A 115,343-nucleotide genomic window follows, 5' to 3' on the forward strand; every position below is an offset into this window, starting at 1 on the left:
CGGCGAGGATCACGTAGGCGAGCAGCAGGAACGTGGTGATCTTGATGCCGCCGGCCGTGCTCGCGCTGCCGCCGCCGATGAACATCATCACCGTGGCGATCATCTCCGACTCCGGCTTCACCGCTCCCCAGTCGAAGCTGTTCAGGCCGCCGGACCGCGGCATGATGCCGCCCTCGACGCCGGTGACCAGCTTGTGGTGCCACGAGTGGCCCCCGAGCGTGCCCGGGTTGCTCCACTCGTAGGCGAGGAACGCGACGGCGCCGACCGTCAGCAGGAGGAACGAGCCCCAGACCGTGAGACGGGTGTGGATCGTCCAGCGGTCCGGGTGGCGCCACTCCTTGAACAGCTCGGCCAGCACCGGGAAGCCCATCGCGCCGATGAACACCGCGGTGGAGATCGGGAGGATGACGAGCCCGTCGCCGGCGTACCGGACGATGCTGTCGGGGTTGAGGGAGAACCCGGCGTTGTTGAACGCCATCACCGCGTCGAACACGCCGTGCCAGGCCGACGTGCCCCAGTCGCCGAAGTACGTGCCGCGGTACCGGATCGTCAGCACGACGGCGACGACGCTCTGGAAGGCGAGCATCGTCACCGCGACGCGACGGAACAGCGGCCGCACCTCGCCGAGGCTGACGACGTGCATGTCGACCTGGGCGACGAGCCGGGTCCGTAGGCCGAGCCGGCCACCGATGAACAGGCCCAGCACGGTGGCGAGGGCGACAATGCCGAGACCACCGATCTCCACCAGGGCGAGGATCGTGACCTGGCCCGCGGGCGTCCAGTACGTGGAGACGTCGACCGTCGACAGACCGGTGACGGTGACCGCGGACGCCGACGTGAAGACGGCTGCCGGCAGGCTCGCGGACCCGTCCCCGGTGCGCGCGAACGGCATCAGCAGCAGGACCGTGCCGAGCACGATCAGCGCGAAGAACGTGAGCGGCAGCAGGCGTACCGGGTGCAGGATCGACTGCGGGAGCCGAGGTCGGGCCACCCGCTGACCGTACCCGTTCAGATGGCCCCTGCCGCGGCGTCGCTGCGTGCTACGTTCTCGACGTGTCGCGGTTCCGAGCCCTGCTGTCGCGTCTGGGCTCCTCCGACGGCCTCCTCGCCCTCGTGTCGACGATCGGCCTGCTCGGGGCCGCCGCCGTCACGGCCCTGGCCCGGCTGGAGATCGCGACGACCGTCCTGCTGCTGCTCTCGGTGCTCGGCGAGATCGTCCTCGCGCGCCGCGGGCGCTCCTTGCGGGAGATCCTCGACCAGGCCGCACTGGGCATCCCGATGCGGTTCGTGCTGCGGGTCGTCGTGGGCGTCCTGGCCGCCACCGACCTGAACGACGCCGACGCCCTGCGGGCGTTCGTCGCCGTCGCGCTCGTCTACGCCCTGGCCCTGTGCGGTCGCGAGCTGCACCGCGAGTACCGCCGGGTCGGCCCGCTCCGACCGATGCGGTCGCGCAACATCACCGGCTCGCCGAGCATCTCCGTGGCCCCGCCGCCCCGCGTCGTCGAGGTCGTCGTCACGCAGCTCGCGGTGCTCGCGCCCGCCCTCCTCGAGGCCCCGGCCTGGCTCGTCGGCGCGCTCGGGGCCGCCGCGATCGTCTACCTCGCCGCCGTCACCCTGCCCGACGCCCGCCGCTCGTGGCGGATGCGTCAGGCGAAGCGCGCCACCGGGTTCACCCCGCCGCTGCGGGCCGTCCAAGACTTCATCGACTCGTACCGGCCCGAGGTGGTCGTCCACCTGAGCGGGCCGATGGGCTCGGCGTACCAGATCAACACGTGGCTCGACGCGCTCGAGTCGCTGCGCCAGCCGGTGATGATCCTGCTGCGCGACGAGGCGCTCTTCGACACGATGCGCCGCACGTCGCTGCCGACCCTGGAGCTCCGCGACGCCGGCGAGTTCCTGCAGCTCGACTTCCACAGCGTCAAGGTGGCGCTCTACCCGTCGAACACGGGCAACAACATCCACCTGCTGCGGCTCCCCCAGATCGTCAGCGCGTTCATCGGGCACGGCGACAGCGACAAGAGCGCGTCGGCCAACCCGTTCTCCCGCGTGTACGACGAGCTCTGGGTCGCCGGCGAGGCCGGCGCCGACCGGTACCGACGCTCCGGCCTCGGCGTCCACGAGGACCAGTACCGCATGGTCGGGCGCCCGCAGGTGCACTCGATCGAGGTCACGCCGCGCCTCGGCGACGAGGAGGTCTCCACGGTCCTCTACGCCCCGACCTGGGAGGGCGTGAACCCCGGGCAGGAGTACTCCTCGATCGCCGCGATCGGCGCCACGCTCGTCTCCGCCCTGCTGGCCGCCGACCCGCCGGTGCGCGTCATCTACAAGCCGCACCCGTTCACCGGGCAGCGCGACGCGAAGTACCGCGACCACGACGCCCGCATCGCCGCGCTGATCGACTCCGCGGCCCAGCGCAGCGGCGTCGACCACCGGGTGGTGCGCTCCGGCCCGATCGAGCACTGGTTCAACCAGGCCGCCGTCCTGGCCACCGACATCTCCAGTGTCGTGTCCGACTTCCTCGCCAGCGAGAAGCCGTACGCGGTCTTCAACCACACCGACCTCGACGACGAGGCGTTCGGCGACGCCTACCGGTCGGCGAGCGGCGGCATCATCCTCGGTCGTGACGGCCGCGGGATCGACGAGCTCGTCGCGCTCGTCACTCGCCGCACCGCGGACCGACGCGTCGAGATCCGTGCCCGCCTGGCCACCTACCTGCTCGGGCCACCCGAGATGCGCACCCTCGAGTCCTTCCAGGACGCCGTGGACGCGCTCGTCGCCAGGTCCGACGCCGAACGCGCGATCTATCGGGAGGAATCATGATCGGTCGAGTGCTCCTGCTCCTCGGTCCGCTGACCGTGGTGGCGGGCATCTGGAAGGGCAGCACCGGCCTCGTCGCCGTCGGCGGGCTCTGGTTCCTGCTGGCCTTCGCCATCCTTCGCAACAGCTACCGCCTCAAGGCGGCGGTCGACGAGCGCAAGAAGCTCAAGGAGAGCACGGGCACGGAGCCGCCCGGCCCCATCGTCAGCATGTCGTCGTTCCTGCTGAGCACGGCCACGCTGCTGGTGGCGGGCGTCCCGGCGATCGTCGTCGGTGCGGGCCGGATCGGCATCGCCGACGCGGACGCCGACTGGCGCTGGCTGCCGCTCGTCGGCGGCATCGTCATCACCGGCATCGCGCTGCTCTCGGCGCTGCTGTTCCTGACCGCCTCCGGCATCACCGCGGCCGTCGGCCCTCCGCCCACCATCCCGGCCGAGATCGTCATCGTCTCGATGAAGCAGACCGGCACGTACATCAACGAGATGCCGCGCATCGAGCTCGTCCTCGACGTGACGCCCGAGACCGGCGCTCCGTACCAGGTCACCAAGAAGGCCACGGTGCCGTTCACCGCGATCGGCTCCCTCGCGCCTGGCAAGGGCTTCAAGGCCAAGGTCGCCGGCGCCGAGGACCCGACGAGCATGGACATCGACTGGGACTCCCCACTCCAGGACCCGTCGGCCGACACGATCGACGACCGCCTGCGCCGTCTCGACGACCTCAAGGCCCAGGGCCTCGTCACCGACGCCGAGTACGACACGCAGCGCCAGCGCCTCCTCGACAGCCTGTAACGCCCGGGGCGGACGTCGGTAGGGTGTCGGGGTGTCCGAGGTCCCTGAGCGCGTCGCGATCGCGATCGTCACGTTCAACCGCTCGACGTACCTCCAGGAGCTCCTGACCAGCGCCGCAGCGATGACCACGCCGGCCTGGAAGATCGTCGTCGTCGACAACGCGAGCACCGACGACACGCAGGAGGTGCTCGCCGCCGCGCAGGCCGACTTCCCCGAGGGCGTGCTCGTCAACCACCGCCTCGACACGAACACCGGCGGCTCGGGCGGGTTCAGCGAGGGCACCAAGGTCGCCCTGGAGCTCGGCGCCGACTGGGTCTGGCTGATGGACGACGACGTCGAGATCATCCCCGACGCGCTCGACCGGTTCGCTCCGTGGATGAAGCGGTTCCAGGTCATCCACGGCCGCCGCTACGACTTCGACGGCTCCCCGTTCTACTGGCAGGCCAAGTTCAACCAGTTCCTGGGCGTCCCGCTGCCGTACAGCGTCAAGACGTTCGACCAGGACGGCTACGCAGTCACCAACTCCGGCACGTTCGAGGGCATGCTCATCCACGCCGACATCGTGCGGATGATCGGCCTGCCCGACCCGCGGTTCTTCATCTCCTGGGACGACGCCGCGTACGCCTGGCTCGCCGCCCAGCACACGCAGGTCGTCTACGTCGACACGTTCGTCCTCAAGCGCAAGCGCGAGCAGCAACAGGTCAACCTCGGCATCCGGCACCTCAACGACGGCAGTCCGCTGTTCCGGTTCCACGTCATCCGCAACCGCGCGTACGTCGGCAAGTACTTCGCCGAGTACGGCAAGCTCAACCGGTTCGGCTTCGGCCTCGGCACCGCGCTGACGCTCGCCAAGGAGGTGTTCCGGCTGATCGTCGTGCAGCACACGCTCAAGGGGCTCGGCGACCTCCGGCGCGGCTTCAAGGCCAACCGCGAGATCTGGCGCGACGACTCCTGGAAGCCGATGGACCCGGCCGACGTCCCGAAGGCCATCGGCGGGGGTGCCGGGCCGCGGGCGGCGGACGGGACAGTCTCATGACCGACCTCCTCGTCGTCGGCTCCGGCTTCTTCGGGCTCACCGTCGCCGACCGCTGCGCCCGCGAGCTCGGCCTGCAGGTGCAGGTCATCGACCGTCGCCCGCACATCGGCGGCAACGCGTACAGCGCGGCCGAGCCCACCACGGGCATCGAGGTGCACCAGTACGGCGCGCACCTGTTCCACACGTCCAACCAGCGAGTCTGGGAGTACGCGCGACGGTTCACGTCGTTCACGTCGTACCAGCACCGGGTCTTCACCACGTACCGCGGCGAGGTCTTCTCGATGCCGATCAACCTCGGCACGATCAACCAGTACAACCGCTCGGCCTTCACCCCCGACGAGGCGCGCGCGTGGGTGGCCGAGCAGGCCGCGAAGCTCACCGGCGAGCCGTCGAACCTCGAGGAGAAGGCGATCTCGCTGATCGGCGAGCCGCTCTACGAGGCGTTCATCAAGGGCTACACGGCCAAGCAGTGGCAGACGGACCCGCGCGAGCTCTCCGCGGACATCATCAGCCGCCTGCCGGTCCGGTACACGTACGACAACCGCTACTTCTCCGACACCTTCGAGGGTCTGCCCACCGACGGCTACACCGCGTGGCTGGAGCGCATGGCCGACCACCCGAACATCACCGTCACCCTCGACACCGACTTCTTCGACACCTCACAGCCGTTCAACAAGGCGAACGTCGTCGGCCAGGTGCCGGTGCTCTACACCGGCCCCGTCGACCGGTACTTCGACTTCGCCCACGGCGACCTCTCCTGGCGCACGCTCGACTTCGAGACCGAGGTGCTCCCCACCGGTGACTTCCAGGGCGCCCCGGTCATGAACTACGCCGACGAGGACGTGCCGTACACCCGCATCCACGAGTTCCGGCACTTCCACCCCGAGCGCGACTACCCCGACGACGCCACGGTCATCATGCGGGAGTTCAGCCGATTCGCCGACCACGCCGATGAGCCGTACTACCCGGTCAACACCGCGCAGGACCGCGAGCGGCTGCTCGCCTACCGCGAGCTGGCCAAGGGCGAGCGCGACGTCGTGTTCGGCGGCCGGCTCGGCACCTACCAGTACCTCGACATGCACATGGCGATCGGCTCCGCCCTCAGCACGTACGACAACAAGCTCGCGCCGTTCTTCTCGTCCGGTCAGGCCCTCGACGACCATGGGATCTGAGACGGGGGTGCCGGGCCGTGGGCGGCGAACCGCCCGCGCACGGGTCGGACTCGCCCAGCGCACGAGGCTGTGGGTGATCCGCCGGCTGCGCCGCTCGCGCTTCCTCCCCACCGGCATGCCGGACAAGCAGGCGGACGTCGATCGCCTCGCCGAGCGCCTCGACGCCGACGTCATCGTCTTCTTCCCCACCGGCCAGGACACGCTGTACCAGCTCCGTCCGTGGTTGCCGGCGTTCCGCGCCCTCCACACGTTCCACCCCACGACGCTGGTGTTCCGTGACTCCCGCACCGCCCGCGCCGTGGCGGCGGAGTCGGGCCTCGACTGCCTGACCCTCGCCTCCTACGGCCAGCTCGACGCGATCCTGGCCCGCAGCGACGTGCGGATCGCCCTGTACGTGAACCACGACCCGATCAACTTCGAGTGCCTGCGGTTCACCTCGCTCGCGCACGTCTACCTCGGCCACGGCGACAGCGACAAGGGCGTCTCGGTCTCCAACCAGGTCAAGGCGTACGACTACTGCTTCCTCGCCGGTCAGGCCGCTCTGGACCGCACCGCCACCCACGTCATGTGGTACGACGCGGCGGCCCGCAGCGTCCTCATCGGCCAGCCGCAGCTCGACGCCGCTCCCGACGTCACGCCCTCGCCCGACCCCGCCGGCCGCAAGACAGTGCTCTACGCCCCCACCTGGGAGGCGTCGCAACCGTCGGTCTCGTACGGATCCGTCGCCGCACTCGGTACGGACCTCGTGCGGGCGCTGAAGGGCACCTACCGCGTTGTCTACCGCCCGCACCCGCTCAACGGCGTGATCGACGCCGCGTACGGCGCGGCCGACGCCGCCGTCCGCGCGCTGGCCGACCGCGTCGACACCGACGTGCCGATCGAGCAGTCCTTCGCGGACGCCGACGTGCTCGTCACCGACGTGTCGGCCGTGCCGCTGAGCTGGCTGCCCAGCGGCAAGCCACTGCTCGTGACCGTCCCGCCGGCGACCGACCCGTCGAGCCGACTCCTCGAGGTCGTCCCACGACTGTCCGCGGGCGCCGACCACCTCGCGGTGGTCCGCGACCAGCTGGAGCACGACACCGGCCGTGAGGCGCGGGCCCAGCTGGTCGAGCACTACCTCACCGACACCACTCCCGGCGCCGCGACCGATCGCTTCGTCACGGCGTGCGCCGACCTCATGGAACGTCGCGACGCGGCCTGGGCCGAGCGACGCGCGGCCGGCGCCACCGGACCGTAGCCGTGGCTGCTACCCCTCCGCGGACCCGCGTGCCCGCCTGGTGGTGGGGCGTGCTCGTCGCGGTCCTGCTCATGGTCGCCGCGCGGCTGCCGTTCCTCGGCGACGCTCCGGGCCGTGACGAGGCCGGCTACCTGCTCGTCGGGCACGGCTGGGGCGACGGTCCGGCCGTGTACGGCCGTTACTGGGTCGACCGCCCTCCCCTCCTGGTCTGGATCCTGCAGCTCGCCGGCGACGTCGACACCCTGCGGCTGATCGGTCTCGTCGCCTCGGCCCTGACCGTCGTCGGCGTCGCGTGCGCCGCGCGCATCGCGGCCGGCCGCAGCACCGCGGTGTGGGCAGCGGCCGCCACGGCGACGTTCTTCGCCGCCCACTGGCTGGGCGTCGCGCGCGTGAACGGGGAGATGCTCGCCGCGCCGTTCGTCGCCTGGTCGATGGCAGCGGCGGCGTACGCGCTCCTGGGCGACCGGCGTCGTCGCCTTCCTGCTGCCGTGCTCGCCGGAGCCCTCGGCGCCGGCGCGATGCTGGTGAAGCAGACGATCGTCGACGGCCTCGTCTTCGCCCTGGCCCTCGCCGCGGTGCTGGCCTGGCAGGACCGTCGTTCGCGGCGCGACGTCGGACGCGTCGTGGCGGCCGGTGCCGCCGGCGCCGTCCTGACCGTCGCCGTCGCGCTGCTCGCGGCGGCCGCCCGCGGCACGACGCCGGTCGAGCTGTTCGACGCCCTCGTGCGGTTTCGCTTCGACGCCGGCGAGGTCATCCGCCGCTCGGCCAGCGGGGCCACGACGCAGCGCCTCTTCGCCCTGCTCGCCACCTGGGCGGGCAGCGGCCTGGCCGTCATCACCGTGCTGGCGGTGCGGCACGCCCACCGGTCCCGTGAGCCGGTCCTGCTGGCCGCGCTCGCGACCGTCATCGTCACGTCCGTCACGGCGCTGCTGGGAGGCAGCTACTGGGCGCACTACCTCCAGCAGCTCGTGCCGGCGATCGGTCTCGCCGCGGGCCTGCTGACGCTGCACCTCCGGCCGCGCGTGGCCACCCTGGCGGCGGCCGCCGTCCTCGCGGTGACCGTCGGCAACGTGGTCTGGGCGGTGGCGGCCCGCCCGAACCCCGACCAGAAGGCCGAGGTCGTGGGCGCCTGGCTACGCGATGCGTCGCAGCCGGGCGACACCGTGGTCGTGACGTTCGGCCAGGCCAACATCGTCCGCGAGTCCGGCCTCGACAGCCCGTACCCGTACCTCTGGAGCCTGCCCGTCCGCACCCTCGACCCGCGTCTGACCGAGCTCGCCCGGGTGCTCGACGGCCCGGACCGTCCCACCTTCCTGGTGGACTGGTCCCGGCTCGACTCCACCTGGGGAGTCGACCCCGCGACCGTGCAGCCGATCCTGGACGAGCACTATGAGCGAGTGGCTCGGGTGTGTGGACGCTTCATCTGGATGGATCGCGACGTGAAGAGGTCGCTCCCAGCGGAGGCGAGGTGCCCGTGACCACCGACGTCGAGGACCGCCTCCAGACGACGCCGTGGTCGTGGCGCGGCCCCGCGATCGCGCTGTACGGTCTCGCGTTCGCCACGCTCGTGGTCCTGGTCGGCGTGCCGACGGACCCGTACTCCCTGTTCGCGATCCTCTGGGTCGCCACCATCGCCTGGAACATCCGCGACCCCTGGCGTTCCCACCTGCTCTTCGTGCGCGACTGGGGCCCGGTGCTCGTGGGGCTCGTCATCTACCTCTACAGCCGCGGACTCTCCGACGAGATCATCTCGGCGCCCGTCCACGTCATGGCCCCCATCGACGTCGACCGGTTCTTCTTCGGCGAGCTGCCCACCGTCACGCTCCAGCACGCCTGGTGCGGCGATCCGTGCCTCTCGTCCTCCTCGCCGCACTGGTACGACGCGGTGTTCACCACCGTCTACTACACGCACTTCGTCACCGGGCTGACGGTCGCCGTCGTGCTGTGGCTCCGCGACCGCGCCGCCTGGGTGCCGTGGATGCGCCGGTACCTCGTCATCAACTACGCGGCGCTGGTCGTCTACATCGTCTACCCGATGGCGCCACCGTGGCTGGCCTCCAAGGACGGCTACATCGGCGAGCACGTCGCCCGCCTCACCGGTCGGGGCTGGGACGACCTGGGCCTCGGCGGGTTCCACACCGCGCTGGCACGCGTGGGCAATCCCGTGGCGGCGATGCCGTCGCTGCACGCCGGACTGGCCTTCCTCGTCGCGATCTACGGCGTCACGAGGCTCCGCTCCCGCTGGCGCTGGATCCTGCTGCTCTACCCGGTGCTGATGGGGCTTGCGCTCGTCTACAACGGCGAGCACTACGTGCTGGACATCGCCGCCGGCTGGGTGCTGGCCGGCCTGGTCATGCTCGGCTGCCGGTGGTGGGAGGAGTGGCGCGGCTCAGGAGCCGCCACCGACGGCGGCGGGACCGTCCTCGCGGCGGATGTCGATGATGTGCCCGGTCTGCGCGGACAGCAGCACGTCGAGTGAGCGACGCGCCACCTCGCGCGAGTCGAGCAGCGTGCCGGGCGGCTCGTCGCCGAACGCCTTGGTGCGCATCGGCGTGCCCGTGCGCTCGGGGTTGACGCAGTTGACGCGCACCTCCCCCGCCCACTCGTCCGCCAGTGCCTGGGTGAGGTTCACGACGGCCGCCTTCGCCGAGGAGTAGAGCGAGTAGCCCTTGCGCCCCCGGGTGTACGACGACGACGTGAACAGCAGCAGCGAGCCGCCGGACGCGGCCAGGTGCGGGTAGAACTCCTGGGCGATGAAGATCGGCCCGAGGTAGTTGATCTCCGTGGCGGAGAAGATCGTCTCCTCCGACGTCTCGCTCAGCTCGCCGATCGGCAGGACGCCGGCCGTGTTCACGACGAAGTCGATCCGATCGGACTTCTCGAGCACCGCGGCCGCAGCGGCAGCGACGTCCGCGCGCCGGTCGACGTGGGTGTTCGTGGACGAGCGGGAGAACGTGTGGACGGTGGCGCCCAGGTCCGCCGCCAGCTCGGCGATGTCGCCGCCGATGCCGTACGAGCCGCCGAAGACGACCATCGTCTTGCCGCTGAGGGCCTCGCGGTACTGGTCGTCGTCGAGGGCGTCCGGAGCGTCCGCGGAGGCCAGCTGGAAGAGCTTGTCGGCGATGTACACATCGATGGGCTCGGTGACCTTCATGTTCCGCTCGTGCCCGGCGACGACCGCGATCGGGACCTCCGGCAGGTACCGCAGCACGACGGTGCAGTCGTCCGTGGCGGTGAAGTCCGGGTCCTTCCACGCCAGCTCGTAGGCCTTGCGGATGACCGAGGCGCGGAAGGCTTGCGGCGTCTGGCCGCGGCGCAGCAGATGCCGCGGCAGCACGTCGGCAATCGTGTCAGTACCCATCTGCCGCCCAGGGCCCGGCACCCCTGCCGAGCCCTCCGCCACCTGAATGACGGTGTCGGCCGACGGGATGGCGGTGTCGACGGCCTCGTGCTCGGCGAGCGCCGCGATGCAGTCGTCGATGATCGTCTGCGAGACGAGCGGGCGGACAGCGTCGTGGAACAGCACGTTGCACTCGTCGGGGCCGAGCGCGTCGAGCGCCCGGCTGGTGGTCTCGTTGCGGGTCTCCCCGCCCTCGAGCAGCTGGGTGACCTTGTCGTAGCCGCCGTTCGCGACGATCGCGCGGACAGGATCGAGGTGTCCCGGCGCCATCAGCACGATGATCTCGTCGATGCTCGGCGACGCCTGGAACGCCGCGATGGTGTGCTCGATGATCGTCTTGCCGGCGATCTTGATGAGCTGCTTGGGGATCGACAGACCCACGCGGGTGCCGGTACCGCCCGCGAGCACGACGGCGACGTTGCGCAGTTCAGTCACCCGATGAGGCTATCGTCCCGCCGGCCGCAGGATCGCGTCGGTCTGCGTGGCCTTCCACTCGCGGAACGACTCCTCGGTGTTGCCCACACGCCAGTAGCCGGAGACCGAGACGTCCTCGCGCGCCGCGCGTTCCAGCACGTAGGGGCGCACGGTCTTGAGCAGTCCGGCCTCGCCGTGCACGAACGCCTGCACGCGTCCCTCGGGCCAGGGCCAGGCGCGCACGGCGTCGTCGAGCAGCGTGGTGGTGCCGGCCTCGGCGCGACCGCGGTGCAGCCAGTGGACGTCGACCTGTCCGTCCCACTGGAGCGGCACCTCGTCATCCGGGCCGCCGATCTCGATGAAGACGGTGGCGGACTGGTCGAGGGTGAGCGACTCCAGCGTCAGGCCGATCGCCGGGATGGCCGCCTCGTCGCCGACGAGCAGGTGGTGGTCGGCTGCGGGGTCCGGCCGGTACGCGCCGCTCGGGCCGCGCACGTGGATCACGTCGCCCGGTGCCGCCTCGCGCGCCCACGTGGCGGCGATGCCGTGACCGTGGGTGACGACGTCGATCCAGAGCTCGCGCCCCTCCGGGTCGAACCTCCGCACGGTGTACGTGCGCATGACCGGGTGCTCCTCGCGGCCGTAGCCGAACACGAGCTTGACGTACGTGTCGGTGAAGCCCAGGTGCCGCGTCGCGAGGTCGTCGAAGCTCCCGGCGTGGGGGCCGTCGCCAAGCACCAGGCGGACCATCGATCGGCTGATCCGACGGGTCTCGAGCACGGTCATCGGGACAGGGGTCGGCTTCGGCACGATGTGTAGCCTAACCGCGTGAACCCAGCCATCGACACCGCGCAGCTCGACCCCGAGATCCGCGTCCAGGACGACCTCTTCCGCCACGTGAACGGCCCGTGGCTGCGCACCGCGGAGATCCCCGCGGACCGCGCCACCGCCGGGGCGTTCGTCTCGCTGTTCGACGAGGCCGAGAAGAAGGTCCGCGAGATCGTCGAGGGCTGCCGCGACAACCCGGGCGACGACGAGGCTCGGAAGATCGGCGACCTCTACGCCAGCTTCATGGACGAGGACCGCGTCGAGGAGCTCGGCGCGACGCCGCTGGAGCCCGAGCTGGCCCAGGTCGACGCCATCGCCGACGTCGCCGGCTTCGTCCGGACGCTCGGCAGCCTGGAGCGCTCCGGCGTGGGGAGCGTCTTCGCGCTCTACATCGCGCCCGACCGCGGTCAGCCCGACCGCTACGTCACCCACCTCATGCAGGGCGGGATCGGCCTCCCCGACGAGTCGTACTACACCGGCGACGACTTCGAGCCCATCCGCTCGGCCTACGTCGACCACCTCGCCACCATGTTCGGCCTGGCCGGCCTCGACGAGCCCGAGGTCCGGGCGCAGCGCGTCATGGACCTGGAGACCAGGATCGCCTCGCACCACTGGGACCGGGTCGCCTGCCGCGACGCCGTGAAGACCTACAACCTCGTGGACCGCGAGGGTCTGGAGCAGCTCCTCCCGCCGTTCGACGTCTCCGCGTGGGCCGAGTCCGCCGGCGTGCCTGCTGCGGCGGTCGCCGAGGTCGTCGTGGCCCAGCCGTCCTTCCTCGAGGGCCTGGCCACGCTGCTCGTCGACGACGAGCTCCCCGCCTGGCTCGACTGGCTGCGCTGGCAGATCATCCACGCGGCTGCGCCGTACCTGTCGTCGGCGTTCGTCCAGGCCAACTTCGACTTCTACGGCAAGACGCTCAGCGGCACCGACGAGCTCCGCCCGCGCTGGAAGCGCGGCGTCGGGTTCGTCGAGGGCGCCATGGGCGAGGCGGTCGGCAAGATCTACGTCCGCTCGGAGTTCCCGCCGACCGCCAAGGAGCGCATGGGCGAGCTGATCGAGAACCTCGTCGCCGCGTACCGGCAGAGCATCTCCGAGCTGTCGTGGATGAGCGACACCACCAAGTCCGAGGCGCTGGCCAAGCTCGAGGCGTTCACCCCGAAGGTCGGGCACCCCGAGAAGTGGAAGGACTACTCGGCCCTCGAGACCGACCCGGGCGACCTGCTGGGCAACGCCCGCCGCTCGCTCGCCGTGGAGATGGACCGTGAGCTCGCCAAGATCGGCTCCCCCATCGACCGCGACGAGTGGTACATGACGCCACAGACGGTCAACGCCTACTACAACCCGACGATGAACGAGATCGTCTTCCCGGCCGCCATCCTGCAGCCGCCGTTCTTCCACGCCGACGCCGACGACGCCGTCAACTACGGCGCGATCGGTGCCGTGATCGGCCACGAGATCGGCCACGGCTTCGACGACCAGGGCTCGCAGTTCGACGGCTCCGGCGAGATGCGCAACTGGTGGACCGACGACGACCGCGCCGCCTTCGACGCCCTCACCGCGGCTCTGGTCTCGCAGTACGACGACCTCTCCCCCGAGGGCGCCGACGGCCAGACCGTCAACGGCTCCCTGACGATCGGCGAGAACATCGGCGACCTCGGCGGCCTCGGCATCGCCTACAAGGCGCTGCAGCTGGCACTCGCGGAGTCCGGCGAGCCGGAGCCCATCGACGGTCTGACCGCCGACCAGCGGTTCTTCTACTCCTGGGCCCAGGCCTGGCAGGGCAAGGTGCGCCCGGCCGAGACGGTCCGCCGCCTGACCATCGACCCGCATTCGCCGCCGGAGTTCCGCTGCAATCAGGTGGTGCGCAACCTCGACGCCTTCTACGCTGCGTTCGACGTCACGCCCGACGACGCCCTGTGGCTGGATCCGGAGGAACGCGTCGTCATCTGGTGAGCCCATCACGATGGTCGAGTGCGCCCGCGAGCGCCAGCGAGCTGGGCGTGTATCGAGACCACCAGCAGTGATCTCGATACGCCGCCTCGTTCCTCGGCGGCACTCGATCACCGGGAATGCACGCTACTCTCCGGTGTGACCTCCGACCTCCAGCGCCGCATCGTGCGCGTGCTGGTGATCGTCCAGGTGGTCGGCGGCATCGGCAACGGCGCCGGCCTGGCCGTCGGTGCGCTGCTGATCAAGGACGTCTCGGGGTCGTCCGGCTGGGCCGGGATGGCCACCGTGATGCTCACACTGGGCGCGGCCGCCGCCACCATCCCGCTGGCCGCCGTCGCGGTGCGCTCGGGCCGCCGCCCGGCTCTCACGCTCGGCTGGCTCCTCGGCTCCGCCGGTGCCCTCGTCACGGTCCTGGGCGCCGAGCTCGAGCAGCTGGCCGTGATCCTCGTCGGCCTGATCTTCTTCGGCGCCAGCACGGCCGCCAACCTGCAGTCGCGGTTCGCCGCGGTCGACCGCGCAGACCCCGCTCAGGTCGGACGGGCGCTGTCGCTCGTCGTGTGGTCCACCACCGTGGGCGCGGTGATCGGCCCCAACCTCACCGGTCCCGGCGCCTCCGTGGCCAACAGCGTGGGCGTGCCCGAGCTGGCCGGCCCGGTGCTCTTCTCCGCCGTCGGGTTCGCCCTGGCCGGCCTGCTGACGTTCCTGTGGCTGCGGCCCGACCCGCTCGTGCGATCCGAGGACGCGGCGACCGAGTCACGCGGCCTCCGCTCCGCGCTGCCGCACGTGCGTGGCACGACGCTCACGGCGGTGTGCGCGATCGCCTCCTCGCACGCCGTCATGGTCGCGGTGATGTCACTGACGCCGGTCCACATGGAGGACCACGGCGCCGCCCTCCGCATCATCGGGCTCACCATCAGCCTGCACATCGCCGGGATGTTCGCGCTGTCCCCGCTCATGGGCTGGCTCAGCGACGGCTGGGGCAGCGAGCGGACGATCCTGCTGGGTCAGTCGATCCTCGTCCTGGCTGTCGCGGTCGCCGGGACGTCCGGCTCGTCGGAGGTGCAGATCACCATCGGCCTGTTCCTGCTCGGCGTCGGCTGGTCCGCCTCCGTCATCGCCGGCGCGGCCATGCTCACTCGCTCGCTCGCCGTCGACGTCCGCCCGGCCGTCCAGGGCTTCAGCGACCTCGCGATGAACCTCGCCGGGGCTGCGGGCGGTCTGCTCGCCGGCCTCGTCGTCGCCTGGCAGGGCTTCGGCACGCTCAACGCGGCCGCGGGCGCCCTGACGGTGCCCGTGGTGCTGCTCGTGCTCGCCGGGCGCCGGGTGAGCGTCAGCGTCGCCGAATCGCGTCGACCACCCGGTCGATGACCGGCAGCACCGCGCTGAACCACCAGTCCTCGACGCGGTCCAGCAGGTCGTACCACCGCTCGAAGATCCAGTCGATCACCGGTGCGGCGCGATCGCCGATGCGCAGGCCCAGGCTCTCCCAGTCCTCGTCGCGGCCGAACAGCGCCGTGACCGCGATGACGGCCAGTGACGTCCACGGCGTGGCCAGCACGACGGCGAACAGCACGTTGAGCGCGATCGCCACGATCACCACGATCCGTCGCGTGACCGGGTGCAGCAGCAGCGGGACGAAGAACAGCTGGGTGAACAGCACGGCGTAGGTCACGACCGCGAGCGGCGCGCGTCCGTCGCTCAGCAGGTCCGACAGCCACGGGAACGGACGGAACTCCGGCAGCTGCAGCGTCGTGTAGAGCGCCGTGCCGTCCTGCCACGCCCCGGACGCCACCTTGTCGAGCCCGGCCGCGAGGTACACCAGCGCGACCTGCAGGGTGAGCCCGAGGAACGCGACGTTGTGCAGGCCCGTGCGCAGCCAGGGCGGCAGGACCCGCACTTCGTCCCGCCGTCGCGCCTCGTGCCGCACGTGAGCGCGCTGGTCGAGCGACCAGCGGTCACCCGAGGCCATCAGGACGAGCCACAGCAGTCCGAGCCGGATCAGGGAGTCGCCCGCGGACGAGACGACCGGGTTCTGTCCGACGACGCCGATGAAGCCGAGCAGCGTGAGGATCGACACCGTCCGGGTGTGCCACCCGACGACCAGCGCGGCCGACGACAGCGCCAGAGCGATGTACAGGAGCGTCAGGAGGTCGCCGCTCATCCCGTCGAGGGCATCGACCTCCGGGAAGCTGTTGGCGGCCCGGGAGGCCTCGGCCCACACCGATCCGTCGCCGACCCACATCTGGCGCGTGGAGTAGTTCGTGGCGAGCAGCCCCAGGACGGCCAGTCCGAGGAGGATCCGGCACACGGCCACGGCATGCATGGCGAACGGGTGGTCGGTCAGCCGTGCACCGAGGACGTCGACCCGTTCACGGAGCCGCCCGGCCGACTTCTCCAGGAAGGTCGCCATCTCAGTTCACCTCCCCGCTCGGCGCAGCGGTCACGTAGTCGTCGAAGGTCTGCTGCGCGGATGCGGGTGGCCGCACGAGTCGGCGCCAGCCGAACGCGGAGTCGACGAACGGGACGTCGTCGATCGATCCGTCGCCCCGCTCCGGCGCGACCCGTCGGCCGGCGGAGTACTGCACCTGCTGCACGCCGGACCCCCAGCGCGCGACGGCGTACAGGGACGCGAACCGCACCACCATGCGGTCGTTGTTGACGTAGCTGCCCGCCTCGGCCGCCGAGACGCCTGCGATGCGCAGTGCGGCACGGAGGCGGCTGCCGGAGTCGAGGGTGTGGACGAAGTTCTTCTGCGCCGCGGCCCGCCCCTCGCGGTCGAGGTCGAGGTACGTCGCGTTCACGTTCGTGGCCAGGCGGCGGGCGATGAGCCGCACGCGCGGCGGCGTGAGGTCGAGGTGCACGGCGTCCACGTCCGTGGCGGTGACGTCGACCCACGGAGTCTCGATCAGCTGCTCGCCTCCGGCGCTGTCGCGGACGCGAGCGCGGATGCGCAGCCGCTCGTCGACCCGCTGGCTGCTCGGGTCCAGCGACGTCCACGACTGCTTGAAATAGGGGTCCACGTACCGGGAGACGAAGCCCGGCCCCGTCCCGGACCTCAGCGGTCCGGACGGCGCGAGCCACAGCGCGATGAGCAACGAGTGCACCAGGACGATGACCGCGAGGGCCACCACCACCGAGTGCTGGAGCAGCGTGCCGGACGACTCGCCCTCCCTCTGCGACATGCTCGCCATCCTAGGGGTCGGAGACACAAGAGAAGGTGCCGGCGACCCTGGGGGTCACCGGCACCTTCTGCAGTGTGTTGGCTAGACCGTCAGCCGGCGGCGGCGCTCGTTGAGGAGCACGCCCGCACCGGACACGACCAGTCCGAGACCCAGCAGCCAGAACGGCATCAGGTTCGGGCCGGCACCGGTGCTCGGCAGGGTGTCGGTCACGTCGGCGTCAGCCTGAGCATCCGCGTCGGCCTGGGCGTCAGCGTCAGCCTGGGCGTCAGCGTCAGCCTGCGTGTCCGCGTCGGCCACGGTGTCGGCGTCGGCCACGGTGTCGGCGTCAGCGACGGTGTCAGCATCGGCGACCGTGTCGGCGTCAGCCTGCGTGTCGGTGTCGTCGGCAGCAGCCAGCGAGTTCGGACCGCAGTTCACGTGACCGATCTTGAGGTCGTTGCCGAGCACGGTGAGGTGCAGGGCGGTGACGTCGATCGCGCCGTCGGCCTCGGTCTGCTCGTTCACGGTGCCGCTGACGATGTCCTTGAGCGCGTCCGCGACCGAGGACAGCAGCGACGGCTCGAGCTGGTCGAGCAGCGGGTCGACGATGGTGTCCCGCAGCTGCACCAGCGTGCTGCCCACGGCCTCGAGGGCGCCGCCGAGGCTCTCGGTCAGCGTGTCGTTCAGGCCATCGACGATGTCGTCGACGATGTCCTGGGGCGCCGTGATCAGCAGGTTCGAGTTCGGCGCGGTGTTGATCGCGAGCGGCACCGTGAGCGTCTGGTTGCCCAGCTGGATCAGCAGGTTCACACCGGCGACCTCAGCGCTACCCGTCGCACCGTTCGGATCCGCAGAGCACTCAGCGGTGACAGCGCCGACCTGCAGCGACAGCGGCAGCGCGCCGTCGATGCCGCCGAGGATGCTGCCGATCGCGTCGTCGACCTTCTCCACCGTCGTGCCGAGCTTCAGCAGCGACAGCAGCGTGGTCAGCGTGTCGGAGACACCACCCAGGACATCGAGGATGCCGCCGGTGTTGCTCTCCGAGAGACCGTCCAGGATGCCGGTGATGTCCAGGGTGCTCTGGAGCGCGATGACGTCCGTGCCGGCGATGCCGGCCGTGGCCTCGGAGGTTCCCGCGCCACCGTCGGCCGAAGCCGTCTGGTTGTACGCCGTCACAGCGCTGTCGTTGAGGTCAAGGTTGGAGCCACAGTCGGCCTCAGGAGCACCCGCGGGTGCGCCGGGCGCGGTTGCTGCGCACTCCGTGCCGTCCAGGATGTCGAACAGGCCCGTGCCGATGACGGCGTTCGCCGTCGACTTGGCGTTGGGCTCGTCGGCACCGTTGGCCGAGAACGACAGACCGGCGGTGACGAGCAACGTCACCAGGCCCACCGCGATCGCGTTCTTGCCAAACTTCTTCATCAGATATGTCTCCCACGGAAGTGACGCCACCCGAGGACATCCCCCTGAGGCAGCACATGGTCTGGAACAGCCCGGTTCGGCCGCGCTGGACATACTGTCATAGACAATCCTGCCCCGCTACGCGCCCCCCGGGGCGTGTCGTCCTGTGAAACCGTTCAACGAGTCGTCCGGATCTGTGTTACGGCCCCCGCGACGACGTTCTCGTTGCCGTTCCAACCAGTGTAAACCTCGTTTCCACGACGCGTCGCTGATCAACATCATGTCCACCGCGATCATCACCAACGAGAAATACATGATTCCCATGAAAATCCCGATCCCGAGGTGCATCCCGGTGATCACGACGAGCGCGAGCGCCCTCGTCGGGCGGTAGAGCAGGAGCACGGGGAAGAACAGCTGGATGGCGATCGCGGTCCACGTGGCTCCGGCGACGATGGGTGCCGCGCTGGAGAACGGGTGGATGAGGTCGCCCCACGGCGAGTACGCCTCGGTCTGCAGGGGGTAGTACACGGCGGTGCCGCCCATCCACTTGTCGCTCTGGACCTTCCAGAAGGCCGAGGCGACGTAGACCATGACGACCTGGTGGATGATCAGCACGACCGCCACGTTGTGCACCGTGGTCGTGAGCCAGGCCGGGACCCAGGGCCGGAGCTCACCGCGGCGTTCGCGGAGCCGCTCGTCGAACGACCAGTGTCGGCCGGCGTCGGTGAAGCAGAGGTAGAGCAGCACCATGCGCAGGACCGCGTCGCCGCCCGACCCCACGAACGGGTTCGACACGTACAGCGACACCCACAGGAACAGCGTCAGGACGGATGCCGCCCGGGTGTAGACGCCGAGCATCAGCAGGATGCCCGCCACGATGGTCGCGACGTAGGCGAGGTCGAAGCCCCAGCCGTGCACCTGCGAGAAGAGCCCGAGGAACGACGGCCACTCCTTGGCGGAGCGCACGGGCTCGGTCCAGGCGGCGCCGTCTCCCCAGGTGTAGTGACGGTCGCCCCAGTTCACGACCAGCTGGGTCCAGACGATGACGCCGAGCACGATGCGCGTGACCGCGAGTCCGTACTCGGCCCGCCGGCGTCCGGTGATCCACTCCATCGCGGTGTCCACGAAGCTCACCGGTGCCCCCGATCGAAGCTCGCGACGCTCTTCCGCTCCGCCTCGTCACCCGCGACCGGCCGACGCCACCCGTCGATGCGCTCGACCGGTGCGGGGCGGGCTCGCTCGCGCTCGGCCTCCGAGCCGTGCCGTGCCGCGTACGGCGTGACACCCTGGCGGCGCTGGGCGATGCGCACGGCGACCCAGTCGCGGTCCGGCCAGCGTCCCGTGAGGACGTCCGTGGCCAGGCGAACGGCCGCCCGGTCGTACCTGAGGTACAGGGTCGCGGATCCGGGCGTGGCCCCGGCGTCCTCGAGCTGCTGCCGCAGGTCCGCCCACGAGGGAACGTCGTCCGGGTCCGCCGGACGGTTCGCGACGCTGACCGCCGTGCCGAGCGCGGCGTAGTGCGTGCTCATCGGCGTGTAGAGCTTGGAGGTGATGTACCCGGCCCGGCCGCCGACGAGGCGGTGGTGGACGAGGTCGAGCTCGACGTCGGTCCAGTCGACCCAGTCGGTCGTCTTCACCGAGCCGTCCGCCGTGCGGTACGCGCCCTGGAAGCGGAGGTGCCGGTCGTCGGAGATCGGGTTCGGGGCGAACAGGCGCCAGTTCTGCGTGAAGTACGGACGCAGGTAGGACGTGAGGCCGGTGGTGTGCTCGGAGTACCGGTTCGGCGGCAGGGCGGCGAACGTGACGGCTACGACGTGGGTCAGGGCCAGGACGACGACCACGAGGACGGCGGCGAGACGCCACCGGGAGGTCGTCGCGTCAGGCACCAGACCACCGTACTGCCCTAGGAACGGACGCTGATGACGGTCTTCCCGGTGACGCGCTCGGTGGGGTTGAGCGCGGCGACGGCGTCGTCGAGACCCGCGACCCGGGCGACGTTCGTGCGGAGCCGGCCGTCCTGGACCCGCTGCGCGATCTCCCCCAGCTGAGCCCGGTTCGGCTCGACCACGAAGTCGATCGCCCGTCCGTCCGCCGGGACAGACTCCGCCGGACCGACGATGGTGACGAGGGTGCCGCCAGGTCTGATCAGCGCCACCGAGCGCCTCTGGACGTCGCCGCCGATGACGTCGAGGACCACGTCGACGCCGCCGACGTCCTCCAGCGCCTCCTGGTCGAGGTCGACGAACTCGTGCGCGCCGAGGTCGAGCGCCTTCTGCCGGTCGGCGGCCCGTCCGGTGCCGACGACGTGGGCGCCGAGCTCGCGGGCCAGCTGGATCGCCATCGTCCCGACCGCCCCGGCAGCGCCGTGCACGAGCACGCTCTGTCCCGCCTCGACCCGGCCGTGGTCGATCAGGCCCTGCCACGCCGTCAGGCCGGAGATCGGCAGGCTCGCGCCGGCCGTGAAGTCGACGTCGTCCGGAAGGGTCGCGAGGTTGCGCGACTCGACGGCCACGAGCTCGGCCAGCGCGCCGTCGCGGTGCCAGTCGGTGAGCCCGAACACCCGCTCGCCCAGGGACAGCCCCGTGGTGCCGTAGCCGAGCGCGGTGACGACACCGGCGACCTCGTGCCCGGGGATGGACGGCGCGCGGCCCAGGCCGCGTCGGTCCACCCAGGTGGAGGGCCAGCCCAGCTCGGTGGGCACGTAGCCCGCGGCGTGGACCTCGACGACGACCTCGTTGATGGCCGGCTCCGGGTCCGGCCGCTCCTGGAGCGTGAGCCCGGCCGGCCCGGCCTCTGGGTCGGTGACCACGATCGCCCTCATGCCGTGCCCCCGCATCTTCCGGCGGACGAGGATGCCTAGTTCTGGTGGAGCTAAGGGGATTCGAACCCCTGACCTTCTCCATGCCATGGAGACGCGCTACCAACTGCGCCATAGCCCCGCGGTGGCCCGCAGACCGATCACCGATCTTAGCCGCTCGACGCCCGCCGACCCAACTCGGGTCAGTCGTCGTCGGAGAGGACCGGCTCGGGCAGCGTCCCGGCGTTCCACTCGACGATGCGCCAGCGCAGACGGGAGCCGACCCGTACCTCCTCCAGGGCGATCCAGGCGCAGTTGCCGAGGGCCCCGAACGCGCCCCAGGAGTCCTCCGGCAGACCGACGAACGCGCACGTGCCGACACGGCTGACGGCGCCGTGGGCGACGACCACCAGGAGCTCGTCCGCGCCCAGGGCGTCGGCGTGCTCATGAAGCGCGGCTGCGAACCGCTCCCCCGCCTGGGCGTGCGTCTCGCTGCCCTCGACCTTGCTCTCGTCGCCGTCGAGCCAGGCCGCCATGGCCTCCGGCATCTGCGCCCACGCCTCGTCCCAGGTGAGGCCCTCGCGCGCGCCGAACTGCATCTCGCGGAGCCGCGGGTCGGTCTCCACCGGCACGCCGCAGACCTCGGCGAGTGCGGTGGCGGTGTCGGAGGCGCGCGACAGGTCGGACGACACGATCCGCGTCGGCTGGAGGGACGCGAGCCGGGCGCCGGCCTCGAACGCCTGCTGGCGGCCGAGCGAGTCGAGGGGGACGTCCGTCTGCCCCTGCACCCGCCGGGCGGCGTTCCACGCGGTCTGACCGTGGCGCCAGACGATGATGCGGCGGGTCATGCGCCGGCTAGGTCGACCAGTGGGCAGTCGCTCCACAGCCGCTCGAGGGCGTAGTAGGCGCGCTCCTCGGCGTGCTGGATGTGCACGACGATGTCGGAGAAGTCGAGCAGCACCCAGCGGCCCTCGCGTGCACCCTCGCGGCGCACCGGCTTGGCGCCGAGCTCGAGGAGCTTCTCCTCCACCGCGTCCTGGACGGCCCGCACCTGGGGCTGGTTGGTGGCCGAGCACAGCAGGAACACGTCGGTGATGACGAGCTGCTCGGAGACGTCGAACGCCAGCAGGTCCTGCGCGAGCTTGTCGGACGCGGCCGCGGCGGCGGCGCGGGTCAGCTCGAGCGCTCGGGGTCCGGCGGTCACGTGGACGCTCCTCGGTAGAGACGGTGCTTGCCGATGTACTGGACGACGCCGTCGGGCACCAGGTACCAGACCGGCTCGTCCTTCTCGACGCGTCGACGGCAGTCGGTGGACGAGATCGCCAGCGCCGGGATCTCGACCAGGGTGATGCGCTCGGTGGGCAGTCCCTCGAGCATGCTCTGGTCCATCTCGTGACCGGGACGGGTGCAGCCGACGAAGTGGGCGAGGTCGAACAGCTCCTCGTGGTCGCGCCACGTCAGGATCGCGGCCATGGCGTCGGCGCCCGTGATGAAGTAGAGGTCGGCGTCCGGCATGGCCGCGGAGAGATCACGCAGCGTGTCGATCGTGTAGGTGGGGCCGTCGCGGTCGATGTCGACGCGGCTCACCTCGAACCGCGGGTTGGCCGCGGTGGCGATGACCGTCATGAGATAGCGGTCCTCGGCCGGAGAGACGACCCGGTCGCTCTTCTGCCAGGGCTCGCCGGTGGGGACGAAGACCACCTCGTCGAGGTCGAACCACGACTGGACCTCGCTCGCGGCCACCAGGTGGCCGTGGTGGACGGGGTCGAACGTGCCGCCCATGACGCCGACGCGGCGGCGTCCGCCCCCGGTGTCACTCATGGGGATGCTCAGGAGTGCTCGCGACCCTTGCCGAACGACAGCAGCGCGAGCATGGCGAGGAGCAGGATGGCCAGGGCGATGCCCCCGACCGCGTACGGGTCGATCGGCAGGTCGCGCGTCTTCTCGGCGCCTTCTTCGGCCGCCGCCAGGATCGAGAGCATGGCTGCAATCTACCAAGGGCTTCGCAGCGGACGCCTGCGGCGTGGCACGCTCCCGCTTCGCCAGCCCGCCTCGACGCTCGGCCGCTGAGCGGCCTCGGTCTCAGCGCGTGTGCCCCTCGCCGGTCACGACGTAGGTGGTGGTGGTCATCTCGGGCAGGCCCATCGGTCCGCGGGCGTGCAGCTTCTGGGTGGAGATGCCGATCTCGGCCCCGAAGCCGAGCTCGCCGCCGTCGGTGAACCGCGTGGAGGCGTTGACCATGACCGCGGCGGCGTCGACGCTGGCGGCGAACCGCTGGGCCGACGCGAGCGACGACGTGACGATGGCCTCGGTGTGGTGCGAGGAGAACGTGCGGATGTGCTCGACGGCCGCGTCGAGCGAGTCGACGACGGCCGCGGAGATCTCGAGAGCGAGGAACTCGGCGGCGTGGTCCTCGTCGGTGACGGGCAAGACGGCGGGGTCGGCGGCCACGAAGGACGGGTCGCCGTGGATCGTGACCCCGGCGTCGCGCAGCGCCGCGACCACGCGCGGCACGAAGGCGTCGGCGACGTCGCGGTGCACGAGCAGGGACTCCGCCGCGTTGCAGACGCTGGTGCGCTGCGTCTTGGCGTTCATGACGATGTCGAGCGCCATGTCCAGGTCGGCATCCGCGTCGACGTAGACGTGGCAGTTGCCCACCCCCGTCTCGATGACCGGCACCGTGGACTGCTCGACGACGGCCTGGATGAGGCCCGCGCCGCCGCGCGGGATGACGAGATCGACGAGACCTCGCGCCTGCATGAGCTCGGTGGCGGACAACCGGTCGTCGGCCGGGATCGCCTGGACGGCGTCGGCGGGCAGACCGGCCTTCTCGATGGCCGCGCGCATGACGTCGACGATGGCGGCGTTGGAATGCTTGGCGGACGAGGAGCCGCGCAGGAGCACCGCGTTGCCGGCCTTGAGGCAGATGCCGGCGGCGTCGGCCGTGACGTTGGGGCGGCCCTCGTAGATCATCCCGATGACGCCGATCGGCACGCGCACCTGCTGCATGCGCAGACCGTTGGCGAGTGTCGACCCACGGACCACCTCACCGACGGGGTCGGGCAGGGCAGCGACGTCGCGCAGGCCCTGGGCGAACGCCTCCACACGGTCGGCGTCGAGGGCCAGGCGGTCGATCACATGCTCAGGCGTGCCATCGGCGCGCGCCGCGTCCACGTCCTTGGCGTTGGCCGCGAGCAGCTGGGGCGTGGCCTCGACCAAGGCGTCGGCGGCGGCGAGCAGGGCCGCGTCCTTGATGCCGCGCGGCGTGACCGCGAGGGACGTCGCGGCGACGCGCGCACGGCGCGCTGCCTCGTGGACCAGCTCTCTCATGTGATCACCGCCAGGTCGTCTCGGTGGATGACTTCGCGCTCGTAGTCGGAGCCGAGCTCCGCCGCGATGTCGTGGGTGGAGCGGCCGAGCAGCTGGGGCAGCTCGGCGCTGTCGTAGTTGACGATGCCACGCGCGACGACCGTTCCGTCGGGATCGACGACATCGACCGGGTCGCCCGCGGTGAACGTGCCGCTCACCGCGGTGATGCCGGCGGGCAGCAGCGACGCGTTGCGTGCCGTGAGCGCGCGGACCGCGCCGGCGTCGACGTGCAGGGCGCCGTGCGAGTCGCTGGCGTGCTGCAGCCAGAGCAGGCGGGTGGGACGGCGGCGGCCGGTGGGCGTGAACCGCGTACCCACAGGTGCGCCCGCGAGCGCGTCAGCGGCACGGCTCGCGGCCGTCAGGACGACCGGGATGCCGGCGCCGGTGGCGATCCGGGCGGCCTCCACCTTGGTGACCATGCCGCCGGTGCCGATCGCCGAGGCGCTCGGCCGGGCGATGTCGATGCCGTCGAGGTCCGCCTCGCCGGTGACCTCGGCGACCAGGCGCGCGCCCTCGCGACCGGGATGGCCGTCGTAGAGACCGTCGACGTCGGAGAGGAGCACGAGCAGGTCGGCGTGCACGAGGTGCGCCACGAGCGCGGCCAGCCGGTCGTTGTCGCCGAACCGGATCTCCGTGGTGGCGACGGTGTCGTTCTCGTTGACCACGGGCACGACGCCGAGCTCCCGCAGCTTGGCGAAGGTCTGGTACGCGTTGCGGTAGTGGCTGCGCCGGGTGACGTCGTCGACCGTGAGCAGCACCTGACCCACCACCAGGCCGTGCGCGGCGAAGCGCTCGGAGTAGCGCGCCATCAGCGCACCCTGTCCGACGCTGGCGGCCGCCTGCTGGGTGGGCAGGTCGCGGGGCCGGCGCTTGAGCCCGAGGGGCGCGAGACCGGCGGCGATGGCACCCGAGCTCACGAGCACGACCTCGTCACCTCGCGCGCGCGCAGCGGCGATGGCGTCGACGAGCGCGTCGACCCGGTCCAGGTCGAGTCCGCCGGACGTGGTGGTCAGCGACGACGAGCCGACCTTCACGACGATCCGGCTCACGACTCGTCCTCGCCGTCGAGGTCAGCAGGCTCGGCCTCGCGACCCTCGCGGGCCGCGGCCTCGAACGCGCGCTTGCGGGCCAGCTCCTCGCGTCGCTCGACGTTGGTGCGGCGACCGGTGTCGTACAGCCGCTGGTCCTCGCCGCGGCGGCCGAGCATCTCGGCGCCCGCGGAGACCTGCGGGTCGAAGTCGAAGACGACGGCGTCCTCATCGTCGGGGCCGGAGCCGCCGATGACGACGTCGTCGCCGCGCCGAGCGCCCAGCTCGAGAAGCTTGTCCTCGATGCCGAGCCGGTTGAGCCGGTCGGCGAGGAAGCCGACGGCCTCGTCGTTGCTGAAGTCGGTCTGCCGCACCCAGCGGGCCGGCTTCTCGCCGCGCACGACGTACTGGCCGTCGCGCTGGACGATCGTGAACTCCTCACCCACGCCGGCCTCGGCGGGCGGACGCAGGACGATGCGGGTGGCTTCCGCCTTCGGCGCCGCCGCGCGCTTGGCCTGCACGACCTCGGCCATGGCGAACGACAGCTCGCGGAGTCCGTCGTGGCTGGCGGCCGAGACCTCGAAGACGTCGAGTCCCCGCGCCTCCAGGTCGGCCCGGACGAAGCCGGCGATCTCGCGGGCGTCGGGCACGTCGACCTTGTTCAGCGCGACGAGCCGGGGACGGTCCTCCAGTCCCCCGTACGCGGCCAGCTCGCCCTCGATGACGTCCAGGTCGGAGAGCGGGTCGCGACCCGGCTCGGCGGTGGCGCAGTCGATCACGTGCACGAGGGCGGCGCACCGCTCGACGTGCCGCAGGAAGTCGTGGCCGAGGCCGCGCCCCTCGCTGGCGCCCTCGATCAGTCCGGGCACGTCAGCGACGGTGAACGTCGTGGACCCGGCCGTGACCACACCGAGGTTGGGGACGAGCGTGGTGAACGGGTAGTCGGCGATCTTCGGCCGCGCGCGCGACAGCGCTGCGATCAGGCTGGACTTGCCGGCGCTGGGGAAGCCGACGAGGCCGATGTCGGCCACCACCTTGAGCTCCAGCGTGATGAGCCGGTGCTCCCCCGGCTCACCCTTGAGCGCGAAGCCGGGGGCCTTGCGCTTGCTCGACGCGAGCGCCGCGTTGCCCAGTCCGCCCCGACCGCCGGCGGCGATGACCACCTCGGTGCCGACGCCGACGAGGTCCGCGAGGACCTCACCGTCCTGGTCGCGCACGACCGTGCCGTCGGGCACGGGCAGCACGAGGTCCTGACCGTTCGCGCCGTTGCGGTTGCTGCCGGCACCGGGCGCGCCGTTGCCGGCCTTGCGGTGCGGCTCGTGGTGGTAGTCGATCAGCGTCGTGACGTCGGCGGCCACGCGCAGCACGACGTCGCCGCCGTTGCCGCCGTTGCCGCCGTCGGGGCCGCCGAGGGGCTTGAACTTCTCGCGGTGCACCGAGGCGACCCCGTGCCCGCCGTTGCCGGCCGTGACGTCGAGCGTCACCTGGTCGACGAAGCTGGGGATGGCCACGACTGCTCCTGACTCGATGAAGACGGCACGAGGGGCGGCCCGCTCAGTGCGGACCGCCCCTCGTTAAAGGTTCTAGTACGTCCGCGTCACTCCGACGGGACGATGTTGATGACCTTGCGGCCACGACGCGTGCCGAACTCCACGGCACCGGCCGTGAGCGCGAACAGCGTGTCGTCGCCACCGCGGCCGACGTTCGTGCCGGGGTGGAAGTGGGTGCCGCGCTGGCGGATGATGATCTCGCCGGCGTTGACCTGCTGGCCCCCGAACCGCTTCACGCCGAGGCGTTGTGCGTTGGAGTCGCGACCGTTCTTGGTGGACGCTGCGCCCTTCTTGTGTGCCATCTGTCAGCCCTCTTACTTCGTGATCTTCGTGATCTTGACCTGGGTGTACTTCTGACGGTGACCCTGGCGCTTCTTGTATCCGGTCTTGTTCTTGTACTTCTGGATGACGATCTTGGGTCCCTTGGTCTGACCGAGGACCTCGGCCGTGACGGAGACCTTCGCGAGGGCCTGGGCGTCGGCGGTGACGGTGTCGCCGTCGACGAGCAGCACCGCGGGGAGCGAGACGGTCTCGCCCTCGGCCTGCGTGACCTTGTCGATCTCGACGACGTCGCCGACGGCCACCTTCTGCTGCGTGCCGCCACTGCGCACGATTGCGTACACCACGGGATTCCTCACTCGTCGTTCGTGGAAAGACTAGAAAATCAGGGGTCGGCGTGCGAAAGCACACCGACGGACCATTCTACGAAGTCGCAGCCTCGTCGGTCAAAACGGGGTCGGCCTGCGCCTTCTCACCGCTCGTGTCCTCGGCCTTGTCGCCGGCCTTCTCCTCGGCCTTGGGCTTGGGCTCGGACTTCTTCGAGCCGCCGCCCTTGGCGTTCGACTTGTTGCCGCCGCCCTTGCCTCCGCCGCCGCCTCCGCCGCGGCGTCCGCGACGAGGCTCCTCCTTCTTCGGCTCGACCGGCTCGGACGTGATGACCACGCCGCGACCCTTGCAGTGCTCGCAGTCGGTGCTGAAGGACTCCAGCAGGCCGGTGCCGATGCGCTTGCGCGTCATCTGCACGAGGCCGAGCGACGTGACCTCGGCGACCTGGTGCCGCGTGCGGTCGCGGCCGAGGCACTCGACGAGACGCCGCAGCACGAGGTCGCGGTTGCTCTCGAGCACCATGTCGATGAAGTCGATGACGATGATGCCGCCGATGTCGCGCAGCCGGAGCTGCCGGACGATCTCCTCGGCCGCCTCCAGGTTGTTCTTGGTGACGGTCTCCTCGAGGTTGCCGCCCGACCCGGTGAACTTGCCGGTGTTGACGTCGACGACGGTCATGGCCTCGGTGCGGTCGATGACGAGGGAGCCGCCGGACGGCAGGAACACCTTGCGCTCCAGCGCCTTGTGGATCTGCTCCTCGATGCGGTGCGCGACGAAGACGTCGGGCTCCTTCACCTCGCCGGCGTCGTCCTTCTCCGGCTCCCACCGCTTCGCACGGTCGGCCAGGTCCGGAGCGACGTGCTGCACGTAGCCGGAGATGTTGTCCCAGGCGTCGTCACCCTGGACGACGAGGGAGGCGAAGTCCTCGTTGAACAGGTCGCGGACGACCTTGATGACGAGGTCGGGCTCGGCGTACAGCAGCTCAGGAGCCTTGCCGGCCTCGACCTTCTTCTCGATGTCCTGCCAGCGGGCGGTGAGCGCGGTGACGTCGCGCGTCAGCTGCTCCTCCGTGGCGCCCTCGGCGGCCGTGCGCACGATGACGCCGGCGTCCTCGGGAAGGACCTCCTTGAGGAGGGACTTGAGCCGGGCGCGCTCGTTCTCGGGCAGCTTGCGGGAGATGCCGCTCGTCTGGCCGTTGGGCACGTAGACGAGGAAGCGGCCGGGCAGGCTGACCTGGCTGGTGAGCCGGGCGCCCTTCTGGCCGATGGGGTCCTTGGTGACCTGCACGAGGATGGCCTGACCGGGTGACAGCGCGTCCTCGATCTTGCGCTGCTTGCCGTTGCCCACGAGGCTCCAGTCGACCTCGCCGGCGTACAGCACGGCGTTGCGGCCGGCGCCGATGTCGACGAACGCGGCCTCCATGCTCGGCAGGACGTTCTGCACCTTGCCGAGGTAGACGTTGCCGATCAGCGACGTCTGCGACTCGCGCGCCACGTAGTGCTCGACCAGGACGCCGTCCTCGAGGACGGCGATCTGCGTGTACTGATCGCGCTGCCGGACCACCATCTCGCGCTTGACCGACTCCCGGCGGGCCAGGAACTCGGCCTCGGACACGATCGGGGCGCGCCGGCGACCGGCCTCGCGGCCTTCGCGACGGCGCTGCTTCTTGGCCTCCAGGCGGGTGGAGCCGCTGACGCCGGTGATCTCGTCCTCGGCGCTGCGGCCCTCGCGCACCTTGACGACGGTGTTCTCCGGGTCGTCGGGCGAGCTGGACGCGTTCTCCCCCGCCCGCGCGCGACGGCGGCGACGGCGGGTGCCGCCCTCGCCGGACGCGTCGTCGTCGGAGTCGTCGGCCGCGTCGTCCGAGGTGTCGGAGTCGGCGCCCTCGCCGGACTTGTTGCCGCGACGACGACCGCCGCGGCTGCGCTTGCGGCGCTTGGGAGCGTCGCCGCCCTCGTCGTCGCCGTCAGCGTCGTCGTCGGGACGGTCGGCCTTCGGCCGCGGGGGCAGCGTGGTGGTCTCGGGAGCCTGGAACACCAGCCCGCTCTGGGGAGCGGCGTCGGCGGTCTTCTTGGCAGCCGTCTTCTTGGCCGTGCTCTTGGTGGCTGTCTTCTTCGCGGGCGCCTTCTTGGCCGGCTTGTCCTCGGACGCCTCGTCCGAAGATGCTGCGGCCTTCTTCGCCGGTGCCTTCTTCTTCGCCGGCTCCTTCGCGGGCGGCGCGAAGATGTCGCTGCTCACCGCGGCGGGCGGACCCGCGGGCCGGCCGGCGGCACGACGGCGCGTGCCGGACGTGGAGCTGGTGGATTCAGAGGATTCGGTGGAGCTGTCGTCGAGCATCTGCTCTCCTTCGCCCACGAGCCGGACCAGTGGTCCGGCTGGGGCTGTACGTCTGCGGCCCGCTGGGCGGGCCTGAAGCCTTCGGTCGCGACGACGGCCCCAGGCCTGTCACGCGGCTGCCCTCCCGCTCCGCCGCGGTCGACACCCCTCAGGGTGCGTCGCGGTCGGGGGCGAGCGGATCGCCGACCGTGCCGGTCTCCTCGTCGAGCGGGCCCTGGGCCAGGCGGATCGCCACTGGCGTCTGCTCGACCTGCAGGCCCCCGCGGGATCGGAGTCCGGCGAGAACGTCGTCTGGTCGTACCGACGGTGTGTCGTGTCGGAGGACCACGGTCAGTATCGCACACGGTTGGTCGCCGTCGGCCGCCGCGACACCGAGCGACAGGGTGTCGCCGCGCGCGTCGAAGGTCCGGACGCCCTTCTTCGTCATCCGCTCGACCTCGACCGCGTCGGCCGCGAGGAAGGCGTCGACCGCCGCCTGGGCCGCGTCCACGTCGACGTCCGGCAGGCGGATCGTCCAGACGCTCGCCTGCAGGCGGTCGGCCAGGGCGCCCTGACCTGCGACGACCACCTCGAGGACGTCCAGGCCGGGAGGCAACGAGTCGTCGAGCGCCTGTCGGACCGCTGCCGGGTCGCACGGCTCGGTGAGCCCGATCTCGAGGTACTCGGCCTCGCTGCCCGCCCCCGTCGGCGACGCGTTGGCGTAGGAGATCTTCGGGTGCGGCGAGTAGCCGGACGAGAACCCGATCGGGAGCCGGGCGCGCCGGACCGCTCGCTCGAACGCGCGGCAGAAGTCGCGATGGCTGGTGAAGCGCAGGCGGTCCCGCTTGGCGTACCGCACCCGCAGCTTCTGCACGATCGGCAGCTGCGGGTTCGGAGCCTCCGGGTTCGGGGTGCCCTCCAGCGTGCTCACCCGTTCGAGCGTAGTGGTGTGATGGGCGGGTGCCTCAGCCTGATCGCGGACGTCTCCTCGTCGGCGCGGCGACCATCCTGCTGGCCCTGAACCTGCGGCTCGCCGTGGGCAGCGTCGGGGTCGTCCTCGACGACCTGCGCGACGACCTCGGCATGAGTGCGAGCGTCGCCGGCGTGCTCACGACGCTGCCGGTGCTGTGCTTCGCGTTCTTCGGCGGCAGCTCGCACGGCGTGGTCCGCCGGCTGGGCCTGCACCGGACGACGGTCCTGCTGCTGGCCGTCACGGCGGTGGGGCTCGTGTCTCGGGCGTTCGTCGACAGCTCAGCGCTGTTCCTGCTGCTCACCGTCGTGTCGCTGGCTGGTGCCGCCGTGGGCAACGTGATCCTCCCGGCGCTGGCCAAGGTGCACTTCCCGGACCGGATCCCGCTGATCAGCTCGCTGTACGGCGCCGCCCTGATGACCGGCGCCGCCCTGGGGTCGGTGGTCACCGTCCCGATCGCCGACGTGTTCGGCAGCTGGCGTGCCGGCATCGGCGCCTGGGCCGTCCTGGCCCTCGCGGCACTGGTCCCCTGGCTCCGCTTCCTCGGCCACGACCTGCACGTCGACCCCGCCGCGAGCACGCGACTGAAGATGTCGTCGCTGCGGCGGTCGCGGCTCGCCTGGGCCACGGCGCTGTGCTTCGGCTCGCAGTCCGCCCAGGCCTACGCCCAGTTCGGCTGGTTCCCGGCGATCCTGCACGACGGTGGACTGTCGACGACGGCCGCCGGCGCGATGCAGGGTGTGCTCAGCGCCGTCGGCATCCCGGTGACACTGGCGCTCCCGGCCCTGATCCGTCGGGTGGGCACACGGCCCTGGCTGCCGTGGCTCTTCTCCGGCGTCACGGTCGTGGGCTGGCTCGGCGTCCTCGTCGCGCCGTCGTCGCTCGCGCTGCTCTGGGCCGTGCTGCTCGGCGTCGGCGGCTGCGCGTTCACCTGGACGCTGACGATGATCGGCCGCCGCTCCCGCACGCCCGACGGCACCGCTGCCCTGTCGGCCTTCGCGCAGAGCATCGGCTACGTCGTCGCGGGCGTCGGACCGTTCGGCACCGGCCTGCTGCACGACGCGACCGGCGACTGGACGCTCCCCGTCCTCCTCCTGGCGGCCGCCGGCCTGCTCATCGGCATCTTCGGCACGATCGTGAACCGCGAGGTCTACGTCGAGGACACGTTGTAGCGCCGTCGTCGGTTTACCAGGTTCAGTAGGCAAATCGCCCACCCCTCACGGCAATTCGACCGCCTCGCCCACGTCGCACGGCAAACCGACACATCCCATGGCAGATCTGCCGAGAGATGTGCCAGCTTGCCTACTGAACCTGGTAAACCTTCAGACGACTGACAGCGGCAGCAGCTTCCGGCCGGTGGGACCGATCTGGATCTCGGTGTCCATCTGCGGGCAGACGCCGCAGTCGAAGCACGGGGTCCAGCGGCAGTCGTCGACCTCGCGCGCGCCGGAGGGGTCGATGGCGTCCTGCCAGTCCTCCCAGAGCCAGTCGCGGTCGAGGCCGGAGTCGAGGTGGTCCCACGGCAGGACCTCGGCGTACTCGCGCTCGCGCGTCGTGTACCAGTCGAGGTCCACTGGCTCGTCGGCGAGCGCCTCGGCCGTCTTGGCCTCCCAGCGCTCGTAGGAGAAGTGCTCGCTCCAGCCGTCGAACCGGCCGCCGTCGCGCCAGACGGCCTCGATGACCCGGCCGACCCGGCGGTCGCCCCGCGAGAGGAGTCCTTCGATCGTGCCGGGCTTGCCGTCGTGGTACCGGAAGCCGATGGCGCGGCCGAACCGCTTGTCGGACTGCACGGACGCCCGCAGCTTCCGCAGCCGCTCGTCCGTGGTCTCGTGGTCCAGCTGAGCCGCCCACTGGAACGGCGTGTGCGGCTTGGGCACGAACCCGCCGATCGACACCGTGCACCGGATGTCCTTGCGGCCGGACACCTCGCGCCCGACCTCGATGACCTTCTTGGCCAGCTCGCCGATCTGCAGGACGTCCTCGTCGGTCTCGGTGGGCAGGCCGCACATGAAGTAGAGCTTCACCTGGCGCCAGCCGTGCGAGTACGCGGCGGAGACCGTCCGGATCAGGTCCTCCTCGCTGACCATCTTGTTGATGACCTTGCGCAGCCGCTCGCTGCCGCCCTCCGGGGCGAACGTCAGGCCCGAGCGCCGGCCGTTGCGGCTGAACTCGTTGGCGAGGGTGATGTTGAAGGCGTCGACGCGGGTGGACGGGAGGGACAGCGACGTGTTGGAGCCCTCGTAGCGGTCGCCGAGCTGCTTGGCGATCTCGCCGATCTCGGTGTGGTCGGCGCTGGACAGGCTCAGCAGGCCCACCTCGTCGAGGCCGGACTTCGCCAGCCCGTTCTCGACCATCGCGCCGATGGTCTGCAGCGAGCGCTCCCGCACGGGCCGGGTGATCATGCCCGCCTGGCAGAACCGGCAGCCGCGGGTGCAGCCGCGGAAGATCTCGACGGAGTAGCGCTCGTGCACCGTCTCGGCCAGCGGCACGAGCGGGTTCTTGGGGTACGGCCAGGCGTCGAGGTCCATGAGCGTGTGCTTGGTGACGCGCCACGGGATGCCCGGGCGGTTCGGCACCACGCGTTGGATCCGGCCGTCGGGCAGGTACGAGACGTCGTAGAACTGCGGCACGTAGACACCGCCGGAGACCGCGAGCCGGCGCAGGACCTCCTCGCGTCCGCCAGGCCGGCCCTCGGACTTCCACTCGCGGACGACCTCGCTGATCGCGACGACGACCTCCTCGCCGTCACCGAGGACGGCGGCGTCGATGAAGTCGGCGATGGGCTCGGGGTTGAACGCCGAGTGCCCGCCCGCCAGCACGATCGGGTGGTCGTCCGTCCGATCGACCGCGTGCAGCGGGATGCCGGCGAGGTCGAGTGCCGTGAGCAGGTTGGTGTAACCGAGCTCGGTGGAGAAGGACACGCCCAGCAGGTCGAACGCGCTGACGGGGCGGTGGGCGTCGACGGTGAACTGCTCGATGCCGTGCTCGCGCATCACCGCCTCCATGTCCGCGAAGACGGCGTACGTGCGCTCGGCGAGGATCCAGTCGCGCTCGTTGAGCACCTCGTAGAGGATCTGCACCCCCTGGTTCGGCAGGCCCACCTCGTAGGCGTCGGGGTACATGAGCGCCCAGCGGACGTCCGCGGCGTCCCAGTCCTTCACCGTCGCGTTCAGCTCGCCGCCGACGTACTGGATCGGCTTGCTGACGGAGGGCAGCAACGGCTCCAGGCGCGGGAAGAGTGACTCGACAGGCATAGGCACCAGGGTAGGCGGGTGTTCCTCCTCACACGAGGCCGCGTGGCACGCGGAACGGCAAGGTTTCTCTCAGGTTCCGTTCCTAGCGTCGAACGCTGACCTCGAGGGCCACCGCCCTCGGTTGCCCCCGATGTACCAGGACGATCTCCTATGCACCTCGGTGCCCACCAGGGCCGCCACCGCGCGCCCCGAACCGCCATCCGAACCCGATTTCTCGACCGCCGGACCGTGGCCGCCACGGCCGTCGCCAGCCTCCTCGTCACCGGCGTCGCCGTCGGCGCCGAGACGATCGTCGGCTCGCAGGCCGACGCCGGCCAGGCCTCCCAGGCTGCTCCCGTGGACGACTCCGCGCTCGGCGTCGCGGCCGACCGCGTCTCCCGCAGCACGCTGCGCCCGGCGATCGCCGAGCTCCAGAAGGAGCAGAAGGAGCGCGCCGCGGCGCTGAAGGACCCCCGCACCGCCGCCCGGCAGCTGCTCGCCGAACGCGGGTGGGCGGGCGAGTTCTCCTGCCTCGACGCGCTCTGGAGCGGCGAGAGCGGCTGGGACCCGCGCGCCACGAACCAGTCGTCCGGCGCCTACGGCATCCCGCAGTCGCTGCCCGCCACGAAGATGGCGACCGCCGGCAAGGACTGGCGGACGAACCCGATCACGCAGATCCGCTGGGGCCTCGGCTACATCGAGGCGTCCTACGGGTCACCGTGCGCGGCGCAGGCGTTCAAGCAGGGCCACGGCTGGTACTGACCGTGGTCAGGGCGCGTTGACCGCCCAGTTGAACCGCGGCGCGTCGTGACCGCGCGCGATGGTGACCGCCATCCAGACGCTCATCATCATCTCGGTGGCCGACGCCGTCTCGATGCCGCCGAGGTCGACCATCTGCTCCGGCCGCCAGCCGAACGTGGCCAGCAGCTCACGGACGCGATCTTTCGCGCCGGCGTCGTCCCCGCTCAGGAACACGACGTGGTCGCCGGGCACGATCGACGGGTCGGCCATCACGGCGCAGTTCATCGTGTTGAGGCTCTTGACCACGTAGGTCTCCGGGAACGCCTCCTGCAGCCGGCGGCCGACCGAGCTCTCCGCCGTGGCCGTCGGGACCGGGAAGCCGCCGCCCTCGCGGGGCACGAGCTCGTTCGACAGGTCGACGACGGTCTTCCCTGCCAGGGCCTCGGCCCCGATCGACTCGAGCACAGCCGTCGAGTTCACGCCGTTCGTCGCGTTCACGACGAGGTCGGCGTGCGCGGCCGCGTCCGCGAAGGACCCGGTCCGGACGTCCAGGTCGGCGAACGCCTCCAGGCTGGACGACTCGGCCGACCGCGCACCCACCACGACGTCGACCCCGAGCTCGGCGAGGCGAGCGGCGAGCGTCCGCCCCACGATGCCCGTGCCGAGCAGGCCGACGCGCTCCATCACAGGTCGGGGAACCAGAGGGCGATCTCGCGCTCGGCCGACTCCGCGGAGTCGGAGGCGTGCACGAGGTTCTCGCGGTTGGAGAGGGACAGGTCGCCGCGGATGGTGCCCGGCGCGGCCTGCCGACCGTCGGTGGCGCCGTTGAGGGCACGCACGACGGCGATGGCCTCGTCGCCCTCGAGCACCAGCGCCACGAGCGGGCCGGACGTCGCGAACTCCCGCAACGGCGGGTAGAAGTCGCGCTCGACGTGCTCGGCGTAGTGCGCGTCGGCCTGATCCCCGGTGATGGTGCGCAGCTCCATCGCGACGATGCCGAGGCCCTTCGCCTCGAAGCGCGACAGGACGTGCCCGACGAGGCCGCGACGGACGGCATCGGGCTTGAGCAGGACCAGCGTTCGTTCCATGCCGGTCAACGTATCGTGCAGCGCATGGTGGGTAGAGGGTGGTGGCGCGACGCCGTCGTCTACCAGGTCTACCCCCGTTCGTGGGCCGACGCCGACGGCGACGGCATCGGTGACCTGCCCGGCATCACGGCCCGGCTCGACCACCTCGTCGCACTCGGCGTCGACGCGCTCTGGCTGTCGCCGTTCTACGTCTCCCCTCAGAACGACGGCGGCTACGACGTGGCCGACCACCGCGACGTCGACCCGCTCTTCGGCGACCTCGCGGCGTTCGATGCCCTCCTCACGCGCGCCCACGACCTCGGCCTGCGGGTGATCGTCGACGTCGTGCCCAACCACACCTCGAGCGAGCACCCGTGGTTCCGCGAGGCGCTCGCCGCCGAGCCGGGCAGCCCCGCCCGGGCCCGGTACCTGTTCCGCGACGGCCGCGGCCCCGACGGCGCCGAGCCGCCGAACAACTGGACCAGCAACTTCGGCGGACCGGCGTGGTCGCGCGTGCCGGACGGGCAGTGGTACCTGCACCTCTTCGACGTCACCCAGCCCGACCTCGACTGGTCGAACCCCGAGGTCGGCGACGAGTACGAGTCGGTGCTGCGCTTCTGGCTCGAGCGCGGCGTCGACGGGTTCCGCATCGACGTCGCCCACGGCATGGTCAAGGCCGACGGCCTGCCGGACACGACCGGACCGTGGGACTCCTCCGTCGATCCGACCGGCAGCCAGCCGATGTGGGACCAGCCCGGCGTGCACGAGATCCACCGCCGGTGGCGCCGCGTCGTCGACGAGTACGACGATCGCATCCTCTGTGCCGAGGCGTGGGTGCTCCCCGACGACGCGCTCGCCCGCTACGTCCGCGCCGACGAGCTGCACCAGTCGTTCAACTTCGCCTATCTGATGACGCCCTGGGTCGCCGCCGACCTGCGTCACACCATCACGGCGACGCTGGCCGCCGCCGAGGCCGTCGGTGCCCCGCAGACCTGGGTGCTGTCGAACCACGACGTCGTGCGCCACGCCAGCCGGTTCGGGCTCCCCCAGCGCTCCGGACGACCGTCTCGTGTCCCCGGCATCGGCCCCGAGGATCCGCAGCCCGACGCGGCCCTCGGCCTGCGGCGAGCGCGCGCCGCGACGACGCTCATGCTCGCCCTGCCGGGCTCGGCGTACCTGTACCAGGGCGAGGAGCTGGGCCTGCCCGAGGCGACCCGGCTGCCCGACGACGCGCTGCAGGACCCGACCTGGGAACGATCGGGCCACCGGTCCCGCGGCCGCGACGGCTGCCGTGTGCCGATGCCGTGGGCGGGCGCGGCTCCGTCGCTCGGCTTCGGACCGGGCGACCATCCATGGCTCCCCCAGCCGGCCGAGTACGCCGACCTCGCCGTCGACCGCCAGGACGGCGACGAGACGTCCACGCTCGAGCTCTACCGCCGCCTCCTGCGAGCACGCCGAGAGCTGCGGCCGGGCCTCGGGCGCCTCGTCTGGCGGGACGCTCCGGACGACGTCCTGGGCCTCGACGTCGACCTCCCCGACGGCGGAACCCTGACCGTCCTCGCCAACCTCGGGACCAGCGACTACGCCCTTCCGGACGGTCTCGAGGTGCTGCTCGTGAGCGACGGGTCGGACGCCGGAGAGCTCCTGCCGCCGGACACGGCGGCGTGGACCCGCCCGGTTGCGCGCTGAGGCGATCCGGTCGTACGTTCAGGATCACGAAGTGGCGGGGGTCACACTGGGGAGGTCGGATCGGATGACGGCAGACGCAGCGGGCCGAGCCAGCGTCAAGCGTGTCTGGGCAGTCGCTGCGGCGTCGATCATGATCCTCGCCGGCCTGTCCGCGTGCGGCGGTGATTCCGGCAAGCCGACGCTGAACTGGTACATCAACCCGGACGGTCAGGTCACGCTGAACCAGCTGGCCAAGGACTGCAGCACCGACGAGTACACGATCAAGATCCAGCTGCTCCCGGCGAGCGCCACCGACCAGCGAACCCAGCTGGCGCGTCGCCTCGCCGCGAAGGACAGCTCCACCGACCTGATGAGCCTGGACCCGGTCTTCGTGCCGGAGTTCGCCAACGCCAAGTGGCTCGCCCCGTTCACCGGCGACCTCAAGGGCAAGGTCCTCGACGACGACGTGCTGGACGGCGCCGCCAAGACGGTCACCTGGGAGGACAAGGTCGTGGCCGCCCCGCAGTGGGCCAACACGCAGGTGCTCTGGTACCGGAAGTCGCTGGCCGAGGCCGCCGGTCTCGACACCAGCAAGCCCGTCACCTGGGACCAGATCATCAAGGCGGCGGCCGACAACGACGGCACCGTCGGGGTCCAGGCCAACAAGTACGAGGCCTACGTCGTGTGGATCAACGCCCTCATCCAGGGCGCCGGCGGCAACATCCTCGACCCGTCCACCGTCGAGGACGGCCGCGACGCGAAGGTGACGATCAACTCCGAGGCGGGCAAGAGGGCCGCCGGCGTGATCCGGGAGCTCGCGCGCTCCAGCGCCAAGCAGCCCGACTTCACCACCTCCAACGAGGGCACCTCGCTCGGACGGATGTACCCGGCCAAGGGCGCCGGGGAGTTCATGACCAACTGGACCTTCGTCTACAAGAACTACGAGGGCCTGATCGGCAAGCCCGGCGGACCCGCCGACAAGGAGGCGTTCTCCGACCTCGGCTGGCTCCGGTACCCCGAGACGGTCGCGGGCGAGGCCTCCAAGCCGCCGATCGGTGGCATCGACATCGGTGTCGGGGCGTACTCCAAGCACCTCGACTTCGCCCAGCAGGCCGCCGCGTGCGTCACCAGCCCGAAGGCGCAGACCGCGTTGGCGGTCAACGAGGGCCTGATGCCGTCGAGGCAGTCCGTCTACGACTCCGAGGAGCTGAAGAAGGCGTACCCGCCGGACCTGCTCCAGCTGTTCAGCACGAGCATCTCCGAAGGCGGGCCGCGACCGAAGAGCGCCTTCTACAGCCAGATCTCCAGCGCGGTGCAGTCCGTCTGGCACTCGCCGTCCTCGGTCAGTGACCGCACCCCGAAGAAGTCGGCGTCCTTCCTGAAGGACGTCCTGAGCGGGAAGGCTCTGCTGTGACCGTACAGACAGCAACGGCACCCGGACGCGTCACGGAGGAGTCCGAGCGGGCGAAGGCGGAGAACACGCTCGGTCGCCAGCTGGTGCTCCCCGCGATCGTCCTGATGATGGTCGTCACCGCGTTCCCGATGCTCCGGGCGCTCTACCTGTCGCTCTTCGACTACAGCCTCACCGCGCCCGACGACCGCGACTTCGTCGGCCTGTCGAACTACTGGACGGCCCTGTCGGACTCGCTGTTCTGGCGCGACACCGCCAACACCGTGATGATCATGGTCGTCACTGTGGCCGTCGAGCTGGTCATCGGCTTCGCGTTCGCCATGGTCATGCACCGCGTGATCTTCGCCCGCGGGGTCATCCGCACGTCGATCCTCATCCCCTACGGCATCATCACGGTCGTCTCCGGCTTCGCCTGGCAGTTCGCGTTCTCCAACTCCAACGGATTCGTCAACGGCTGGCTGCCGTTCATGGGCGACGACTTCAACTGGTTCGCCCAGTACGACTCGTCGATCATCGCGATCATGGCGTCGGAGATCTGGAAGACGACGCCGTTCATGTCCCTGCTGCTGCTCGCTGGGCTCGCCAACGTCTCCGAGGACATGCTCGAGGCGGCCAAGGTCGACGGCGCGACGTGGTGGCAGCGCCTCTACAAGGTGATCCTGCCCAACATGCGCGCGGCCATCATGGTGGCGGTCCTGTTCCGGGCGCTCGACGCCTACCGCATCTTCGACAACATCTTCGTGATGACGGCGGGCGCCAACAAGACCGAGTCGATCTCGTTCCTGACGTACAGACAGACGGTGGAGCAGTTCCAGCTCGGCATCGGATCGGCGCTGTCGGTGCTGTTGTTCCTCTCCGTGCTCGTCGTGGCGTTCCTGATCGTCAAGCTCTTCCGGGTCGATCTCGCCCAGGCCAGGCAGGAGTGAAGCGATGAACATGACCAAGAACCGCGTCGGTATCGTCATCGGCTGCGCCCTCATCCTCGGCTGGTGCCTGCTGCCGGTGGCCTGGATCATCTCCCTGTCGTTCAAGTCGCAGGAGGCCATCACCAACGGCAGCCCGGGCTTCTTCCCCTCCTCGGGCACCGGGGCCGGCTGGAAGAACTACGAGGACGTCCTCAAGGACGACCAGTTCAAGCACGCGATCTTCAACTCGATCGGCATCTCGCTGATCTCCACGGTGCTCTCGGTGATCATCGCGACGCTCGCCGCCTACGCCATCGCCCGCCTGGAGTTCCGCGGCAAGCGGTTCGTGCTCACCACGGCCCTCGTGATCGCGATGTTCCCGGTCGTGTCGCTGGTCAGCCCGCTGTTCGACATGTGGCGCACGTTCGGCATCTACGACACCTGGCTCGGACTGATCCTGCCGTACATGTCGTTCACGCTGCCACTGGCGATCTGGACCCTGTCCGCCTTCTTCCGGGAGATCCCGTGGGAGATGGAGCAGGCAGCCCAGGTGGACGGCGCCACGTCGTGGCAGGCCTTCCGCAAGGTGATCGTGCCGCTGGCCGCACCGGGCGTGTTCACCGCCGCGATCCTGACGTTCTTCTTCGCGTGGAACGACTTCGTCTTCGGCATCTCGCTGACGTCGACGGAGAACGCCCGCCCGATCCCCGCAGCGCTGTCGTTCTTCGTCGGCGCCGACCCGTTCAACCGACCGGCTTCGTTGCTCGCGGCAGGAGCCGTCGTCGCCACGATCCCGATCATCGTGATCGTGCTGTTCTTCCAGCGCAAGATCGTTGCCGGCCTCACCTCCGGCGCAGTGAAGGGATGACCTGATGGCCACCATCGAGATGAAGAACATCGTCAAGAAGTACGGCGACGGCTTCCCGGCGGTCAACGACATCAGCATCGACGTCGCGGACGGCGAGTTCGTCATCCTCGTCGGCCCGTCCGGCTGCGGGAAGTCGACGCTGCTGCGCATGATCGTCGGTCTCGAGGACATCACCAGCGGCGACATGATCGTCGACGGGAAGCGGGTCAACGACCTCGCCCCGCGCGACCGCAACCTGGCGATGGTCTTCCAGAACTACGCGCTGTACCCGCACCTGACGGTCTACGAGAACATCGCGTTCCCGCTGCGCCTGGCCGGCAAGTCCGAGTCCGAGATCGACCAGAAGGTGCGCGAGGCGAGCAAGACCCTGGAGCTCGACGAGCACCTCGAGCGCAAGCCCGCCAACCTCTCCGGCGGCCAGCGCCAGCGCGTCGCGATGGGCCGCGCGATCGTCCGCGACGCAAAGGCGTTCCTGTTCGACGAGCCGCTGTCCAACCTCGACGCCAAGCTGCGCGGCCAGATGCGCACGGAGATCGCCCGCCTGCAGAAGCGGCTCGGCATCACCACGGTCTACGTCACGCACGACCAGACCGAGGCCATGACGCTGGGCGACCGCGTTGCCGTCATGAAGCGTGGCGTCCTGCAGCAGCTGGCCACGCCGCGCGAGCTCTACGAGCAGCCGGTCAACCTGTTCGTCGCCGGCTTCATCGGCTCCCCGCCGATGAACTTCCTGCCCGCCACCGTCGAGGGCGGCAAGGTCAAGCTCCCGTTCGGCGACTTCGACCTCCCGCAGGAGAAGGCCGCCAAGACCGAGGGCAAGGGCCTGCTGATGGCCGGCATCCGTCCGGAGCACTTCGAGGACGCCAGCGTGATGGACGGCGGCAGCGACTCGACGTTCACCGCGAAGATCGACGTCCGCGAGTGGCTCGGCGACCAGCAGTACGCCTACATCCCGTACGAAGCCGAGCAGCAGGTCCAGGACCAGCTCAAGGAGCTGGCCAAGGAGGTCGACAGCGAGTCGCTGCGCACTCAGCTCGTGGTCTCCCTGGACTCGGCGAGCCGGGTCGAGGAGGGCCAGGAGGCAACGCTGCACATCGACACGAGGAAGATGCACCTCTTCGACCCGTCGAGCGGCGACAACCTCACGGTTGGTCTGTAGCGCCTTCTTCGGCGGCCCAGCGGGCCTTGTCGGCCTCGATCTTGCGACCGAGGAAGAACGCGGCGAACCAGAGCGCCGCGAAGAGCGCGCCCACGGCGAACATCGTCGGCACCAGGAAGCCGAGGCCGATCGCGGCCACCTGGACAGCGTGACCGAGCCAGTAGGCCCAGGCGTGCCGCAGCAGTCCGGCCGTGACGACGCACAACGCGGCCAGTCCGAGCCCGACGCCGAGCGCGGTGCCCTTGTCGACGTCCTCGACGGAGATCATCACCGGCACGCTCAGCGCGAGGATGACGGCCTCGAGCGAAAGCATCGCGGCGCACATCGCCCTCATGCGGGGTCGCCCCCGAGCAGCACGCGGGCCTCGCCGACGGTGATGACGGACCCGGTCACCAGCACTCCCCCGCTGCCGATCGCATCCTCGTAGCCCTCCGTCGACTCCGCCATGGAGATCCCGCGCTCGAGCGCGTCGTCGAGGCGGGGCACGACGGTGACGCGGTCGGCGCCGAACAGGTCCTCGGCGATCTCGCCGAGCTCGCGGGCCGGCATGGCGCGCGGCGTGCTGTTCTGCGTGCAGACGATCTCGGAGAGCACCGGCTCGAGGAGGCGCAGGATCTCCTCGACGTCCTTGTCGGCCATCACGCCGACGACGCCGACGAGCGGGCTGAGCTCGAACGCGTCCTGCACGGCCTCGAGCGCGGCCTGGATGCCGTGCGGGTTGTGCGCCGCGTCCAGCAGGACCGCGGGGCTGCGGCGGATGACCTCGAGCCGGCCGGGCGACGACACCTCGGCGAACGCGGTTCGCACGACGTCGGCGTCGAGCTCGTTCGAGCCGGTGAACGCCTCGACGGCAGCCAGCGCGTAGGCGGCGTTGCGGGCCTGGTGGGCACCATGGAGCGGCAGGAAGACCTCGTCATACCGGCCGGCGATGCCCTGGAGGTCGACCTGCTGGCCGCCCAGCGCCCCGAGCCGCTCGGCCACCCCGAAGTCGACGCCCTCACGGAGCACGGTGGCGCCGACGTCGACGACGCGACGCATCAGGACGTCCATCACGTCAGGCTCCTGCTCGGCGATGACGGCGTGGCTGCCGGCCTTGATGATGCCCGCCTTCTCGACGGCGATGGTCTCGGCGCGGTCGCCGAGGTAGGAGGCGTGGTCGACGGCGATCGGCGTGACCACGGCGACCTGCCCGTCGGCGACGTTGGTGGCGTCCCAGGCGCCACCCATGCCGACCTCGACGACGACGGCGTCGACCGGGGCGTCCGCGAACGCGGCGAACGCCATGGCGACCGTCATCTCGAAGAACGAGAGTGGATGGGACTGTGAGTCGTCGACGATCTGCGCGTACGCGGCGACGTCGGCGAAGGCGTCGACGAACTCCTCCTCCGTGAGCGGGACGCCGTCGATGCTGATGCGCTCGGTCATCGACTGCAGGTGCGGGCTGGTGAACCGTCCGGTGCGCAGGTCCAGGCCGCGGAGAAGGGCATCGATCATCCGTGCGGTGGACGTCTTGCCGTTGGTGCCGGTGAGGTGGACCACCGGGTAGGCGCGCTGCGGGTCGCCGAGGAGACGGCACAGCGCCGCGATGCGGTCGAGCGACGGTTCCAGGCGGCTCTCGGGCCATCGCCCGAGCAGCGCGTGCTCGACCTCGGCATAGGTGGGTCTCATCGTGACCAGTATCTCAGGGACTTCCCCGATGGTTTCGGCGCGGGTTCACGAGAGAATGAGGCAGTGAACCGACAGATCGCAGGGTGGGTCGTCCACCACTGGGCCAAATGGGTCGTGCTCGTCCTCTCGCTCGTCCTCATCGGCTCGATGGGGTTCCTGGGCGGCAAGCTGACGAGCATCCAGAAGAACGACGTCGGCTCCTGGTTGCCGGGTGACGCGGAGTCCACCCAGGTGATCAACGAGTCGAAGTCGTTCACCAACCCCGACGCGATCCCGGTCGTCGTCCTCTACGTGCGCGACGCGGGCATCACCCCCGCCGACCTGGTCAAGGCCAAGAGCGACGTCGCCGCCGTGGCGAAGGTCGCCTTCGTCGACGACAACATCGTCGGCCCGATCCCGTCCCAGGACGGCAAGGCGGTGCAGATCACCGCGAACATCGACGTCGGCAGCGACGGCTGGGACAAGCTGCCCGGCGTCATGGACCACATCGACGACGTGGTCAAGAAGGGCGACAACGGCATGAACGTCCGGCTCGCCGGACCGGCGGCGTTCGGCGCCGACCAGGCCGAGGCGTTCTCCGGCGTCGACGGCATCCTCCTGCTCGTCGCGCTCGTCATCGTCTTCGTCATCCTGCTGCTCACCTACCGCAGCCTCCAGCTCGCGATCCTGTTCCTGATCTGCGGCGTCGGCGCCGTCGGCACGGCCCAGGGCGTCGTCTACCTGCTGGCCAAGTACGGCCACCTCACCGTGAACGGGCAGAGCCAGGCCATCCTCAGCGTGCTCGTGCTGGGCGCGGGGGTCGACTACGCCCTCCTGCTCGTGGCCCGGTACCGCGAGGAGCTGCACAACTTCGAGGACCGGCACGACGCGATGGCGCACGCCCTGCACCGCGCCGCGCCCGCCGTCCTCGCCAGCGGCGCCACCGTCATCCTCGGCCTGCTGTGCCTGTCGTTCGCTCAGATGAACTCCACCAGCAGCCTCGGCCCGGTCGGTGCGGCCGGCATCGCCTGCGCCCTGCTGATCATGATGGTGCTGCTGCCGGCTCTGCTGGTCATCGTCGGACGCTGGATCTTCTGGCCGTTCGTCCCGCGCTTCGGCACACCGCTCAAGACCGACCACGGCGTCTGGGCCCGCGTGGGTCAGCGCATCGCGAAGCGCCCGCGCGTCGTGTGGGCCACCACCGTGGTGATCCTCGGTGCGCTCACCGTGGGCATCGTCCAGCTCGACGCCACCGGACTGTCCAACAAGGACACGTTCACCACGGAGCAGCCGTCGGTCGTCGCGGAGGAGATGGTCTCCCAGCACTTCCCGGGCGGCGCCGGCAACCCGGTCGCGGTCATCACCAAGACGGCCGAGGCCGACGCGGTGAAGCAGGCCTTCCAGGACACCGAGGGCATCGCGCCCGACACGGTCCAGGTGCTCGGCTCGAAGAAGGGCCTCAGCTACCTCGAGGGCACGCTCGCCGCGGCCCCCGACTCCAAGGCCGCGTTCGACACCGTCGACCGCGTCCGCGACGCCGTCGACGACGTCAAGGGCGCCGACGCGAAGGTGGGCGGCAACACGGCGGTCAACCACGACGTCCAGAACGCCTCGAGCGCCGACAACCGGCTGATCATCCCGATCATCCTGCTGGTGGTCTTCCTGATCCTGGCACTCCTGCTTCGGGCCTTGGTCGCGCCGTTGATCCTGCTCGGCACGGTCGTGCTGTCGTTCGGAGCGGCGCTGGGCATCAGCGCGCTCGTCTTCAAGCACGTGTTCGGGTTCGCCGGCGCAGACTCGTCGTTCCCGCTGTTCGCGTTCGTGTTCCTCGTCGCCCTCGGCATCGACTACAACATCTTCCTGATGACCCGCGTGCGGGAGGAGGCGCTGGAGCTCGGCACTCGGCGCGGTGCGCTGATCGGCATCGCTGCCACCGGCGGCGTGATCACGTCGGCGGGCCTGGTGCTGGCCGGCACGTTCGCGGCCCTGGGATCGCTGCCGATCGTCTTCGTCGCCGAGCTCGGGTTCTGCGTCGCGGTCGGTGTCCTGCTCGACACGATCGTCGTCCGGTCCGTGCTGGTGACGGCGCTGAACCTCGACGTCGGCCGACACATGTGGTGGCCGTCGAAGCTCGGGCAGAAGCAGGACGTCGAGGTCGACGAGACTGCGACCGACGCGGAGGCCGTCCGGGTCTGAGCAGCGGGGACGGTGCTCCTAGACTTGTCGCCCGTGAGCACCGTCCCCGACAAGCCCGTCCTCGAAGGCCTCGAGGAGGTGTGGTCCGCCCGCTGGCAGGAGCAGGGCACCTACACCTTCGACCGCAGCCGGAGCCGCGACGAGATCTACTCGATCGACACGCCGCCGCCCACCGTCTCCGGGTCGCTGCACGTCGGCCACGTGTTCAGCTACACGCACACCGACCTCATCGCCCGCTACCAGCGGATGCGCGGCAAGGAGGTCTTCTACCCGATGGGCTGGGACGACAACGGCCTGCCGACCGAGCGCCGGGTACAGAACTACTACGGCGTCCGGTGCGACCCGTCGCTCCCCTATGACCCCGACTTCACACCCCCGGCCAAGCCCGATGCCAAGCGCCAGGTCGCGATCAGCCGCCGCAACTTCATCGAGCTGTGCAACGAGCTCGTCCAGGAGGACGAGAAGGTCTTCGAGAGCCTGTGGCGCACGCTCGGTCTCTCGGTCGACTGGTCGCAGACCTACACCACGATCGGCGCCGACTCGCAGACCGTCTCGCAGCGCGCGTTCCTGCGGAACGTGGCCCGCGGCGAGGCGTACCAGCAGGACGCGCCGACGCTCTGGGACGTCACGTACCAGACCGCCGTCGCGCAGGCCGAGCTCGAGGCCCGCGACTACCCGGGCGCCTACCACCGCGTCGCCTATCACCACGCTGACGGCCCGGTGTACATCGAGACCACCCGCCCGGAGCTGACGCCGGCGGCGGTCGCGCTCATCGCGCACCCGGACGACGAGCGCTACCAGCACCTGTTCGGCAGCACGGTCACGTCGCCGATCTTCGGCGTCGAGGTGCCCGTCATCGCCCACACGCTCGCGGACCCCGAGAAGGGCTCCGGCATCGTGCACTGCTGCACCTTCGGCGACCTCACCGACGTCCAGTGGTGGCGCGAGTTCGACCTGCCCAACCGCACGGTCATCGCGCGCGACGGCCGCATCCTGCGCGAGGTGCCGGACTGGATCACCACCGACGCCGGCCGCGAGCTGTTCGCCGAGCTGTCCGGCAAGACCACGTTCACCGCGCGTGAGCTGATCACCGAGGCGCTCAAGGCGAGCGGCGACCTCGACGGCGAGCCCGAGCCCACGCAGCGCATGACGAACTTCTACGAGCGCGGCGACAAGCCGCTGGAGATCGTCTCCACGCGCCAGTGGTACATCACCAACGGCGGCCGGGACGCCGACCTGCGCAGCGCCCTGGTCGCCCGGGGCGACGAGATCGAGTGGATCCCCGGCTACATGCAGTCGCGGTACTCGAACTGGATCGAGGGCCTCAACGGCGACTGGCTGATCAGCCGGCAGCGGTTCTTCGGCATCCCGTTCCCGGTCTGGTACCCGCTCGACGACGACTCACAGCCGCGCTACGACGCGCCCATCTTCGCCGAGGAGGCCGCCCTTCCGGTCGACCCGGCGTCGCAGGCCCCGCCCGGCTACGACGAGGCGCAGCGCGGTCAGCCCGGCGGCTTCATGGCCGACCCGGACGTCCTCGACACGTGGGCGACGTCGTCCCTCACGCCGCAGATCGTCTGCGGCTGGGAGCGCGACCCGGAGCTGTTCGAGAAGACGTTCCCGATGGACCTGAGGCCCCAGGCGCACGACATCATCCGCACCTGGTTGTTCTCCACGGTCACGCGTTCGCACCTGGAGCACGGCGAGGTGCCGTGGAGCCACGCCGCGCTCTCCGGGTTCGTCGTCGATCCCGACCGCAAGAAGATGAGCAAGAGCAAGGGCAACGTCGTCGTCCCCGACGAGATCCTCGCCAAGTACGGCTCGGACGCCGTCCGCTGGCGTGCGGCGGGTGCCCGGCCCGGCGCGGACTCCCCGTTCGACGAGGGTCAGATGAAGGTCGGCCGCCGCCTCAGCATGAAGGTGCTGAACGCGAGCAAGTTCGTGCTGGCCAGCCCCGAGCAGTACGGCCTCGGCGCCGACGCCTCCCTGCTCGACCCGGCGCTCGTCACCGAGCCGCTCGACCTCGCCATGCTGCGTCGCCTGCGCCAGGTCGTCGAGGACGCCACCGAGCACCTCGACGAGTACGACTACGCGTCGGCCCTCGAGGTCACCGAGAAGTTCTTCTGGGACTTCTGCGACGACTACCTCGAGCTGGTCAAGGAGCGCGCGCGCCGGGACGACGCGTCCGGGACGTCGGCCAAGGCCGCGTTCGTGCTGGCCCTGTCGGTCCAGCTGCGCCTGCTCGCACCGTTCCTGCCCTACGTCACCGAAGAGGTGTGGTCGTGGTGGCAGGAGGGCTCGATCCACCGGTCCTCGTGGCCGGACGCCGACGTCGACCTGGCCACCGTGCCGCGTGACCCGGCCGTCCTCACGCGCGCGGCCGAGGCGCTCGCGGGCATCCGCGGCGCCAAGTCGGTGGCGAAGGTCAGCCAGCGCACCGAGGTCACCGCGGTCACCGTCCGTGCCCAGCAGGAGGCGCTGGACCTGCTCCAGCACGCGCTGGACGACGTCAAGGCCGCCGGCCGCGTGGTCGGCACCGTCGAGCTCGTGCCGTCCGACGACGGCGACGAGATGCGCGTCGACGCGGTCCTGGCCGAGGCGGAGTAGGGCGTCGGGCCGGTGCGGTTTACCCGGTTAAGTGGGTAAACCTGCACATCTCACGGCACATTCGCCGTGAGATGTGCAGGGTTTCCTGGAGATGTCGCGGGGATCGCGGCGGTTGATGCCGCGCGCCTCGTCCTGACCACTCACGGTGACGTACCGAGGCAAACATGCACTCCTGCAGGCAAATTTGCCTCGAGGAGTGTCGGTTTACCCACTTAACCGGGTAAACCTTGCTCCGCAACGGAGGGCGACGTCAGCCGAGGCGGGTCGCCTCGAGCACCATGCCGGCGGCGCGGAGGCGGTCGACGAGGGCGTCGCCCATCGCCGAGACGGGCGTGAGCACGCCGTGCAGGTCGGGCAGCCGGTCGCGGTCGAGGGCCAGCGTGAGCGCCGCCTCGCCGAACATCATCGCGGTGGCCTTGTAGCCAGGGTCGCCCTGAGCGGCGACGCGCGAGCGGTAGCGCGCCCCCGTGGTGGTCTTGGTGAAGACCCGGATGTCGAAGTGACCGCGCTCGCGGGACTCCTCGCTCGGGCCCTCGCCCGGCGCGGGCAGGAACCGGTCGAGCACCCGGCGCGTGGGCTTCATCGCCATGGCGCCGAAGAACGCCCCCATGCCCGCGGCGACTCCCGTGGCGGCGACGCGAGAGAAGACCTTGTTGCGGCCGAGCGCCATGGTCTCGCCGTAGCGGAACGCCGTGCCGTAGACACCACCCAGCAGGTAGTTGGTGCGGCGGACGATGCGGGTGTTGTAGCTGGCCATCAGGAACGGGCCGAGGGTGCCGGACAGCGACGGGTCGACCGTGGACGCGGCGACGATCGCCATGTCGCTCGGCTCGGCCTTGCGGTCGCCGGCGGCCCGCTCGTTCGGGCCGGACGACAGGGCGTGCGGGTTGAGCAGCACCCGGCGCGACTCCTTCTCGCGGGCGAGGTCGGAGATGACGCGCATCGAGTCGATGGTGCCGCCGGACAGCCCGCCGCGCATCGAGGTGACGACCAGCGTGGTGTCGGTGAGCTCGCCCGCGTCGTCGGCCTGGACCGCCTGGTGCAGGAGGTAGACGCCGACGTCGGACGGGATGGAGTCGAAGCCACAACCGTGCACGATGCGTGCGCCCGTGGCGGCGGCCTGCTCCCCCACCTTGTCGATGGAGTAGCGGATGAACGGCACCTCGCCGGTGAGGTCGACGTAGTCGGTGCCGGCGTTGGCGACGGCGGCCAGAAGGGCCTCGCCGTAGCGCAGGTACGGGCCGACGGTGGTGGCGACGACCCGCGTGCGGGCCGCCATCGCGTCGAGCGAGGCGGGCGAGTCGGCGTCGGCCTCGATCAGCGGCCAGTCGTGTGCGGAGGCGGGCAGCTCGGCCCGGGTCTTCTCGAGCTTGGCGAGGTTGCGGCCGGCCAGGCCGATGCGCGTGCCCTCGGGTGCGTGCTCGGCGAGGTACTTCGCCGTCAGGGCGCCGACAAAGCCGGTGGCCCCGTAGACGACGACGTCGAGCTCACGCCCCCCTGCCGGAGGAACGGAGGTCACGTCAGGAGGCCTTCTTCTCGACCTCGTCGTGGGTGAGGACGGTCGGGCCCTCGGTGCCCTGGACGGTCTCGGCGGTCACGACCACCTTGGCGACGTCGTCGCGGCTCGGGATGTCGTACATGACCGGCTGCAGGACGTGCTCGATGATCGAGCGCAGTCCGCGGGCGCCGGTGCCGCGGGCGAGCGCGAGGTCGGCCATCGCCTCGCACGACTCGCGGGTGAACTCCAGCTCGACGCCGTCGATCTCGAACAACCGCACGAACTGCTTGGTGAGCGCGTTGCGGGGCTCGGTGAGGATGGTGACGAGCGCGTCCTTGTCGAGGTTGTCGACGGCCGCGATGACCGGCAGACGGCCGATGAACTCCGGGATGAGGCCGAACTTCAGGAGGTCCTCCGGGAGCACCTTCGAGTACAGCTGCACCGGCTGGCCCTCCGGGACCTGGGTCTCGGCGCCGCCGACGTTGAAGCCGAGGCCGACCTTGCCGCTGCGCTGCTCGATGATCTCCTCGAGACCGGCGAACGCGCCGCCCACGATGAACAGCACGTTCGTGGTGTCGATCTGGATGAACTCCTGGTGCGGGTGCTTGCGCCCGCCCTGCGGCGGGACGGATGCCGTGGTGCCCTCGAGGATCTTCAGCAGCGCCTGCTGCACGCCCTCTCCGGACACGTCGCGCGTGATGGACGGGTTCTCGCTCTTGCGCGAGATCTTGTCGACCTCGTCGATGTAGATGATGCCCGTCTCGGCCTTCTTGACGTCGTAGTCGGCGGCCTGGATGAGCTTGAGGAGGATGTTCTCGACGTCCTCGCCGACGTAGCCGGCCTCGGTGAGGGCCGTGGCGTCGGCGATGGCGAACGGGACGTTGAGCATCCGCGCCAGCGTCTGGGCCAGGTACGTCTTGCCGCAGCCGGTGGGGCCGACGAGCAGGATGTTGGACTTGGCCAGCTCGACCGCGTCGTCCTTGCCCCGACCGGCGGACGCCTGCGCCTGCACGCGCTTGTAGTGGTTGTACACCGCCACGGCGAGCGACCGCTTCGCGTCGTCCTGCCCGATGACGTACCCGCCGAGGAAGTCGTAGATCTCCTGCGGCTTGGGCAGCTCACCGAGGCTGAGCTCGGCGCCCTCGGCCAGCTCCTCCTCGATGATCTCGTTGCAGAGGTCGATGCACTCGTCGCAGATGTAGACGCCCGGGCCCGCGATGAGCTTCTTGACCTGCTTCTGGCTCTTTCCGCAGAAGGAGCACTTCAGCAGGTCGGCCGTCTCGCCGATGCGTGCCACGGGTCATCCCCTCTCAGACAGGACCGTCGGTGCCAGCGTCACCCTGATCACAGTACCGGCGAAGCCGGTCTGCGTCGCGGGTCATGCAGGAGTCGTCTTCAGCGTGTCGAAGACCTGGTCGATCAGGCCGTACTCCACCGCCTGCTCGGCCGTGAGGATCTTGTCTCGCTCGACGTCACGGCTGATCTCGTCGGTGGACTTGCCGGTGGCCTCGGCGATCATCGACTCCAGCAGCTCGCGCATGCGGATGATCTCGTTGGCCTGGATCTCCAGGTCGGAGATCTGACCGCCGGTGCCCTCGGTGTAGGGCTGGTGGATCAGGATGCGGCTGTTGGGCAGCGCGTACCGCTTGCCGGGGGCGCCGGCGGCCAGCAGCACGGCCGCGGCGGAGGCCGCCTGGCCGAGGCAGACCGTCTGCACGTCGGGCTTGAGGTAGCGCATCGTGTCGTAGATGGCCGTCATCGCCGTGAACGAGCCGCCCGGGCTGTTGATGTACAGCTGGATGTCGCGGTCGGGGTCCATCTGCTGCAGGCACAGCAGCTGGGCCATGACGGCGTTGGCGACGTCGTCGCTGATGGGCGTGCCGACGAAGATGATGCGGTCCTCGAACAGCTTGGCGTAGGGGTCGATGCGCCGGAACCCGTAGGACGTGCGCTCCTCCCACTGCGGGATGTAGTAGCTCACTTGACGTCTCCTGCGCTCGCGACCACGTGGTCGATGAAGCCGTACTCCTTGGCCTCGGTCGGCGTGAACCACCGATCGCGGTCGGAGTCGATCTCGATCTGCTCGAGGGTCTGGCCGGTGTGGTGGGCCTGCAGCTCGTTCAGCTGCTTCTTCAGCAGCAGGCTCTGCTCGGCCTGGATCTTGATGTCGGACGCGGAGCCCCCGATGCCGCCAGACGGCTGGTGCATCATGATGCGCGCGTGCGGCAGGGCGTACCGCTTGCCCTTGGTGCCCGCGGCCAGCAGGAACTGGCCCATGGAGGCGGCCAGGCCCATGCCGACGGTGACGACGTCGTTCGGGATGAACTGCATGGTGTCGTAGATCGCCATGCCGGAGTCGACGGAGCCGCCGGGCGAGTTGATGTACAGGAAGATGTCGGCCTTGTCGTCCTCGGCGTTGAGCAGGAGCATCTGCGCGCAGATCGCGTTGGCGTTCTGGTCGCGCACCTCCGAGCCCAGGAAGACGATGCGCTCGCTGAGCAGCCGCTGGTAGATGTGGCCGTCGAGGTCCTGCGGGTTGAGGTCGCCGGCCGCCATGCGGGGGGCGGGGTTCTCTGTGTTCACGTCCTCGACCCTAGACGGCGGATGACGGCGACACACGCGATGACACCGTCTGTTCGCTGACGGCAGATTCAGCGCCGAAGGGCTCAGGCGCGCTCGGCCTCGGCCTTGATCCGCTCGAGCGTGGACTTCATGCCGGCGAGCAGCTCGACGTCGTGCTCGGCGATGCCGCCCAGCGCGAGCGCCGCCGTCACCTGGGACGCGATCGTGCGCTTGCCGCCCTTCAGCTCACGGCGCTCGACGACCTTGGTGCCGCCGTCGACGGGCTCGAGGTCGTAGGACCACTGGGCGCCCGGTCCGTAGACGTAGAACGCGATGCGCTTCTCCGGGACGAACTCGACGACGCGGCTCGCGGTGGGCCAGACGAAGCCCTTGCGCTTGTTCAGGTTGAGGCTGCGCGTGCCGACGCCGACCTCACCGCCGAAGAACTTCTGCTTCCAGGTCTCCGGGCTCCACTCGTTCATGCGGCGCTGGTCGGAGACGACCGCCCACACGGCGGACGGCGGCGCGTCGACGTGGATGCTGGCCTCGAGGGGCGCGACAGGGGTCTTGCGGCTCATGCGGGTCCTCCGGGAGTGATGCGTCAGGCCTGGGTGGCCGACGCGGGCAGCTGGCGCGGGTTGCTCTGGCGGGCGTTCAGCCACTCGACCAGCCAGTCCGCGACGCGCGGGTGGCTGAGCAGGGCGAAGTGGTGGGCGCTCGGGATGTACTCGAACCGGGCACCCTCGACCACGGGGCCGGAGCGGCCGACGCCGGTGGCCGAGGAGAAGTGCACGAGGACGTCGCCGAGGACGCTGCTCAGCGGGTGCCGCTGCGACGCGCCGAGGGTGGCCGCGACGAAGTGGTACTCCGCGTGCGGCAGCGGCGCGGCGGCGATGCGGTCGAGTCCCCACTGGGCGGTGAGGTCCTGCCCCTCCCACTCGTCGCGGGTGATGTAGCCGTGGCGCAGGTCCACGATGCCGGCCGAGCGGGACTCCAGGATCGCGCTGAACGGCCGCGTCTCGGGCAGGAACCGCAGGACGCGTGAGCCGACGTGGGCGACCTTCTCGAGGCGGGCGCCGGTGTGCGGCGTGCCGAGGCAGACGACGTCGCGCACCAGGTGCTGCCAGGTCTTGCCCGACGCGGTGGCGTGGTTGGTGGCCGCGCGGGCGACGAGCCCGCCCATGGAGTGACCGACGAGGGTGATGCGGGTGACGTCGACGGGCCACGACGCGACGAGCTGCTCCAGCAGGACGTCGAGGTGCTTGCCGTTCTCGGAGACGTGCAGGCCGGTGTTGTAGCGGATCATCACCGGGGTGCCGTCGGTGTCGTCGACGATGCGCTGCGAGTAGACCGTGCCCCACGACTCGTCGCTCTCGCACAGCCCGTGCAGGAAGACGACGAGGTGGCTGCCGGCGCCGCGAAACGCCTCGGCGACCTGCCAGCCGGTGGCCGGCACGTCTGCGCCGTCCTTGCGGACGGCCATGACGATGGCCTGCGGGTCGTCGAGCATCCGCAGCTCGTCGCCGATCAAGCCGTTCACGGCGGACACGACCTGTCGGCCGAAGCGGCTGCTCTCGACCGGACGGCCGACACCGCGCGCGGCGAGCGCGCGCACCGATCCGCTGGACAGGCGCAGGAACCCGGAGACCGCGCCGTAGATCGACGTGACCACGGCGTCGTGCAGGGACTCGGGGACCTTGCCGCCGACGACCCGGGTCGCCCCGAACGCGCGCCTGGCCACCGCCTGGTGCATGTCGCGGACGGTGCCGACGATCAGCCGGTCGACGTGGTCCAGTGCCAGGGCAGCGACGTCCGTGGTCCGGGCGGGCTCAGCTGGCATGGGTCCATACTGCCGGTATCTCGCCGCGATCGGAACCTGACGCAAGCGCGTTTTTCATCACGTAAGCACTCGGTGGTCGAGTGCCCCCGCGAGCGCCAGCGAGCTGGGGGCGTATCGAGACCACACCCCGAGCGGGCTTGGACGCCTGCGAGGTCTCGATACGCCGGGCGGCTTCGCCGCAACGCACTCGACCTGGTCGGACGTCAGCTCGCAGAGCTCGCTGAGTCCGCCTCAGCCTCGGCGGCGAGCTGCTCGTCCGTGGCGATCGTGCCGTCGGCGCGCAGACGCGAGAGGTCGAGCGAGTTGCCCGAGGCGTCCTTGACCGTGGCGGTCTCGACGAGCGAGGCCAGGGCCTTGCCGCGCAGGACCTCGCTCATCATCTCCGGCACGTGGTTGTGCTCCATGATGTGCTGGATGTAGGAGTTCGGGTCCTGGCCGGACTGCTGGGCGCGCCGCATGATGTGCTGGCTCAGCTCGGTGTCGTCGATGCCGAACTCGCCGTCGGCGACCACCTGGTCGAGCACGAACTGGGCGATGATCGACTCACGGACACGGCGCTCGAGGTCGGCCTCGAACTCCTCGAGGGTCTGGCCCTCCTCGGCGAGGTAGTCGTCCATGCTCATGCCGGCGAAGGCGAGCTGCTGGGTGACCTGCTCGCGGCGCGAGCCGAGCTCCTCGGCCACCAGGCCGTCGGGCAGCGGGATCTCGATCTGGCCGATGATCTCGTCGAGCACCAGGTCGCGGGCCTCGTTGGCCTGCTCCATCCGCTTGCCGCGGGTGAGGCGGTCCTTCAGGTCGGCGCGCAGCTCGTCGAGGGTGTCGAACTCCGACGCCATCTGCACGAACTCCTCGTCGAGGTCGGGCAGCGCCTGCTCCTTGACCTCCTTGACGGTGACCGTGACGTCGACGTCCTGGCCCTTCAGCTCGCCGCCGACGAGCTGTGAGGCGAAGGTGGCAGTGCCGCCGGCCTCGAGGCCGGTGACGGCCTCGTCGAGACCGTCGAGCATCTCGGTCTTGCCGACCGTGTACGGCATGCCCTCGGCCTGCGCGCCCTCGATCGCGTTGCCGTCCTTGTCGGCGGCGTTGAGGTCGATGGTGAGGACGTCGCCCGCCTGGACGGGGCGCTCGACCTCGGTGAACGTGGCGAAGCGCTCACGGAGGGCCTCGAGCTGCTCGTCGACGTCGGCGTCGGTGACCTCGGCGTCCTTGACCTCGACGGAGATCCCGGAGATGTCGGGGAGCGTGATGGGCGGACGGACGTCGAGCTCGGCGGTGATCTCGATGGGCTCGCCGTCGCTGAACTTGGTGAGGTCGATCTCCGGCTGGCTGAGCGGCTGGATCTCCTGCTCCTGGACCGCCTGGCTGTACCACTGCGGCAGGGCGGCGTTGATGGCCTCGTCCAGGACCACGTTGCGGCCCACGCGCTGGTCGACGACGGCCGCCGGCACCTTGCCCTTCCGGAAGCCCGGCACGGTGACCTGGGCACCGATCGCCTGGTAGGCGTCCTTGAGGTTGGGCTCGAACTCCTCGAACGGGACTTCGATGGTGAGCTTGACCCGGGTGGGGCTCAAGGACTCGGTGCTGGTCTTCACGAAGGAACTCCTGGGTTGATGACGATGCGGGCGCGGGATGGTCGGGATGACAGGATTTGAACCTGCGACCTTCCGCTCCCAAAGCGGATGCGCTACCAAGCTGCGCTACATCCCGTCTGCCGACTTGCCAGTCTAGTGGAGACTGCAGTGATGGCCCGAATCCGGTACGAGGCGCTGGCGGACACGGTCCGCGGCCGGCTGCCGGCCTGCGGTCCCGTGACCGTCGTCGGCGTGGACGGGCCGAGCGGGGCGGGCAAGACCGAGCTCGCCGACGGCCTCGGCGAGACGCTCGGGGCCACGGTGCTGCGCGTCGACGACCTGGTGCCCGGGTGGCGCGGGCTGGCGGCGATTCCTCCCGTGCTCGCGCGGGACGTCCTGACGCCGTTGTCACTGGGCCAGCCGGCCACGGCTCGCCGCTGGGACTGGGAGCACGACCGCCCCGGTGAGGTCCTGCGGCTGGACCCGGACCGGTACCTCGTCCTCGACGGCTGCGGCAGCGGTGCCCGCGTCGTCCGGCCGTTCCTCAGCCTCCTGGTGTGGGTCGACGCCCCCGAGGACGTCCGCCACGCCCGGGCGATGGCCCGCGACGGCGACGTCTACGAGCCGTGGTGGGACGTCTGGGCCGAGCAGGAGCGCGCGCTCTTCGCCGCCGAGCAGACCGTCGCGGCGGCGGACTTGCGGGTGCGGTCCTCGGTCTAGGTGCTCCAGCCGTTGAAGGCCAGCCAGGCGGTCGCGACGACCACGCCGAGGCCGAGGAACTCCTGGAACCACGTCGTCGCACCGTCCTTCTTGTCGGTGAACGACTTCAGCACCGTCATCACCAGCGGCGGGACGGCCAGCAGCACGAAGACCCAGCGCACCGTCTCCAGGTCCGACGAGGCCGCCGCCTTGACCAGCCCGACCACCGCCGCGCCGACCACCAGCAGGACGAACAGTGCCGTGACGCCGCGTGGAAGCAGTCGCTGGATCCAGTCGACCCTGCGGAACTTCGTGCCGAGCGCCGTGAGGACCTGCGGCGCGCAGTAGAGCGCCGTGCCCACCCACCACTGCCAGCAGCTGCCGACGAACGAGTAGCCGATGAACGAGAACAGGAACGTCCGGAACGCGACGCCGCCGAGCCCGGCGAGCACCGTCGCGTCGGGGAACTCGGCCGACGCCTCGACGGCCTGCAGGCGCAGCGGGTAGAGCCGCGCCGCGGCGTTCTCCGACAGGATGCGGACCGCGACGCAGCCCAGGACGGTGAGTGCCACGAGCCCGGCGTGTGCCGGCAGTCCGGTCTGCTCCCCCGCGAAGCTGTCCATCGACTGCATCAGGCCGCGGGTCACCCAGGCGCACAGCAGCGAGGCGATCGCGAGGTCCGCGACCGTGTCCCAGACGTGGCGGACGGACCCGTCGCCGAGGCGGCGGAACGGCCGCATCGCCGAGCCGATGAGCGGGATCGACGTCCACAGGAAGCCGACGGCGCAGTAGACGAGGACCGAGTGGACGAGGTCCGGCGCTTGCGAGTTGGTCATCGTGCCGGACAGGACACCGGCCGCGATGTAGACCGTGAAGGCGACGGCACCGGCGAGGGCGTCGAACGTCGTCAGGATCGCGCCGGCCAGCAGGAGCCACAACGGCGGCGGCATGGCGCGACCGTCGGACGAGGCCGCCGCGAGCACGCCGACGACCAGGCCCAGGACCGGTGCCAGCGTCCACAGCGACCCGAACATCGCCCGGACCTCGGTGCCGTCGATCGCCAGCCGGGCGGCCAGGGGGCTGTGCGGGGCGAGGCGGTGCGGCACCGCGACGCTCGCTGCGTCGATCGGCCGCCAGCCGGGGAACCGCCAGGTCCTGGACCGGTCGCCCGGGCCGATGCCGCGGGTGATCGTGGCGAACCGGTCGGGCTCGTAGGTCGAGCGCGCCGAGGCCCGCTTCGTGTCCGACGTCTCGCGGCTCACGCGCTCCTTGGCACGGGCGCGCGACTTGGACGCCCGGCGTGCCCGGGCGGCGGGTCCGTACGCGCTGGTGCTGCCGATCCGCGACATCGCCAGGCTCTGCGCGGCGATGCCCGCACCACCACCGACCGTGATCATCGCGGTCGTCGCGACGCTGACGACCACCACCGGGCCGAGGGGTCCACGCAGCAGCTCCGCGAAGGAGTCCGACGTGTGGGTGGCGCCGAACGCGATGGGGTCGGAGAGGTCGACTCCGCTCTCCGGGTCTGCTTCGTCGGGTCGGGTGTCCGTCAGGCCTTCGGTGAGGTCCGCCAGCTCGTCGACAGGGTCGATGGTGTCGACCCTGCTGTCGACCGGGTCCTCGACGGGTCCGTCGACGGGCGCGATGATCGGGACGATGACCGGGACGACCGGGTCGTCGATGACGGAGCGGTCCGGGCCGCCGTCCCGGTCGCGTCCTCCGCCGTCGTCGTGCGGCGGCGGCTCGGGGTCGGTGTTGGGCGGCGGGTCGCTGCCCTCGAACACGGTCACGAGCACCATCGCGAGCGTCGCAAAGGGATTGCCGTCGCGGATCACCTGGTACTCGACCTCGCCGTCCTGGTCCGCGGACAGGAACGTGATCACGCCGGTGTGCTCGTCGATCACGGCGGCGATCCCCGGCGAGAGCGACACGATCGAGTAGTGCGTGGCGGCGCGCTCCTCCGCCGTCTCGTCGTTCAGCTTCTCGTCGTTGATCGAGACGTCGAGCGTGCCGCCCTTGCCGACCTCGACGTCGATGGCGTCGTCGACGGCGCAGGCGAGGTCGATGCCGTCGCCGCCCGTGAGAATGTCGTCGCCCTCGCCGCCACAGATGTAGTCGTTGCCGCTCTGGCCCTGGATGCGGTCGTTGCCGGCCTCGCCGAACAGCCGGTCGTCGCCGCCGATCAGGGTCTGCGGCGTGGCGCTGCCCTGGGACTCGCCCCAGATCCAGTCGTCGCCGTCGCCCCCGTACAGCTCGTCGTCCCCTCCGTAGACGGTGCCGGTCCCGCCGCTCTGGACCTCGGTCGAGCCATCGCCGATGAGGTGGTCGACACCCAGGCCTCCGTGGAGCGTGTCGTCCCCGCCGTGGAGGGTGGCGACCCCACCGACGTCGATGACGGCCCACCCGTCGCCCCACATCCAGTCGTCGCCGTCGCCGCCGGACAGGTCGTCGGCGCCGCCGGTCAGCTCGGCCGTGCCCGTCGCGTGCAGCAAGGCCCAGCCGTCGCCGTAGATCTCGTCGTGGTCGGCGCCGCCGTCGAGCGTGTCGTCCCCCCCGAGCAGCACCACCGAGCCCGACCCGCCGCCAAAGATCACGGCCTCGCCGTCTCCCTCCATCTGGTCCTCGCCGGCGCCGCCGTTCACCTGGTCCGCGCCGCCGTGCAGCTGGATGAACGCCCCGTCGACGAAGCCATGAGCGAGGCCGTCGCCGAACACGTCGTCGTTCCCGTCGTCGCCGTTCGCGACGTCGGAACCGCCGACCAGGATCTGGTCGACGAGGCTCTCGGTGTCCATGGAGCCGTCGCCGTACACCGCGTCGTCGCCCGCGCCTCCGCTGACGGTGTCGTCCTCGCCGACGAAGCCCTCGGAGAAGCCGTTGGCCTCGCCGGCGACCACGTCGTTGTCGTCGCCGCCGTCGATCGTGTCTCTCCCCGACTGCCCGTAGACCGTGTCGTTCCCGGCGTCGCCGAACAGGGTGTCGTTGCCGCCGGTGGGGACGTCCGCGAAGTTGACGCCCTCGCCCCAGATGGTGTCGTCGCCGTCGCCACCGTGGACGGTGTCGTCGCCGCCGAGCAGGGAGTTGACGATCTCCGCCCCGTTCATGTGCGGGCCGTTCGACCCGCCGTCACCCCACACGGTGTCGTTCCCCGCGTCGCCCCAGATGATGTCGTCGCCGCCCACCACCTGGGAGAGGTGGTCGTCGGCACTGTCCGCGAGACCGTCACCCTTGATGAAGTCGTCCCCGCCGCCGCCGTGGATCAGGTCAGCACCGCCAAGCAGGAGGGCGCCCAGGGACCCTTGGACATCGCCGTCGCCGGTGATGACGTCGTCTCCGTCCGACGCGGTCGGAGCCAGCGCGTCGCCCCAGATGACGTCGTCGCCACCCTGGAGGACCCCCTCCTCACCGGCCGACACCCCGCCGTCACCGACGACGGTGTCGGCACCGTCGCCGCCGGCCACCTGCGGGTCGTCGCCACCGACGAGGTCGGGCGTGTCACCGTCGGCCGCGTCGGCACTCGTGGTGCCGTCGCCGAGGACGGTGTCCGTCCCCCCGCTGCCGTCGAGCGTGTCGTTCCCGCCGCCCCCGGAGATCGTGTCGTCCGTCGTGTTCTCGTGGACGTGGACGTCGTCGCCGCCGCCGCCGCTGTAGTCGTCGGCCATCGCGACCGCCGGTGCGAGCGAGACGAAGGCGATCAACAGGAGGGCGCCAACGCATCGCGCGAAGACGAGCCCCCGCGCAGCCCGGTCGTGCACCGGCCACCCCTGCACAGTCCGACGATAGAGCGAATCCCCACCTCAGCGGGCATTTTTCTTCGGACGGCGCGCGGACCGTCCCCCGGTGCTGTGGCATCATGGACCCGCTGCTCAGGCAGCGCGCGGACGTAGCTCAATTGGTTAGAGTCTCTGCCTTCCAAGCAGAATGTTGCGAGTTCGAGTCTCGTCGTCCGCTCCATTCACGGCGAAGCCGTCCGGCGAGCGGACGACCCGACCTCGATGGGCCCCTGCCCGCGCCGAAGGCGCCCGTCAAGGGACTCGTCGTCCGCTCCATGCACGCCGAAGCCCCCGGTCAGCGAGATGTGGCCGCTTGCGCACCGTCTCGGGGCGTCAGACGGGCGTTTTGGGTGACTAACCCGCCACATCTCGGCATGATCTGCCCATGAGGACAGTGCTGATCACCGGGTGCTCGTCGGGGATCGGGGAGGCGACGGCCGAGTGGCTCGCCAAGAACGGCTGGACGGTCTACGCCACGGCGCGGCGGCCCGAGACGCTGACCGGGCTGGCCGAGGCCGGCTGCAAGACCCTGGCGCTCGACGTGACCGACGAGTCGTCGATGACCGAGGCGGTCGACACGGTGCTCGCGGAAGCCGGTCGCATCGACGGCCTGGTCAACAACGCGGGCTACTCGCAGTCCGGCGCGTCCGAGACGCTCGACCTCGCCGACGTCCGGCGCCAGTTCGAGACCAACGTGTTCGGGCTGCTGCGGATGAGCCAGCTCGTCCTGCCGACGATGCGGTCGCAGGGCAGCGGGCGGATCGTGAACATCTCGTCGATGGGCGGCAAGCTCGTCTTTCCCGGCGGAGGCGCGTACCACGCCACGAAGTACGCGGTCGAGGCGTTCTCCGACGCGATGCGCTTCGAGGTCGGCGGGTTCGGCGTCCACGTCGTGCTGGTCGAGCCCGGCCTGATCACGACGAACTTCGAGAACGCGGCCGTGGCCTCGATGGACCTCGACGACGACGGTCCTTACGGCCACTTCAACCGCAAGGTCGCGTCCGCGACGTCCGACGCGTACAGCGGTCCCATGCGGCGGCTGGGCGGCCCGCCCGCCGCGGTGGCGAAGGTGATCGAGAAGGCGTTGACGACCCGGCGCCCGCGGGCGCGCTACACCGTCACGCCGTCGGCGCGGCTGTCCATCGGCACCCGCCGCCTCATGCCCGACCGCATGTGGGACGTGGCGATGCGGGCTCAGTTCCCGCGGCCCCGCGCGTAGTCGACGACCGGCAGCTTCCGGTCGAGGATCAGGACGGCGCGGTCGTCGTCCTGCGCCAGGACGTCGCCGAGGATGCGCCGCGGTGCGTTCTCGAACCCGTCCTTGAGGACGACCTGTCCGGCCCTCCCCCGCAGCCAGTCGATCCCGCTGCGCACGTCGCGGATGCGCGACTCCACGACGCCGTCGGTGTAGAACATCAGAGCGTCGCCGGGCTCGAGGGTCCCGACGCTGCGATGGAAGTCGGGCCGCTCGAGGATGCCGAGCGCGGTGCCGCGGGCGCCGTCGACGACCCAGACGCTCTCGTGGTGCGACCACCTCAGGGCCGGCGGGTGGCCGGCGTTGATGACTGAGTAGGCACCCGTGTCGAGGTGCACGAGCACGTGCACGGCGGTGGCGAAGCCCTCGTCCCACCGCTGCCGGAGCAGGAAGTCGTTGGCCGCGGCGAACAGCCCGAGCGGTGGCAGCGACCCGATGAGGCCGCCGAGCGCTCCGGCGAACTGCAACGACTGGGTGCCGGCACCGACGCCCTTGCCGCACACGTCGACGAGCACCATCTCGAGACGCTTCTGGTCCTCGGAGAGGTTCGCGACGAGGAAGTCGCCGGCGAACTTGGCGCCGCCCGCCGACAGCACCGCAGACTGGGACCGCCAGCCCTCAGGCAGCGTCGGCACCACGCCCTGGGACTGCAGCCGGTCGTTCAGCTCGACCAGCATGGCCTCGCCCAGCGGCCCCGGCAGCCCGCTGCGGTAGCGGCTGGCGGCGAACAGGATGAGAAGACCCACGAGGATCACGGTGAGCAGGTTGCTGATCCGTGCCGAGGTGAACTCCGTGTCGAGCGTCTGCTTCGTGACCGTGAGGACGGCGCCGAGGCCGACGATCGCGAGCAGGACCAGGAGCGGTCGGTACCGCAGCACGAAGCTGCCCAGGACGAGCGGGATGACCAGCGTGGCGACCGGGACGAAGTCGTAGCTGGCGAGAGAGATGAAGATCATCCCGAGCGCGAGGGCGCTGAGGGCCGCGAGAGCGGCCAGCTGGCCCTCGTTCGTGCCCGTGCGCCAGCGCGTGGTGCGCTCGTCGAAGAAGCCCACGACACGAGCGAGGACGCGCTTCACGCGCGATTCCTCGCCACCCCAGGCCCCGCTCCCATGCCCGTGTGTCACGGCGTGAGCCTATCGGCGCTTTGACACCTGGGGCACCAGAACAGATTTCTCCCTCCGACGACCTCGGTCGTCACCGCGGTGCCGCAGACGTGGCAGGGCCGGCCGGTGCGTCGGTACACGTACACCTCCCCTCCGTGGTCGTCGTCACGCGGCGGGCGGCCCATGGCCTCCGGGTCGTGCTCGGGGCGGACGGTGTCGATGGTCCCGGTGCGCACCCCCTCGCGCATCAGGACGACGAGGTCGGCCCAGATCGCGTCCCACGTGGCGCGTCCGATGTCCCGTCCCGCACGATCCGGCGGCACCTGGTGCCGGAACAGCACCTCCGCGCGGTAGACGTTGCCGACGCCGGCGACGACCGCCTGATCCATCAGCAGCGTCGCGATGGACGCGCGCGAGCGGGAGATCCGCTGCCACGCGCGGTCCGGGTCGGCGTCCGCTCGCAGCGGGTCGGGACCGAGCCGGGCCAGCAGGGCGTCGACCTGTGGCGGGCTGAGCAGCTCGCACGCCGTCGGGCCGCGCAGGTCGGCGAGGCCACCGGGCCCGCGCAGCCGCCAGCGCACCTGACCGACCACCGGCGGCACCTCGTCCGACGCGTCGGCGAACGCCCACCCGCCGAACAGCCCGAGGTGGACGTGCACGACGTCGTCCAGGCCGTCGAACGTCACGAGGACGTGCTTGCCCCACGCCTCGGCGTCGGTCAGGACCCGGCCGTCCACCCGCGCGGCGCCCTGGGCGAACCGGCCCTGAGGGCTGGAGGACTCGACCACCCGGCCGGCGAAGCGACGACGCAGGTCCGCGGCGACGCGGTGGAGGGTGTGACCCTCAGGCAAGCTCGCCGGTCTTCTCGTAGCTGAGCAGCATGTCGATGCGACGCTGGTGGCGCGCGGCACCGCTCCACTCCGCGGAGAGGAACGCGTCGACGATCGCGACGGCCTCCTCCGCGGTGTGCATCCGGGCACCGATGGACACCACCTGGGCGTTGTTGTGCTGGCGCGCCAGCTCCGCGGTCTCGGTGCTCCACGCGAGGGCGGCGCGCGCGCCCTGGACCTTGTTGGCGGCGATCTGCTCGCCGTTGCCCGACCCGCCGATCACGACGGCGAGCGACCCGGGCTCGTCGACAGCGGCTTGGGCGGCGGCGATGCAGAACGGCGGGTAGTCGTCCTCGGCGTCGTAGGTCGAGGCGCCGTGGTCGACGGGCTCGTGTCCCTGCTCGGACAGCCAGGCGATCAGGTGGGACTTGAGCTCGAAGCCGGCGTGGTCGGAGCCGAGGTGGACGCGCATGGCAGCGATTGTGTCAGCCCTGCGCGAGGCGCCGGACGTAGGCCGCGAACGCGTCGGCCGACTCGTGCCCGGTGAAGTCGCCGAGCACGTAGCGCTTCTTCTCCGACCGGGCCTCGGCGAGCGGGTCGTTCTTGAGCAGGTCGTCGAGGACGTCGTCCAGGTTGGACAGGTCACCGAGGAGGACGTACGCGGTCTCGGCCACGGAGTACTCGGCGCGGAACTCATCGACCCCGGTCTTCATCGTGGTCATCGCGTACGGCTTCTCCGACTGCAGGAAGTCGGACACGACGCTCGAGACGTCGGAGATCAAGGCGTCGGCGTGGTTGCAGCAGTCCGCGACGCTCCAGTCCTTGTCCGCCACCTGACCGAAGACGTGCTCGACGCCGGTGGCCTCGCGGTGCTTCCGCAGGACGTCGTGGGTGGCCTTGATGGCCTTGCGCCGCTTCGCCCACCGGTAGCTCAGCGGGTGCGGCCGGAAGATCACCCGCGCGCCGCGGTCGGCGAGCGCCTGCACGATCTCCGGACCCCGCTCGAGGGAGGAGAAGTTGACGGTCTCGTCGACGCCCTGCCAGGTGGGGGCGTAGAGGACGGTCGGCTGGTCGAGCGACGCGATCGGTCCACGAGCCGGCTCGATGTCGGACGCCTGTGGACGCCCGAGGATCTCGAACTTCTCCCGCGGGATCGTGATGCCGTGCTTGGCGTACCGGTCGATGCCGGCCTGCCCGCACACGACGAGGACGTCGTACTTCGCGTGGCGCGGGTTGAAGTTCGCGGGCTTGTCGGAGTCGCCGTGGTTCAGCCAGACGTGCGTGACGTGGCGGTGCCGCATGTAGCCGGCGTTGTTCTTGGCGTTCTGCACGTAGTAGAGGCTGGTGAGCGACGGGGCCAGCACGTCGCGGAGGTCGCCGAAGCGGTGGCCGCCCAGCTGGATGATCGGCGACTTGAGGTCGCTGTTGGCACGGACGAAGTCCAGGTACTTCTCGTGCAGGTGGAAGATCACGCACGGCTCGCCGGACGCGAGCAGGTAGGGCTCCCACATGCCGAGCTGCCACGGAGCGCCGGCCCGGCCCGCGTACGCCATGCCGATGGTGGGCGCGTACTCGCGCAGCGCGGCCCGCAGGCGCCGGCGGTGCCGCCGGTTCCGGATGACGGCCGGAAGCCGCGAGGGCTCCGGCGGGCCGTCCGGCATCCCGGGCAGCCCGATGCTGTACGGAGGCGTCGACCGGTCGGTGAAACGCTCCTTGATCCTGGCGAGGACCGCCTTCACCGCGTCAGCCACGACGGTCAGTATGCCAGCGTGACCAGCGGCGTCTCAGCGCACGCCTGCGCGCTGTTCCTCCAGGAAGGCGCCGACGGAGACGACGGTCGCGGCGGCCGGCGGCAGCAGGTCCGGATGACGCCAGTAGCCGTGGATCATGCCCAGCGTGCGGCTGGCCGTGACGTCGACCCCGGCGGCCGCGAGGGACGCAGCGAACGCCTCCCCCTGGTCGCGCAGGACGTCGTGTTCAGCGGTGACCAGGAACGTGGGCGGGAAGCCGGACACGTCCGCTCGGAGCGGGCTGACCTCCGGCTCGTCGGCGAGCGCGCCGGGCGCGTAGTGCCGCCAGTAGGCGTCCATCTCCTTCGCCTCGAGCGCTGCGTTGTCCTCGTCGGCGTAGGGCGCGGAGGCGTCGACGGGCGGGTAGATCAGCACGAGGGCGTCCAGCAGGCTCGCGTCCCGCACCGTCAGCCCGGCGAGCAGGTTGGCCCCGGACGAGTCGCCGATCCCGGCCACCACCTCGTCGGACAGCCGCAGCGACCGAGCCTCGGCGCGCAGCCACCGCGCGGCGGTCGCGACGTCGTCGAGCGGCGCCGGGTAGGGGTTCTCCGGCGCGAGCCGGTAGTCGACGGCCAGGAGCGCCCAGCCGGTGCGGTGGGCGAGGTAGCGGCAGAACTCGTCGTGCGTCTCGAGGTCGTGGAAGACCCAGCCGCCGCCGTGGACGTACAGGGCGACCGGCGCCCCGACGCGCGGCCGGTAGACCCGGCACGGCACCCCGTCGGCGTCGACGTCGTGCACGTCGTCCAGGCCGATCCGGTCCTCCACCGACAGGGCCTCGGCGCGTCCGGCGTCGCGGCGCTGGTCGATCGTCCACCCCTGGTGGGCGACCTCCTCGGTCTCGAGGAGTCGGAGGTACTCGACGGCGTCCGGCGTCAGCGGCATGGCCGCCACGCTACCCCGGCGTCAGTTGAGGATCGGGTCGCGCGTGCGGGTGCGCTTCAGCTCGAAGAAGCCGTCGTAGCCGGCGAGCAGCCGAGCACCGTCGAAGATCCTGCCGGCCTGCTCGCCCTGCGGGGCGGGGCTCATGACCGGCCCGAAGAAGGCGACGTCGGCGATCGCGATGACGGGGGTGCCGACCTCCTGGCCGACCTTCGAGATGCCGGTCTCGTGGGACGCGCGAATGGCGTCGTCGTGCTCGGTCGAGTCCGCGGCATCCGCCAGGGACGCGTCCAGGCCGACCTCCTCGAGCGCCTCGACGTACAGCTCGCGGTCGCACTCCCGGCCGTCGACGTGGTGACGCGTGCCGAGCGCGGTGTACAGGTCGCGCAGCACCTCGGCGCCGTACTTCTGCTCCGCGGCCATCACCACGCGCACCGGTCCCCACCACTCGGGCAGGCGGGCGGCGTAGCCCGGGTCCAGGTCGTCACGGCCCTCGTTCAGCACGGACAGGCTCATGACGTGGAAGTCGGTGCGCACGTCGCGGACCTTCTCCACCTCCAGCATCCAGCGGGAGGTCATCCAGGCCCACGGACAGACCGGGTCGAACCAGAAGTCGACGGTCTCGGTGGTGATGGTCGGTGTGGAGTTGTCGTTCCCCGAAGAAGTCATACAACGTTCAACAACGGATGCCCCGCGCGCATTTCCTCCACGAGAGATTTCACGACGGCGTCGAGCTCACCGTCGTTCGCCTCGGCGATCGCGCGCTGTCGCTGATAGGACGCGCCGGTCTTCATGATGGCGCGCACCCCGTCCAGCTCCTCGGAGCAGCCGAGGCGCTCGGCGACCGGCTCCAGGCGGACGAGCAGCTTCTCCAGGTCGGTGGTGACCAGCTCCTCCTCCGCGTGCTCGTCGAGGATCAGGATCGCGTCCATGCCGTAGCGGGCGGAGCGCCACTTGTTCTCCTGCGCGAACCAGGGCGGGATGTCGGGCAGCGTGCGGCCGGCGTCCAGCTCCGACGAGAAGTGCTCGACCAGGCAGTGCGTCAGCGCCGAGATGCTGAGCAGCTCGCTCATCGACGGGATCCCGTCACAGATCCGCACCTCCAGCGTGCCGAACTTCGTGGACGGCCGGAGGTCCCAGCGGATCTCGTCGAGGTGGTCGATGACGCCGGTGGTGAGCATGTCGTCGACGTAGGCTTCGAACTGGTCCCACTGCTGGAAGTGGAACGGGAGGCCGGCGGTCGGGAGCTGCTGGAACATCAGGGCGCGGTTCGAGGCGTACCCGGTGTCCTTGCCGCCCCAGAACGGCGACGACGCGCTGAGCGCCTGCAGGTGGCCGTAGTACGACAGCATCGCCGCGCTGATCGGCAGCACCTTCTCGCGGTCCTCGATCCCGACGTGGACGTGCACGCCGTAGATCAGCATCTGCCGCCCCCACCACTGCGTGCGGTCGATGAGGGTGGCGTACCGCGCCTTGTCGGTGACCTTCTGGTGGGACCACCGGCCGAACGGGTGCGTGCCCGCGCACATCAGCTCGACCCGCAGCGGGTCCGTGATCGTGCGGATCTCCTCGATCGCGCGGTCGAGGTCGGCGCCGGCCTCCTTCACGGTGTGCCGGACGCCGGACACGACCTCGACGGTGTTGAGCAACAGCTCCTGCCGGATGTGCGGGTGCTCGCCGTCGTCGGGCGCCACGGCGTCGAGGATCGTCTGGGCCACCTGACGCAGGTCACCGGAGTCGACGTCGACCAGGGCGAGCTCCCACTCGATCCCCACGGTCGAGCGCTCGGAGACGGCGAACGGGATGCTCACGGCACCATCGTGCCGCATGAAAGAGTGAACGCATGCCTGGAACGAATCTCACCCGTGAAGAAGCCCAGGAGCGCGCGGCGGTGGTCTCCACCGAGTCCTACGTCGTCGAGCTCGACCTCACCGCCCCGCCAGAAGACGGCAATGCCACCCGCTTCGGCTCCACCACCACCATCCGGTTCGGAGCCACGCCCGGTGCCTCGACGTTCGCCGACCTCGTCGGCGGCGAGATCTCCGCGATCACGCTGAACGGCGAGTCCATCGACCCGTCGGTCTACGCCGACAGCCGCATCCCGCTCTCCGGCCTGCAGGAGACCAACGAGCTGCGCGTCGAGGCCACGTGCGCGTACTCGCACTCCGGCGAGGGCCTGCACCGGTTCGTCGACCCCGCCGACGACCGGCCGTACCTCTACACGCAGTTCGAGGTGCCGGACGCGCGCCGCGTCTTCACGACGTTCGAGCAGCCCGACCTGAAGGCGACGTTCGAGATGCACGTCACCGCCCCGTCGCACTGGCAGGTCGTGTCCAACGCGCCCACGCCCGAGCCGGTCCCGGTGCGCGACGGCGTCTCCCGGTGGGACTTCGCCCCCACCCAGCGGATGTCCACGTACATCACCGCGCTCGTCGCCGGCGAGTACCACGTCGTGCGCGACGCGTACCACGGCGAGCACGGGGAGATCCCGCTCGGCGTCTTCTGCCGCCAGTCCCTCGTCGAGCACCTCGACGCCGACGACATCTTCCTCATCACCAAGCAGGGCTTCGAGTTCTTCGAGGGCGCCTTCGAGATGGCGTACCCGTTCGGCAAGTACGACCAGCTCTTCGTGCCGGAGTACAACATGGGCGCGATGGAGAACGCGGGCTGCGTGACGTTCCGCGACGAGATGATCTTCCGCAGCCGCCAGACCGTCGCCGCGTACGAGTCGCGCGCGAACACGATCCTCCACGAGATGGCGCACATGTGGTTCGGCGACCTCGTGACGATGAAGTGGTGGGACGACCTGTGGCTGAACGAGTCGTTCGCCGAGTTCGCCGCCCACCACTCCTCCGTCGCGGCCACCCGCTTCACCGACGCCTGGACCGGCTTCACCAACAACCGCAAGAACTGGGCGTACCGTCAGGACCAGCTGCCGTCGACGCACCCGATCGCGGCCGACAACTACGACCTGCGGGCCGTCGAGGCCAACTTCGACGGCATCACCTACGCGAAGGGCGCCTCCGCGCTCAAGCAGCTGGTGGCGTGGGTCGGCGAGAAGGACTTCTTCGCCGGGCTCCGCTCGTACTTCACCAAGCACGCGTTCGGCAACACCCAGCTCACCGACCTGCTGGTGGAGCTGGAGGAGGCGTCCGGCCGCGACCTGCACGACTGGGCCCAGGAATGGTTGCAGACGTCCGGCGTCAACACGCTGCACGCGGAGTTCGAGACCGACGAGAACGACGCCTTCACCTCCTTCACCGTCGAGCAGACCGCGATCGAGGCCTACCCGACGCTCCGCCGTCACCGGATCGCGATCGGCCTCTACGACCTCGTCGACGGGCGACTGGCTCGCCGTGAACGCGTCGAGGTCGACGTGCGCGGCGCCTCGACCTCGATCGAGGAGCTGCTGGATCACCGCCGTCCGGACCTCATCCTGCTCAACGACGACGACCTCACCTACGCCAAGATCCGACTCGACGAGCGCTCGTTCAACGCCCTCGTCGAGAGCAACGCGACGTTCGAGGAGTCGCTCCCCCGGGCCCTGTGCTGGGGCTCGGCCTGGGACATGACGCGCGACGCCGAGCTGTCGTCCGACAAGTTCGTCTCGCTCGTGCTCGCCGGCATCGGGGGCGAGTCCGACCTCACCGCGGTCTCGGCCCTCCTGCGGCAGGGCCAGAGCGCCGTGAACCTGTTCACCGCGGAGACCGACCAGCCCGCCCTGCGTGAGCGCTGGGAGGCAGGCCTGCGCAGCCTCGTCGAGGCCGCCGAGCCGGGCAGCGACCACCAGCTGGCCTTCGTGCGCGGCTACGCGTCCGCAGCCACCGGCCCGGACTACCTGCGCGAGCTGCTCGGCGGAGGCCTCGACGGCCTGGCCGTCGACACGGACCTGCGCTGGACGCTCGTCACCGCCCTCGCGCGGGTCGGCGACGCCGGCGAGGACGAGATCACCGCGGAGCTCGAGCTCGACCACACGATCTCCGGCCAGGAGAACGCCTCCGCCGCGCGGGCGATCCGTCCGACCGCCGAGGCCAAGGCCGAGGCGTGGACGCGCATCGTCGAGGACGCCGAGACGCCCAACGAGACCCGGCGCCAGACGGCGCTGGCGTTCCAGGTGTCCGGCCAGGCCGACGTGCTCGAGCCGTACGTCGATCGCTACCTGGAGATGGCGGAGACCGTCATCGAGGAGAAGGGCGTCTGGATCGGCCAGGTCGCGCTGATCTACCTGTTCCCGCTGGCCAACCCGTCGGAGTCGACGCTGCAGCGGGTGCGGTCGTGGCTGGCGACGACGTCAGCGAGTCCCGCGGCCCAGCGGTACGTGTCGGAGGGCTGCGACGACCTCGCCCGGGCCCTCCGCGCCCGCTCCCGCTGAGCGTGACGTTTTCGCCCGGATTTCCGCGAAATCCGGGCGAAAACGTCACTGCCAGCGTTGGGCGGGTGGCCAGGTGGCCCACCAGGCAGGCGGCTCAAGCTGCCATCGAGGCCGAGGAAGTCGCTGGGCGTGGCGATAGGCGTCAACGAGGCGGGCCGCCAAGCCGTATCGGTCGGCATGATCAAGCGACGACACACGACTGACGATCGCCCCGACGCGCTCGAAACCTTCCTCCCGGCGGTTGTCCTCTGCATGACGTTCGGCCTCCCGGTGCATGCTGCCGTCGGACTCGATGATGAGGCCCGCCTCCACGTCGAGAAGATCGGCGACGCCCAGCAACCGGCCGAGCTCGTCGAAGACGGGCGCGTTGACCCGCAGGCCCTCGATGCCGGCGTCGAGCTCTGCGACGAGTCGAGTGCGGGTCTCCCACGGACTCGCCGATCGGTTGGAACCCAGCTCGAGCGCCTGCCGCGCTTGGACGATGCCGCGCGTCTTGTGGTGTGACCTGACAACGCGGCCGACGCGTTCGATGGTGGTGTGAGCGACGCCGGAAGTCGACGAGACCGCCATGTCCAGCGCGACCACGGCCTCACGAACGTTGACTGCCAGCCGCATCTCGTCGTAGGCGGCACGCGCCATGGTGGCGACGGCGTAGTTCTCCAGGTGATCGATCTCGTCGGGTAGGAGATCGGATCGTGTCGGCGTGATTCCGCGGCGGGGACGCAGCTGGCTTCCAGGGAGACAGTGAACGAGGATCTCGCGTTCGCCTGCACCACGGTCGACACCGTCGAACCAGGTGTTGCCCTGAACCCGAAGGGCCGCCCAACCACCCAAGGCATTCGTCGGTCCGAGAAGTGCCGTGGCATCGGACAGGCGCAGGTCGAGCGGATCACCCGATGTCGCCGCCGGGCGGACCACACCATGCAGTGGCCGCACGAAGCGGCGTGACGTCAGCTGCTTGTAGGTGAGACCTTGCGAGCGCGCCGCTCCGGATCGGCGCGACTGGTAGGTGGGATCGCTCGTGGACACCCGCACAGGATGCGTCGCCACCTTGTCAGGTGCTGCGTTGCATCCACACCTGCCGATGGGAGTGACGTTTCAGCCCACTTTTCGCTCAAATCAGGGCGAAAACGTCACTCTCAGCGGGAACGCGGGGTCAGTGGTGCGCTGCCTCGCTGCCCGGCGCCTTCTCCAGGTCGGCCCTCGGCGGCGGGGGCGTGTAGTTGTGCCGCGCGGTGAGCAGCGCGAACAGTGAGATGACGACGATGAGGCCGACCGTCGACCCGCCGAAGAGGACGATGTCGTCGAGCGCGCTGCGGTCCTTGCCGTCCGGCCACGCCGGGGTGGCCGGGCCGTCGGCCAGAGCCGGGGCGGCGAGGCCCACGAGGAGCACGAGAGCGGTGGAGATGACGGTCACGGCGCGAGCGGGAGCCTTCATGGCGTCATCGTATCCGCCCGTAGGCTGGTCCCCATGCCCTCCCTCGACGTGAACCTGCCCGACGTGGACTGGGGACCGCCGGTGGCGGCGCTGGTCCGCATCGCCATCATCATCGTCGTCGGCATCGTGGTGCGATGGCTGGCCAATCGGGCCATCGACCGGATCGTCGCCCGGGCCAGCGTCATCAACCACGACCGCCCCACGTCCGGCGAGCGACGCCAGCAGCGCGCCCAGACGATCGGGTCGCTGCTGAAGAGCGTCACCACCGTCGTCATCGTGGCGATCGTCTTCGTGACGGCCCTCGACCAAGTGAACTACAACATCGCCCCGATCATCGCCAGCGCCGGCATCGTGGGCGTGGCCCTCGGCTTCGGCGCACAGAACCTGGTGAAGGACTACCTCAACGGCGTCTTCATGATCCTGGAGGACCAGTACGGCGTCGGCGACGTCGTCGACCTCGGCGAGGCCTCCGGCACCGTCGAGTCGGTCGGGCTGCGCGTCACCCGGCTCCGCGACGTGAACGGCACCGTCTGGTACGTCCGCAACGGCGAGGTCCTGCGCGCCGGCAACTCCAGCCAGAACTGGGCGCGGACGGTGCTCGACATCACCGTGGCCTACGACTCCGACCTCGACCAGGTCCAGCAGATCCTCCAGGAGGAGGCCGAGTCCATGTACGCGGACCAGCGCTTCCACGACGTGATCATCGAGGAGCCCGAGGTCTGGGGCGTCGAGCGGTTCGACCGCGACGGCGTCGTCGTCCGCGTGGTGCTCAAGACCGCACCCCTGCAGCAGTGGCTCGTGGCCCGCACCATGCGCCAGCGGATCAAGGCTCGCTTCGACGCCGTCGGCATCCGCATCCCCACGTCCTTCATCCCCGGACCCGACCTCGGAGGCGAGGCATGACGCAGCCGGATACCGAGCAGACCTTCTACGAGGAGATCGGCGGTCACGAGACCATCGCCCGGATCGTGGAGGTGTTCTACGAGGGCGTCGCCACCGATCCGGTGCTGCGGCCGCTCTACCCCGAGGAGGACCTCGCCCCCGCGGCGGCGCGCTTCACGATGTTCCTCGTGCAGTACTGGGGCGGCCCCACGACGTACTCGACGCAGCGCGGGCACCCGCGGCTGCGCATGCGGCACGCGCCGTTCGCCGTCACCCTGACCGCGCGCAACCACTGGCTCAAGCACTTCCGCGACGGCCTCGACGCCGTCGACCTCACACCCGAGCAGGACGCCCGGTTCTGGGAGTACGTCCAGCACGCCGCCGACTTCATGGTCAACTCGGCGGAACCGACGGACTAGGGCAAGGCGGCCTCGAGCGCCGCGCGCTCCGCGTCGTCGAGCTTCCGCGACGACTGGGTGGCCATGTCGAACCCGACCAGGATCGCCAGGGCCGAGCCGTACCGGCCGCCCTCGATACGCGTCATCGAGCCGAACGACGACGTGCTGACGTGCGCGACGTGGGTCTGCACGCGGTAGGGCTCGTCGCTCCACGGCATCGGCTCGCCCAGGTCGAGCTGCACGCGACCCACCACGAACCGGCCGGCCTCGCGGTGCGGGAACGTGGTGCCGATGCCCATGATCCGAACCTCCTGGAACAGCTCGAACAGCCGCCCGATCGTGACGAAGCCGTCGGGACCGAGGTCGGTGCGACGCAGCTGCATCGACAGCTCCGAGCCCGCCTCGTCGACCATCGGCTCCGGCGTGCCGCGCTCGAGCACGATGCGGGCGAACACGGCGCTCCCGTCGTTGCCGCAGATCTCGTAGGTCTCGACGTCGTCGGTGACGTCGGAGCGCACGAGCACCGGCTTGCTGCTCAGCAGCAGCGGCCGCAGGAAGTCGACGGTCGCACGCCGGACCTGCTCGTGGTGGCCGAGCTTCGCCCGGACCTCCATCGCGTAGTCGACGTAGACGACGTTGTTGACGTGGTTCAGCGAGTCGAGGTCGGCCCACCGCATGGGCACATGAGTTTCCTGCACACGGAGATGATCGCAGTGCCGACCGCCGCCCGCGGCCCGGCACCCCCGCCGCTACTCGATGACGGCGATGACGTCGCCCTCCTGGACGATCTGGCCCTCGGTCACCGGAATCTCGATCACGGTGCCGGCCGACGGCGACGGCACCGGGATCTCCATCTTCATGGTCTCGAGGACGGCGAGGACGTCGCCGACGGCGACCTCGTCGCCCACGGACGCCACGAGCTTCCAGACGTTCGCGACGATCTCCGCACGGGCCTCGGCCATCAGCGGGCCGACTCGTGGCTCAGCAGGCGCAGCGCGTCGACCATCCGGCCGCGGGTCTCCTCGGGGAAGATCACGTCGTCGACGATACCGGCCTCGGCGGCCAGATAGGGGCGCGCGACGTTCTCGCGGTACTCCGCGGCGAGCTGGTCGCGCAGGACCGTGGGCTCCTCCGCCTCCTTGAGCGCGCGACGGTGCAGCAGCGCGACCGCCCCGCCGGGACCCATCACGGCGATCTCCGAGCCGGACCAGGCCCAGGTGAAGTCGGCGCCGAGCGAGCGGGCGCCCATCGCGATATACGCGCCGCCGTAGGCCTTGCGGACGACGACCGTGAGCACCGGGGACTTCGCCTCGACGTACGCGCGGAGCATCGTGGCGCCCTGGGTGATGACGCCCCGCCCCTCCTCGACGGTGCCGGGCAGGAAGCCGGGGACGTCGACGAACGTGAGGATCGGCAGGTCGTAGCGGGCGCAGAACTCGACGAACCGCGAGATCTTCACCGACGCCTTGGCGTCGAGGATGCCGCCACGAGCCTTCGGCTGGTTGGCGACGACCGCGACCGGGCGGCCGTCCAGCCGGCCGAGCAGCGTCAGGACGCTGGGCGCGTGCGTGGGCATGAGCTCGAACCGCTCTCCCGCGTCGAGGACGCCGTCGAGCACCTCGTGCATGTCGAACACGACGCTGGACTTGTCCGGCACGACGAGCGGCAGGCGCTCCACGGCGACCGGGTCGGCCGGGCGCGGCTCGACGACCTTGGCCGCGCCGCCGACGCGGTTCGGCAGGAACGACAGCAAGGTGCGGGCCGCCTCGAACGCGGCCTCCTCGGTGGGCACCTCGAGGTGGGCGACGCCGGAGACGGTGGTGTGCAGCTGCGAGCCGCCGATGTCGTCGGCCGACGCGTCCTCACCGGTGGCGGCCTTCACGATCTCCGGACCGGTCAGGAACATCTGGCCCTGGCCCTTCACCATGATCGTCCAGTCGGTGAGCGCCGGCGAGTAGGCCGCGGCGCCCGCGCAGGGGCCCAGGATGAGCGAGATCTGCGGGACCACGTGGCTGGCCTCGACATTGTTGGCGAAGATGCCGCCACAGCCGTGCAGCGCGTGGATGCCGTCGTGGATGCGCGCGCCGCCGGAGTCGTTGATGTAGACGATCGGGTAGCCCTTGTCGATGGCCAGGCGCTGCGCGCGCTGGACCGTCTCGGCGAAGACCGCACCGATCGCCCCCGAGGCCACCGCCGCGTCGTGACTGATCACGACGACGGGGTGACCGCTGGTGGAGCCCCACCCGGTGACCACGCCGCTGCCGCCCGTCGGACCCGCCTTGCGCAAAGGCACCATGGGCACGAACGTGCCCGGGTCGACGAACGCCTCGGCGCGTTCACGAGCGGTGTAGACGCGTGACCCTTTCGGTTCCACCCGGACCGCCAGCTCGTCGCGTCGCTGCGCGAGGACGCTGCGGTGGTCCGTGTGCTCCGGAGCGGTCCGCTCCGTGTCGACTGAGGTCACGTCGTCTCCCTGTTCGTAAAACATGAGGCTTTCCTCAACTATACAACAAGATGAGGAATTCCTCATGTTTCGTTCGCGGTGTCTCTGCGGCAGCGGACCTGCTAGCGTGCAGTCGTCTAAGCAAGCGCTTACCTCGAGGAGAACGTCGTGACCGACACTCGCACCGCGATCGTCACCGGAGCCGCCCGTGGGATCGGCGCCGGCACCGCCCAGCGCCTCGCCGCCGACGGCATGAAGGTGGCCGTCCTCGACCTCGACGAGGGCTCGTGCGCCGGCACCGTCGACGCGATCACCGAGGCCGGCGGCACCGCCCTGGCCGTCGGCGCGGACGTGAGCGACCCCGCCAGCGTCGACGCCGCCGTCGAGCGCGTGGTCGCCGAGCTCGGCGCGCCCACCGTGCTCGTCAACAACGCCGGCATCATCCGCGACAACCTCCTGTTCAAGATGACGGTCGACGACTGGGACTCCGTCATGGCCGTGCACCTGCGCGGGGCGTTCAACACCACCAAGGCCGTGCAGCAGCACATGACCGAGGCGAAGTGGGGCCGGATCGTGAACCTGTCGAGCATCTCCGCGCTCGGCAACCGCGGCCAGGCCAACTACTCGGCCGCCAAGGCCGGGCTGCAGGGCTTCACCAAGACCCTCGCCATCGAGCTGGGCAAGTACGGCGTCACGGCCAACGCCATCGCACCGGGCTTCATCCAGACCGACATGACCGCTGCCACGGCCGAGCGCATGAAGATCCCGTTCGACGACTTCATCAAGTGGAACGCCGAGCAGATCCCGGTCGCCCGCGTCGGGCAGCCCGAGGACATCGCGCACACCGTCTCGTTCCTGGTGAGCGAGGGCGCGGGCTTCGTGTCCGGCCAGGTCATCTACGTCGCCGGCGGACCGAAGGCCTGACCGCGTGAGCACCGAGGGGCTCGACACCGACGCGCTCAGCACCTGGCTCGACTCCGCCGCGCCCGGCCTGCTCGAGGACCCGCTCGAGGCGTCCCTCATCACGGGCGGCAAGTCCAACCTCACGTACGCCGTCACCGACGGGACGCGCGAGGTCATCGTCCGCAGGCCTCCCCTGGGGCACGTCCTGGCCACCGCGCACGACATGTCGCGCGAGTACCGCGTGATGACCGCCCTCGCGCCGACCGACGTACCGGTGCCGGAGACCTTCGCACTCTGCGAGGACGAGTCCGTGATCGGCGCGCCGTTCTACGTGATGGAGCGCGCGGCGGGCCTGGCCTACAGCCGGGCCGACCAGCTCGCCGGCCACGGCCCGGAGCGCACGCGGGCGATCACCGAGCGCCTGGTCGACACCCTCGTCGACCTGCACGCGGTGGACTACGAGTCCGTCGGTCTCGGCGACTTCGGGCGCCCGGAGGGCTACCTGGAGCGTCAGGTCGCCCGCTGGAAGAAGCAGCTGGACGCGTCCCGCAGTCGCGAGCTGCCGGGCATGGACGACCTGATCGCGATGCTCGACGCCGACATCCCCACCGGCGGCGACTCGACGATCGTCCACGGCGACTACCGGCTCGACAACGTCCTGGTCGACGACTCCGACTCGATCACCGCCGTCCTCGACTGGGAGATGTGCACGCTCGGCGACCCGCTCACCGACGTCGCGATCCTGCTGGCGTACCAACAGCTCGCGGAGGCCGCTCCCCCGGGCACGACGGCGGGGCTCGTCACCGACGCGCCGCGCGCACCGGGATACCTGCCCCGCGACGAGGTGCTCACGCGGTACGCCGAGCGGTCCGGACGTGACGTGAGCGACCTGCACTTCCACGTCGCCTTCAGCTTCTTCAAGCTGGCCGTCATCCTCGAGGGCATCCACTACCGCCACAGCCACGGGCAGACGCTGGGTGCCGGCTTCGACGGCATCGGCGACCTGATCGAGCCGTTGATCCAGGCCGGACTGCACGCCGGGAGCGCTACCGACCAGTAGGGTTGGCGGCGTGACGGCCGAGATCCTCGAACCCCGCCGCCGCCCGACGCAGGAGCGCAGCCAGAAGAAGTTCGACCACCTGCTGCAGGTGGCGCGTGAGCTGCTGCTCGAGGTCGGCTTCGAGGCGTTCACGATGGAGGAGGTCGCGCGCCGCGCCGGCCTGCCGATCGGCACGCTCTACCAGTTCTTCCAGAACAAGTACGTCATGGTCTGCGAGCTCGACCGCGTCGACGCCGTCGCCGTCCGCCAGGAGCTCGAGCAGTTCGCCAGCGAGATCCCCAGCCTGGACTGGCTGAAGTTCCTGGACCGGCTCATCGACCACGTGGCCGCCCTGTGGGCCAGCGACCCGTCCCGCCGCGCCGTGTGGCACGCCGTGCAGTCGACGCCGGCCACGCGCGCGACCGCCGCCGTCACCGAGCGCGAGCTCGCCGCCGACGTGGCCCGCGTGCTCGCGCCGCTCACCCCCGGCACGCCCCGCGATCGTCGCCGCATCATGGCCGAGGTGATCATCCACGTGGCCTACTCGATGCTGAACTTCTCCATCCGCGACGGCCAGAGCCACGAGGAGGCCGTCGTCGAGCTGAAGCGCCTGCTCGCGGCCTACCTGCTGTCGGCCGACACGTCGAGCTGATCAGGTCCCGGCGCTCACGGCCAGGACCGTCACCGCGACCGCGGACGCACCAGCCACGACGGACACCAGCGCCGGAAGTCGTCCGTCGCGAAGCAGGAGTGCGAAGCGGGGCTCGGCGACGGAGGCCGCGGTCCACGGTCCGCGACGCAGGTAGGTCAGGACGAGCCAGAGGGCGAAGACGACGCAGCCGGCGCTGAGCACGACGGCACCGGAAGCCCCGTCGTCGAGCGCGACCTTCGCCACGAACAGCTCCACCACGACGTACGAGAGGGTGGTGCGTCGCCACGCGAGCATCGTGCGCTCCTGCTGCGCGCCCGGTGGCGGCTGACCGGTCACCCGGTCGACCCGACGACGATCATCGCCGCCGCGGTCACCGCGACGGCCGCGACCAGCACCGCACCGGCCGCGTTGGACGGCAGGGGCCGCCCCTCTCGGAGGGCACGCTCGGTCCGGACCCAGCCGACCCAGGCCTGGAGCGCCGCGGCCAGCCCGGCCACGGCCAGGAGCGTGGAGGCGCTGCGGGCCAGGGCGTCCGTGACGTCGAGGTCGAAGGCGTGCACGCCAGCGGCGCCGGCCAGCAGCGCGAGGGTCGTCCGGATCCAGGCGAGGAATGTCCTCTCGTTGGCGAGCGAGAACCGCGGGTCCGGCTCCTCACCATGGTCGTACAGCCCTCGGGGCCATCGCTGTTCCGTGTCGGTCATGCCGTCATCGAGCCTCGAACGGGTCCCACGTCCCGTCGAGGACCTCGATCACGCGGACGTCGTGCGCCGGCAGCGGCAGCCAACCGTTCTGAGTGACTTGGTCGATGGACCGGCGCCAGGCCGTCAAGTCGTGATGGATCCCGGGCGGGACCCGTGTGGCCCTGGCACCGGCCCGCGGGACCACCCCGCCGAGGTTGTCGTACGTGGTGAAGAGGTCGCCGCACAGGAGGAAGGACCGGTCCGGACGCTCGACGAGCAGGGACTGGCTGCCGGGCGTGTGCCCCGGGGTCGGGACGATCACCAGGCCGTCGTCGAGTCGGACCACGCCGTCTATCGCATCGGTCCGGTCGAGGGTCGCCGACCACGACGGCGTCCGCCCCTGCTCCCAGGAGTCGTACGGCCGCCACTGCTCGACGTCGGGCGTGAACGCGAACCGGAGCTCCTCCCGCTGGACGAGGAGCCGGGCGTTGGGCACGTCGTCGAGCCCGACGCAGTGGTCCCAGTGGAGGTGGGACGCGACGACGGTCGTCACGTCGAACGGATCGACGCCCGCCTTGCGCAGGGCCTCGCCGACGCCCACGCGCCCGGAGACTGCGGGGCGCCCGGGCACCGCAGGAGCGTCCTCACCGGGAGGGCCGAGGTCGAACAGCACCGGCCCACGGGCCCCGCCCTGGACCAGGAACGCGTAGACCGGGACCGTCTGCTCGGCGCCGGCGCCCTGGCCGTAGAGCCCGACGGACGTCGGCACTCCGACGAGCTCGGCGAGCCGCAACGGAGTGACGCTCAGCTCCATCCGTCCTCCTTCGTCCTCATCCGGGGATGTCCGTGCTTCCCTCGCTCCATCCGAGCAGACGTCGCTCGACGAGCTCGAGCACCCCGGTCATCACGGACACCATCACGACCAGGACGAGCAGGATCGCGATGACGTTCGCGATGTTGAACTGACTGCTGTAGGTCTGCAGCAGGAGTCCCAGCCCGTTCTGCGCGGCGATCATCTCCCCGATCACCGCGCCGCCGGTGCAGTAGACGATCGTCAGCCGCAGGCCCGCGAAGAGGGACGGCAGGCACCACGGCAGTCGGACGTGCCAGAACAGCTGCTGCTCGCGAGCGCCGTAGAGCCGCGACATGAGCAGCATGTCGCGGTCGACGTTCTTCAACCCGCCCATCACGGCGACCAGGACGATGAAGAACCCGAGCGACGTCGCCAGAGCCACCTTGGAGGTGGCGCCGATGCCGAACCACAGGATGAACAGCGGGCCGAGGGCGATGCGCGGCATGCTGTTGATCGCCGTGAAGAACGGCGCGACCAGCGCGTTCAGCGAGCGGTTGCGGTCGAGGACGATGGCAGCGGCGACGCCGAGGACGGCCGAGAGCCCGAAGGCGACGACGACCTCGTAGAGCGTGACCCGCAGGTTCGGCCACAGCTCCTCGCCGGTGAGGAGGTCCCACGTGGCCACGGCGACCTGGCGCGGCGTGGAGACGAAGGCCTCGTCGAGCCAGCCGATCTGGGTGCTCGCCTTCCACGCCAGCAGGATCGCGACGAGCAGCAGGGCCCGTGCACCTGCGAGGTATCCCGGGCGAGACAGGAGGCGGCCACCGCTGGAGGTGCGGACCTTGGTGAGCGTCGTGACGGTCATGCGCCCATCCCCCGTCGCAGCGCGTGCCAGGCGGCGCGATAGATCTCGTGGAACTCCGGGCTCTCCTGCAGCTCCTCGGACGATCTCGGCCGGGCGATCCGCACCGGGACCTCCTCGACGATGCCGCCACCGTTGGCCGCCATCACGATCACGCGGTCGGCGAGGACGACGGCCTCGCCGATGTCGTGCGTCACGAAGACGACGGTCTTGCGGTTCTCCTCCCAGAGGTTGAGGAGATGGTTCTGGAGCACCAGCTTCGTCTGGGCGTCGAGCGCGCTGAACGGCTCGTCGAGCAGGTAGATGGAGCGTTCGACGGCGAACGCCCGGGCCAGGGCGACCCGTTGGCGCATGCCGTGCGACAGGGCGGCGGGCAGGAGACCGACCGCGTGCCCGAGCCCGACCTTCTCCAGGTACGACTGAGCACGTCCGGGTCGCTCGCGCCGCGGGACGCCGGACAGACCCAACGCGTACTCCACGTTGGACTGCACGGTGCGCCACGGCAGCAGGGCGTCGCGCGCAAGGATGTAGGCGATGTCGGGCCGGCCCGCCGAGGGCGGTGAGCCCCCGACGGCGGCCGTCCCGGCGTCAAGCGGCACGAGCCCGGCCACGACGTTCATGAGCGTCGTCTTGCCGCAGCCGCTCGCCCCGACGATCGCGACGAACTCGCCCGGCTCGATCGTCAGGTCGAGGTCGGCGAAGACGGGCCGGTCCCGGCCGAACGAGACGGTGACCTGGTTCAGCTCGATCCCGTTCGCCGAGGCCATCGACCCATCCTGTCGCGGTTCGTCGCGATCGACCAGGTTCGTCATGGACACGTGTACTCCTTCGGTGCGACGTCAGCCACGAGGTCGGCACGGTCGTACACCTGCTTGAGCTGCTTGTTGTCGACAAGGAGCTGCTGCCACGTCTGCAGCGACTGGTCCTTGATGGTGACGCCGAAGCTGGGAAGGCTGTTCTTCACCATCTCCTTGTACTCGGCATCGTCCAGCGCCGGAACCGGGACGGACTTCTTGAGGATCGTGACCAGCTCGTCGAGGTTGGCCGGGTCGCGGTACCAGCAGAACGCGTCCTCGTTGGCCTTCACGAAGCGTTCGATCATCTTCGGGTTGCTCGTGACCGCCTTCGACGAGGCCCACCAGCCGTTGTAGTCGAGGTTCGCGATCTCCTGCGGCCCCTCGCCGGCGACGAGGTCCACCGCGACCTTGGCCTCGCCAGTCGACTCGGCAATCGACGGAAGCGGCTCGGTGGCGATGTAGGTGTCCACCGTCTTGTTCTTCAGGGCGGCGCGGGCCGGGTCACCGAGCCCGACGGCCAGGAACGTGACGTCCTTGGCAGAGTGGCCGGACTTCGTGAGCAGGACCTCATCGAGGTACTGCAGCGAGACACCCAGCGCGATGACGCCCCATTTGCGGTCGACGAGGTCGTCGATGACGTCGGGGAATCCGGAGCCGAGATGGGGTGTGTCGACGTCCGAGCGGACGAGGAGCTTGAACGGGACGCGCACCGTGTTGCCCGCGACCGCCCGCACGGGCAGGTTCTTGCTGACGGCCACCGCGAGGTTGTCGTAGGAGTTGTTCACGAAGTCCACGCTGCCGCTGGACAGGCTGGCGGTCATCGCCGGGCCGTTGGGGATCTTCGTGAGCTCGACCTTGAGGCCGTTCTTCTCGAAGAAGCCCTTCTCCTGGGCGACCAGAGCCGGCATCGAGACAAGCGCTCCGGGGTAGTACGCGACCTTGGCGGAGATCGAGCCGCCGGAGGACGAGTCGTCGCTCCCGCTCCCGCAAGCGCCGAGGGTCAGCGCTAGCGCCAGGGCGCCGGCGCCGAGCCGGAGCGTGTTCTTCGGTCGGGTCATGGGGTTCACGATGTCTCCTTGATATCTGGATTGACGGACCGGATGACGATCGGGAACACGTGCACCACTCCACGCATCGTCAGACCACCCCCCTGGTGTGCAGCGTCGCGATCTCGTTCTCGTCGAGTCCGACGAGATCTCGCAACACGTCATCGGTGTGCTCGCCGAGCGCAGGGGCCGGCGTGCGGATGGTGCCCTCGAAGCCGGTGAAACGGCCGGCCGGCGCCTGCATGGCCCTCGGCCTCCCGTGGCGGTCCGGCACCCGGACGATGGAGCCACGCTCTGCGATGTGCGGGTCGGCGAAGATGTCCGCCGCGGAGTTCACCGGACCCGCGGCGACGCCGGCGGCGGTGAGGTCGACCATCAGCGACTCGAGGTCGTGCTCAGCAACGAAGTCGCTGACCCGCGCCTCGATCCTCCGGCGCAGCTGCACCCGGTCGGTCATGTCGCCGACGTCGGCGAGGTCGTCGGCTCCCATCGCCTTCACCAGGCGCTGCCACATCTGGTCGGTCGACGCGGGCAGGGCGAGCCAGTGACCGTCGCGCGTCCGGTACAGGTTGTTCGGACTGATGTGCGGGTTCTCGTTCCCCTGCCGCATCACCGGCTGGCCGGTCACGTCGTAGTCGGCGATGAAGTCCTCCATCATCCGCAGCAGCGGCTCGTACAGCGCGATGTCGACGAGTTGTGGCTCCCCGGTGAGGTCACGCTGGCGCAGTGCCAGCATCGCTGCGAACGCCCCATACATTCCGGTCACCCCGTCCGCGATCGGGTAGCCGGCGAACACCGGCGGCCCGTCCGGAGCCCCGGTGCGGTGAGTGAGACCGGCGAACGCCTCCGCGACGCGAGCGAAGCCCGGCCGGTCCGCATACGGGCCGGTGCGCCCGAACGCGCTGATGTGCACCATCACCAGGTCGGGTCGCCAATGCACCAGCTGGTCGAAGTCGATCCCGAACCGGCGCAGGGTTGCCGGACGGAAGTTCGTGATGACGACGTCGACGGTGCCGACGATCCGTCCGACGAGCTCGCCGGCCTCCGGGTGGTGCAGGTCGATCGTGACGCTGCGCTTGTTCCGCCCGAGCACCGACCAGTGGGCGGACTCGCCGTCCACCACGGGCGGGTAGGTGCGAGCGGGGTCGCCGGCCGACGGCTCCTCGACCTTGATGACGTCCGCGCCGAACTCGGCGAGGAGCGACGAGGTGAGCGGGCCCGCAAGGATCGTCGACAGGTCGAGCACCGTGATGCGGTCCAACGGCGCTCGCGTCATAACCCGTGCCTTTCATGAGAAGCCCTCGACTGGTCGTCGATGGCTCCACTTTTGCCGACCCCGCCCGAGACGGGAACACAGCAGGACCTACCGGCGGTGAAAGCTTTTGGTTATCGTCGAGCCATGCGAGTCGAGCGGGCACGCTACTTCCTGGCGGCCGTGGAGACGGGATCGTTGCGCGCCGCGGCGGCCCGTTGCGGCATCAGCCAGCCGGCCATCGGGCAGCAGATCGTCCTGCTCGAGGAAGAGCTCGACGTCGTGCTGCTGACCCGCAGTCGCACTGGCGTGCGTCCCACGCCGGCGGGCCAGGCCCTGATCGAGCCGCTCACCCGTCTGGTGACCGCGGAGGACGGCGTCCTGGACGCGGCCACGGAGTCCGGCGGGGCGTATCAGGGCCGCGTGGCCATCGGCGCCGTCTCCGCAGCGGCCGAGATCGTCATCGCGCCGATCGTCGGCCTGCTGCGCAAGGACCACGCCGGCCTGCGCTTCTTCGTGTCCGAGGCGTCGTCCACGGAGATCGAGGCGGCGGTGGCGACGGGCGATCTCGACCTGGGCGTCGTCAGCGAGCCCGCCGGCCCTCCGCCCACGTCCGTCTCGCGCATCCACCTGTTCTCGTCGTCGGTGGGCATCGTGGTCCGGGTCGACCACCTGCTGGCCGAGCGTGACTCCGTGGCGTGGAAGGACCTCGAGACCTGGCCGATCGTGACGCTCCGCGAGGGGACCGTCCTGTGGGGCCGGCTCCACGACGCGCTTCCGGCGGCGGACGTGGTCGTGCAGTCCGCCTCGGCGCGCTCGGTCAGGCTGATGGTCGCCCAGGGTGCGGGCATCGGGATCGTCGGGTCGGCCGGACACCCCGACGACGACGCCGGTCTGCGGTGGATCCCGATCCGCGACGCGGAACCTCTGCGTCTGTGCCTGGTCCAGCGGTCGGACACGCGTCCGTCGCGCTCGGCGCTGACGGTCCGGCGCCTGATCACCGAGCAGGCAGAGGGGCTGGACGTCGACGGCGTCGCCGCGAGGCCGGCGTCACGTGCTGCGGACTAGGACCGCGTAGGCGGTCGCGTAGTCGCCGTCGTGGCTGAGGGAGATCTCGATCGAGACGTCCTCCAGGTGCTTGGCGACCTCGCCGTGCAGGCGGATGCGCGGACGGCCCCAGGCGTCGGTCACGACCTCGATCAGGCCGAGGGCCTCGTCGCCCATGACCGGCGCCGAGCCGTGCAGCGACGCCGACCAGGCCTTCACCACCGCCTCCTTCGCGGCCCAGCGAGCCGCGAGGTGGCGGGACGCATCGGTGGTGCGACCGTTCGCGTCCCGCCGCTCCCCCGGCGTGAAGACGCCCTCGAACCGCGACCCGGGCTGCTCGAGCTGCTCCGCGAATCCTGGCACGTGCACCAGGTCGACCCCGACGCCCAGGATCGTCACGCGTAGACGCCTTCCTCGCCGAGCCGTGCCGCCGGGTCGAGCAGCATCGCTGCCTCCCGGTCCTTGACCTCGTCACCCTTGCCGAGACGGCGCCCGGACGTCTTCTGGTACGCCGGCTCACCACCGCACATCACCCGGGCCAGCCGGAGCCGGCCCTCGACGACGCGCTCGCGCGACCGGGCGAGGTAGTCCTCGTGCTGGGTCGGGTCGAGCGACGCGACGAACGCCTGCGGGTGCACCAGCGCGATGATGCCGGCGACGTGGCCGAAGCCGAGGCTGGTGACCAGGCCCGCCTTCAGCGATCCGGCGGCCAGGGGCTCGCGCAGCCACACCAGGTGCTCGTGCTCGTCGAGGACCTCGTCGACGCAGTCGAGGCTGCGGTTCGGCGGGACGACCCCGGACGCCAGCACCTGGCTCAGGCCGATGAGCTGGAACGCCGCGGCGCCGCCCTTCGAGTGGCCGGTCAGCGACTTCTGCGAGACCACGAACAGCGGGTTGCCCTCGCTGCGGCCGATCGCCGCAGCGAGCCGCTCGTGCAGCTCGGACTCGTTCGGGTCGTTCGCGTCCGTCGACGTGTCGTGCTTGCTGACCACGCCGATGTCGTCGGCCGTCAGGCCGACCGACGCCAGCGAGCGGGCCAGCGCCGACTCGCGGCCACCGAGTCCGGCGGCCAGCGCACCGATGCCAGGCGCCGGGATCGACGTGTGCACGCCGTCGGCGAAGGACGCGGCGTAGGCCACGACGCCCAGGACCGGCAGGCCCATCCGGGCCGCGACGTCGCCACGGGCCAGCAGCAGCGTGCCGCCACCCTGCGACTCCACGAACCCGCCGCGACGGCGGTCGTTGGCGCGGCTGACGCGACGGGCGTCGATGCCCTTGGCCAGCATCGCGTCCGTGTCGGCCGTGGCCGACATGTCCGCGAACCCGACGATGCCCTCGGTGCTGAGGTCGTCGAAGCCGCCGGCCACGACGAACTCGGCCTTGCCGAGCCGGATCTTGTCGACGCCTTCCTCGACCGAGACGGCCGTGGTGGCGCAGGCCGCGACCGGGTGGATCATCGCGCCGTAGCTGCCGACGTACGACTGCACGACGTGCGCCGCGATGACGTTCGGCAGCGCCTCCTGCAGGATGTCGTTCGGGTTGCTCTCCCCCAGCAGCGTGTTGATGTACAGCGCGTGCATGGAGCTCATGCCGCCCATGCCGGTGCCCTGGGTGTTGGCGACCAGCGCCGGGTGCACCCACCGCATCAGCTCGGCCGGCGTGAAGCCGCTGGACAGGAACGCGTCGACGGTGCAGACGAGGTTCCAGACGGCCACGCGGTCGGCGGACTCCAGCATCTCGGCCGGGATGCCCCACACCGACGGGTCGAAGCCGGTCGGGATCTGCCCGCCGACGGTGCGGCTGAGCGACATCCGGCGCGGCACGCGGATCTCGGTGCCGGCCTTGCGGGTGACGGTCCACTCACCATCGGGCGTCGACGCGATCGTCGTGCGCTCCGGGTCGGCGGCGTGCATCGCACGGGCCTCGGCCTCGCTGCTCACCGTGAAGGCGAGGTCCTGGTCGAGGAAGACCGACGTCAGCAGCGGGGCACTGTGATCGACCATCGAGCCGTCGTCCACGTAGGTGCGGATGCCCACGCGCTCGACGACGACGTCGTGGTACCGCTCGTGGATCTCCGCCTCCGGCACGGCGTCGCCGCTCTCGCGGTCGTACCAGCCGCCGGCCGCGTCGTCCCAGGCCACCAGCCCGGTGGTCCAGGCCAGCTCGAGCACGCCGGCCGCCGAGAGCTCCTCGTCGACCTCCATCTCGAACCGCGTCCGCGCCGAGCCGTAGGGCCCGAGCTCGCCGGCGCCCACGACGACCACGAGGTCCTCCGGGCGAGCCGAGACGTCACCCCACTCCGGGGTCGAGGGCTCGGGCAGCTGCGCGGGTGAAGGAGCAAGCGCCGGAATGGTGGCTTCGACGCGCTCAACCACCGTCTCGGTCCTTGAGCTTGTCGAAAGGACGTCCGACCCGAGCGCTCGCAGGTCCAGGTCCGCCTCGCCCAGACCGCCGGTCAGGTCGACGGTCAGCGGCGCGCGGGTGGCGGACTCGCGGGCCCCGGCGGTGCAGAGGCTGAGCAGCTCGGCCGCCATCTCGTCCGGCGAGTACGTCCGGACGCCGGCGGCCTCGACGGCCTCGACGAGCGGGTCGTTGCCGCCCATGAGGCCGGTGCCACGGACCCAGCCGATGATGGCGTGGGCCAGCGTGACTTGGTCGCCCCACGTGCGCTCGGCGCGCCACTTGGTGGCGATCGCGTCGAGCGCGGCCTTCGCCTCGCCGTAGGCGCCGTCGCCGCCGAACATGCCGCGGTTGGGAGAGCCCGGCAGGACCACGTGCAACCGGCCCGCGAGAGCACCGATCAGGCGCTCGACCGACCACAGCAGGATGCGGGTGTCGACCTCGGCGCGGCTGCCCGCGTCGGTCAGGTCGCCGGCCACGCGACCCGCCGCGAACGGGAACAGCAGGGTCGGCTTCAGCGCCGGCTTCACGACCGTGGTCGTGCTGCCGACGGTGCGGGTCTGCTCGGAGGTGATCCAGGAGGCCAGCGCGTCGACGTCGGCGAACGACGCCATGTTGGCCGGCACCACCCAGAGGGCGGCACCGCCGCGCGCGTGGCGGCGGTAGAGGTCGCGGAAGAACCGCAGCTTGCCGGTGTCGAGGTTCGACGTGGTGGCCACGACGGTCGCGCCGCCGGCCAGCAGACGGCCGACGACCGCGCCCGCGATCGAGCCCTTGCCGGCTCCGGTCACCACGGCGATGTCGCCGGCGTAGATGCCCGGCTCGTCGGTGCGTGCCTCGGCAGCGATGCTCACCAGACGCGCCCGGAGGTCGGCGTCCTCGGTGGTGCGAGCCCACCACTCGGCCTGCCGGGCCACGGCCTCGCCAGTGCCGACGAAGGTGGCCTCGACGTCGGAACCGGACACCAGGCGGGCGAGGTCCTCGCGGGCGCTGGCCCAGCGGTCGTCGAGCAGCAGGGCGCGACGCTCGTCGAACGCCGGCGCGGTGAGGTTCACCCAGTCGGAGCCGAGCTCGGCCTCGACGCGTGCGAGCACGCGTGCGTCGTCCTCGTTGTTCGCGGCCTCGACCGGCTGGTCGGCCAGGCCGAGTCGGTTCAGCAGGTGTCGCGCGGTGCTGGCGAGCACGCCGTCAGGACCGGTGATCTCGCCGGTGATCTCCGCGAGGGCGGCCGCGTCGACGGTGGCCTCGCCGCCGCCGGCGCTGGGCAGGTCGACGGACACGCCGTGGCGCGCGGCCACGGCCTGGACGCTGGCGTCGACGGCTGCGTCGACGTCGGCGGCCGAGGACAGACCGGAGAGGGTGCCCAGGTCACCGCCGCGGACACTGGTGCCCTCGCGGGTCGCCAGGGCGAGCTCGGCGAGCACGTGCTTCGCCCAGCCGGGGCCGAGCTGCCAGACGTCGATCACGCGGTCGGTGACGGCGGCCTGCTTGCGACCCGTGGGGCCGAGCACCTTCTTGAGGTGGTCGCCGAGCGCCTCGGTAAGCACCGGGCCGAACGGCTTGTAGCCGCGAGCGAGGCCGGTGACCTGCGTCGACAGCGTCGGGAGGTCGGCCTCCGCTGCACCGTCGATGGCGCCGAGCCCGAGCTCGCCGCCCAGGTCGACCAGCAGCTGGTTGCGGCGCGAGGACACGCCGTCGCACAACGACTCGATCGAGTCGGCCGCGCCCATCTGGTCGAGCCGCAGCTTCGTCCACCAGGCGATCAGCAGCCCGGTGCCGTGGGCGGCCGTGAACGGAAGGTCGTCCGGACGCGGCCCGGTGGTTGAGCTTGTCGAAACCACGGTGGTTGAGCTTGTCGAAGCCACCTCCGTCCTTTCGCTCCCCCGCTCGCTGCGCTCGCGGGAGGTGCCCCCTGGCTCACGGACCGTGTCCTCGGGCTCGTCGTCGACGACCGGCTCCTCGTCGGTGGCGAAGAGGACGGCGGCGTCGCGCTCGGCGTTGAGCACCTCGACCGGTCCGGCCGTCAGGCGCTGGACCGCCGGCAGCTTGAGGGTCGACGACGCGAGGTTGGCGACCGTCGGGGCGGAGCCGACGCCGATCTCGACGAACCGCTCGATGCCCAGTCCCCCGTCCTCGATCGAGGCGAACATCAGGTCCTGAGTCTCGATCCAGCGGACCGGGCTGGCGAACTGCCAGGCGAGCAGCTCGATGAGCAGCAGGCGGCACAGCTCGCCGGGGCGGGCGGCCCAGGCGTCGAAGTCGGCCAGCACACCGTTCAGCGGGCCCTCCGGCGCCAGCTCGGCGACAGCAGCGACGAAGTCGCGCTCGAGCGAGAACGGCCGCGGCACCAGGTTCGGGACGTAGCGTCCGGTCAGGATGGCCGGGTCGATCGACGCCGGCAGCAGCTCCTCGAGACGGCTCCGGAAGTCACGGACGCCGCCGCGCAGGACGCGCGAGTGGAACGGGACGTCGATGCCCGGCACCAGGATGAACGCGGCCTTGCCGCCGAATGCCTCACGACGCTCGTCGATCTCGGCCTCGAGCGCCTTCAGGCCGGCGACGGTGCCGGCGATGGCGTACTGCGAGCCCTTCAGGTTGTAGTTGGCGATCTCCAGGAACTCGCCAGTGCGCTCAGCGACGGACTCGACGAAGCCCTTGACCTCGTCGTCGGCGAGTCCGAGCTGCGACGGGCGGATGGCGGCGAGCCGGTAGTTGCTGCGGCCCTCGGCGTCCCGGGGCACGAGCGTGTGCATCACCGAGCCGCGCTGGAAGACCACCTCGACGACGGCCTCGAGCGGGATGACACCGGAGACGGCGGCGAGGGCGTTGTACTCACCGACCGAGTGACCGGCGAGCACGGAGCCCTCGACGAACGCGCCGGCCTCGCGCAGCTCCGCCATCTGGGCGGCGCCGAGCACGGCCATGGCAACCTGCGTGAACTGGGTCAGGAACAGCACGCCGTCGGGGTGCCGGTGCGTCGTGCCCGCGGCGACGATCTCGGTCGGGTTGTCGCGGACGACCTCGAGGATCGAGAAGCCGAGGATCGAGCGGGTGTGCGCGTCGGCGCGGTCCCAGATGGCTCGCGCCGCCTTGCTCCGCTGGTAGCCGTCCATGCCCATGCCCGGGCGCTGGATGCCCTGGCCCGGGAAGGCATAGGCGGTGCGCGGGGCGGCGAGCCGCGCGGAGGCGGCCATGACGACCTCTCCCCCGACGCGGCAGGTGATGTCGACGACCTCGTCGCCGTCCTGCAGGCCGACACGGTCGGCGCGGACGTCGACGGACGCGCCCGGGCGCACCGGGCTCATGAACCGGCTGGTCCAGCCGATGATGCGGCGGCGGGTCTCGCCGGCCAGCACGCGCTGGGCGGCCGCCGAGATCCACATGCCGTGGACGATCGGCTCGCCCAGACCGGCCAGACGTGCGGCCGGGGTGCTGGTGTGGATCGGGTTGTGGTCGCCCGTGACTGCGGCGAACGCGTGCAGGTCGTCGGGGGCGACGACCGTGGCCGACGCCCGCGAGCGACGGGGCGTGTCGACGTGCTGCTCGATGGTGCCGCCGGCGCGCTGGGGGTCACCGAGCGGCGTCGCGCCCGGGCGGCCCCGCACCGCGAGGCGCTCGGTCAGCGTGGCGACGGGCGAGCCCTCGGCCTCGACCTGGACCTCGACGGTGACGACGCGGCCCATGTCGGTGTCGACCACACCGGTCTCGGTGGCGGTCACCGTCAGGGTGGCCGGCGACGACGGGACGCCGTCGGCCAGCGCGATGGCGTGGTCCAGGTGGACGAGGTCGAGCATGCCCTCGACGACCGGGTGGCCTTCGTCAGTTGTGGCGGCGCCGACGACCGCGAAGACGGCGGGCCAGGCGAGTCCGACGAGCACGTCGGGCGCCACGGCCGGGCCGGGCAGTCCGACGACGCCGGCGTGGTCGGCGACCAGGTCGGGGTTCCAGGCGACGTCCAGGGTCGCGACGTGGTCGACGACCTGCGGCACCGAGTTGCCGGCGGCTGTGGTCAGGAGCGCGTGCATCGCGGCTGCGGCGGCGTCGGTGGACACCACGGGTGCCGCACCGGCGGCGACGGCGGGCGAGACGTCGAACGGCAACGTCAGCGTGCGCCCGGCGCGGGACAGGGGCACGGTCAGCTCCACTGTGCGGGCGTCGGAGGCGACGAGCACGGCGCCGGTCTCCGGGTGCTCGGCGCGCGCGTCGTCGGCGGCGACCCACCCGCTGCCCATCTGCCGCCCACGGCCCGGCACCCCCGCCGGGGCACCGAGGCGCTTCACCGGGTTCCGGACGGTGCGACCGGCCCAGACGACGTCAGGGGCGGCGAGGACGAGCGACACGGGTCCGGCGACGGACTCCTCGCGTCGACGACCGACGACCGCCAGCGGGGCGCGGCCGGCGGCCACGACGTCGTCGACCACGGCGGACTCGAAGCGACGCAGCAGGTCGGCGACCGGCTCGTCGACGCGCGTGATGCCCGCGACCGAGACCGGCCCGGGGATCACGCAGACGGCGTCGGCGTCGTAGCGGTCGTCGTGCGCCTGCCAGAGCGAGTCGGAGCGCCACCAGCGCCGCACGTCGGCGTCGAGGACGGGCACGAAGTTGACCGGCTTGCCGGGGCGCTTGCACTCGGCGACGAAGAACGGCACGTCCGCCGGGTGCAGCACGATCTTGGCCGCCTCGGGGTAGACCTGCAGCAGTCGCGCCAGCGCGGCGGCGCCGTCATCGACGGCGTCCTCGGACGCGAACAGCGTCGGGACCTCGCCGTGGTCGGCGTCGTGCAGGCGGGCCTCGGTCCGCTGCAGCATCGCGTGGAACCGGTCCCGAAGCGTCACGTCCAACCACTCCGGATCGCCACTGAGCTCCAGGTATCGGGCCAGCCACTGCGCGTAGGTCATGGTGGCGACGTCGCCGAAGTACGGCTTGGACGTGCGGTTCAGCGCCTCGACGATCTCGTCGCGACGCGCGGCGACGGCGTCGGCGTCCCCGGCGACCTCGTCGAGAAGACGCCCGACGCGGGACGCGGTGTTGTCGATCTCGTGGATGTCGGCGCCGAGCTGGCTGCGGCCCGACGCCATGCCGCCGACGGCCGAGCCCGCCCCGATCCAGTCGGGCGTGCCGGGCGTGTCGACGAGGAGCTGCTTGACCGAGGGAGCCGTGGTGGCCTCCAGCGTCGCCATGGCAGCCGTGCCGACGAGCACGCCGTCGAGCGGCATCGCCGGGAAGCCGTGCTTCCGCGACCAGGTGCCGGTGATGTACGCCGACGCAGCCTCGGGCGTGCCGATGCCGCCGCCCACGCACACGACGACGTTGTCGCGGGCCCGCAGGTCGGCGTAGGTGCTCAGCAGCAGCTCGTCGAGGTCTTCCCAGGAGTGGTGGCCGCCGGCCTTGCCACCCTCGATCTGCACGATCAGGGGCGTCGGCGCGACGGCGTCGGCGATCGCCAGGACCTGCTTGACCTGCTTGACGGTGCCGGGCTTGAACACGACGTGCTCGAAGCCGCCCGCGCGCAGCTCCTCCACGAGCGCGACGGCGTCGTCGAGCTCGGGCACGCCGGCGGTGACGACGACGGCGTCGACGGCAGAGCCGGCCGCGCGAGCGCGCTGCACGAGGCGGTTACCACCCAGGTGCAGCTTCCACAGGTAGGGGTCGAGGAACAGCGAGTTGAACGCGTAGGTGTGGCCGTCGTCGAGGAGCGCGTCCAGGCGGGCGACATTCTCGGCGAAGATCGGCTCGCTGACCTGGCCGCCGCCGGCGAACTCGGCCCAGAAGCCGGCGTTCGCCGCGGCCGCGACGATCGCGGGGTCGACGGTGGTGGGCGTCATGCCCGCCAGCAGGATCGGCGAGCGGCCGGTGAGGCGCGAGAAGCGGGTCTCGGCGTGCAGCGAGCCGTCGGGCAGCGTGACGACGGACGGCGCGTACGCCGACCACGGGGTGGCGAGACGGGGCGCCGCACCAGGCGCGGTGAGCTCACGGTGGCCGCGACGCGTGGTGGTGGCGACGACACCGATGCCCCGCGAGCGCAGCTCGCGGGCGGACAGGCCGGTGGCGACGTCGGCCGGGCCGAGGTCCAGGACCCAGCGAGCGCCGGCGTCCATGACGCGCTCGAGCTCGGTCACCCAGTCGACCGGGTCGACGACGGTGCTGGTCATGAGGTCGCGGCCGCGCTCGTGGTCCAGGCCGCACGCCTCCGCCCACGTGGCGACGAGCTCGGCGCCCTCGTCGAGGTCAGGGTGGTGGTAGGCGCCGCCGACGGCGAGCGTCTCGATCACCGGGGCGAACGCGGCGCCGCCGGTGACCTTGCGCTCACGGTCGGAGCGCTCCTGCTCGGCGCGCTCCTCGAGCAGGCTGACGGCGCGGCGCAGGCCCGCCTCGGGGCCGGAGAGCACGACGGCGCGGCGGCCGTTCCGCATGCGGATCGCCACGCGGCTGGACTCGGGGAGGTCGGTCAGTGCGTCGCGCACGGCGTCGGGGCTCGCGCCGGAGACGCTGACCATGGCCTCGCCCAGCAGGCCGCGACGACGCGCGACGACCTGCGTGGCGGCACCCATCAGGCGGGCGTAGGCGAGGAGCTCGGCCTCGTCCGCCCCGGACAGCAGCTGGGTGGCGAGGACGCCCTGCGAGTGGCCGGCGGTGGCCACGGGAGCGACGGTGCGTGGGTCGAGACCCTGACGGCGCAGCGCGCGGAGGCCGGCGACCTGGGTCAGGAAGATGCCCGGGATCGAGGCCGCGGGAGCTCGCAGGACCGTCGGGTCCGGCAGCTGAGGCGCGTCGTCGTCCTCGGCCGACTCCCCCACTGCCAGCACGTCGAGCCACGCGGTCGGCGTGAACGAGACGCCGCTGCGCAGCAGCTCAGCGGTCACCGGCGCGAGCATCGCGTCCACCCGCTCGACGAGCGCCGCGAGGTCGCCCTCCAGCGCGAAGTCACGGGCCAGCTCGGCCAACGGCTCGAGCCAGGCCGTGCCCTGGCCGCCGAACACGACGGCGTACGGCGTGCCGTCGGCCAAGCGGTCGACGAGGGCGGCTCGGTGCTCGCTGCGGGGATCGGTGATGGGCTGGGTGGGCGTCGCGTCAAGAGTCGTCACTCACCCATGGTGACAAAACATGAGGCTTTCCTCAAGTTTTATATGAGGAAAGCCTCATCTTTTTGATCACGCCGGTGGTCGAGTGCCTCCGCGAGCGCCAGCGAGCTGGAGGTGTATCGAGACCACGCCGGAGGCGAGCCTGACTGCTCGCCAGGTCTCGTCACCCTGACGCCTTCGGCGTGACGCGCTCGACCTCCTCCGGCGCTCGCTCGCTGGCGCTCGCGCCGCCTGCGGACTACACCCCGCCAGTGAGCGACAGTCCCCCGTCGATGACGATCGTCTGGCCGGTGACCCACGCGGCGTCGTCGGAGAGCAGGAACGCGACGACGGACGCGATGTCCTCGGGGACGCCGAGCCGCTTCGCGGGGTAGGTCGCAGCGACCTCGTCCTCGCGGCCCTCGTAGAGCGCGCCGGCGAACCGCGTCTTCACGACCGCCGGGGCCACCGCGTTGACGCGGATGTCCGGTGCCAGCTCGAGGGCCAGCTCCTTCGTGACGTGGATGAGCGCGGCCTTCGACGTGCCGTACATGCCCAGGTTGGGCGCCGGCTTGGTGCCGCCGATCGAGGAGATGTTGACGATCGCTCCCCCGGAGTCCTTCAGCGCCGCGTGGTAGGCCTTCTGCGCCCACGCCACCGCCGAGATCACATTGACCCGCATGATCTTCTCGGCCGCGCCGAGGTCCACGTCGATCATCCGCCCGTAGACCGGGTTGATGCCGGTGTTGTTGACCAGCAGGTCGAGCCGGCCGAACTTCTCCAGCGCCGTCGCGATCGTCTCGGCCTGGTGCGACTCGTCGTCGGCGTGCCCGGCCACCCAGGCGGCGTTCTCGCCGAGCCCCTCCGCGGCCTCGGCGAGCGCCTCGGGCTTGCGCGCCGTGACGACGACCTTCGCGCCCTCGGCCACCAGCCGCTCGGCGATGCCCAGACCGATGCCCCGGCTCGCGCCGGTGACGACGGCTACTTTTCCGTCGAACCTCACGACAGGCGCTCGAGGACCATGGCCATGCCCTGGCCACCGCCGACGCACATCGTCTCCACGCCGAACTGCTTGTCGTGGTGCTGCAGCGAGTTGATCAGGGTGCTGGTGATGCGGGCGCCGGTCATGCCGAACGGGTGGCCGACTGCGATGGCGCCACCGTTGACGTTCAGCTTGTCGATCGGGATGCCGAGCGCCTGCGCCGAACCGAGCGCCTGGACGGCGAACGCCTCGTTGATCTCGAACAGGTCGATGTCGTCGATGCTCATGCCGGCGTGCTTCAGCGCCTGCTTGGTGGCCTCGATCGGACCGAGGCCCATGATCTCCGGGGAGATGCCGGTGACGCCGGTGGACACGACGCGGGCCAGCGGCGTGAGACCAAGCTCCTCGGCCTTCTTGTCGCTCATGATCACCACGGCGGCCGCGCCGTCGTTCAGCGGGCAGCAGTTGCCGGCAGTGACGGTGCCGTCGGGGCGGAACACGGGCTTGAGCTGCGAGACCGCCTCGATCGTGACGCCGGCGCGCGGGCCGTCGTCGGAGTCCACGACGCTGCCGTCGGGGAGCGTGACCGGGGTGATGTCCTTGGCCCAGAAGCCGTCGGCGATCGCCTTCTCGGCCAGGTTCTGGCTGCGGACGCCGAACTCGTCCTGCTCCTCACGGCTCATGCCGATGAGCTGCTGGACGTTCTCCGCGGTCTGACCCATCGCGATGTAGGCGTCGGGGATGCGCCCGTCCTCGCGCGGGTCGTGCCACGCCTCGGCACCGCCGGCGGCGCGCTCCTCGGTGCGGGCGAGCGCGTCGTCGAAGATCGGGTTCTTGGTGTTCGGGCTGCCGTCGGCCATGCCCTGCGCGAACCGGCTGACCGTCTCGACGCCGGCGGAGATGAAGACGTCGCCCTCGCCCGCCTTGATCGCGTGGAACGCCATCCGGGTGGTCTGCAGGCTCGAGGAGCAGTACCGGTTCACGGTGGTGCCGGGAACGTGGTCCATGCCGAGCAGCACGGAGACGTTGCGGCCGATGTTGTAGCCGGACTCACCGGCGGGCTGGCCGCAGCCGACCATGAGGTCGACGATGTCGGCCTCGTCGAGGGCGGGCACCTTGTCCAGCGCGGCGCGCACCATCTGGGCGGTGAGGTCGTCGGGACGCATGTCCTTCAGCGAACCCTTGACGGCTCGCCCGATCGGCGAACGGGCGGTTGAGACGATCACTGCTTCGGGCATGAGGTGCCTTTCGGGGTATTGGCTGGAGGACGTGCGGGGATCAGAAGCCGAGGTCGCGGCCGATGAGCTCCTTCATGATCTCGTTGGAACCGGCCCAGATCTTCGAGACGCGGGCGTCGCGCCAGGCGCGGCCCACGCGGTACTCGTTCATGAAGCCGTAGCCGCCGTGGATCTGCACGCAGTGGTCGATGACCTCGTTCTGCGCCTGCGACGACCACCACTTGGCCTTGGCGGCGTCGATGGCGGTGAGCTCGCCGCGGCTGTGCGCGAGGACGGCCGCGTCGACGAACGCCTCGGCGGCCTCGATCTGGGTGACGAGCTCGGCGAGGAGGAACTTGTTGTGCTGGAAGGAGCCGATGGGCTGCTTGAACGCCTCGCGCTCCTTCGCGTACTGGATGGTCTCCTCGAGGATCTGCTTGGCGTGCGCGACGTTGGACACCGCGCAGGTCAGCCGCTCCTGCGGCAGGCGCTCCATCATGTAGATGAAGCCGCGGTCGACCTCGCCGATCACGCGGTCGTCGCCGAGGCGGACGTCCTCGAAGAACAGCTCGGCGGTGTCGGACTCGGTCTGGCCCACCTTGTCGAGCTTGCGGCCACGGCTGAAGCCCGCGTCGTCGGCCTCGATGCCGAACAGCGTGATGCCCTTGGCGCCCTTCTCCGGCGACGTGCGGACGGCGGTGACGTACAGGTCGGCGGAGTAGCCGTTCGTGATGAAGGTCTTCGAGCCGTTGATGACCCACTCGTCGCCGTCGCGCACGGCGGTGGTCTTCAGCGCGGCCAGGTCGGAGCCGCCGCCCGGCTCGGTCATGCCGATCGCGAGCAAGGTCTCACCCGATGCGACGCCGGGCAGCCAGCGCTCCTTCTGCTCCTGCGTGCAGAGGTCGACCAGGTACGGCGCGACGATGTCGGAGTGGATGCCCACGCACGACGCGAGGGCGGCGTTCACCTTGCTCAGCTCCTCGGCCCACACGGCGTTGAAGCGGAAGTCCTCGGCGCCGGCACCACCGAACTCCTCGGGGACCTCGAGGCCGAGCAGACCCTGCGCGCCGGCCTCGAGCCAGAACTCGCGCGGGAAGGCCTTGTCCTCGATGTGCTTCTCGGCGTTGGGGCGGACGTGCTTGTCCAGGAACGCGGTACAGGTGCCGCGGAACGCCTCGTGGTCCTCGTCGAAGATGGTGCGTCGCATGGGGGTCCTGTCGGTGGAGAGCTCGGAACACGCGTGACTAAGCGCTTGCTTAGCATCCGACGGTTGGGTCATGCTGTCAACCGAGGAAAGGACGAGTATGACGGACGCCACGGCTTCCCGATCGGCGAGGGAGCGCCTGCTGGAGGCCGCGGTCGACGCGTTCGCCGAGAAGGGGTTCACCGCCACCACCACGCGCGACATCGCCTCGCGCGCCGGCATGAGCCCGGCCGCCGTCTACGTCCACCACGACACCAAGGAGAGCCTGCTCTTCACGGTCAGCGTGCAGGGTCACCGCGCCGCCCTCGACGTCATCACCCGCGCGGCCAAGGACGAGTCCGAGCCGGCTGCGCAGCTGCACCGGATGGTGCACGAGTTCAGCACCTGGCACGCCGAGAACAGTCGCGTCGGCCGGATCGTCCAGTACGAGTTCGACGCCTTGACCCCCGAGCACCGCGCCGAGATCGCCGGGTACCGGCGTCAGATCGAGCGGTGCATGCAGGACGTCCTGGCCCACGGCGTCGAGGCCGGGGTGTTCGACGTCGAGGACCTCGCCGGCACGGCGCGCGCCCTGCTCTCGCTCAGCGTCGACCTCGTGCGCTGGTTCGACCCGCACGGACCGCGACCCGCGAGCGAGGTGGCCGGCCTGCACGCCGACCTCGCCGTCCGCATGACGGCCCCGCGCGCCTGACCCCGGACATGACGACGCCGGCACCCTGAACGGGTGCCGGCGTGCCTTTTCGGAGGTCAGGCCTGAAGCACGGCCTGAGCCGTGATGACGATGGTGACCTTGTCACCGATCATCACGCGGTCGCCCTGGACCGGGATGTTGAAGTCGATCCCGAAGTCCTTGCGGCTGATCTCGGCGGTGGCCTCCGCACCGAAGCGCGTGCCGCCCCACGGGTCGGCGCCCTCGTCGAACAGCTCGGTGTCGAGCTCGATGCGACGCGTGACGCCCTTGATGGTCAGGTCGCCGACGAGCACGACGCGATCCTCGCCCTTCTCCAGGACGTCGGTCGACTCGAAGGTCATGGTGGGGTTCGTCTCGACCTCGAAGAAGTCGCCCGAACGCAGGTGGTTGTCACGATCGGTGTTGCCGGTGTCGATCGAGCTCAGGTCGACCGAGACGCGGACGGCCGTGTCGGTGAGGTTCTCGCCGGTGGTGACGGAGCCCTCGAACTGCTTGAAGTTGCCGCGCACCTTGCTCATCAGGTGACGGACGCTGAAACCGATCTCGGTGTGGGCCGGGTCGATCGTCCAGGTGCCGGTGCTCAGTGCGGTGGTGGTGGTGCTCATCTCTGAATCCTCCGAATGTCTGTTTGGTTGACGTTTCAACCACTTACTCCTGCACAACCATAGTTGACGGTTCAACATTCCCCAAACGCCTAAGATTCTTCTCGTGACGAAGATCAGCACGGACACCCCGTGGCTGGACGCCGAGCAGCAGCGCATCTGGCGCGCGTTCCTCGGCGGCGTCACCGTGCTCATGGACCAGCTCGATCGCGACCTGCGCACCAAGCACGGACTGTCGATGGGCGAGTACGAGATCCTCGTCCGCCTGTCCGAGGCGCCCGGCCGGTCGATCCGGATGGCCGAGCTCGCAGCGGCCGTGTCGCACTCACGCAGCAGGGTCACGCACACCATCAGCCGGCTCGAGCGCGCGGGCATCGTCGAGCGCGCGCAGTGCTCCGAGGACGGCCGCGGCGTGAGCGCCCTCCTCACCGACCACGGGTTCTCCGTGCTGGAGGAGGCCGCGCACACCCACGTCCGCGGCGTGCACGACTACCTGATCGAGAACGCGCCCACCGACGACTTCGCGGCTCTCGGCCGCATCATGGAGCGGGTCATCGCCACGCTCAACGGCCAGCGCTTCTGAGACGCACCGAGCGCGCTCTGCGCGCGAGCGTGCGGCCAGGTCGAGTGTGCGCGCCGAAGGCGCCCGTCGTATCGAGACCTGAGTCAGTCGCGCGTGAGGCGGCGGTGCGTGACGGCGTGCGGCCGGGCGGCCTCCTCGCCGAGACGGGCGACCTTGTTCTTCTCGTAGTCCTCGAAGTTGCCCTCGAACCAGAACCAGCGGGCCGGGTCCTCGTCGGTGCCCTCCCACGCCAGGATGTGGGTGGCGACGCGGTCGAGGAACCACCGGTCGTGCGAGACCACGACGGCGCAGCCGGGGAACTCCAGCAGCGCGTCCTCCAGGGACTGCAGGGTCTCGACGTCCAGGTCGTTGGTGGGCTCGTCGAGCAGCAGCAGGTTGCCGCCCATCTTCAGGGTCAGCGCCAGGTTCAGCCGGTTGCGCTCACCGCCGGAGAGGACGCCCGCGGGCTTCTGCTGGTCGGGACCCTTGAAGCCGAACGACGCGACGTAGGCGCGGCTCGGCACCTCGAAGTTGGCCACCTTGATGAAGTCGAGACCGTCGGACACGACCTCCCAGACGTTCTTCTTCGGGTCGATGCCGCCGCGGCTCTGGTCGACGTAGGAGATGCTGACCGTCTTGCCGACGTCGAGCGAGCCGGAGTCCGGCTTCTCCTCCCCCACGATCATGCGGAACAACGTGGACTTGCCGACGCCGTTGGGGCCCACGACGCCGACGATGCCGGCGCGCGGCAGGTCGAACGACAGGCCGTCGAACAGCTCCCGGTCGCCGAAGCTCTTGTGCAGGTCGACGGCGTCGAGGACCTGGTCGCCGAGCCGGGGACCGGCCGGGATGTTGATCTCCTCGAAGTCGAGCTTGCGGGCGCGCTCGGCCTCCGCAGCGAGCTCCTCGTACCGGCTGAGGCGGGCCTGGTTCTTGACCTGGCGGGCCTTGGCGTTGGAACGGACCCACTCCAGCTCCTTGGCCAGGATCTTCGCCCGCTTGGCGTCCTTCTTGCCCTCGACCACCAGACGCTGCTGCTTGGTCTCCAGGTACGTGGAGTAGTTGCCCTCGTACGGGTGGGTCTTGCCGCGGTCGAGCTCGAGGATCCACTCCGCGACGTTGTCGAGGAAGTAGCGGTCGTGGGTGATGGCCAGGACGGCGCCCGGGTAGGACTTCAGGTGGCCCTCCAGCCAGTGGACGCTCTCGGCGTCCAGGTGGTTGGTGGGCTCGTCGAGCAGCAGCAGGTCGGGCTGCTCGAGGAGCAGCTTGCAGAGCGCGACGCGGCGACGCTCACCGCCGGAGAGGTGGTCGACCAGCTCGTCCGGCGGCGGGCAGCGCAGCGCATCCATGGCCTGCGACAAGCGGGAGTCGAGGTCCCAGGCGTTGGCGTGGTCGAGGTCGGTCTGCAGCTCGCCCATCTCGGCGAGGAGGGCGTCGTAGTCGGCGTCGGGGTCGGCGAGCGCCTCGCTGACCTGGTTGAACCGGTCGAGCTTGCCCTTGATCTCGGCGACGGCCTCCTCGACGTTCTCGAGCACCGTCTTGCCCTCGGTCAGCGGCGGCTCCTGCAGGAGGATGCCGACGGAGGCCTCCGGGTCCTTGATCGCGTCGCCGTTGTTGGGCTGCTCGAGCCCGGCCATGATCTTGAACAGCGTGGACTTGCCGGTGCCGTTGGGACCGACGACGCCGATCTTGGCGCCGTGCAGGAACGACAGCGACACGTTGTCGAGCACGACCTTGTCGCCGTGCGCCTTGCGGACGTTGCGGAGGGTGAAGACGTAGTCAGCCATAGACGGACAAGCCTAGTCGCGACCGCCTAGTCGCGAGCCTTGAGGATGCTCGTGCGATACCGGGCGTAGTCGTCGAGGACGTCCTGCACCGGGTCGACGACCTGCTCCTCGGCGACGTGCACGATGCCCTCGGTGAGGGTGCGCTCGGCGCGACGCGCGCGGCTCCGCGCGTAGAGGCGGCCGACGACGTTCGCGAGCAGGCCCAGGACGATGCCGACGACCGCCCCGCCGACGGCCATCACGACCGGCAGCGAGAAGCCGCCCACCTCGGGCGGGTCGGCGACCTCGAAGGAGTCGAGCAGCCGATCGGCGAGCAGGACGCCCAGCCAGCCGAGACCGCCGATCATGGCGAGGAACAGCAGACCCTGCAGCACGTTGACCAGGCCCCACCACGGCGCCGGCCGGGCGACGGACACGTCGGCCTTGGCGACGGCGCCGTCCAGAGCAGTGACGATCTCGTCGGAGCGGGCGATGGACGCCTCGCGGACGGCGTCGCGCCACGGACCCTCCAGGCCGACGGACGCCTTCTCGGCGATGTCGCGGATGGACGACTCGGCCTGGGCGCGCTGCACCGACGCGACGGACGGGACGCCGGTCTGCCGGGCGAGCCGGGAGATGGACCGGTCCGGGTCGATGCCGAGCTCGGCGAGCGGGTCAGGTCGCAGCCGGCCGAGCCAGCGCGTGACGGGCCAGCCGGTGCGCTGCGAGCCGCGACGACGCGTGGACGCCTCGATGGCGCTGACCAGCTGCGGGACGCCGGCGCAGTCGAGCAGGCCGAGGTGCAGCGCCTGGTGGTCGACGTCGCTGATGCCTGGCACCTGGCTGGTGCCGCCCGCCGTCGCGATCTCGTAGGCGGCGGCCACGATGTCGGTCTCGAGCCGCTCCCGCGCGGACGCCTTGGCCCGGATGCGCGACGCCAGCTCGCGCTTGAGCTCCTCGATGCCGTCGCCGCGCGTGGCGGAGATGCCGAGGACCGGGACACCCTCGAGGCCCTCGTCCTCGAGGATGCGGCCGACGTCGGACAGCGCGCGGGCCCGCTGCTCGAACGGGATGCGGTCGATCTGGTTGAGCACGACGAGCGTGACGTCGCGGAACCCGGCCATGGGGCGGATGTAGCGGTCGTGGATGGCGGCGTCGGCGTACTTCTGCGGGTCCAGCACCCACACCAGCAGGTCGGCGTACTTGACCAGGCGGTCCATCTCGAGGTGGTGCTCGACCTCGGTGGAGTCGTGGTCGGGCAGGTCGAGCAGGACCAGGCCGTCGAGCCGCTGGTCCTCGGCGGAGCGGTCGAGCATGCTCATCCGCGACACCTGGTGCCGCGCGGGGATGCCCATCCACTCGAGCAGGCCCTGGGCACCGTCGGGTCCCCAGGCGCAGGCGAGCGCCCACGAGGTGGTGGGCCGCCGCACGCCGACGCCGGCGAGCTCGAGGTCGGTGAGCGCGTTGAACAACGACGACTTGCCCGATCCCGTGGCACCGGCGAGCGCGACGATCGTGTGCTCGCCGGAGAGTTGCAGCCGCTCCGACGCGCGGTCGGCCAGGCTCTCCGCCGAGGCCAGCACGGACGGGTCGAGGCGGCCCTGCGCCGCGTCGATCGCGGCGACGAGCGCGTCGAGCCGTGCGGCGACGTCGTTGCGGGCGCCGCTGAACGTGGGTGCAGCGGCGTCGGTTGCGGCCGTCATGAGTCGGGTCCCCCCTCGAGGAAGTCGGCGTGACGAGCGTATTCGGCGCGCCGTGCAGCCTCGCGCAGGGTGGTCTGGGTGGCTCGCACCGTCTCGGGCGAGTCGAGCAGGTCGAGGAACCGCAGCTGCTCGTCGCGCAGCAGCGGCGCGATCCGGGCCTCGAGGTCGGCGTGCGCCTTCGTGACCAGGCTGTCGAGGACGAGGTCGCCGAAGATGGCGGCCAGCAGCTTGCGGCCGACGTTCTCCGGGCCGCGGGACTCCGCACGGTGCGCCAGCACGACGATCATCAGCGTGGCGCTGACGCCGTTGACGCCGAAGGCGAGGAAGTTCGCCGTCATCCGCTTGTCGGACCCCTCGATGCGGACGAGGTCGTGGACGGCCGCCTGCCAGTCGCGGATCGCCCGCTCGGCGCGGTTGTGGAGGTCGTGCGAGGCCCGCTCCAGGCCACGCGCGGACGCGAGGAGCTGCTTGCCCGACGGGCTGCCGCCCCAGGCGCGAGCGGCGGTGGCCGCGGCGGACTCCGCGTCGTCGACGATCAGCGACGTGAGGGCGTCGCCCACCGCGCGGCTGACCTCGGTGGCCCGGGTGCGCTTGCCGGTGACGCCGTCGACGAGGCGGTCGCGGATGCGGGACACCCGCTCCTCCACGGAGCGCATCATCTCCCCGGTGCCGACGAACTCCTGCCAGCGCGCGAACACCTCGCCGCGCAGGAGGGTGCCGTCGGACGTCTCCTGGGAGATGGCCGCCGCGGTGTCGTTGTACGCGTCGCTGACGTCGGCGTACAGCGCCTCGGCCGCCTCGACCTGCGCGTCCATGGCGTCGGCGATGTCGTGGGTGCGCAGCACGTTGTGGCGGATGGCGCCGTCGAGCGTCTGCGTCATGACCGCCGTGCGGGCACGCGGGTCGGCGGCGAGGTCGGTGAGCCAGCCGACGATCGGGGCGACCGCGTCCGACGGCAGCAGGCCCTCGGTGTCGGTGGTGGACTCCGGCACCGTGAACAGCGGCGAGTCGGACAGGCCGCGGGACGTCATCATCCGGGCGAGGTGTCCGCGGACCTCGACGACGGCGTCGGCGTGGGTGCGGTCGAGGACGACGGCCACCGAGGTGCTGCGCTCCGCGGCCTGGCGCAGGTAGTCCCACGGGACCTGGTCGGCGTAGCGCGCGGCCGACGTGACGAAGAGCCAGAGGTCGGCGGCGGCGAGCAGCTGCGAGGCGAGCTCGCGGTTGCCCTGGTCGATGGAGTCGACGTCGGGTGCGTCGAGGATGGCCAGCCCGCGCGGCACCCGCTCGGACATGGCGAGCCGCAAGGCGTAGACGTCGTTGGTGGGCACCGAGGTGCGCGGCAGGTCGGGCAGCACGCGGTCGGGCTGGAACCACTCCGCGTCGTCCGGGTGATGCACCAGCACCGGGGAGCGCGTGGTGGGCCGCAGGACGCCGCTCTCGGTGACCCGGGTGCCGACGATGGAGTTGACCAACGTGGACTTGCCGGCGCCGGTGGAGCCGCCCACGACAGTGAGCAGCGGCGCGTCCAGCTGGACGAGTCGTGGGATGACGTAGTCGGAGAGCTGGTCGACGACCTCGGCCTGTCGAGCGCGTGCTGCCTCCACCCCGGGCGCTTCGAGTCGAAGCGGCGTGGCCGAGATCTCGGTCAAGAGCTTGCTCAGAGCGCCCAGCAGGACCACTGATGCGTGTTCGCTGGGCACGGCTCTCCTTCCGGGGTCGACAGGCATCTGGACGTGTCCCCAGGTTAGTGGACTATGGACCGTCCCGTACCACCGTCAGGAACGACGCATCGCGGGCAGCGGCGGAGGCAGGCGCAGCATCGGCCGCAGGGCGTACATGGCGTCGAGCAGGGCATATGTGCGCTCGATGCCCTGGGGCTTGTCCCGGCCCGTCATCACGGCGTGGTGCAGGAAGGCCATCTCGGTGGCGAGGCGCTGGTACCGCTGCACGATCCGCGCCGCGACGCGCCCGTGCTCGCGGCGTGCGTGGCGACGGGCGATCTTCCGGTAGCCGAACCGGGAGAGGTACGGGATCTCGGCCGGATGGATCCAGCCGCGGTCGGCGACGTAGGTGAGCGACTGCTCCAGGACGCGCACCTGACGCGTCCGCACGACGATGGCGAGCGTTCCGACGCCGAACAGCACCAGGCCGAGCAGCAGGTAGACCAGCACGAATCCGGCGCCGCCCCCGATCGTCAGCGAGCTGTTCCACAGTCCGTGCAGTCCCATGCTGACCACGAGCCCGAGGGCGACCACCACGATGCGAGCGGCCTTGCTGCGTCGTGACACCGCGATCCCGACGGCGATGCCGAACGCCGACGTGAACAGCGGGTGCGCGAACGGGCTGAAGACGCCGCGCACCACGAACGTCGTGGTGACCCCCTCGGCGCCGGCGATCTTGATGTCCGGCGAGCCGAGGTAGCTGGCCGCGTAATAGCCGATGTTCTCGATGAAGGCGAAGCCGATTCCGACCAGCCCCGCGTAGATCAGCCCGTCCAGGAACCCGTCGATCACGCGGCGCATCCGTAGGAACGTGAGCAGCAGGAACAGGCACTTCGCCGGCTCCTCCGTGGCGGGGGCGACGAACGACGCCATCGTGTCGTCGCTGAGGTCGAAGACGTGCTGGATGCTCACCTGCAGCGCGAGCGCGATGCCCACCGCGACCACGCCGCCCCACACGAACGCGGCGAACTTGTAGCGCCGCGGCTCGGGCTCGTAGCGGTCCAGCCACCAGTAGGAGAACCACAGCAGCGGCAGCGGGATGAACGCGAACATGACCGACAGCCCCGCACCGGCCGGGTCGCCCGCGCCGAGCGAGATGACCACGCCGCCAACCACGCCGAGCACGGCGATCACGGCGAACGCGACGGTCAGGAGCGTGCGGCCGCGCTGCCGTGGGACCTCGCGGTACCGCGGCAGGCGGCTGGGGATCGGCGCCATGGACGCCGTCGCAGGCTCGGTGGTCACGCCGACGAGCCTAGGGGAGGGGGCCAGGCTGTGCCCCCGGCAGGATTCGAACCTGCGACCGAGTCATTAGAAGTGACTTGCTCTATCCAGCTGAGCTACGGGGGCGTCGGAAATGTCGAACGTAGTCAATCACGAACCCAACCAAAAGATGGGTATTCACATAGTCTGGAGTCATGGCGGCTCACCACACCAAGGACAAGGGCGATCTTGGGGCTGCCAAGGCGCACGCTGATCTCGTCGAGAACGGGTTCACGGTCCTGTTCCCCGCCACGGAGCACGCGCCCTTCGACCTCGTGGCCTACCGGGACGGCGAGTTCCACCGCGTGCAAGTGAAGTATCGCTCCGCAAGAACAGGTTCGATCCAGGTGCAGTTCCGATCCATCTGGGCAGATCGAAACGGCACTCACATGAAACCGACCGACAAGGCCGAGGTCGACGTGGTCTGCATCTACTGTCCAGAAACCGATCACTGCTACTACCTAAGGCCAGCCGACTTTCGACAGTCAGTGACGCTGCGAGTGGCGCCAAGCAAGAACGGGCAGCAGCGCGGCATTCAGACCGCCGAGCTGTTTCGGGCCTTTCCAGTTCAATAGATCCGGCTTCGGTACGCTCGACGCGGCGATGGATCCCGCCGGGGCACGAGCCCGAACCGCATCTCGCTGATGGTTTCCTGCAATGACAGGAGACATATGTCCGCACACGAGCCGGAACGGCCGCTCCCCCACGACCCGGATCTCGAGGTCGACGAGGGGCCCCTCGGTGAACCCCGCGCAGCCCACCTGACTCCGCATCTGGTGGCCTTGGTGCTCCTCGGGGGCGCCGCCGGCACGGCATTGCGCGATGCGATCGAGCGCGCATCAGGCGGGAGCGACGGATTCCCGTGGGCGACGTTCGGCATCAACGTGAGCGGAGCGCTGGTCCTGGCGATGCTCGTCGAGGCGCTGGCGCTGCGCGGCTCCGACGTGGGCCGGCGGCGACGCTGGCGCCTGCTCCTGGGCACCGGGTTCCTCGGCGGCTACACGACGTACAGCACGTTCGGCGTCGAGACCGACACCCTCCTGCGCGACGGCCGGCCCGGGCTCGCGATGACCTACGCCCTGGCGACCGTCCTCGCCGGGCTCGTGGTCTCGGTCCTGGGGATCAAGGTCGCCCGGACGGAGCTCCTCCGATGATCCTGGTGGCCGTGGCGGGCGGAGTCGGTGCCGCGACGCGCCTTGTCGTCGACGGCGTCGTCAGCAGCCGGACCTCCGGCCGGCTGCCGTGGGGCACGGCAGTCATCAACGTCCTCGGCTCGTTCCTGCTCGGCCTGGTGGTCGCGCTCGACCCCAAGGGCGGCGCCGTCATGGGCACCGGCTTCCTGGGCGGGTTCACGACGTTCAGCACGGCCAGCTTCGAGACCGCGCGCCTCGCCCTCGACCGACGCCACTGGGGCGCGGCCGGCTACGGCCTCGGCGTGCTGGTGCTCGCCGTGGGCGCGGCCTCGGCCGGCTACGCGATCGGCCGGCTGTAGGTCAGCCCTTCTTCGCCGCGTCGATGGCCTTCTGGAGGTCGGCCGCCTGCGGGACGCCCCCGCCCTGGCCCTTGACGTCCTTGCCGTCGATGCGCACCGTGGGCGTGCCGCTCACCTTGTCGTCGCGCGAGCGGTCGGTGCCCTCCTTGATCCACGGGACGAACCTGTGCTTCAGGACGCACGACTCCGCGTCGTCGACTCCCGTGGACTTGAGTGTGTCGACGAGAGCGTTGTCCTCGGGACCGGCGGTGTTCTCCTGCGGCTGGTTGGCGTAGAGGAGGTCGTGGACCTTCTTGTACGCCTCGCCGCCGCCCGACTCGAACGCGCAGATCGCGGCGTTGCCGGCGCGGCTGGAGTACTCGTTCTGGCTGGCGCGGTCGAGGAAGTTGAGGATGCGGTACTCGATCTCGATCTCGCCGCTCTTGACCTTCTGGTCGAGGAACTGACCGTTGGCCTGCTCGAACGCCTGGCAGACCGGGCACTGGAAGTCCTCGTAGAGCACGACCTTCACCGGGTTCGACGCCGAGGTGCCGCCGGCGTCGGCCGACGTGTACGGCAGTCCGAACTCGCTCGTGGCGCCCTTGGGCGTGATCACCTTGGTCTCGGCCTTGCGGTCGTCGCTGGCGCTCTTGATGGCCCAGCCACCGGCAGCGATCAGCGCCACGACGATCACCACGATGCCCACGGTGATCATGTTGCGCTGGCGCTTGTCAGCCTTCTCGCGCTCCTTGCGCATCTGCTCGGCACGGGCGGCTCGCTGCTGGCGTTCGTTCGTCACGCGGCACAGCGTAACGAACTCGGGGAAGTCGTCTCAGCCGGTTGCGGCTATGGTGCTCGACGTGAAGGACAGGCTGGTGTGGATCGACTGCGAGATGACGGGTCTCTCCCTGGAGCACGACGCGCTGGTCGAGGTCGCGGCACTCGTCACCGACTACGAGCTGAACGTCCTCGGCGACGGCGTCGACCTGGTGATCAAGCCGCCGGCCGCTGCGCTGGAGCAGATGAACGAGGTCGTCACCCGCATGCACACCAGCTCCGGGCTGATCGACGAGCTCGACGCCGGTCTCACCATCCGCGAGGCGGAGGAGCAGGTGCTCGCGTACGTGCGCGAGCACGTCAAGGAGCCGCGCAAGGCGCCGCTGGCCGGCAACACCATCGGCACCGACCGCACGTTCCTCGCCCGTGACATGCCCGAGCTCGAGGGCTGGCTCCACTACCGCGTCATCGACGTGTCGTCGATCAAGGAGCTCGCGCGCCAGTGGTACCCGCGGGCCTACTTCGCGGCTCCGGAGAAGGCCGGTCACCACCGCGCCCTGGCCGACATCACCGAGAGCATCGACGAGCTGCGGTACTACCGGAAGGCCGTGTTCGTGCCGCCGCCCGGGCCCGACAGCGACCAGGCGAAGGCCTTCGCCGCCGAGGTCTCCGAGAACCCGACAGGTGGGTCCGGCTCCCCAACCTGATTCCTATAGACTCGTCCTCGCTGTTCCGGGCTCGCCCGGTGCACGTGGTGGGCGTAGCTCAGTTGGTAGAGCCCCGGCTTGTGGTGCCGGTGGTCGCGGGTTCAAGTCCCGTCGTCCACCCCACGTGTGGTGTCACCCGTTGCGGAGACTCACGTCTCCCGACGCGGTGTGCACCAGGACCAGGCCGTCCCCCGTGCCGGCCGAGGGCAGGTCGGACGTGACGTGCCCCGAGCTCGAGGTCGCGTCGACGCTGTAGTCGATCGCGCCGCCGGGCAGCTGAGCCCGGACGTCGCCGCTGCTCGTGTACGCCTTCAGGGCGAACGGCTGGCGGGAGAAGTCGGCGTTCACCGTGCCCGACCGCGTGCGCGCGGACAGCTCCTGCACCTCCAGGTTCCGACCGCGGACGTCGCCGCTGCCGGTGGCCACGGTGAGGACGCGGTCGCGGAGCCCGTCGGCGACGACGTCGGCGGAGTCGGTGGCCACGAGGACCGGGACGCCCCGCGGCACCTCGATGGTGACCTCGACGCCACAGCCCGGTGCGAGCCACGACGCGCACTCGCTGACCACCTCGACGCCGGACCGGCTGCGGCGCAGCTCGTAGTGGGTCTTGCGCAGGCCGTCGGTCACGGTCGCGCGGACCACCAGCTGCATGTCGCGCGCCTCGACGAGGCGGACGTCGGAGCCGGCCGACTTGATCGCGACCTGCGGCGACGCACCGAGGTCGATCGCGTTGACGGCGGTGCGGGTGGAGCGCATGGCGACGGAGACCGCGGCCACCGCGCCGGCCAGCACCGCGACGGCGAGCACGGTGCCCAGGACGGTGAGCATCGTGCGCCGCATGGGCGGCGGGTCGTCCTCGAGCTCGTCCAGCAGCTCGTCGTCCATCTCGATCCCCCGATCGTCGGTCATGCCGTCGCTGATCTCACCTGCGACACGGGCACGACGTCGCCGGCGCCCATGCGGGCCGCGTCGGCGGTCTCGTCGTCCGGCATGGTCTGGCTCTCGCGCTCGGCCTCGACCCGCTTGAGGTAGTGGTCGACCTCGCGCTCGCGCTGCTTCTTGCTCCAGCCGAGCACCTCGCCCATCAGCTCGGCGACCTCGGCGGCCACCTCGGTGCCGCGGTCGAACGTCTCGATGGAGATGCGCGTGCGGCGGGCGATGGTGTCGTCCAGGTGCCGAGCGCCCTCGTGCGACGCCGCGTAGACGACCTCGGCCCGGAGGTAGTCGTCGGCGCCGGTGAGCGGCTCGCCCAGGTCGGGCCGCTCGGAGATCAGGTCGAGCAGCTCGGTGATCATCGACCCGTACCGGCGCAGCAGGTGCTCGATCCGCCCGACGCCGAGCCCGCTCTCGGTGGCCAGCTTCTGCCGCTGGTTCCAGACCGCCTCGAACCCGTCGGCGCCCAGCAGCGGGACGTCCTCGGTGCAGCTCGCCGGGATCTTGCGGTCGTGCTGCGACGACATCGCGTGCACGGCGGCGTCGATCGCGTCCTTGGCCATGACGCGGTACGTCGTGTACTTGCCGCCGGCGATGACCACGAGACCCTTCACACCGGTGGAGACGGCGTGCTCGCGCGAGAGCTTGCTGGTCGCCTCGTCCTCGCCGGCCAGCAGCGGGCGGAGGCCGGCGAAGACGCCCTGGACGTCGTCGTGGGTGATGGGCTCGACGAGGACCTTGTTGACGTGGTGCAGCAGGTAGTCGATGTCGGAGCGGCTGGCCGCCGGGTGGTCCTTGCTCAGGTTCCAGTCCGTGTCGGTGGTGCCGATGATCCAGTGCCGCTCCCACGGGATGACGAACAGCACCGACTTCTCGGTGCGCAGGATGAGACCCGAGTCGCCGCGGATGCGGTCGCGCGGCACGACGAGGTGGATGCCCTTGGACGCGCGGACGTGGAACTGGCCGCGCTCCCCCGCCAGGCCCTGCGTCTCGTCGGTCCACACGCCGGTGGCGTTGACGACCTGGCGGGCCGCGACGTCGAACTCGTCGCCGGACTCCAGGTCCTTCACCCGGGCGCCGGTGACGCGGTCACCCTCGCGGAGCAGGGCGACGACGCGAGTGCGGCTGGCGACATGCGCGCCGTACGCGGCGGCCGTGCGCGAGAGGAACATCGTGTGGCGGGCGTCGTCGACCTGTCCGTCGTAGTACTGCAGCGCGCCGACCAGGGCGTCCTTCTTGAGCGCCGGCATGATCCGGCGGGCGCCGCGACGGGTGAGGTGACGGTGCAGCGGGACGCCCTGGCCGTAGCCGGACGCCTTGCTCATCGCGTCGTAGAGCGCGACGCCGGAGCCGGCGTAGAACCGCTCCCACACGTGGTGGGTGAGCGGGTAGAGGAACGGGACCTCGCGGACCAGGTGCGGCGCCAGCTTCTGCAGGCTCAAGCCGCGCTCCTTGAGCGCCTCGGCGACGAGCCGGAAGTCGAGCATCTCGAGATAGCGGAGGCCGCCGTGCATCAGCTTGCTGGACCGGCTCGACGTGCCCGACGCGAAGTCGCGCGCCTCGACGAGACCGACCGTCAGGCCGCGGGTGGCCGCGTCGAGCGCGGCGCCTCCGCCGACGACGCCACCGCCGATGACGAGGACGTCGAGCGGCGTGGTCCGCATCGCGTCGAGGGCTGACGCGCGGGTCTGCGGTGACAGGGCTACCGAGCGCATGACCCCAGTCAAGCAGGGTCGCCGAGTCCGGCGTCACGGGCCATCGCGACCGCCTCGGCCCGGGTGCCCGCGTGCAGCTTGGCGAGGACGTCGCTGACCCGGTTGCGCACCGTCTTGGGCGAGAGCACGAGCCGGCGGGCGATCGAGGCGTTGTCGAGGCCGCGGGCGAGCAGCTCGAGCACTTCCCGCTCGCGCTGGGTCAGCTGCGGGAACGCGGTCGAGCCGCTGCTGCTGCCACCGGAGGCGAAGAACGACATGACGTGCTCGGCGACGCGCGGGCCGAAGACGCCCTCGCCGCGGGCCACGGACTGCACGGCCCGGTGCACGGCGTCGGAGTCGGCCTCCTTGAGGAGGTACCCGTTCGCGCCGACGCGCAGGGCAGCGAACACCGAGTCCGCGTCCTCGTCCATCGTCAGCACCAGCACGCGGGTGCCGGGCAGCGCGGTCCGGATCCGCGCGGTGGCGGCGAGCCCGTCGGTCCCGGGCATGCGCAGGTCCATCAGGACGACGTCGGGGCGATGCTCGGTGGCGACGGCCACCGCTTCCTCGCCGTCGCCGGCCACCGCGACGACCTCGATGTCGTCGAACTCGTCGAGCACGGCCCTCATCCCGGCCACGAAGACCGGGTGGTCGTCGACGATCACCACCGAGACGGTCATGGCGCCTCCGTCGGGAGCACGGCAGTGACGACGGTGCCGCCACCGGGCCGCGGGCTGATGTCGAGACGGCCGCCGACCTCGACGGCCCGCTCACCCATGCTGGTCAGCCCGACCCCGTTCTGCGGACGCGCCGGCAGGCCGCGGCCGTTGTCGCTGACCGAGACCACGAGGGTGCCGTGGCGAACCTGGGCGGAGAGGTGCACCCGACCGGCCCCGCTGTGCCGGACTGCGTTGGAGACGGCCTCGGACGCCACCGCGTACGCCGCCACCTCGACGGCGGCCGGCAGGCGGCCCCAGCTGTCGTCGATCTCGGCGGTGCACTCGGGCACCTCGAAGCCCTGGACGAGCCGCTCGAGCGCGCCACCCAGGCCGACGTGGTCGAGCACCGGCGGTCGCAGGCCGTGGGTCACGGCACGGACGTCGGTGACCACGCCGCGCAGCCGCTCCCGGATCTCCACCGCACGATCATGCAGGTCAGCGGGTCCGTCAGCCATCCGACGCGCCAGGGCGTCCATCTGGTGCGCCGTCCCCGCGAGCACCGGTCCGACACCGTCGTGCAGGTCGGCGCGGAGCCGGCGACGCTCCTCCTCGCGCGCCAGCACGATGCGGACGCGGCTCTGCGCCACGTCCTCGACCAGGGACGCGGCGTAGGCGAGCGTCGCGGCGCGGCTGCCGACCTCGGCGATGGCCTGGCGCTCCTCGCCGGAGAACCGCTCACCGCGCTTGCGGTACCCGACGTGCAGCTCGCCCAGGTCGTCGCCGAGCGTCGAGACGGGCTCGACGTACCAGTCGTCGGTCGGCTCGCCCGACGTCACCGTGACGGCGCCGACGAACGCGACGTACGGGAGGCGCAGGGCCTCGCGCAGCGCGTCGACCAGGCGCTGCAGCGCCTCGACCGGTTCGCTCGCCGGTGCGACGTGCCGGCCGACCCGGGAGACGACGGCGTAGGGGTCGCGCCGGTGGCCGAACAGCCAGCGGTCGACGCCGGCCTGGACGACGGTCCGCCCGGACGCGGCGACCACCGCCGCCACCGCGACGAGCACGACGCCCAGGCGCGACGACGGCGCGACGCTCCCGACGGCCAGCACCACGCCCACGTAGGCCAGCACGACGATGCCGCTCAGCAGCAGGAAGACGATCGTCCGGTTGAGCGCGAACTCGATGTCGAACAGCTGGTGCCGCAGGATCGCGACCACGATGGCCACCGGCGGACCGACCAGGCCGAGGGAGAACAGGAGGTCTCCGGCATCGGACCGGCCGCCCTGCGTGGACGCCACGAGACCGACGAACAGGACGAGGGCACCCAGAGAGAGCCACTGGAGCTGCGCCCGGCCAGCGCCCGTGGCGCGTCGTGCTCGCGCCCGCAGGCTGATGACACCGCACAGCGACCCGCCGAAGAGGACGAAGATCGAGCCGAACATCGTGACGTAGCGGGACCAGGTGCCAAGCAGACCCAGCGGGTTGTCGAGCTGGGGGATCATGTCCGGCTCGACCGGCGCCAGCATGCGGGCCACCGCGGCGAGCGTGGCGATCGAGGCGAACGCCAGCACCGCCGGACGCCAGCCCTGGGTCGCGGGCCGGCCGTCCGGGAACAGCAGGAGCGCCAGCGGCAGGACGAAGAAGTAGGGAATGAAGCCCCACACGGCGAACCACGTCAGCACGTCCGTGCCAGGCAGCGGCGCATCTCGCACGAGCGCGGACCAGGTCGCCAGCTCGGCCGCGAGCAGGTACGGACCGATCAGCGAAGCAGAGACCAGCACCCACCCGACCGCGTTCTGCGGACGTGACCGCACGAGGACGGCGCCCGCCACGGGGTAGACGCTGCCGAGCACGACGTCGCTCCACGCGACCCGCGGCACGTCCACGCCGTCGACCAGCGTCCAGCTCACGACGAGCGCCGCCGCACAGCCCAGCACCGAGGTCGCCGCGAGGGCGACCGCGACGGTGACGAGGAGCCGGTCGTTCGACCGGACCCGGTGCGGCAGGAGCATGCGGTCATCCTCCCTGTCCGCACGCGTCCCCGAGACGTCCTTCGGCAGATTCCCGCGCAATGGGGGCGAGTGTCCCTCGTGCCCGGGACACGTCCCGGCCCATCGTCGTCGTCAAGCCCGCAGACTCCGCTGGCCGCCGCCCGCGGCCCGGCACCCCCGCCGCGGGCCACCCCCTACCGAAAGAGGAACGACCATGAGCACCATCCACACCGAGACCGCCGGACGGACCTCCGACCGCCTCGACTCGTCGCGCGGCCGTTGGCCCCTGATCGGCGCCGCGGCCGGCATCACCGGGTTCATCGCCACGCTCGTCACCGACGTGCACGTGAACGGTGACGACAAGGCCACCGCCGCCCTCGTCGACGAGATCAGCCGCGGCAAGGCGCACGTCAGCCTCGTCGCCGGCTTCATCACCGTCACGCTCCTCGTCGTGCTGGCCGCCGCCTGGCGCCGTCACGTCGAGCCGCGGGTCGCCGGCAGCACCGCCGCGCGCGTCGTCTCCAACGGCTTCCTGCTCAGCGCGGCCGCGCTCGCCCTGGGCTATGGCTGGAAGGGCTCGCTCGCCGTGTATCTGGACGGCGGCATCAACGACAAGGTCGGCGGCTTCGACCGCGAGGGCCTGTACGTGACATACGTGCTCAACGACTTCGGCAGCTACATCGGCTGGCTCGGCGTCGTGATCGCCCTCGGCGCCATCGCCTTCATGGCGTTCCGCGAGCGCACGGTGTCGCGCTGGATCGGCGTCGTCGCCACCATCCCCGTGCTCGCCGTGACCGCCATGGCCGTCGGGACCGGCCTCCCGGGCTTCCCGGGCGTCGCCGGCCCCCCGGCCCTGGCGATCGTGTTCGCCGGGCTCGCGTTCGGCAAGAGCACCATTACTCGCTGACCCAGTCGAGAGTGCGCTCGACCGCCTTGGCCCACTGGGCCCGGGCGGTCTTGCGCTGCTCGGCGTCGGTCGCGGGCTCCCAGCGGGCGCCCTCGGCCCAGTTCTCGACGAGCTCGTCGGTGCCGGACCAGACGCCGACGGCGAGGCCGGCCGCGTAGGCGGCGCCGAGGGCCGTGGTCTCGGCCACCTGCGGGCGCACCACCGGGACGCCGAGGACGTCGGCCTGGATCTGCATGCAGAGGGAGTTGAGCGTGACGCCGCCGTCGACCTTCAGCTCCGGGAGCGTCAG

The 115,343-nt window shown here is 70.7% G+C and carries 102 protein-coding genes and 5 tRNA genes (2 of these 107 only partly in view); 36 read left to right on the forward strand and 71 right to left on the reverse strand.

Features of this window, described 5'->3' with window-relative positions:
* A protein-coding gene (locus FHP06_RS03805; protein WP_147683996.1) for a TrkH family potassium uptake protein crosses the window boundary here: on the reverse strand, positions 1-991 show its 5' portion. It extends 356 nt beyond the left edge of the window; the window shows 991 of its 1,347 coding nt (coding positions 1-991); its start codon is at positions 989-991; its stop codon lies off the left edge, out of view.
* A 62-nt stretch (positions 992-1,053) separates the two neighbouring features.
* Between FHP06_RS03805 and FHP06_RS03810 the strand changes: the two genes are divergently transcribed.
* Genes FHP06_RS03810 through FHP06_RS03840 form a run of 7 tightly spaced genes read left to right on the forward strand, consistent with a single transcriptional unit; the run spans position 1,054 to position 9,529 of the window.
* Complete coding sequence (locus FHP06_RS03810; protein ID WP_147683998.1) at positions 1,054-2,820, forward strand: CDP-glycerol glycerophosphotransferase family protein; 1,767 nt, start codon at positions 1,054-1,056, stop codon at positions 2,818-2,820.
* The gene (locus FHP06_RS03815; RefSeq protein WP_147684000.1) at positions 2,817-3,605 is read left to right on the forward strand and encodes an SHOCT domain-containing protein; all 789 of its coding nucleotides are present in this window, start codon (positions 2,817-2,819) and stop codon (positions 3,603-3,605) included. Before FHP06_RS03810 ends, FHP06_RS03815 begins: the two co-directional genes overlap by 4 nt.
* Before the next feature lie 31 nt (positions 3,606-3,636).
* Positions 3,637-4,641, forward strand: a complete 1,005-nt coding sequence (locus FHP06_RS03820) for a glycosyltransferase (protein WP_147684002.1) — start codon at positions 3,637-3,639, stop codon at positions 4,639-4,641.
* The gene (gene glf, locus FHP06_RS03825) at positions 4,638-5,813 is read left to right on the forward strand and encodes a UDP-galactopyranose mutase (protein WP_147684004.1); all 1,176 of its coding nucleotides are present in this window, start codon (positions 4,638-4,640) and stop codon (positions 5,811-5,813) included. Before FHP06_RS03820 ends, glf begins: the two co-directional genes overlap by 4 nt.
* A complete protein-coding gene (locus FHP06_RS03830; protein WP_147684006.1) occupies positions 5,803-7,050 on the forward strand; it encodes a CDP-glycerol glycerophosphotransferase family protein in 1,248 nt (415 codons plus the stop codon). The genes glf and FHP06_RS03830 overlap by 11 nt, the downstream gene beginning before the upstream one ends.
* 2 nt (positions 7,051-7,052) lie before the next feature.
* Positions 7,053-8,528, forward strand: a complete 1,476-nt coding sequence (locus tag FHP06_RS03835; RefSeq protein WP_147684008.1) for a glycosyltransferase family 39 protein — start codon at positions 7,053-7,055, stop codon at positions 8,526-8,528.
* Positions 8,525-9,529: a phosphatase PAP2 family protein gene (locus FHP06_RS03840; RefSeq protein WP_147684010.1), complete on the forward strand. Its 1,005-nt coding sequence runs from the start codon at positions 8,525-8,527 to the stop codon at positions 9,527-9,529. The genes FHP06_RS03835 and FHP06_RS03840 overlap by 4 nt, the downstream gene beginning before the upstream one ends.
* On the opposite strand, the gene FHP06_RS03845 is transcribed toward FHP06_RS03840, so the two are convergent.
* Both FHP06_RS03845 and FHP06_RS03850 read right to left on the reverse strand, forming a co-directional pair.
* The gene (locus tag FHP06_RS03845) at positions 9,440-10,885 is read right to left on the reverse strand and encodes a bifunctional cytidylyltransferase/SDR family oxidoreductase (protein WP_147684012.1); all 1,446 of its coding nucleotides are present in this window, start codon (positions 10,883-10,885) and stop codon (positions 9,440-9,442) included. The two genes, FHP06_RS03840 and FHP06_RS03845, sit on opposite strands and share 90 nt — an antisense overlap.
* Before the next feature lie 9 nt (positions 10,886-10,894).
* Entirely contained in the window at positions 10,895-11,674 is a 780-nt protein-coding gene (locus tag FHP06_RS03850; RefSeq protein WP_222706352.1) for a siderophore-interacting protein, read from the reverse strand.
* 18 nt (positions 11,675-11,692) lie between these two features.
* Here FHP06_RS03850 and FHP06_RS03855 point away from each other — a divergent pair, with 18 nt between their 5' ends.
* Together FHP06_RS03855 and FHP06_RS03860 are read left to right on the forward strand one after the other, a co-directional pair.
* A complete protein-coding gene (locus FHP06_RS03855; protein ID WP_147684014.1) occupies positions 11,693-13,645 on the forward strand; it encodes a M13 family metallopeptidase in 1,953 nt (650 codons plus the stop codon).
* Between the two features lie 135 nt (positions 13,646-13,780).
* Positions 13,781-15,010: an MFS transporter gene (locus FHP06_RS03860; RefSeq protein WP_147684016.1), complete on the forward strand. Its 1,230-nt coding sequence runs from the start codon at positions 13,781-13,783 to the stop codon at positions 15,008-15,010.
* On the opposite strand, the gene FHP06_RS03865 is transcribed toward FHP06_RS03860, so the two are convergent.
* The 18 genes from FHP06_RS03865 to FHP06_RS03945 all read right to left on the reverse strand — a co-directional run bounded on the left by FHP06_RS03865 (position 14,973) and on the right by FHP06_RS03945 (position 30,798).
* Positions 14,973-16,052, reverse strand: coding sequence for an HTTM domain-containing protein (locus FHP06_RS03865; protein WP_147684018.1), 1,080 nt, complete (start codon positions 16,050-16,052; stop codon positions 14,973-14,975). The two genes, FHP06_RS03860 and FHP06_RS03865, sit on opposite strands and share 38 nt — an antisense overlap.
* A 1-nt stretch (position 16,053) precedes the next feature.
* Positions 16,054-16,824, reverse strand: coding sequence for a DUF5819 family protein (locus FHP06_RS03870; RefSeq protein WP_147684019.1), 771 nt, complete (start codon positions 16,822-16,824; stop codon positions 16,054-16,056).
* 81 nt (positions 16,825-16,905) lie between these two features.
* Positions 16,906-18,222 carry a hypothetical protein gene (locus FHP06_RS03875; protein ID WP_147684020.1) on the reverse strand — a complete coding sequence of 439 codons (1,317 nt, stop codon included), beginning with the start codon at positions 18,220-18,222 and terminating at the stop codon, positions 16,906-16,908.
* Between the two features lie 117 nt (positions 18,223-18,339).
* On the reverse strand, positions 18,340-19,335 hold the full coding sequence (locus tag FHP06_RS03880) for an HTTM domain-containing protein (protein ID WP_147684021.1): 996 nt from the start codon (positions 19,333-19,335) through the stop codon (positions 18,340-18,342).
* Entirely contained in the window at positions 19,332-20,087 is a 756-nt protein-coding gene (locus tag FHP06_RS03885) for a DUF5819 family protein (RefSeq protein WP_147684022.1), read from the reverse strand. The genes FHP06_RS03880 and FHP06_RS03885 overlap by 4 nt, the downstream gene beginning before the upstream one ends.
* 17 nt (positions 20,088-20,104) lie before the next feature.
* Positions 20,105-21,022, reverse strand: a complete 918-nt coding sequence (locus tag FHP06_RS03890) for an NADP-dependent oxidoreductase (protein ID WP_147684023.1) — start codon at positions 21,020-21,022, stop codon at positions 20,105-20,107.
* 42 nt (positions 21,023-21,064) lie between these two features.
* Positions 21,065-21,140 (reverse strand) — tRNA-Ala (locus FHP06_RS03895).
* A gap of 61 nt (positions 21,141-21,201) precedes the next feature.
* Positions 21,202-21,846, reverse strand: coding sequence for a histidine phosphatase family protein (locus FHP06_RS03900; protein ID WP_147684024.1), 645 nt, complete (start codon positions 21,844-21,846; stop codon positions 21,202-21,204).
* On the reverse strand, positions 21,843-22,202 hold the full coding sequence (gene rsfS, locus FHP06_RS03905; RefSeq protein WP_147684025.1) for a ribosome silencing factor: 360 nt from the start codon (positions 22,200-22,202) through the stop codon (positions 21,843-21,845). Before rsfS ends, FHP06_RS03900 begins: the two co-directional genes overlap by 4 nt.
* A complete protein-coding gene (gene nadD, locus FHP06_RS03910; protein WP_147684026.1) occupies positions 22,199-22,819 on the reverse strand; it encodes a nicotinate-nucleotide adenylyltransferase in 621 nt (206 codons plus the stop codon). Before nadD ends, rsfS begins: the two co-directional genes overlap by 4 nt.
* Before the next feature lie 8 nt (positions 22,820-22,827).
* Positions 22,828-22,980 (reverse strand): hypothetical protein, encoded by a 153-nt coding sequence (locus FHP06_RS15865; protein ID WP_187271768.1) that lies wholly within the window; start codon positions 22,978-22,980, stop codon positions 22,828-22,830.
* Positions 22,981-23,080: 100 nt separating this feature from the next.
* Entirely contained in the window at positions 23,081-24,328 is a 1,248-nt protein-coding gene (locus FHP06_RS03915) for a glutamate-5-semialdehyde dehydrogenase (RefSeq protein ID WP_147684027.1), read from the reverse strand.
* Positions 24,325-25,416: a glutamate 5-kinase gene (gene proB / locus FHP06_RS03920; protein WP_147684028.1), complete on the reverse strand. Its 1,092-nt coding sequence runs from the start codon at positions 25,414-25,416 to the stop codon at positions 24,325-24,327. Before proB ends, FHP06_RS03915 begins: the two co-directional genes overlap by 4 nt.
* Entirely contained in the window at positions 25,413-26,906 is a 1,494-nt protein-coding gene (gene obgE, locus FHP06_RS03925; RefSeq protein WP_187271769.1) for a GTPase ObgE, read from the reverse strand. Before obgE ends, proB begins: the two co-directional genes overlap by 4 nt.
* Before the next feature lie 86 nt (positions 26,907-26,992).
* Positions 26,993-27,247 (reverse strand): 50S ribosomal protein L27, encoded by a 255-nt coding sequence (gene rpmA, locus FHP06_RS03930; RefSeq protein WP_147684029.1) that lies wholly within the window; start codon positions 27,245-27,247, stop codon positions 26,993-26,995.
* A 12-nt stretch (positions 27,248-27,259) separates the two neighbouring features.
* Positions 27,260-27,568 (reverse strand): 50S ribosomal protein L21, encoded by a 309-nt coding sequence (gene rplU, locus FHP06_RS03935; RefSeq protein WP_147684995.1) that lies wholly within the window; start codon positions 27,566-27,568, stop codon positions 27,260-27,262.
* Positions 27,569-27,647: 79 nt separating this feature from the next.
* On the reverse strand, positions 27,648-29,888 hold the full coding sequence (locus tag FHP06_RS03940) for an Rne/Rng family ribonuclease (RefSeq protein WP_147684030.1): 2,241 nt from the start codon (positions 29,886-29,888) through the stop codon (positions 27,648-27,650).
* 148 nt (positions 29,889-30,036) lie between these two features.
* A complete protein-coding gene (locus FHP06_RS03945; RefSeq protein ID WP_230973399.1) occupies positions 30,037-30,798 on the reverse strand; it encodes a TIGR03936 family radical SAM-associated protein in 762 nt (253 codons plus the stop codon).
* Positions 30,799-30,827: 29 nt separating this feature from the next.
* Here FHP06_RS03945 and FHP06_RS03950 point away from each other — a divergent pair, with 29 nt between their 5' ends.
* Positions 30,828-32,009, forward strand: a complete 1,182-nt coding sequence (locus tag FHP06_RS03950; RefSeq protein ID WP_147684031.1) for an MFS transporter — start codon at positions 30,828-30,830, stop codon at positions 32,007-32,009.
* A gap of 150 nt (positions 32,010-32,159) precedes the next feature.
* Here FHP06_RS03950 and FHP06_RS03955 read toward each other — a convergent pair whose 3' ends face one another.
* A complete protein-coding gene (locus tag FHP06_RS03955; protein ID WP_147684033.1) occupies positions 32,160-34,091 on the reverse strand; it encodes a TIGR03960 family B12-binding radical SAM protein in 1,932 nt (643 codons plus the stop codon).
* A gap of 228 nt (positions 34,092-34,319) precedes the next feature.
* Between FHP06_RS03955 and FHP06_RS03960 the strand changes: the two genes are divergently transcribed.
* Positions 34,320-34,832, forward strand: a complete 513-nt coding sequence (locus tag FHP06_RS03960; protein ID WP_230973400.1) for an aggregation-promoting factor C-terminal-like domain-containing protein — start codon at positions 34,320-34,322, stop codon at positions 34,830-34,832.
* Positions 34,833-34,838: 6 nt separating this feature from the next.
* On the opposite strand, the gene FHP06_RS03965 is transcribed toward FHP06_RS03960, so the two are convergent.
* The gene (locus FHP06_RS03965; RefSeq protein ID WP_147684035.1) at positions 34,839-35,495 is read right to left on the reverse strand and encodes an NADPH-dependent F420 reductase; all 657 of its coding nucleotides are present in this window, start codon (positions 35,493-35,495) and stop codon (positions 34,839-34,841) included.
* On the reverse strand, positions 35,495-35,899 hold the full coding sequence (gene ndk, locus FHP06_RS03970) for a nucleoside-diphosphate kinase (protein WP_147684037.1): 405 nt from the start codon (positions 35,897-35,899) through the stop codon (positions 35,495-35,497). Before ndk ends, FHP06_RS03965 begins: the two co-directional genes overlap by 1 nt.
* A gap of 24 nt (positions 35,900-35,923) precedes the next feature.
* On the opposite strand from ndk, the gene FHP06_RS03975 reads away from it, so the two are divergent.
* From FHP06_RS03975 to FHP06_RS03995, 5 genes are all read left to right on the forward strand, one after another.
* Positions 35,924-37,567 carry a glycoside hydrolase family 13 protein gene (locus FHP06_RS03975; RefSeq protein ID WP_147684039.1) on the forward strand — a complete coding sequence of 548 codons (1,644 nt, stop codon included), beginning with the start codon at positions 35,924-35,926 and terminating at the stop codon, positions 37,565-37,567.
* A 64-nt stretch (positions 37,568-37,631) separates the two neighbouring features.
* Positions 37,632-38,960, forward strand: coding sequence for an extracellular solute-binding protein (locus tag FHP06_RS03980; RefSeq protein ID WP_147684041.1), 1,329 nt, complete (start codon positions 37,632-37,634; stop codon positions 38,958-38,960).
* Positions 38,957-39,883: a carbohydrate ABC transporter permease gene (locus FHP06_RS03985; RefSeq protein ID WP_230973401.1), complete on the forward strand. Its 927-nt coding sequence runs from the start codon at positions 38,957-38,959 to the stop codon at positions 39,881-39,883. Before FHP06_RS03980 ends, FHP06_RS03985 begins: the two co-directional genes overlap by 4 nt.
* A gap of 4 nt (positions 39,884-39,887) precedes the next feature.
* A complete protein-coding gene (locus FHP06_RS03990; RefSeq protein WP_147684043.1) occupies positions 39,888-40,730 on the forward strand; it encodes a carbohydrate ABC transporter permease in 843 nt (280 codons plus the stop codon).
* Between the two features lie 4 nt (positions 40,731-40,734).
* The gene (locus FHP06_RS03995; RefSeq protein ID WP_147684045.1) at positions 40,735-41,889 is read left to right on the forward strand and encodes an ABC transporter ATP-binding protein; all 1,155 of its coding nucleotides are present in this window, start codon (positions 40,735-40,737) and stop codon (positions 41,887-41,889) included.
* On the opposite strand, the gene FHP06_RS04000 is transcribed toward FHP06_RS03995, so the two are convergent.
* Positions 41,873-42,223, reverse strand: a complete 351-nt coding sequence (locus FHP06_RS04000; protein WP_147684047.1) for a DUF4233 domain-containing protein — start codon at positions 42,221-42,223, stop codon at positions 41,873-41,875. The two genes, FHP06_RS03995 and FHP06_RS04000, sit on opposite strands and share 17 nt — an antisense overlap.
* On the reverse strand, positions 42,220-43,557 hold the full coding sequence (locus tag FHP06_RS04005) for a bifunctional folylpolyglutamate synthase/dihydrofolate synthase (RefSeq protein WP_147684049.1): 1,338 nt from the start codon (positions 43,555-43,557) through the stop codon (positions 42,220-42,222). The genes FHP06_RS04000 and FHP06_RS04005 overlap by 4 nt, the downstream gene beginning before the upstream one ends.
* 63 nt (positions 43,558-43,620) lie before the next feature.
* On the opposite strand from FHP06_RS04005, the gene FHP06_RS04010 reads away from it, so the two are divergent.
* Together FHP06_RS04010 and valS are read left to right on the forward strand one after the other, a co-directional pair.
* Positions 43,621-45,732: an MMPL family transporter gene (locus tag FHP06_RS04010; RefSeq protein WP_147684051.1), complete on the forward strand. Its 2,112-nt coding sequence runs from the start codon at positions 43,621-43,623 to the stop codon at positions 45,730-45,732.
* Between the two features lie 24 nt (positions 45,733-45,756).
* On the forward strand, positions 45,757-48,339 hold the full coding sequence (gene valS / locus FHP06_RS04015; protein ID WP_147684053.1) for a valine--tRNA ligase: 2,583 nt from the start codon (positions 45,757-45,759) through the stop codon (positions 48,337-48,339).
* Between the two features lie 250 nt (positions 48,340-48,589).
* Here the strand turns inward: valS and FHP06_RS04020 are convergent, their stop codons facing one another.
* From FHP06_RS04020 to FHP06_RS04055, 8 genes are all read right to left on the reverse strand, one after another.
* Positions 48,590-49,858, reverse strand: coding sequence for a saccharopine dehydrogenase family protein (locus tag FHP06_RS04020; protein ID WP_147684055.1), 1,269 nt, complete (start codon positions 49,856-49,858; stop codon positions 48,590-48,592).
* A 1-nt stretch (position 49,859) separates the two neighbouring features.
* Positions 49,860-51,134: an ATP-dependent Clp protease ATP-binding subunit ClpX gene (gene clpX / locus FHP06_RS04025; protein WP_147684057.1), complete on the reverse strand. Its 1,275-nt coding sequence runs from the start codon at positions 51,132-51,134 to the stop codon at positions 49,860-49,862.
* An 81-nt stretch (positions 51,135-51,215) separates the two neighbouring features.
* Entirely contained in the window at positions 51,216-51,890 is a 675-nt protein-coding gene (locus FHP06_RS04030; RefSeq protein ID WP_407921273.1) for an ATP-dependent Clp protease proteolytic subunit, read from the reverse strand.
* On the reverse strand, positions 51,815-52,393 hold the full coding sequence (locus FHP06_RS04035; RefSeq protein ID WP_147685006.1) for an ATP-dependent Clp protease proteolytic subunit: 579 nt from the start codon (positions 52,391-52,393) through the stop codon (positions 51,815-51,817). The genes FHP06_RS04030 and FHP06_RS04035 overlap by 76 nt, the downstream gene beginning before the upstream one ends.
* A gap of 110 nt (positions 52,394-52,503) precedes the next feature.
* The gene (locus tag FHP06_RS04040; RefSeq protein ID WP_147684061.1) at positions 52,504-52,977 is read right to left on the reverse strand and encodes an SRPBCC family protein; all 474 of its coding nucleotides are present in this window, start codon (positions 52,975-52,977) and stop codon (positions 52,504-52,506) included.
* A gap of 23 nt (positions 52,978-53,000) precedes the next feature.
* On the reverse strand, positions 53,001-54,239 hold the full coding sequence (locus FHP06_RS04045; RefSeq protein ID WP_147684062.1) for a lipase family alpha/beta hydrolase: 1,239 nt from the start codon (positions 54,237-54,239) through the stop codon (positions 53,001-53,003).
* A gap of 203 nt (positions 54,240-54,442) precedes the next feature.
* Positions 54,443-55,831: a trigger factor gene (gene tig, locus FHP06_RS04050; protein WP_187271770.1), complete on the reverse strand. Its 1,389-nt coding sequence runs from the start codon at positions 55,829-55,831 to the stop codon at positions 54,443-54,445.
* A 38-nt stretch (positions 55,832-55,869) separates the two neighbouring features.
* Positions 55,870-55,946, reverse strand: a tRNA-Pro gene (locus FHP06_RS04055).
* 35 nt (positions 55,947-55,981) lie between these two features.
* Between FHP06_RS04055 and FHP06_RS04060 the strand changes: the two genes are divergently transcribed.
* Positions 55,982-56,530 (forward strand): nucleoside/nucleotide kinase family protein, encoded by a 549-nt coding sequence (locus FHP06_RS04060; protein ID WP_147684064.1) that lies wholly within the window; start codon positions 55,982-55,984, stop codon positions 56,528-56,530.
* On the opposite strand, the gene FHP06_RS16250 is transcribed toward FHP06_RS04060, so the two are convergent.
* On the reverse strand, positions 56,527-60,261 hold the full coding sequence (locus FHP06_RS16250; protein WP_147684066.1) for a calcium-binding protein: 3,735 nt from the start codon (positions 60,259-60,261) through the stop codon (positions 56,527-56,529). The genes FHP06_RS04060 and FHP06_RS16250 overlap by 4 nt on opposite strands.
* 122 nt (positions 60,262-60,383) lie before the next feature.
* Between FHP06_RS16250 and FHP06_RS04070 the strand changes: the two genes are divergently transcribed.
* A tRNA-Gly gene (locus FHP06_RS04070) sits at positions 60,384-60,460 on the forward strand.
* A 204-nt stretch (positions 60,461-60,664) separates the two neighbouring features.
* Positions 60,665-61,498, forward strand: a complete 834-nt coding sequence (locus FHP06_RS04075; protein ID WP_147684068.1) for an oxidoreductase — start codon at positions 60,665-60,667, stop codon at positions 61,496-61,498.
* Here the strand turns inward: FHP06_RS04075 and FHP06_RS04080 are convergent.
* From FHP06_RS04080 to FHP06_RS04110, 7 genes are read right to left on the reverse strand one after another with little or no spacing between them, the layout of a single operon-like run.
* Entirely contained in the window at positions 61,474-62,610 is a 1,137-nt protein-coding gene (locus FHP06_RS04080) for a PP2C family protein-serine/threonine phosphatase (protein ID WP_147684070.1), read from the reverse strand. The two genes, FHP06_RS04075 and FHP06_RS04080, sit on opposite strands and share 25 nt — an antisense overlap.
* 44 nt (positions 62,611-62,654) lie before the next feature.
* On the reverse strand, positions 62,655-63,488 hold the full coding sequence (locus FHP06_RS04085) for an Fpg/Nei family DNA glycosylase (RefSeq protein ID WP_147684072.1): 834 nt from the start codon (positions 63,486-63,488) through the stop codon (positions 62,655-62,657).
* Complete coding sequence (locus tag FHP06_RS04090; protein ID WP_147684073.1) at positions 63,481-63,939, reverse strand: ribose-5-phosphate isomerase; 459 nt, start codon at positions 63,937-63,939, stop codon at positions 63,481-63,483. The genes FHP06_RS04085 and FHP06_RS04090 overlap by 8 nt, the downstream gene beginning before the upstream one ends.
* Before the next feature lie 13 nt (positions 63,940-63,952).
* Entirely contained in the window at positions 63,953-65,218 is a 1,266-nt protein-coding gene (locus FHP06_RS04095; RefSeq protein WP_147684075.1) for a CDP-glycerol glycerophosphotransferase family protein, read from the reverse strand.
* A 33-nt stretch (positions 65,219-65,251) separates the two neighbouring features.
* The gene (locus tag FHP06_RS04100) at positions 65,252-66,139 is read right to left on the reverse strand and encodes an alpha/beta hydrolase (protein WP_147684077.1); all 888 of its coding nucleotides are present in this window, start codon (positions 66,137-66,139) and stop codon (positions 65,252-65,254) included.
* A 21-nt stretch (positions 66,140-66,160) separates the two neighbouring features.
* Positions 66,161-66,805 (reverse strand): mycothiol-dependent nitroreductase Rv2466c family protein, encoded by a 645-nt coding sequence (locus FHP06_RS04105; protein ID WP_147684079.1) that lies wholly within the window; start codon positions 66,803-66,805, stop codon positions 66,161-66,163.
* Positions 66,802-67,947, reverse strand: a complete 1,146-nt coding sequence (locus FHP06_RS04110) for a glutamate--cysteine ligase (protein ID WP_222706354.1) — start codon at positions 67,945-67,947, stop codon at positions 66,802-66,804. The genes FHP06_RS04105 and FHP06_RS04110 overlap by 4 nt, the downstream gene beginning before the upstream one ends.
* A 32-nt stretch (positions 67,948-67,979) precedes the next feature.
* On the opposite strand from FHP06_RS04110, the gene pepN reads away from it, so the two are divergent.
* Entirely contained in the window at positions 67,980-70,508 is a 2,529-nt protein-coding gene (pepN, locus tag FHP06_RS04115) for an aminopeptidase N (RefSeq protein ID WP_147684082.1), read from the forward strand.
* Positions 70,509-70,553: 45 nt separating this feature from the next.
* Here the strand turns inward: pepN and FHP06_RS04120 are convergent, their stop codons facing one another.
* Both FHP06_RS04120 and FHP06_RS04125 read right to left on the reverse strand, forming a co-directional pair.
* On the reverse strand, positions 70,554-71,537 hold the full coding sequence (locus FHP06_RS04120) for a hypothetical protein (protein ID WP_147684084.1): 984 nt from the start codon (positions 71,535-71,537) through the stop codon (positions 70,554-70,556).
* 127 nt (positions 71,538-71,664) lie between these two features.
* On the reverse strand, positions 71,665-71,946 hold the full coding sequence (locus FHP06_RS04125; RefSeq protein ID WP_147684086.1) for a hypothetical protein: 282 nt from the start codon (positions 71,944-71,946) through the stop codon (positions 71,665-71,667).
* A gap of 33 nt (positions 71,947-71,979) precedes the next feature.
* Here FHP06_RS04125 and FHP06_RS04130 point away from each other — a divergent pair, with 33 nt between their 5' ends.
* Positions 71,980-72,849 carry a mechanosensitive ion channel family protein gene (locus tag FHP06_RS04130; RefSeq protein ID WP_147684088.1) on the forward strand — a complete coding sequence of 290 codons (870 nt, stop codon included), beginning with the start codon at positions 71,980-71,982 and terminating at the stop codon, positions 72,847-72,849.
* On the forward strand, positions 72,846-73,247 hold the full coding sequence (locus FHP06_RS04135) for a globin (protein WP_147684090.1): 402 nt from the start codon (positions 72,846-72,848) through the stop codon (positions 73,245-73,247). The genes FHP06_RS04130 and FHP06_RS04135 overlap by 4 nt, the downstream gene beginning before the upstream one ends.
* Here FHP06_RS04135 and FHP06_RS04140 read toward each other — a convergent pair.
* From FHP06_RS04140 to FHP06_RS04150, 3 genes are all read right to left on the reverse strand, one after another.
* Complete coding sequence (locus tag FHP06_RS04140; RefSeq protein WP_147684092.1) at positions 73,244-73,909, reverse strand: acyl-ACP thioesterase domain-containing protein; 666 nt, start codon at positions 73,907-73,909, stop codon at positions 73,244-73,246. The two genes, FHP06_RS04135 and FHP06_RS04140, sit on opposite strands and share 4 nt — an antisense overlap.
* 66 nt (positions 73,910-73,975) lie before the next feature.
* Entirely contained in the window at positions 73,976-74,188 is a 213-nt protein-coding gene (locus FHP06_RS04145) for a biotin/lipoyl-binding carrier protein (protein ID WP_187271771.1), read from the reverse strand.
* On the reverse strand, positions 74,188-75,690 hold the full coding sequence (locus FHP06_RS04150) for an acyl-CoA carboxylase subunit beta (RefSeq protein WP_230973403.1): 1,503 nt from the start codon (positions 75,688-75,690) through the stop codon (positions 74,188-74,190). The genes FHP06_RS04145 and FHP06_RS04150 overlap by 1 nt, the downstream gene beginning before the upstream one ends.
* Before the next feature lie 147 nt (positions 75,691-75,837).
* Between FHP06_RS04150 and fabG the strand changes: the two genes are divergently transcribed.
* From fabG to FHP06_RS04165, 3 genes are read left to right on the forward strand one after another with little or no spacing between them, the layout of a single operon-like run.
* Positions 75,838-76,593 carry a 3-oxoacyl-ACP reductase FabG gene (gene fabG, locus FHP06_RS04155; RefSeq protein ID WP_147684098.1) on the forward strand — a complete coding sequence of 252 codons (756 nt, stop codon included), beginning with the start codon at positions 75,838-75,840 and terminating at the stop codon, positions 76,591-76,593.
* Between the two features lie 4 nt (positions 76,594-76,597).
* Positions 76,598-77,632 carry a phosphotransferase family protein gene (locus FHP06_RS04160; protein WP_147684100.1) on the forward strand — a complete coding sequence of 345 codons (1,035 nt, stop codon included), beginning with the start codon at positions 76,598-76,600 and terminating at the stop codon, positions 77,630-77,632.
* A 10-nt stretch (positions 77,633-77,642) separates the two neighbouring features.
* Positions 77,643-78,263, forward strand: a complete 621-nt coding sequence (locus tag FHP06_RS04165; protein WP_147684103.1) for a TetR/AcrR family transcriptional regulator — start codon at positions 77,643-77,645, stop codon at positions 78,261-78,263.
* On the opposite strand, the gene FHP06_RS04170 is transcribed toward FHP06_RS04165, so the two are convergent.
* The 7 genes from FHP06_RS04170 to FHP06_RS04200 form a co-directional block, all read right to left on the reverse strand.
* Complete coding sequence (locus FHP06_RS04170; protein WP_222706355.1) at positions 78,264-78,599, reverse strand: DUF202 domain-containing protein; 336 nt, start codon at positions 78,597-78,599, stop codon at positions 78,264-78,266. It abuts the gene before it with no gap.
* A complete protein-coding gene (locus tag FHP06_RS04175; protein WP_147684105.1) occupies positions 78,596-78,964 on the reverse strand; it encodes a YidH family protein in 369 nt (122 codons plus the stop codon). Before FHP06_RS04175 ends, FHP06_RS04170 begins: the two co-directional genes overlap by 4 nt.
* A 4-nt stretch (positions 78,965-78,968) precedes the next feature.
* Positions 78,969-79,757, reverse strand: a complete 789-nt coding sequence (locus tag FHP06_RS04180) for an N-acyl homoserine lactonase family protein (RefSeq protein WP_147684107.1) — start codon at positions 79,755-79,757, stop codon at positions 78,969-78,971.
* 16 nt (positions 79,758-79,773) lie between these two features.
* Positions 79,774-80,601: an ABC transporter permease gene (locus tag FHP06_RS04185; protein ID WP_147684109.1), complete on the reverse strand. Its 828-nt coding sequence runs from the start codon at positions 80,599-80,601 to the stop codon at positions 79,774-79,776.
* Complete coding sequence (locus tag FHP06_RS04190) at positions 80,598-81,365, reverse strand: ABC transporter ATP-binding protein (protein ID WP_147684111.1); 768 nt, start codon at positions 81,363-81,365, stop codon at positions 80,598-80,600. Before FHP06_RS04190 ends, FHP06_RS04185 begins: the two co-directional genes overlap by 4 nt.
* Before the next feature lie 41 nt (positions 81,366-81,406).
* Entirely contained in the window at positions 81,407-82,453 is a 1,047-nt protein-coding gene (locus FHP06_RS04195) for an ABC transporter substrate-binding protein (RefSeq protein WP_187271772.1), read from the reverse strand.
* A gap of 79 nt (positions 82,454-82,532) precedes the next feature.
* Positions 82,533-83,717 carry a CaiB/BaiF CoA transferase family protein gene (locus tag FHP06_RS04200; RefSeq protein WP_147684115.1) on the reverse strand — a complete coding sequence of 395 codons (1,185 nt, stop codon included), beginning with the start codon at positions 83,715-83,717 and terminating at the stop codon, positions 82,533-82,535.
* Positions 83,718-83,840: 123 nt separating this feature from the next.
* On the opposite strand from FHP06_RS04200, the gene FHP06_RS04205 reads away from it, so the two are divergent.
* Positions 83,841-84,761: a LysR family transcriptional regulator gene (locus tag FHP06_RS04205; protein ID WP_187271773.1), complete on the forward strand. Its 921-nt coding sequence runs from the start codon at positions 83,841-83,843 to the stop codon at positions 84,759-84,761.
* Here FHP06_RS04205 and acpS read toward each other — a convergent pair.
* The 5 genes from acpS to FHP06_RS04230 all read right to left on the reverse strand — a co-directional run bounded on the left by acpS (position 84,744) and on the right by FHP06_RS04230 (position 97,607).
* Positions 84,744-85,139, reverse strand: coding sequence for a holo-ACP synthase AcpS (acpS, locus tag FHP06_RS04210; protein WP_147684119.1), 396 nt, complete (start codon positions 85,137-85,139; stop codon positions 84,744-84,746). The genes FHP06_RS04205 and acpS overlap by 18 nt on opposite strands.
* Positions 85,136-94,225: a type I polyketide synthase gene (locus FHP06_RS04215; RefSeq protein ID WP_147684121.1), complete on the reverse strand. Its 9,090-nt coding sequence runs from the start codon at positions 94,223-94,225 to the stop codon at positions 85,136-85,138. The genes acpS and FHP06_RS04215 overlap by 4 nt, the downstream gene beginning before the upstream one ends.
* A 235-nt stretch (positions 94,226-94,460) precedes the next feature.
* Positions 94,461-95,204 carry an SDR family oxidoreductase gene (locus FHP06_RS04220; RefSeq protein WP_147684123.1) on the reverse strand — a complete coding sequence of 248 codons (744 nt, stop codon included), beginning with the start codon at positions 95,202-95,204 and terminating at the stop codon, positions 94,461-94,463.
* Positions 95,201-96,421: an acetyl-CoA C-acetyltransferase gene (locus FHP06_RS04225; protein ID WP_147684125.1), complete on the reverse strand. Its 1,221-nt coding sequence runs from the start codon at positions 96,419-96,421 to the stop codon at positions 95,201-95,203. Before FHP06_RS04225 ends, FHP06_RS04220 begins: the two co-directional genes overlap by 4 nt.
* A gap of 40 nt (positions 96,422-96,461) precedes the next feature.
* Positions 96,462-97,607, reverse strand: coding sequence for an acyl-CoA dehydrogenase family protein (locus FHP06_RS04230; protein ID WP_147684127.1), 1,146 nt, complete (start codon positions 97,605-97,607; stop codon positions 96,462-96,464).
* 97 nt (positions 97,608-97,704) lie between these two features.
* Between FHP06_RS04230 and FHP06_RS04235 the strand changes: the two genes are divergently transcribed.
* A complete protein-coding gene (locus FHP06_RS04235) occupies positions 97,705-98,295 on the forward strand; it encodes a TetR/AcrR family transcriptional regulator (protein WP_222706356.1) in 591 nt (196 codons plus the stop codon).
* 56 nt (positions 98,296-98,351) lie between these two features.
* On the opposite strand, the gene FHP06_RS04240 is transcribed toward FHP06_RS04235, so the two are convergent.
* Positions 98,352-98,900, reverse strand: coding sequence for a YceI family protein (locus FHP06_RS04240; RefSeq protein ID WP_147684130.1), 549 nt, complete (start codon positions 98,898-98,900; stop codon positions 98,352-98,354).
* Between the two features lie 103 nt (positions 98,901-99,003).
* Here FHP06_RS04240 and FHP06_RS04245 point away from each other — a divergent pair, with 103 nt between their 5' ends.
* Positions 99,004-99,480 (forward strand): MarR family winged helix-turn-helix transcriptional regulator, encoded by a 477-nt coding sequence (locus FHP06_RS04245; protein WP_330999598.1) that lies wholly within the window; start codon positions 99,004-99,006, stop codon positions 99,478-99,480.
* A gap of 83 nt (positions 99,481-99,563) precedes the next feature.
* Here the strand turns inward: FHP06_RS04245 and ettA are convergent, their stop codons facing one another.
* The 5 genes from ettA to FHP06_RS04270 form a co-directional block, all read right to left on the reverse strand.
* The gene (gene ettA / locus FHP06_RS04250; protein WP_147684132.1) at positions 99,564-101,246 is read right to left on the reverse strand and encodes an energy-dependent translational throttle protein EttA; all 1,683 of its coding nucleotides are present in this window, start codon (positions 101,244-101,246) and stop codon (positions 99,564-99,566) included.
* A 26-nt stretch (positions 101,247-101,272) separates the two neighbouring features.
* Positions 101,273-102,928, reverse strand: a complete 1,656-nt coding sequence (locus FHP06_RS04255) for a GTPase (protein ID WP_147684134.1) — start codon at positions 102,926-102,928, stop codon at positions 101,273-101,275.
* Positions 102,925-104,631: a GTPase family protein gene (locus tag FHP06_RS04260; protein ID WP_187271774.1), complete on the reverse strand. Its 1,707-nt coding sequence runs from the start codon at positions 104,629-104,631 to the stop codon at positions 102,925-102,927. The genes FHP06_RS04255 and FHP06_RS04260 overlap by 4 nt, the downstream gene beginning before the upstream one ends.
* Before the next feature lie 75 nt (positions 104,632-104,706).
* Positions 104,707-105,897, reverse strand: a complete 1,191-nt coding sequence (locus FHP06_RS04265; protein ID WP_147684137.1) for a PrsW family intramembrane metalloprotease — start codon at positions 105,895-105,897, stop codon at positions 104,707-104,709.
* A 31-nt stretch (positions 105,898-105,928) separates the two neighbouring features.
* Positions 105,929-106,002: transfer RNA gene (locus FHP06_RS04270), tRNA-Arg, on the reverse strand.
* A 68-nt stretch (positions 106,003-106,070) separates the two neighbouring features.
* On the opposite strand from FHP06_RS04270, the gene FHP06_RS04275 reads away from it, so the two are divergent.
* The 3 genes from FHP06_RS04275 to FHP06_RS04285 all read left to right on the forward strand — a co-directional run bounded on the left by FHP06_RS04275 (position 106,071) and on the right by FHP06_RS04285 (position 107,407).
* On the forward strand, positions 106,071-106,490 hold the full coding sequence (locus tag FHP06_RS04275; RefSeq protein WP_147684138.1) for a group I intron-associated PD-(D/E)XK endonuclease: 420 nt from the start codon (positions 106,071-106,073) through the stop codon (positions 106,488-106,490).
* Positions 106,491-106,691: 201 nt separating this feature from the next.
* Positions 106,692-107,069 carry a fluoride efflux transporter FluC gene (locus FHP06_RS04280; RefSeq protein ID WP_230973404.1) on the forward strand — a complete coding sequence of 126 codons (378 nt, stop codon included), beginning with the start codon at positions 106,692-106,694 and terminating at the stop codon, positions 107,067-107,069.
* Positions 107,066-107,407, forward strand: coding sequence for a fluoride efflux transporter FluC (locus FHP06_RS04285; RefSeq protein ID WP_147684142.1), 342 nt, complete (start codon positions 107,066-107,068; stop codon positions 107,405-107,407). Before FHP06_RS04280 ends, FHP06_RS04285 begins: the two co-directional genes overlap by 4 nt.
* Before the next feature lies 1 nt (position 107,408).
* On the opposite strand, the gene FHP06_RS04290 is transcribed toward FHP06_RS04285, so the two are convergent.
* The gene (locus FHP06_RS04290; protein WP_147684144.1) at positions 107,409-108,185 is read right to left on the reverse strand and encodes a DsbA family protein; all 777 of its coding nucleotides are present in this window, start codon (positions 108,183-108,185) and stop codon (positions 107,409-107,411) included.
* Positions 108,186-108,246: 61 nt separating this feature from the next.
* On the opposite strand from FHP06_RS04290, the gene orn reads away from it, so the two are divergent.
* Positions 108,247-108,870: an oligoribonuclease gene (gene orn, locus FHP06_RS04295; protein WP_147684146.1), complete on the forward strand. Its 624-nt coding sequence runs from the start codon at positions 108,247-108,249 to the stop codon at positions 108,868-108,870.
* A 47-nt stretch (positions 108,871-108,917) separates the two neighbouring features.
* Positions 108,918-108,993: transfer RNA gene (locus FHP06_RS04300), tRNA-His, on the forward strand.
* A 9-nt stretch (positions 108,994-109,002) separates the two neighbouring features.
* Here FHP06_RS04300 and FHP06_RS04305 read toward each other — a convergent pair.
* Genes FHP06_RS04305 through FHP06_RS04320 form a run of 4 tightly spaced genes read right to left on the reverse strand, consistent with a single transcriptional unit; the run spans position 109,003 to position 114,168 of the window.
* Positions 109,003-109,779: a DUF4097 family beta strand repeat-containing protein gene (locus FHP06_RS04305; protein WP_147684148.1), complete on the reverse strand. Its 777-nt coding sequence runs from the start codon at positions 109,777-109,779 to the stop codon at positions 109,003-109,005.
* Entirely contained in the window at positions 109,776-111,518 is a 1,743-nt protein-coding gene (locus FHP06_RS04310) for a glycerol-3-phosphate dehydrogenase/oxidase (protein WP_147684150.1), read from the reverse strand. The genes FHP06_RS04305 and FHP06_RS04310 overlap by 4 nt, the downstream gene beginning before the upstream one ends.
* Positions 111,519-111,526: 8 nt before the next feature.
* Positions 111,527-112,177 (reverse strand): response regulator, encoded by a 651-nt coding sequence (locus FHP06_RS04315; protein ID WP_147684152.1) that lies wholly within the window; start codon positions 112,175-112,177, stop codon positions 111,527-111,529.
* Positions 112,174-114,168 (reverse strand): sensor histidine kinase, encoded by a 1,995-nt coding sequence (locus tag FHP06_RS04320; RefSeq protein WP_147684154.1) that lies wholly within the window; start codon positions 114,166-114,168, stop codon positions 112,174-112,176. The genes FHP06_RS04315 and FHP06_RS04320 overlap by 4 nt, the downstream gene beginning before the upstream one ends.
* Positions 114,169-114,361: 193 nt before the next feature.
* Here FHP06_RS04320 and FHP06_RS04325 point away from each other — a divergent pair, with 193 nt between their 5' ends.
* The gene (locus FHP06_RS04325; protein ID WP_147684156.1) at positions 114,362-115,054 is read left to right on the forward strand and encodes a DUF4386 family protein; all 693 of its coding nucleotides are present in this window, start codon (positions 114,362-114,364) and stop codon (positions 115,052-115,054) included.
* Here FHP06_RS04325 and glpK read toward each other — a convergent pair.
* Positions 115,044-115,343: the final stretch of a glycerol kinase GlpK gene (gene glpK, locus FHP06_RS04330; RefSeq protein ID WP_147684158.1), read on the reverse strand. 1,194 nt of this gene lie beyond the right edge of the window; only the last 300 of its 1,494 coding nucleotides appear in the window; its start codon lies beyond the right edge, outside the window; its stop codon occupies positions 115,044-115,046. The genes FHP06_RS04325 and glpK overlap by 11 nt on opposite strands.

Source organism: Aeromicrobium terrae, from assembly GCF_008039565.1.
Taxonomy (GTDB): Bacteria; Actinomycetota; Actinomycetes; order Propionibacteriales; family Nocardioidaceae; genus Aeromicrobium; species Aeromicrobium terrae.

Excerpts from the sequence above, each read along its gene's own strand:
- FHP06_RS03940 (WP_147684030.1), bottom strand. The coding sequence starts at position 29,888 with ATGCTCGACGACAGCTCCACCGAATCCTCTGAATCCACCAGCTCCACG.
- FHP06_RS04285 (WP_147684142.1), top strand. The coding sequence starts at position 107,066 with ATGATCCTGGTGGCCGTGGCGGGCGGAGTCGGTGCCGCGACGCGCCTT.
- FHP06_RS04105 (WP_147684079.1), bottom strand. The coding sequence starts at position 66,805 with ATGACTTCTTCGGGGAACGACAACTCCACACCGACCATCACCACCGAG.
- FHP06_RS04075 (WP_147684068.1), top strand. The coding sequence starts at position 60,665 with ATGAGGACAGTGCTGATCACCGGGTGCTCGTCGGGGATCGGGGAGGCG.
- FHP06_RS04200 (WP_147684115.1), bottom strand. The coding sequence starts at position 83,717 with ATGACGCGAGCGCCGTTGGACCGCATCACGGTGCTCGACCTGTCGACG.
- FHP06_RS03915 (WP_147684027.1), bottom strand. The coding sequence starts at position 24,328 with ATGAGAGAGCTGGTCCACGAGGCAGCGCGCCGTGCGCGCGTCGCCGCG.
- FHP06_RS04195 (WP_187271772.1), bottom strand. The coding sequence starts at position 82,453 with ATGACCCGACCGAAGAACACGCTCCGGCTCGGCGCCGGCGCCCTGGCG.
- FHP06_RS03875 (WP_147684020.1), bottom strand. The coding sequence starts at position 18,222 with ATGAAGAAGTTTGGCAAGAACGCGATCGCGGTGGGCCTGGTGACGTTG.
- FHP06_RS03865 (WP_147684018.1), bottom strand. The coding sequence starts at position 16,052 with ATGGCGACCTTCCTGGAGAAGTCGGCCGGGCGGCTCCGTGAACGGGTC.
- FHP06_RS04040 (WP_147684061.1), bottom strand. The coding sequence starts at position 52,977 with ATGAGCCGCAAGACCCCTGTCGCGCCCCTCGAGGCCAGCATCCACGTC.
- FHP06_RS03815 (WP_147684000.1), top strand. The coding sequence starts at position 2,817 with ATGATCGGTCGAGTGCTCCTGCTCCTCGGTCCGCTGACCGTGGTGGCG.
- FHP06_RS03975 (WP_147684039.1), top strand. The coding sequence starts at position 35,924 with ATGGTGGGTAGAGGGTGGTGGCGCGACGCCGTCGTCTACCAGGTCTAC.
- FHP06_RS04090 (WP_147684073.1), bottom strand. The coding sequence starts at position 63,939 with ATGCGCGTCCACCTCGGCTCCGACCACGCCGGCTTCGAGCTCAAGTCC.
- FHP06_RS04180 (WP_147684107.1), bottom strand. The coding sequence starts at position 79,757 with ATGGAGCTGAGCGTCACTCCGTTGCGGCTCGCCGAGCTCGTCGGAGTG.
- FHP06_RS03890 (WP_147684023.1), bottom strand. The coding sequence starts at position 21,022 with ATGAGGGCGATCGTGGTCACCGACCCAGAGGCCGGGCCGGCCGGGCTC.
- FHP06_RS03955 (WP_147684033.1), bottom strand. The coding sequence starts at position 34,091 with ATGCCTGTCGAGTCACTCTTCCCGCGCCTGGAGCCGTTGCTGCCCTCC.
- FHP06_RS04325 (WP_147684156.1), top strand. The coding sequence starts at position 114,362 with ATGAGCACCATCCACACCGAGACCGCCGGACGGACCTCCGACCGCCTC.
- FHP06_RS03965 (WP_147684035.1), bottom strand. The coding sequence starts at position 35,495 with ATGGAGCGCGTCGGCCTGCTCGGCACGGGCATCGTGGGGCGGACGCTC.
- FHP06_RS04190 (WP_147684111.1), bottom strand. The coding sequence starts at position 81,365 with ATGGCCTCGGCGAACGGGATCGAGCTGAACCAGGTCACCGTCTCGTTC.
- pepN (WP_147684082.1), top strand. The coding sequence starts at position 67,980 with ATGCCTGGAACGAATCTCACCCGTGAAGAAGCCCAGGAGCGCGCGGCG.
- FHP06_RS04135 (WP_147684090.1), top strand. The coding sequence starts at position 72,846 with ATGACGCAGCCGGATACCGAGCAGACCTTCTACGAGGAGATCGGCGGT.
- FHP06_RS04320 (WP_147684154.1), bottom strand. The coding sequence starts at position 114,168 with ATGCTCCTGCCGCACCGGGTCCGGTCGAACGACCGGCTCCTCGTCACC.
- FHP06_RS04035 (WP_147685006.1), bottom strand. The coding sequence starts at position 52,393 with ATGGCGGCCGGCGACCTCAACCCGCAGGACCTCGACGGCCACATCTAC.
- FHP06_RS04310 (WP_147684150.1), bottom strand. The coding sequence starts at position 111,518 with ATGCGCTCGGTAGCCCTGTCACCGCAGACCCGCGCGTCAGCCCTCGAC.
- FHP06_RS03900 (WP_147684024.1), bottom strand. The coding sequence starts at position 21,846 with ATGACCCGCCGCATCATCGTCTGGCGCCACGGTCAGACCGCGTGGAAC.
- FHP06_RS04205 (WP_187271773.1), top strand. The coding sequence starts at position 83,841 with ATGCGAGTCGAGCGGGCACGCTACTTCCTGGCGGCCGTGGAGACGGGA.
- ettA (WP_147684132.1), bottom strand. The coding sequence starts at position 101,246 with ATGGCTGACTACGTCTTCACCCTCCGCAACGTCCGCAAGGCGCACGGC.
- FHP06_RS04230 (WP_147684127.1), bottom strand. The coding sequence starts at position 97,607 with ATGCGACGCACCATCTTCGACGAGGACCACGAGGCGTTCCGCGGCACC.
- FHP06_RS04175 (WP_147684105.1), bottom strand. The coding sequence starts at position 78,964 with ATGACCGACACGGAACAGCGATGGCCCCGAGGGCTGTACGACCATGGT.
- FHP06_RS04235 (WP_222706356.1), top strand. The coding sequence starts at position 97,705 with ATGACGGACGCCACGGCTTCCCGATCGGCGAGGGAGCGCCTGCTGGAG.
- nadD (WP_147684026.1), bottom strand. The coding sequence starts at position 22,819 with ATGAGTGACACCGGGGGCGGACGCCGCCGCGTCGGCGTCATGGGCGGC.
- FHP06_RS04315 (WP_147684152.1), bottom strand. The coding sequence starts at position 112,177 with ATGACCGTCTCGGTGGTGATCGTCGACGACCACCCGGTCTTCGTGGCC.
- FHP06_RS04000 (WP_147684047.1), bottom strand. The coding sequence starts at position 42,223 with ATGAGGGCGATGTGCGCCGCGATGCTTTCGCTCGAGGCCGTCATCCTC.
- FHP06_RS03995 (WP_147684045.1), top strand. The coding sequence starts at position 40,735 with ATGGCCACCATCGAGATGAAGAACATCGTCAAGAAGTACGGCGACGGC.
- FHP06_RS04240 (WP_147684130.1), bottom strand. The coding sequence starts at position 98,900 with ATGAGCACCACCACCACCGCACTGAGCACCGGCACCTGGACGATCGAC.
- rpmA (WP_147684029.1), bottom strand. The coding sequence starts at position 27,247 with ATGGCACACAAGAAGGGCGCAGCGTCCACCAAGAACGGTCGCGACTCC.
- glf (WP_147684004.1), top strand. The coding sequence starts at position 4,638 with ATGACCGACCTCCTCGTCGTCGGCTCCGGCTTCTTCGGGCTCACCGTC.
- FHP06_RS04100 (WP_147684077.1), bottom strand. The coding sequence starts at position 66,139 with ATGCCGCTGACGCCGGACGCCGTCGAGTACCTCCGACTCCTCGAGACC.
- FHP06_RS03980 (WP_147684041.1), top strand. The coding sequence starts at position 37,632 with ATGACGGCAGACGCAGCGGGCCGAGCCAGCGTCAAGCGTGTCTGGGCA.
- FHP06_RS04005 (WP_147684049.1), bottom strand. The coding sequence starts at position 43,557 with ATGAGACCCACCTATGCCGAGGTCGAGCACGCGCTGCTCGGGCGATGG.
- FHP06_RS04255 (WP_147684134.1), bottom strand. The coding sequence starts at position 102,928 with ATGACGGCCGCAACCGACGCCGCTGCACCCACGTTCAGCGGCGCCCGC.
- FHP06_RS03870 (WP_147684019.1), bottom strand. The coding sequence starts at position 16,824 with ATGTCGCAGAGGGAGGGCGAGTCGTCCGGCACGCTGCTCCAGCACTCG.
- FHP06_RS04185 (WP_147684109.1), bottom strand. The coding sequence starts at position 80,601 with ATGACCGTCACGACGCTCACCAAGGTCCGCACCTCCAGCGGTGGCCGC.
- FHP06_RS15865 (WP_187271768.1), bottom strand. The coding sequence starts at position 22,980 with ATGCTCTCGATCCTGGCGGCGGCCGAAGAAGGCGCCGAGAAGACGCGC.
- ndk (WP_147684037.1), bottom strand. The coding sequence starts at position 35,899 with ATGGAACGAACGCTGGTCCTGCTCAAGCCCGATGCCGTCCGTCGCGGC.
- FHP06_RS04060 (WP_147684064.1), top strand. The coding sequence starts at position 55,982 with ATGGCCCGAATCCGGTACGAGGCGCTGGCGGACACGGTCCGCGGCCGG.
- FHP06_RS04305 (WP_147684148.1), bottom strand. The coding sequence starts at position 109,779 with ATGACCGACGATCGGGGGATCGAGATGGACGACGAGCTGCTGGACGAG.
- FHP06_RS04045 (WP_147684062.1), bottom strand. The coding sequence starts at position 54,239 with ATGCCAGCTGAGCCCGCCCGGACCACGGACGTCGCTGCCCTGGCACTG.
- FHP06_RS04130 (WP_147684088.1), top strand. The coding sequence starts at position 71,980 with ATGCCCTCCCTCGACGTGAACCTGCCCGACGTGGACTGGGGACCGCCG.
- FHP06_RS03830 (WP_147684006.1), top strand. The coding sequence starts at position 5,803 with ATGGGATCTGAGACGGGGGTGCCGGGCCGTGGGCGGCGAACCGCCCGC.
- FHP06_RS04125 (WP_147684086.1), bottom strand. The coding sequence starts at position 71,946 with ATGAAGGCTCCCGCTCGCGCCGTGACCGTCATCTCCACCGCTCTCGTG.
- FHP06_RS03990 (WP_147684043.1), top strand. The coding sequence starts at position 39,888 with ATGAACATGACCAAGAACCGCGTCGGTATCGTCATCGGCTGCGCCCTC.
- FHP06_RS04145 (WP_187271771.1), bottom strand. The coding sequence starts at position 74,188 with ATGGCCGAGGCCCGTGCGGAGATCGTCGCGAACGTCTGGAAGCTCGTG.
- FHP06_RS04275 (WP_147684138.1), top strand. The coding sequence starts at position 106,071 with ATGGCGGCTCACCACACCAAGGACAAGGGCGATCTTGGGGCTGCCAAG.
- FHP06_RS04225 (WP_147684125.1), bottom strand. The coding sequence starts at position 96,421 with ATGCCCGAAGCAGTGATCGTCTCAACCGCCCGTTCGCCGATCGGGCGA.